Source organism: Pseudothioclava alba (assembly GCF_033100795.1).
In the GTDB taxonomy this organism is placed as follows: Bacteria; Pseudomonadota; Alphaproteobacteria; order Rhodobacterales; family Rhodobacteraceae; genus Pseudothioclava.
Genome location: NZ_JAWLVI010000001.1, coordinates 819,162 through 932,207, shown reverse-complemented (window position 1 = coordinate 932,207; position 113,046 = coordinate 819,162). Strand labels below are relative to the sequence as shown.

Below are 113,046 nucleotides of genomic sequence, written 5' to 3'. Positions count from 1 at the left end.
CGATCGAGAGGCGCACGACGTTCGGCGCGGCCCCTGCGGCGACCTGCTGCGCCTCGGTCAGCTGGCGGTGCGTGGTCGAGGCCGAATGGATAATCAGCGAGCGTGCGTCGCCAAGGTTCGCGACATGGCTAAAGAGCTTGAGGTTGTTCACCAGCTTGACGCAAGCGTCATAGCCGCCCTTCACCGCAACGGTGAAGAGCGCACCCGCGCCTTTCGGGCAAACACTTGCCACGCGCCCGTTCCACGGCGAGCTTTCAAGGCCGGCGTAGGTCACAAAATCAATCCGCGGGTCGTTTTCCAGCCACTCGGCCACGGCTTTCGCATTGGCGATGTGCTTGTCCATCCGCAGGCTGAGCGTCTCGATCCCCATCAGCGAGTAATGCGCGCCTTGCGGGTTCATCGTCATGCCAAGATCGCGCAGGCCAATGGCGATCGAGTGGAAGGTGAATGCCATCGGCCCAAGCGCCTCATGGAATTTCAGGCCGTGATAGGCCGGCTCGGGTGCGGAGAGCGAGGGGAACTTGTCCGAGGCCGACCAGTCGAACTTGCCGCTGTCGACCACAACGCCGCCCGTCACCGTGCCGTTGCCGGTCAGGTATTTGGTAACCGAATGCACGACCAGCGTTGCGCCAAGGGCAATCGGCTGGCACAGATAGGGGGTGGCGAGCGTGTTATCCACGATCAGCGGTATGCCCGCCGCATCGGCGATTTTCGCAATCGCGGGAATGTCGGTGATATAGCCGCCGGGGTTCGAGATCGACTCGCAGAAGACCGCGCGCGTGTCGTCGTTGATCGCGGCGCGCACGGCGTCGGTGTCGTCGAAATCGACGAAGGTCGCGGACCAGCCGAAGCGTTTGATCGTCTGGCTGAACTGGGTGATCGTGCCGCCATAGAGGCGCGTAGACGCAACGATATTCTTGCCCGGTCCCATCAGCGGGAACAGCGCCATGATCTGCGCTGCGTGACCCGACGAGCAGCACACAGCCCCCGCGCCACCCTCAAGCGCTGCGATCCGGTTGGCGAGCGCGGCCACCGTAGGGTTGGTCAGGCGCGAATAGATGTAGCCGACCTCTTCGAGGTTGAACAGACGCGCGGCGTGGTCCGCGTCTTTGAACACATAGGCCGTGGTCTGGTAGATCGGCACCTGACGCGCGCCGGTTGCCGGATCAGGCTCGGCGCCCGCGTGGATTTGCAGAGTGTCAAACGAATAGTCGGCCATAATGCCCTCCCGTAAGGTCAATTCGGGCAGAGGTTAGCCGTGGCCCCAAGGGGCTTCAATCACATTCGTCTCGCTGCATGGATGGCTTAGCGCAGCCACAGCCCTTCGCGCTTGATCGTGTTGCGGATCACCTTTTCGCGGCGGGGCAGGTCATTGCGGTCGAACATGCCGCGCACCTTGCGACCCTTGCCCTGATAAACCAGCTTTTTGACCGGCTCGTAGAGCTTCATCACCTTCTTGATGGGATTGGGCGCAAGCACACGCTCGACCGTGTCGATCACCGCATCGCTTTCGCGCGCATACATCAGGGGCAAGGTGCGATAGTGGCAGGTTACAGAGCCATCCAGCCCTGCAAGCTCCGGCCCCGGACGGCCGCCGCCGAAGGAATGGATCACCAAAGGCAGCGCGATCTGGTCAAGCCACGGGTCAAGCGACTGGCACGCCAACTCGTCCGGCGTGTCGTTCCTGATCGAGGTGGCGTAGTCCAGAAACCGCTTGCCGAACGCGCGCGGGCTTTCGCCAAAGAACCAGCCCGCGTTGAAATAGAGATACCGCTCCCAGTATTCATCGGGCTGCGTCAGGTCGAGCGAGCTGTCGAAATCCAGCCCGAACCGGTCATAGAGGCATTTCCAGATGCCCGCATAGCCGGGGCCGTAAAGCGGCGGCTCGGGCCAGCTACCCTCGCGGCGCATCGAGGCTGCGGGGCGCGCAAAATCGAACCCCACCGAGGCCAGCGCGCCGGTGAACACCGTATCCGTGTCGAAAAACACGAACGGCGCGTCATCGGGCAGGGCCGCCAGCGCCTCGATCTTGTTGCCATAGGGGTAGGACTGGCCGAAGACCTTGTTCTCGAAGGGGATGATCTCGGCTCCGGCGCCCTCCAGAAGCGCACGCACGGGGGCAGAGATCGACGGGTCGTTCCGCCACCGTGGCCCTTGCGGCTCTGCGATAATCAGGCGACCCGCGAAATCGGGATTTGCCTCGCGGAAGCTTAGTGCGAACAGGATCGCCTCGTATTCGAGGCGCCCGTGCTGCGCGATGCAAAAGACGTTATAATTCTGTGCGCGTGTTTGTTTTTGCGCCATGCTCCACTGCCCCCGGATCATGTCGTTATCATCGGGGCGCAGTATAGCGACAAAACTCTGAGACAAAAGTGAAGAACCTGGGCCTTCGGGTCAAAAGAAAAGCCGCCCTGAAAGGCGGCTTTCTTTGCGTTCACCGTTCCCCGAGGGGGAGATGGTGGGTGACCCTGGAATCGAACCAGGCGTGGGTCGCCCCGGCGGAGTTACAGTCCGCTGCCGCACCTTGCAGCACGTCACCCGACGCTGGCGGGGGAATACCCAAGCGGGTGGGGGGCGTCAAGGGGCCGAAATGCGGTTGGGGCGAAAAATTCCGGCGCGGGCCGATTTTGCGCTTTGGCTTCGGGCTTGCCATTTCGCGCGCGCCAGCGCAGGAAGGGGTGATTTTGCAGGAGATAACTATGAAAAAGCCGACCTGGGTCATCGAGAAAGAGCGCCAGAAACGCGCTGCCGCCGCCGAGACGGTCTGGCTTTTCGGCTTGCACGCAGTGCGCGACGCATTGATGAACCCCGCGCGCGAGCGCCTGCGGCTGGTTCTGACGCAAAACGCGGCGAATAAACTGGCCGAAGGGATTGCGGCTGGCGGGCTGGAGCCCGAGATCGTCGACCCGCGCAAGTTCGACAAACATGTGCCGTTGGCGCCCGATTCTGTGCACCAGGGCGCGGCGCTTGAGGTGAAGCCGCTTAACTGGGGCTCGCTCGAAGAGGTCTGTGTGCAAGGCGCGGGCGCGCCCTTGGTTGTGCTTCTGGACCGCGTGACTGATCCCCATAACGTGGGGGCGATTCTGCGCTCGGCCGAGGTGTTCGGCGCGCGTGCCGTGATCGCGCCGCATCGCCACTCGGCCCCCGAGACCGGCGCTTTGGCGAAAACCGCATCCGGCGCGCTTGAGCGTCAGCCCTATCTGCGTGTGCGTAACCTCTCCGAAGCGATGGAAGAGCTGAAATCCCTTGGCTATGAACTTATCGGGCTGGCGGGCGAGGCGAAACTGACGCTGCGCGATGGTCTGTCGGCGTCCGGCATGGCGCCGATCGCGCTGGTGCTTGGCGCCGAAGGGCCGGGCCTGCGCGAGAAAACCCGCGAGCTGTGCGACCATCTGGTGAAAATCCCGTTTGCGGGCGAATTTGGCTCGCTTAACGTGTCAAATGCGGCGGCCGTGGCGCTTTATGCTGCCAGTTCACGCTGACGCGCGCAGTTTTCACGAACGCGCGACTTTACGGGGGCAGGGGTTTAACTGCGGTTTTACATTCCTATGTCTGAATGGTGAGGCGCGGTTGAGGAACCCCCGCGCCGATGTTCACTGTCCCTCGTTCCACGACTTAAACGCCCGGCCTCTTGGCTCGGGCGTTTTTTTTCGCAACTCTGCGCGAAAACGGAGGATACCCATGACCGATCAGGACTTGCGCGAGATATTCGAGACGACCAGAACGATTGCCGTTGTGGGCTTTTCAAACAACCCCGAGCGGGCCTCGAATAAGGTGGCCAGGTTTTTGAATACCAAGGGCTATCGGGTCATTCCGGTTAATCCGGGGCTGGCGGGGCAAGAGTTTCTGGGCGAAGCGGTTTACGCCGATCTAGCCTCCATCCCCGCCGGGATCGAGGTTGATATGGTCGATATTTTCCGCCGTTCGGAAATGGTCCCCGAGGTCGTGACCGAGGCTCTGGCGTCGCTGCCACATCTGCGCACGATCTGGATGCAGCTTGGCGTTATTAACGACGCTGCCGCAGCAGGGGCTCGGGGCGCGGGAAAACGCGTGGTGATGGATCGCTGCCCGAAAATCGACTACCCGCGCATTATGGGCTGAGGGGCGCGCAGCGACCCGACGAAGCAAGGGGGGTCGATGCCCCCGCGCTTCGTGGTTTGGTTAAAGAATATCCAGAACGGTCTCTGGCGGGCGGCCAAGGCGTGCGGCGGTTTCCGTTATCACAAGGGGCCGCTCGATCAGGCGCGGGTTAGCGGTGAGCGCGTCGAGAATTTCCTCCTCGTCCGCCTCTTTTGTCAGCGCCTCGGGGCGGTCTTTCTCGCCCCAGCGAACCAGCGTTGCGGCTGGCGCGCCAAGCTTTGCCAAAGCTGCCCGCAACTCTGCGCGGCTGGGGGCTGCATCCAGATAAAACCGCACCTGCGGATCAAACCCGCGTTCGTGCAAAAGCGCCAGCGTTGCGCGCGATTTCGAACAGCGCGGGTTATGCCAGATCGTCAAAGCCATTTGTCACGCCCCGTGCCGACGGCATCGTGCACCGAGGCGAACCCGTCGCGCTCCAGCAGCCGGTCAAGCCCGCGTGCGATCTCGGCGCCCAGAGACAGGCCTTGATAGACCATCGCGGTATAAAACTGCACGGCGGTCGCACCTGCGCGGATTTTCTCGTAGGCGTCGGCGGCGCAGGAAATCCCGCCCACGCCGATCAGCGGCAGCTTGCCCTCGGTCAGGTGCGACAGTTGCGCCAGAACGCGGGTCGATTTTTCGAACAGGGGCGCGCCCGATAGCCCGCCTTTTTCCTCGCGATGCGCCGATCCCAGCCCTTCGCGCGAAAGCGTGGTGTTGGTCGCAATCACCCCGTCGATGCCCGAGCTCAGCGCGACCTCGGCGATCTCGGCTAGCTCTTCAGCGGTCAGATCGGGGGCGATTTTCAGGAATACGGGGATCGGGCGGGCCAGCCCCGCGCGGGTCTCGATCACGCCCGCCAAGAGCGCTTCAAGCGCCGCGCGGCCTTGCAGGTCACGCAGCTTTTCGGTGTTGGGCGAGGACACGTTGACGGTCGCGAAATCGACATGCGGGCCAGCGTGGGCCAGCACACGGGCGAAATCGGCGGCGCGGTCATCGCTGTCCTTGTTGGCGCCAAGGTTCAGGCCGACCGGAATCCCCGAAGGTCGCGCTGCCAGACGCTCGGTGATCGGCTCCATCCCTTGATTGTTAAAGCCAAAGCGGTTGATCGCGGCGCGGTCCTCGGGCAGGCGGAACAGGCGCGGCTTGGGGTTGCCGGGCTGCGGGCGCGGCGTTGCGGCACCCACCTCGATAAAGCCAAAGCCCGCGCGCATAAGCTGCGGCACCACTTCGGCGTTCTTGTCGAACCCAGCCGCCAATCCGACCGGATTGGGCAACTCCAGTCCCGCCAGCCGCGTGCGCAGGCGGTCCGAATAAATCGGACCGGGGGCAGGCAGAAGACCGGTCTTCAGCGCCTTGATCGCCAGCGTATGCGCGGCTTCCGCGTCGATGCGATGGGTGACGGCAAGGCCCGCGCGTTCAAGCAGGTTCACGACAAATCCTCCGGGAAAATGTGGCCATTCGGGCCAAGGGGCAGGGGGCGATCCCACAGCACATCGGCCAGATCGAGGGGGCGGTAAAGATGCGGGAAAAGCGCACCGCCGCGCGACACCTCCCATTTGAGATCGGGGCCAAGCGCCTCGGCGTCCAGAGCCAGAAGGACCAGCCCCTCTTCGCCTGCGAAATGTTTGGCGGCGGTCTCCGTGGCCTGTGTCGCGGTCGAGAAATGGACGAACCCGTCGGCCAGATCGACCGGCGCGCCAGCGGTCTGGCCCGCTTGGCGGAATGCATCCCATTCGGGGCGGCGGAATATCTTGTAAATCAGCATGGCCGAGAAATGGCGCAAGCCCGCGAAATGGTCAATCCCGCGCGAAGATTACGCGGTTCCGTCGCGTCATCTGCCTGTCATGCGCATTTGCTAGCTGATCGCGCAATTCTGTTTTTGACAGAATGGTCAAATTCGCCCCAGAGTGGTGCGATAAAAACCTAAGGGGGTTCCTATGACTGCTCGTTTTCTTGCCTCGGCTGCCGTGCTGGCATTGAGCGCTGGCGTCGCTCAGGCCGACTATACGCTGCACATCCTGCACACCAACGATCTGCACAGCCGGATCGAGCCGATCAACAAATACGATTCCACCTGCTCGGCCGAAGACGATGCCGAGGGGAAGTGCTTTGGGGGTATCGCGCGGGTTGCAACCAAAGTGACCGAGCTGCGCGACCAGATCCGCGCCGAGGGTGGCAATGTGATCGTGCTGGATGCGGGCGACCAGTTTCAGGGCTCGCTGTTTTATACCACCTATAAAGGCGCTGACACGGCAGAGTTCATGACCGCGATCGGCTATGACGCGATGGCGGTCGGCAACCATGAATTCGACGATGGCCCCGAGGGGCTGGCCGCGTTTCTGGACAAGATCAGCTTTCCGATGGTGTCGGGCAACCTTGATCTGTCGCAGTCGAACCTGCTGAACGGGAAGGTCTCGAACACGGTGGTTCTGGAGGTCGGCGGCGAGAAGGTCGGCATCGTTTCGGCGCTGGCGACCGATACGGTCGAAACCTCGTCGCCCGGACCGGCGGTTCTGTTCCAGGATGAGGCCGATGCGCTGGCCGCCGATGTGGCGGACCTAGAGGCCGCTGGCGTGACCAAGATCGTCGCGCTGACCCATGTGGGCGTGGTGAAAGACCTTGATCTGGCGGCCTCGGTCAAGGGGATTGATGCGGTCGTCGGTGGGCACTCGCATACGAAATTCTCGAACACCGAAGAGGGCGCGATGGCCTATCCGACGCTGTCTGGCGGTGTGCCGGTGGTCTCGGCCTATGCCTATTCGAAATATCTGGGCCATCTGGTTCTGACCTTTGATGACGCGGGCGCTTTGAAAGAGGCATCGGGCGATACGATTTTGCTGGATGCGTCGGTTGCACCCGATGCGGCGATGGCTGCGCGGATCAAGGAACTGGCAGGCCCGCTTGATGAAATCCGCGCCAAGGTGGTGGCGGAAACCTCTGCCGAGATCGACGGCACTCGCGACAATTGTCGCGCGCGCGAATGTGCGATGGGCAACCTGGTGGCCGAGGCGATGCTGGATCGCGCCAAAGGGCAGGGTGTGACGATCGCCATCCAGAACGGCGGCGGGCTGCGGGCCTCGATCGGGGCGGGCAAGGTGACGATGGGCGATGTGCTGACGGTGCTGCCGTTCCAGAACACGCTTTCCACCTTTGAGGCCAAAGGCGCGACCATCGTTGCGGCGCTCGAGAACGGGGCCAGCCAGCTTGAGGAAGGCGCAGGTCGCTTTACGCAAGTTGCAGGGCTGAAATACACGCTTGATAGCGCCGCCCCCGCGGGCAGCCGGATTTCCGACGTTCTGGTGAAAACCGGCGATGGCTGGGGCGCGATTGATCCCGAAGCCGTCTATGGCGTGGTGACGAACAACTATGTGCGTCAAGGCGGCGACGGCTATAAGATGTTCGATGCCGAGGGCATGAACGCCTATGACTACGGCCCCGATCTGGCCGATGTCACGGCCGAGTATCTGGCCAAAGTCGGCCCTTACACGCCCGCGCTGGATGGTCGCATTACGGTGAAATAATCACCGACGGTTGCGTGCCGAGTAAATTGTTGGGGTAGGGAAGAGGGGGCTTTGGCCCCCTCTTTTCATAGGGTTAGCGCAGGAAATTCTCGAAAGCCGCCAGCGAGCGGTCCGAGACATGATGTTCGATCCCCTCGGCGTCTTGCTCTGCCACCTCTTCGGGCACACCCACCGCCATCAACAGCGCTACAACCGTGCGGTGACGCGCGCGCACCTTATCGGCCAGCGCAGCCCCCGCATCGGTCAGGAACACCCCACGATAGGGGCGCGATGTCGCCAGCCCTTCGCGCTTGAGCCGCGAGATCGCCTTGGTCGCGGTCGGCTGCGCAACCCCCATCCGTGCCGCGATGTCCGCGACCCGCGCTTCGCCCAGTTCCGCGATCAGGTCGCCGATCATCTCGACGTAATCCTCCAGCAAAGCCTTGGATTGCACCTCGCGCGCATGGGTAAAACGGTCGGCCATTTCGGCCAGAGAGGGGCTGTCCTGCGTCATGTGCGGGCCTTTATTGTTGTCATTGGAAGGTTTTATAGCCTTGGCTCAATTTCATTTCTACCCCGCCGATTGTTATGAAGCCTTATCGTTTTATATTTTCCTGTTGCAAGAAATATAGCACAGGCTATATAGCTGAGCGCAGGGAAACAAAGGGGAATATTATGAGCTACCTGACAGAGCAAACGCGAAGCGGAATGAGCGCGGTTCTGGCGGGCGAACGGGGTGGGTGGCGCAGTCGGTTGTTGTTTGCAGGCCCTGCGATTATTGCCTCTGTCGCCTATATGGACCCGGGCAACTATGCCACGAACATTCAGGCGGGCGCGGGCTATGGCTATACATTGCTGTGGGTTGTCCTGCTGGCCAACCTGATTGCGATGCTGTTTCAGGCGCTGTCCGCGCGGCTTGGGATTGTGACTGGCAAGAACCTGGCCGAGCTGTCGCGCGACAATTTTCCCAAGCCCGTCGTCTGGATCATGTGGGGCGTGAGCGAAATCGCCGCGATGGCCACCGATCTGGCCGAGTTTCTGGGCGGCGCCATCGGCCTTGCGCTTTTGTTCGACCTGCCCTTGATCGTGGGGATGGGCATCACTGCGATCGTCACCTATGCGATCTTGCTGTTCGAGCGGCGGGGCTTTCGCCCGATGGAGCTGGTGATCGGGGCGCTCGTCGCGATTATCGGGCTGTGCTATCTGGCCGAGATCCTGATTGCGCCGGTGGATTGGACTGCCGCCGGTCTGGGCATGGTCAGCCCCGCGCTGCCCGATAGTGCCGCGCTGACGATTGCGGTGGGGATCATTGGCGCGACCGTCATGCCGCACGCGATCTATCTGCATTCGGGGCTGACGCAGGGCCGCGCGGTGGTGCGCGACAATGCCGAACGGCGCAGACTGTTGCGGTTTTCGAATACCGAGGTCGTGCTGGCACTCGCCGTCGCGGGGATGGTCAATATGGCGATGGTGATGATGGCGGCGAGCGCCTTCCATCAGGGCTATTCCGAGGTGGCCGAGATCGAGACCGCCTATCACACCTTGACCCCTTTGCTGGGGGCAGCGGCGGCGGCGATCTTCCTGACCTCGCTGATTGCGTCCGGGGTCTCCAGCTCGGTTGTCGGCACGATGGCGGGGCAGATGATCATGCAAGGCTTCTTGCATATCCGCGTGCCGATCTGGCTGCGGCGTCTGGTGACGATGGTGCCGGCCTTTGTTGTCGTCGGCATGGGGGTGAATGCGACGCAGGCGCTGGTCGTGTCGCAGGTGATCTTGTCGATCGCGCTGCCGGTGCCGATGATCGCGCTGATTATCTTTGTGACGCGGCGCGACATCATGGGCGAGTTCACCGTAAACCCGCTGGTGCGCATTCTGGCAGCGATTGGTGCAATTGCCGTGCTGAGCCTGAACTTCGTGCTGCTGGCCGATGCTTTCGGCGTGCCGATCCCGTTCCTGGCGGGCTGATCGGCAACAAAAAAAACGGCGCAGAAACCTGCGCCGTTTTCGTTTGGTCTAAGCGGCCTCAGACGCCGCGAGCCAGCGCCGCAACGCCCGTGCGCGCAACATCGGCCAGACCAAGCGGGCGCATCAGCTCGGCAAATGCGTCGATCTTTTCCGAGGTTCCGGTCATCTCGAAGACAAAGCTTTCGAGCGTCGAATCCACCACATTGGCGCGGAAAATCTCGGCCAGACGCAGGGCTTCGATGCGTTTTTCGCCGGTGCCGACAACCTTGAACAGTGCCAGTTCGCGTTCGACCGGAGTGCTTTCGATGGTCAGGTCGATGACCTCATGCACGGGCACGATGCGGCCAAGCTGTGCCTTGATCTGGTCAATCACCGCCATCGTGCCGCGCGTTACGATGGTGATGCGCGAGCGGTGGCCCTTGTGGTCGATCTCGGCCACGGTCAGGCTGTCGATGTTATAGCCGCGGCCCGAGAAAAGGCCGATCACACGGGCCAGAACGCCCGCCTCGTTATCGACGACCACGGCCAGCGTGTGCGAGCTTTCGACCTCGGAATGGGAATCGCGCAGGTCGTAGGCCGAGTGGCTCGTCGAGCCTTGTTTGATGTTCAGAGCGGCCATTGCCTCTCTCCTTTTATGCTTATGTCATCTTAGTCAAAGAGGGGGTTCCCAACTTCACTGAAGAACCATTTTCTAAGCCAAAAATTTGAACCCTCTTGGCATTCGAACGATGTTAAGTCTGGTTGAAGCCGACCCAGATGCGCCTGGAACTGAGAGAAGCTTGGAGCGATCCCACCCGTCGTGGGGTTCTCTTCCAACCATCTCCGTGCATGGAATCTAACTTGGGTTTCAGCGTCTCTTTTGTTCATTTTACACCAGCGTCGCACCTTCCTTGAAGGCTTCGGCGTCAGCAGCGAGCAGCATCTCGTTATGCGGTTTGCCCGACGGGATCATCGGGAAGCAGTTCTCGTGCTTCTCGACAAGGCAATCGAAGAGCACCGGGCCGTCATGGGCCAGCATCTCGCGGATCGCGTCGTCCAGATCGGCGGGGTCTTCGCAGCGGATACCCTTCCAGCCAAACGCCTCGGCCAGCTTGACGAAATCGGGCAGGCTTTCGGACCACGAATGCGAATAGCGCTCGCCGTGCAGAAGCTCCTGCCACTGGCGCACCATGCCAAGGCGTTCGTTGTTCAGGATGAACTGTTTGACCGGCACCCCGAACTGCGTGCAGGTGCCCAATTCTTGCATGTTCATCAGCCACGAGGCCTCGCCCGCGACGTTGATCACAAGGCTCTCGGGGTGGGCCATCTGCACGCCGATCGAGGCGGGGAAGCCATAGCCCATCGTGCCCAAACCACCCGATGTCATCCAGCGGTTCGGCGCCTCGAACCCAAGGAACTGCGCCGCCCACATCTGGTGCTGGCCGACCTCGGTCGTGATATAGCGATCCATGCCCTTGGTCAGCGCTTCAAGGCGCTGCATCGCATATTGCGGCTTGATGGTTTTCTGAGACGGGGTGAAATCAAGGCAATTGACCTTTTTCCACTCGCCGATCTGGCCCCACCATTTCTTGACCGCGCCCGCGTTGGTCTTGCGCCCGCGCGATTTCCAGACCTTCAGCACGTCTTCCAGAACATGGGCGATGTCGCCCACGACCGGCAGGTCGACGGTGATGATCTTGTTGATCGAGGAGGCGTCGATGTCGACGTGGATCTTGGTCGAGTTCGGCGAGAAATCGGGGATACGACCGGTGATCCGGTCATCGAAACGCGCGCCGAGGTTGATCATCAGGTCGCAGCCGTGCATCGCGAGGTTGGCCTCGTAAAGCCCGTGCATCCCCAGCATCCCCAGCCAGCCCTTGCCCGAGGCCGGATAGGCGCCCAGACCCATCAGCGTCGAGGTGATCGGGAAGCCGGTGCCATCCACCAGCTCGCGCAGCAATTGCGAAGCGGCAGGGCCGGAGTTGATCACGCCGCCGCCGGTGTAGAACACGGGGCGCTCGGCTTTTTCGATCAGGTCCACGATGGCGTTGATCTGTGCGATCGGCGCCTTGAGTTGCGGCTGGTAGTGGTCAACGCGGGCGGTCTTTGGCTCGGTATAGGTGCCGGTCGCGAATTGCACATCCTTCGGCAGGTCGATCAGCACAGGGCCGGGGCGGCCCGAGGTCGCCACATGGAACGCCTGATGCACGGTCTCGGCCAGCTTCTCGGTGTCTTTCACCAGCCAGTTATGCTTGGTGCAGGGGCGGGTGATGCCGATCGTGTCGGCCTCCTGAAAGCCGTCGGTGCCGATCATGAAGGTCGGAACCTGACCCGAGAACACAACCAGCGGGATCGAGTCGAGCAGCGCATCCGTGAGGCCCGTCACCGCGTTCGTCGCGCCCGGACCCGAGGTCACCAGCGCCACCCCCGGCTTGCCGGTCGAACGGGCATAACCTTCGGCCATGTGAATGGCGGCCTGTTCGTGGCGGACAAGGACGTGCTTGATGTCGTTTTGCTGGAAAATCTCGTCATAAATGGGAAGGACGGCCCCACCCGGATAACCGAAGATCGTATCGACCCCGTGGTCCTTGAGCGCCTGAATTACCATTTTTGCGCCGGTCATCTGCCGTGACATCTTTCTCTCCATCCGATCGGCCATTCCGGCCGCTTTGCCTTTCGCAACAAAAAGCCCCCGTCGATCTGGCGGGGGCGCATGGGAACCATCATGGTCAACCGTTATCGGCCCATGCGCTTGGTTCCTACTACTACAAGAATCGCATCCATTCCGGCTGCCCCTTTGCTGCGTTCGCTGGACATTATGGGCCTGCGCCCGAGGCGTCAACGTCTAATCGGTGCATTTTATGTCGCAGGTGGGATAAAAATCTTGCCGAAAGTTGCGCAAGGCATGGGTGGCGGTGAAATTTTGTGAAGCGGGCTTTGGCGGGGGCTGCACGCCTTGCAAAAACTGCGGGATTCCTTCGGGGAAACGTTCGGTTTTGCTTCCTTTCCAATGGGTTTGACCCTAGCCTCTGTGCACGCCATGTCGCGGTTGGTTAATCGAAGTTTGTCGATGAATTCGGCTCTTTGGTAAGAAATGTGAACCAAATTTTCCATTTTGCTTGACCTGAAAGCCCGCATTGGCCAAGGACATAAAGAATGCCCCGTTTCACGCGGGGTCAGGGATACATGGGGATGGGAGGAGAGTGATGGGTGGTTTGATAGCCCTGTCGCGCCTGATCGACCGCATTAACGAAACCATCGGGAAGAGCGTTTCTTGGCTCATTCTTGTCTCGGTTCTGGTTTCGGCTGCAAATGCGACGATCCGCAAGATTTTCAATACGTCGTCGAATGCGTGGCTGGAATTGCAGTGGTATCTGTTTGGTGCCGCTTTCCTGCTGGCCGCGGCTTATACGCTCAAGCAGAACGAACATATCCGTATCGACATCGTTTACGGAGCCTTCTCGCGCAGGGTGCAGCACTGGATCGACCTGATCGGTCACATCCTGTTCCTGATGCCTTTCGTCGTGCTGATGCTGTGGTTGCTCGGGCCTTATGCCTATAAAGCGATCCTTTCGGGCGAGGTGTCCACGAACGCGGGCGGGTTGATTATCTGGCCGGCGAAGACGTTGTTGCTGGCGGGGTTTGTTCTGCTGTTCGCGCAAGGGGTCTCCGAGATCATCAAGAAAATCGCCGTTATGCGCGGCCTGATGGAAGACCCGCATCCCGCGACCGGACATCACGGCCATGACATGATTGCCGACGAGGAGGCGCTCTGATGATCGAATTTATCGCTCAGAACATGGCGCCGATCATGTTCATGTCGCTGATCTTCTTCTTGCTGATCGGCTATCCGGTGGCCTTTGCGCTGGCGGCGAACGGGCTTTTGTTCTTCGTCATCGGCGTCGAGCTGGCGCCGCTGTCAGGCGGCGAGATTTTCCTCGACTGGCCCTTGCTGGGGTCTTTGCCCGAGCGCTTCTGGGGCGTCTTGTCGAACGACACGCTGCTGGCTATCCCATTCTTTACCTTCATGGGGATCGTGCTTGAGAAATCGGGCATGGCCGAAGACCTGCTCGACACGATCGGCCAGTTGTTCGGCCCCGTGCGCGGTGGTCTGGCCTATGCGGTGATTATCGTGGGCGCGCTTCTGGCGGCAACCACGGGTGTTGTTGCGGCTTCGGTGATCGCGATGGGGCTGATCTCGCTGCCGATCATGCTGCGCTATGGCTATGACCGGAGGATCGCCTCGGGTGTGATCGCGGCGTCGGGCACGCTCGCGCAGATCATCCCGCCGTCGCTGGTGCTGATCGTTCTGGCGGACCAGTTGGGTCGCTCGGTCGGTGACATGTATAAAGGCGCGCTGATCCCCGGCCTTGTGCTGACCGGTATCTACCTTGGCTATGTCATGCTGATGTCGATCATCAGCCCCAAGTCGATGCCCGCACTGCCGAAAGAGGCGCGCACGCTTGGCTCTGGTGTGACCTCGCTGTTCGTGGCGGTCGCAATCACGATCGGCATCTTCTATGGCGCGGAAAAATGGCTCGCAGCCAACCATAACCCGAAAGACGCCGGCATTCTGGCGGCGGCTCTGGCGGTGATGGTGGTCTATGCGGCCGCCGTTATGGACAAGTCGTTCAAGATCAACCTGATGAGCCGTCTGGCGCAGCAGGTGGTGATCGTGCTGATCCCGCCGCTGGCGCTGATCTTCCTTGTGCTCGGCACGATCTTCCTTGGCGTTGCCACGCCGACCGAAGGCGGTGCGATGGGTGCCGTGGGCGCGCTGTTCCTGTCCGGCGTGAAGGGACGTCTGAACTTTGGCGTGGTGCGTGATGCGCTGGCCGCGACGACGCGCCTGTCGGCTTTCGTGCTGTTCATCCTGATCGGTGCGCGGGTCTTCTCGCTGACCTTCTACGGCGTGAACGGGCACCTTTGGGTCGAGCATCTGCTGACCTCGTTGCCGGGTGGCGAAATGGGCTTCCTGCTGGTTGTTTCGGTGCTGGTGTTCTTCCTGGCCTTCTTCCTCGACTTCTTCGAGCTGGCCTTCATCATCGTGCCTCTGCTGGCGCCCGCAGCCGAAAAGCTGGGCATCGACCTGATCTGGTTCGGTGTCATTCTGGGTGTGAACATGCAGACCTCGTTCATGCACCCGCCGTTTGGCTTTGCGCTGTTCTTCCTGCGCTCGGTTGCACCGAAGGTGCCGTATCTCGACAAGGTCACTGGCAAGCTGACCGATCCGGTGAAGACCTCGCAGATCTATTGGGGCGCTGTGCCGTTCGTGTTCATCCAGATCATCATGATCGGTATCGTGATCGCGTTCCCCGGCATGGTGATGCACTACAAGGGTAAGGTTGTGGACCCGTCCACGGTCGAGCTGAAGCTGCCGGCGATGCCGGGGCTTGGCGGGCCGGGCGGTCTGGCGCTGCCGAACTTTGGGGGCGGAGCTGCCCCTGGCGGCGCGGCGCCTGCGCCAGGTGGGCTGCCCTTGCCGAACTTCGGCGCGGGCAACTAAGCCAGCCCGAACAGATAAAACCGGCGGCTCTCGGGTCGCCGGTTTTTTTATGCGCTTAGAAATATTTCGTGGAGTCGGGGATATTTGATGTATGGTATTCTTCTGTATGCATTATTTTAAACATAATAAAAACAAATAGATAAAGGTATTTGTTTGAAAAATGGCTTATTAGAACTAAGCCATAATTGAATTTTATTGCAATTGCCGAAGGCGCGCGATGCGGCGATTTCAGGGGTGTGACCTAACCCGAAAAGGATTGCCTCTATGGCCCAGCCGGATACCGCCCTGCTTGACGACGCCCTGTGCGCCGAGCGTGTCTCGTTTGACCGAATTCCCGTTGTCGATCTTGCTCCGCTTCTGGATGGCAGCGACCCGATGAAGGTCGCTAAAGAAATCCGTTGGGCCTTTACCAACGCCGGTTTCATGTATGTGAAAAACCACGGTGTCGCGCAGGATCTGGTCGACCGGACCTTCGCGCAATCGCGGGCATTTTTCGATCTGCCGCTTGAAGAAAAGATGAAGCTGCATGTCGGCAATTCTGGCACGACGCTGCGCGGTTATATCGAGGTGTTTGGCGAGAACACCGATCCGGGCAAGACCAAAGACCTGAAGGAATGCTTTGACCTTGGTCCCGAGGGGCCGGTCTCGGAGGTGCCGTTCTTCGGCCCGAACCAGTGGCCCGCCGATATGCCCGAGTTCCGCGAGGCGGTTTACGGCTACCACGAGGCGATGAAGGGGCTGTCGCTGAAACTCTTGCGCGCGGTGGCGCTGTCGCTTGATCTGGCGCCCGATTTCTTCGAGGCGAAGATGCGCAACCCGATCAGCATCCAGCGCCTGCTGCACTATCCGTCGCAAACTGGAAAGATCGACGAGGGCACCATCGGCATCGGTGCGCATACCGATTACGGTAACCTCACGATCCTTGCGCAAGACGATGTGGGTGGTCTGCAGGTGATGAACCGCGACGGCAAATGGATCGAAGGCACGCCGATCCCGGGCACGTTCGTCATCAACATCGGAGACCTGATCCAGAAGCTGACGAATGGCGTCTATCTGGCGAACCTGCACCGCGTGGTGAACAATTCGGGGCGCGAGCGGTATTCGATCCCGTTCTTCATTGATGCGGATTATGACGCGGTTTTCGCGCCTCTGGAAAGCTGTGTGACCGAGGCAAATCCGGCCCGCTACGAGCCTGTCACCTGCGGCGCGCACAAGTTCGGACGCTTTCAGGCCAGCTATCCGCATCTGCGTAAGACCGTCGCCTGACGGGCGTAAAAAAACCTGCCGACCATCGGGTCGGCAGGTTCATTATTAGGGCAATGCCCGATCCGGTTGGGATCAGAGCTTGCCGGTCGCCTGCTGGCTCATCATGAAGTAGTCGAAGTTGAACTCCGAGAGCTGCCACCAGCCGTAAGCGTCTTTGCGGAACGCCATCTGGCTGTCGTAGATCTTCTTGAAGGCCGGGTTCGAGGCGTTGATTTCGGCGTAAACTTCGTTCGCCGCGTTGAAGCAGCCCTGAAGCACTTCGGGCGTGAACGGACGCAGTTGCGCGCCATTGGCCAGAAGCGACTTGAGCGCCTGCGGGTTCTTGTAGTCATACGACGCCATCATGTCCGCGTTGGCTGCCTGACAGGCGGTTTCCAGAACCTGCTGGTAGGCTGCCGGAAGCTCCGAGTAGGCTTTCTTGTTGAACATGGCGTGGAGGCAAGCGCCGCCTTCCCACCAGCCCGGATAGTAATAGTAGGGCGCCACTTTGTAGAAGCCGAGCTTCTCGTCATCGTAGGGGCCAACCCACTCGGTCGCGTCGATGGTGCCTTTTTCCAGCGACGGGTAGATGTCGCCGCCAGCGATCTGCTGCGGAACACCGCCGACTTTCGACAGAACAGCGCCGCCGAAGCCACCGATACGCATTTTCAGGCCGTTGAGGTCGTCGAGCGTGTTGATTTCCTTGCGGAACCAGCCGCCCATCTGGGCGCCCGTGTTGCCGCACGGATAGGCGGTGATGCCGTAGCCGTCATAGAACTCGTTCATCAGGTCGTTGCCGCCGCCATAGTAGAACCATGCGTTTTGCATACGCATGTTCAGGCCGAAGGGCACTGCGGTCGCGAAAGCGAAGGTCGGATCTTTACCCCAGTAGTAGTAGGAAGCGGTGTGGCAGGCCTCGACGGTGCCGTTCGACACGGCGTCCATGGCTTGCAGGCCGGGGACAATCTCGCCGCCGGCAAACACCTGAATGTTGAACTTGCCATCGGTCATTTCGCGGACATAGTTGGCCATGGTTTCGGCCGCCCCGTAAATCGTATCGAGCGATTTCGGGAAGGACGAGGTCATGCGCCACGAGATGGACGGGGCATCTTGCGCAATAGCCGGGGCAGCAAGGCTGGCAGCGGCCGCAGCGGTGCCCCCGAGTGCACCCTTGCGGATAAACGTACGACGATCCATGAATTTCCTCCCAGTGGATATCATTGGGGCCCAAAGGGGCGGATGTCTCCGCTTTTTGAAAATGGGCCATGTGGTCACTTTAACTGTCCAGTTTCGCGAGTAAAGCATTTCTTTGTGTCATGCGGAGCGAAATATTCTGAATGGTTCAGTGACTTTGCGTGGCCTGTCGCTGTGTGCACAATTTCTGCGCAAGTGGCGCCAGGCTGCTCAGGGGCGCGTCACCGGAAGCTGGATACGCGCGACCTGTTCGGCGATCGGAGCGACCGACAGGGGGTGCGTCTCGGCGGTGTGCTCCTCCGGGTCGCCCATCGGCACCCATTGACCGCCCTTGAAAATCTCGAGCGCCGAGAAATTCGCTTTATACCCCATCTTCCGCGAACCGGGTACCCAATAGCCCAGATAGACATAAGGCAGCCCCGCACGACGTGCGATTTCGATGTGGTCCAGAATAAGATAGGTGCCGACCGAGGATTTCACGCGGTCGGGTTCGTAGAACGAGTAGACCATTGACAGCCCGTCATCGAGCACATCGGTCAGACAGACCGCGACCAAAGCGCGCACCGACCCAGGAGTCGCCTCGGTTTCGCGATATTCGACGACGCGGGTGCGGATCGGGGTTTCTTCGATCATCGCGGCGAATTCGAAGACATCCATATCGGCCATGCCGCCATCGGCGTGGCGGGTGTCCAGATAGCGGCGGAACAGCGCGAACTGTTCCTCGGTGGCCCAGGGGCTGGTCGCGGTGCGCTTGAGATCCTCGTTGCGCTTGGCGACGCGCTTTTGGTTGCGCGAGGGCACGAAATCGGCGACCCGAATGCGCGCGGACAGGCAAGCTGTGCAATCAGCGCAGGCGGGGCGATACAGCACATTCTGCGAGCGGCGAAAGCCCTGACGCGACAGCGTGTTGTTCAGCTTTTCGGCATCCTCGCCTTGCAGCGCGGTAAACAGTTTCCGCTCGGCTCTGCCATCCAGATAGGGGCAGGGCTGGGGCGCGGTCACATAGAACTGCGGAGCAAGCGGAAGAGAATGGCGCATTTACGGGTCTGGAATGTCTTTTGCTGTTTCCAAGGCAGAGGCTAGCAACTTCGCCCAGTGCCGCCAAGCCCTTCCTTCGCATAACAGCACCTCCCCGCCGGTTTGGCAGGGAGGGCAGGGAGAGGCCGCAGGGAAGGGACGGCCTTGGGGATCAGTAGGCGCCGGGTTTGGGGTCTTGCGCGGGTTCGTCGGGCGTTTCGCTTGCGGCTTTGGCGCGGTCATCCATGTATTGATCGAACTCGGCCTTGTCGCGGGCGTGGCGCAGGCGGGCAAGGAAGGCTTCGAAATCGGCCTGCTCGCGCTCAAGGCGGGCCAGCGTATCGGCTTTGTAGCTGTCGAACGCAGAGTTGCCAGTGCCGCGCATAACATGGGTGCGTAGACCGTAAGTGTCGTCAACGCGGGCAATATAGTTGCGCCGCTTGAAGCGACCGGTCATCAGGATGAAGGCCAGAATGACCAGCCCCAGCGGGCCGCCAAAGATAAAGCCTGCAACCATCAGCACGATCCACGACATCGGGCCGCGCTCGTCCATCCAGGAGAGGGCGCGTTTCACCGGCGCGGGTTTGCAGCAGGGGGTATTTTCGACATAGACAGACATTGGAACCTCCGAAAAACTGATGTGAACATCCTTCACATAACGAGAGATGGGGGCTGTTCCGTCGCGTTCAAGAGGTTATGTGAATGTTTTTTACATTTTTCAGCAGGGCGCCGCGATGAACCTATTCGACAAAGGCCGAAAGGGCGGCGCCGGTGATCCGATGCAGGTCTTTCGGGTTGATCGCGAAAATATGGCGCGGGGTTCCGGCGGCGGCCCAGACTGTGTCGAATTCCAGCAGGCGCGGGTCCAGATAGCTGCGTATTTCGCTCAGGTGGCCAATGGGGGCAACGCCACCGATAGCAAAGCCGGTCTCGGTGCGGATCAAGGCCGCGTCCGCCTTGCCCAGGGGTTGCCCCGCGACTGCGCTGGCCTTGTCGGCGCAAACGCGGTTTCCGCCTGCGGTGATGAACAAGACGATATGGCCGCTGTCCTCGCCGCGAAAGATGATCGACTTGGCGATCTGGTCGACATGACACCCAGCCGACTGGGCCGCCTCTTCGGCGGTGCGTGCCTGTCCGACCTCACGGATATCGGCCTCGACACCGGCGGCTTCAAGCGCGGCCTGCACGCGTTTCAGGGATTTGCTCATCTTCGCCTCGTCGTTTCTGGTGCGGCTATTTAGAATGGGGCGGGCGGCAAGTGCAAATCCCATTGACCCCCGCTTTGCCAAGGATAGTCTGCGGCCATGACATTCGCTTCGCGCCTCACCCGTTGTCCCCTTCCGTTTGACCCTGAACGCGGTTCTGATGCCGTTTCGGCCTTTGCCGACCAGCCGCCCGAAATACGCGCGCTGATCAAGGGGACAGGCGGGTGCAGCCCCTATCTGTCAGAGCTGTTGCGCAAAGAGGCGGACTGGGTGCGTATCCCCCTTGCTGGCAGCCCCGAAGAGGCGCTGGAGGCCGAACTGGCCCGCCTTCAGACCTTGTCGCTGGACGAATTACCTGCCGAGCTGCGCCGCGCCAAGCGTCGGATCGCGCTTTTGGCGGGGCTGGCCGATCTGGGCGGCGTCTGGCCGCTGGAACAGGTGACGCGCGCGCTGACGCTTTTGGGCGATACGGCGGTTGATCTGGCGCTCAAGCGCCTTGTTGCGGACGAGATTCGGCGCGGCAAGCTGCCCGGCGCAACGCCAGAAGATGCCGAGGTCGCGGGCGGTATGGTGGCGCTGGCGATGGGTAAGATGGGCGCGTTCGAGCTGAATTACTCCTCTGACATCGACCTGATTTGCCTGTTCGACGAGACCCGCTTTGACCCCGATGACCGGATGGAGGCGCGCATGGCCTTCGTGCGCGCGACCCGCAAGATGTCGTCGATGCTGTCCGATCTGACGGGCGAGGGCTATGTGTTCCGCACCGATCTGCGGCTGCGCCCCGATGCGCAGGTAACGCCGGTGTGCATGTCGATGGCCTCGGCCGAACTGTATTACGAGGCCGAGGGACGCACATGGGAACGCGCCGCCTATATCAAGGCGCGCCCCTGCGCGGGCGATATTCAGGCGGGCGAGCGGTTCTTGCAGACGCTTCATCCGTTTGTCTGGCGCAAACACCTTGATTTCGCGGCGATTCAGGACGCGCACGACATGCGCCTGAGGATCCGCGAGCATAAGGGTCTGCATGGCGAGATCACCTTGCCCGGCCACAATATGAAGCTGGGGCAGGGAGGCATCCGCGAGATCGAGTTCTTCACCCAGACACGTCAGTTGATCGCGGGCGGGCGCGACCCCGATCTGCGCGACCGGACCACCGTGGGCGGTCTGGCGAAGCTGGCGGTCAAGGGCTGGGTCGAGAAAGATGTCGCGCGCGAATTGACCGACCATTACCGCGAGCACCGCGACATCGAACACCGCATCCAGATGGTGAACGACGGGCAGACGCACGACCTGCCGAACTCCCCCGAAGGCATCGCGCGCATCGCGGCCATGATGGGCGAGGGTGACGCGGATAAATGGTGCGCGCGGCTGAAAGAGCGGCTCTTGCGCGTCGAAGACCTGACGGGCGCCTTTTTCGCGCCGGGCAAGCGCGAGGATCGCCCCGAGCTGTCCCCCACCGCCGAGACCATCGTTTCGGCGTGGTCGGGCTATCCGGCGATGCGGTCCGAGCGCGCGCGGACGATCTTTCACCGGCTTGAGCCCGAGATCCTGTCGCGGATGCAGCGGGCCTCGAATTTCGACGAGGCTTTGGGGCAGTTCGACGGATTCCTTAAGGGGCTGCCTGCGGGGGTGCAGCTGTTCTCGCTGTTCGAGGCGAACCCGCAACTGATTGATCTGATTGTCGATATTTGCGCGACCGCGCCTGCGCTGGCGGGGCACCTGTCGCGCAATGCCTCCGTGCTGGATGCGGTTTTGGGTGGCTCGTTCTTTGAGCCGTGGCCGGATCGTCCGACCCTGAACGACAACCTGCGCAGCGCGCTGGACGCCGCTGAAGATTACGAGAAGAAGCTCGCGACCGCGCGCAATTGGGCGAAGGAATGGAAGTTCCGCGTGGGCGTGCATCACCTGCGCGGCCTCGTTGATGCGATGGAGGCGGCGCAGCATTACGCCGATATTGCTGGCGCGGTTCTGGCGGGGCTATGGCCTGCTGTCGTGGCCGAATTTGCACGCAAGCATGGGCCTCAGCCGGGGCGCGGCGCGGTGGTTCTGGGCATGGGGAGCCTTGGCGCCGAGCGCCTGAATGCTTCGTCCGACCTGGACCTGATCGTGATCTACGATCCGCAAGGCGCCGAAAGCTCGGACGGCAAGCGCCCGCTGGCGACGCGGGCCTATTATGCGCGGCTGACCCAAGCGCTGATTACCGCGCTGACCGCGCAGATGCCCGAAGGGCGGCTCTACGAGGTGGACATGCGGCTTCGTCCCTCGGGGCGGCAAGGGCCGGTGGCGACCTCGCTCGAAAGCTTCCGCAGCTACCAGATGGACGAGGCCTGGACATGGGAGCATCTGGCCCTGACGCGGGCGCGCCCCGTCGCGGGCAATCCAGACCTTGCCGCCGATATCGAGGCCGTGCGCCTTGAGGTGCTGGCGGCCAAGGGGCAGGGCGCGAGCGTGCTGCCCGATCTGGCCGAGATGCGTGAGCGGATTTTCGCGGCCAAGGCGCCCGATGGCGCGTGGGAGGCGAAAATCGGGCCGGGGCGCTTGCAGGACATCGAGTTGCTGGCGCAAAGCTTTGCCCTTCGCGCCGCCGAGCCTGCGCGCCGCGTCGAGGCCCAGCTTCGCGTCGGGCCGCGTGCGGGATTGGTCGCAAAAAGTGATGCAGAGACGTTGGCTTCGGCTTATCGTTTCCTCTGGCGGTTACAGGCCGGAGGGAGGCTTTTGACCGACAAACCGTTGGATATGGATGCGATAGGCGAAGGCGGGAGGGTCTTCCTGATGCGCGAAGTGGACGCGGAAACACTCGATGCGCTGGCGGCACGTCTGGAACAAGTGACCTTGCAAGTCACCGCCATCGTGAATACGGCGCTGGAGGGCTTACATGGGACGTAAGATCATGGAACTGCGCGATGCCGATCCGAAGTGGCTCATCAGGGAGAGCTACCGGATCGAAGGGATTACCGAGGGCGAATGCCGCTCGATTTTTACCGATTGGGCGCTAAGCCTTCCGGTGGGGCTGGACCCGCTGGAGGCGATGCGTGTGGTGCTGGCCACCTATGAGGGACCGGCCGATCACCCGATGACCAGAATTCTGACCGAGGGGCTGACGCAGGTTCCCCAAGCGCCGCGCCGCCGTGGTGGACGCGCCGCGAAATTCGCGCCTTAAAGGAAAGCTGCGAGATCCGGCCTGTTGCCGTTTCTCGCGCGCGTGCAAAAAAAACGCCGCCCCCGAAGGTGCGGCGTTTGAGACCGTTGTGCGACTGTTAGCGCGGCAGGGCGGCGGCTTCGCGGGCAAGCGCCTCGATCCCTACCCAATCGCCAGCCTGAACCAGTTGATCGGGTGCAACCCAACTGCCGCCCGCGCAGGCGACGTTTTTCAGGCTCAGGTAGTCGTTGGCGTTCGACAGGCTGATGCCGCCGGTCGGGCAGAAGGTCACTTGCGGCAGCGGGCCACCAATCGCCTTGATTGCCGCAGCACCGCCCGAGGTCGCGGCGGGAAAGAACTTGAGCATGTCATAGCCCTTTTCCAGCAGAGCCATCACCTCTGAGGCGGTGACGGCACCGGGCAGCAGCGGCAGACCTTCGTCCTCGCAGGCCTTCACAAGCGTATCGGTCGCACCGGGCGACACACCGAATTTCGCGCCCGCGGCCTTGGCGGCCTTTACATCGGCAGGCGTAATCAGCGTGCCCGCGCCAACCACGCCGCCTTCGACATCGGCCATCGCGCGGATCGCATCCAGCGCGCAGGGCGTGCGCAGCGTCACTTCCAGCGCGGGCAGGCCACCTTTGACCAGCGCCTGCGCCAGCGGCACGGCATGGGCCAGATCTTTCACCACGATCACCGGAACGATGGGGGCGAGCGCGCAGATCTTGCGGGCGGCGGCGGATTGTTCGGCAGGTTTCATCGCATCTATCCTTGGTCTCGGGCGGCGTCAGACGACGACCGCGCCTCCGGTGGTAGCAGGGCCGACATTGCGGCGGAAGGCTTCGAACAGCTCGCGTCCGATGCCGTGGGCATTGCCCGACAGATCGGCGGTCACAGGCTGGCGGCTGGCAAAATCTGCCTCAAGGCATTCGATCGCACCGCTGACGGCATCAAGGCGCACAAGGTCGCCGTCTTTCAGCCGCGCAATCGGGCCAGCATCGGCAGCCTCGGGGCTGACGTGGATCGCGGCCGGCACCTTGCCCGACGCGCCCGACATCCGCCCATCCGTCACCAGCGCCATCTTCAGCCCGCGATCTTGCAGCACCGACAGGATCGGTGTGAGCGAGTGCAGCTCGGGCATACCGTTGGCTTTCGGGCCTTGGAAGCGCACAACGACGACGGTATCTTCGGTGAACTCGCCGCGCTGGAAGGCGGCTTTGACATCGACCTGATCGTGGAAGATGCGGGCTTTGGCCTCGATCACATGGCGCTCGGGCGCCACGGCGGAAACCTTGATAACCCCGCGCCCGAGATTGCCGTTAAGCTGCTTCAGCCCGCCGGTCAGGGCAAACGCCTCGCCGCAGGGGCGCAGGATCTTGTCGTTCTCGGTGGTCTCGGGGCCGTCGCGCCAGTCGAGCTTGCCGTCTTTCAGCATCGGCTCGCGGGTGTAATCGGCCAGACCGTTGCCCGAAACCGTGCGCGCCTCGGGGTTCAGAAGGCCCGCGCCCAGAAGCTCGCGGATCATGAATTGCAGCCCCCCTGCCGCGTGGAAGTGGTTCACATCGGCCAGACCGTTCGGATAGACCTTGGCCATCAGTGGCACGACCGAGGAAATATCGTCGAAATCCTCAAGGTCCAGCTGGACACCGGCGGCGCGCGCCATCGCGGGCAGGTGGAGAACAAGGTTGGTCGAGCCACCCGTCGCCATCAGCCCGACAAGCCCGTTCACAAAGGCGCGCTCGTCCAGCACCTCGCCCACGGGGCGGAAATCATTGCCAAGCGCGGTGATCGCGGCAGCGCGTTTGGCGCCCGCAACCGTCAGCGCCTCGCGCAGTGGCGTGTTCGGGTTCACAAAGCTCGCGCCCGGCAGGTGCAGCCCCATGAATTCCATCAACATCTGGTTGGTGTTGGCGGTGCCATAAAAGGTGCAGGTGCCCGGCCCGTGATAGGAGGCCATCTCGGCCTGCATCAGTTCCGAGCGGTCGGCCTCACCAATGGCAAAGCGTTGGCGCACCTTGGCTTTCTCGTCATTCGGCAGCCCCGAGGTCATCGGCCCCGCGGGCAGGAAGACCGCCGGAATATGGCCGAAACTCGCCGCCGCCATCACCAGACCGGGGACGATTTTGTCGCAAACCCCAAGGTAGATCGCCGCGTCAAAGGTGTTGTGGCTGAGCGCGACACCCGCCGCCATCGCGATCACATCGCGCGAAAACAGCGACAGCTCCATCCCGGCCTGACCCTGCGTGACCCCGTCGCACATCGCCGGAACGCCGCCCGCGACCTGTGCCGTCGCGCCAATCTCGCGCAGCGCATCCTTGATCTTTTGCGGATAGGTTTCATAAGGCTGATGCGCTGACAGCATGTCGTTATAGGCCGTTACGATCCCGATATTCGGGGCGCGCCCGCCGACCAGAGCCTCTTTGTCGCCGCCCATCGCGGCATAGGCATGGGCCTGATTGCCGCAGGTCAGATGCGCGCGCGCCGGACCCGCCGCCGCCGCCGCGTGAACGCGCGCCAGATAGTCCGAGCGGGTGCTCTCCGAGCGGGAGCGGATGCGCTCGGTGACACGGGCGATCGTGGCGTTCAGGGCGGGTTTGGGCATCGGGTGGCCTCGTCTTTAGAGCATCTTTGGCGCTCATATAAACTGTTAGCGCTAACGGATCAACTATACAAATTGCAGCCCGAAATATGACTGCTGACGCGAGGGAAGGCCAGATACCACCGGATTTCCCCTGAATTGCTTGGGTGTTAACCATTTTTCGCCACATTTTCGGGGCAGAATTTAACCGTTCGGAAAGACGTTCCTGAAGATTGGAGGCAGCCATGCCCGCCCTGAAACTAACGGTTTTGTCCCTTGTTGCGCTGACACTGGCAGCCTGTGTCGGCTCCGAGACCGCCTCGCGCGGGGAGATGGCGCCGACGCCGCGCCCTGCTGCGCATTCGACCAAAACGGCGACGATGCAGGTGGTGCCTTCGTGGTCGGTCGAGGGGGTTTCGGTATCGGTTCCGCAGACGCTCAAGGTGTCGGAGGCGAATCTCTTCAAACCGATGGCCGATATTGTCTGGCGTGGCGATCCGCGTGGCGACCGTTACCAGCAGGTCGGTGCAATCATGGAGGCTGCCACCCGCGCGGCCACCGCACCGATGAAGGACGGGCGCTCGGTCATCGTCGCGGTCGAATTGCACCGCTTCCACGCCCTGACCGAGAAAGCGCGCTACTCGGCCCCCTTTGGCGGGCAATATGAATTCGAGGCTGTGGTAACGCTGCGCGATCCGGCGACGGGTGATCTGATCGGTGAGCCGCGGATGGTTGCGCGCGATTTTCCGGCGGCGACGGGGGCGAAAGCCATCGAGGAAGAGGCCGCAGGTTACACCCAAAAGCAGGCCGTGACCGAGGTGTTCGCGCAGATGATCCGCGATGAGCTGACCCGCCCCATCGGACTCCCGGTTCTGGCCGAGGCTCTGCCGTCGGTTGGTGCGCTCTGAGGCTTTCGCAACCGCGCCAATCAGGATAGAGGGGGGCGAAAGCCCCCTTTTTCCGATGTGAGCGCCATGACCGATCCTTCCCTGACCCGCCCCGTTGTCCGTCTGCGCCCCAAGGCCGAGGCGCGCGCAATCCGCCACGGCTTCCCGTGGGTCTTTGCCGATGAACTGGTGGTGGACCGGCGCACCAAGGGGATGGAGCCGGGCACTATCGCCACGCTTGAGGATGCCGAGCGCCGCCCTCTGGCAACCGTGACGGTGAACCCGAACTCCAAGATTATCGCGCGGGTGATGGACCGCGACGCAGAGGCCGAGATTGACCGCGCGTGGCTGGTCGCGCGGCTGACCCATGCGCTGGCGTTGCGCGAGCGGCTTTTCGATCAGCCCTTCTATCGCCTGGTCCACGCCGAATCCGACGGGCTTCCGGGGGTGATTATCGACCGCTTCGGCGATGCGGCGGTGGTGCAGCCGAACGCGGCCTGGTCCGAGGCGATGATTGATGATCTGGCGGCGGCTCTGATCGCAGTGACGGGGGTGACGACTATCGTCAAGAACGGCTCGGGTCGCGCGCGTAGCCTTGAGGGGCTGACCGAAGAGACCGCGCTGATGCAAGGCGAACTGGACGCGCCGATCCCGGTTTCGATGAATGGCGCGACCTATATGGCCGATATTCTGGGCGGGCAGAAAACCGGTCTGTTCTATGACCAGCGCCCGAACCACGCCTTTGCGGCGCGTCTGGCCAAGGGCGCGCGGGTGCTGGATGTATTCAGCCATGTCGGCGGCTTTGCGCTGGCCTGTCTGGCGGGGGGCGCGCAAAGCGCGCTTGCGGTCGATGCCTCTGCGCCTGCCCTTGGTCTGGCCACCAAAGGCGCCGGGGCGATGGGCGCGGCGGACCGCTTTGCCACCCGTCAGGGTGACGCCTTCGCCACGCTTGAGGCCTTGGCTGCCGAGGGCGCGCAATTTGACGTGGTGATCTGCGATCCGCCCGCATTCGCGCCCGCCAAGCCCGCGCTTCAGGCGGGGCTGCGCGCCTATGAACGCGTTGCGCGTCTGGCGGCGCCGCTGGTGGCGCCGGGCGGGTTTCTGGGGCTGTGCTCGTGCTCGCACGCGGCGGATCTGACGCAGTTCCGCGCGGCCTCGTCACGCGGTATCGGCAAGGGTGGGCGGCGCGCGCAGCTCTTGCACACGGGCTATGCCGGCCCCGACCATCCGACGCTGCCGCAGCTTGCCGAGACCGGCTATCTGAAATCGCTGTTCTTCCGGCTGGACTGATGCGTCTGCTGCTGGATGCCTGCGTTCTTTACCCCACGGTGCTGCGCGAGATCCTGATCGGCGTGGCGCGCGAGGGGTTTTATACGCCCCTTTGGTCCGAGCGCATTTTGGAAGAATGGGCGCGCGCAGCCGCGCGGCTGTCGCCCGTGGATGAGGTCTATGCGCGCGGTGAAATCGCCGCGCTGAACGCCGAATTCCCGCAGGCTATGGTCGCGCGCCGCGAGGGGCTGGAGGCGCGCCTGCATCTGCCTGATGAGAACGACATCCATGTTCTGGCGGCCGCGATCACGGGCAATGCCGATGCGATTGTCACGATGAACGCGGTCGATTTTCCGCGCGGCGTTCTGGCCTCCGAGGGGCTGGAGAGGCGCGACCCGGACGGGCTTTTGTGGCAGTTCTGGTCGGAAAACCCTGCACCGATTGCCGCCGTGGTTGAACGTGTGCGAGCGCGCGCCGAAGAGCTGTCTGGCCAGCCGCAACCTCTGCGCCCGCTTCTGAAACGCGCGCGCTTGCCGCGGCTTGGCAAGGCGCTGGCCGGTTGACCGGCGCGTTCGCGCCCGCCATAGCTGGTGCCGGAGGCTCCCATGATCGGTTTTATCACCTGCACTGAACCCAAGCGCGCGGATCGCCTGTTGGCGGATCTGGCCGATATGCTTCTGGTCGAGGGGCTGCCGGTGGTCGGCATGGTTCTGGCCGACATCGAAGGGGTGTCGCCCTGTGACATGCATCTGCGGTTGTTGCCCGACGGCCCGGTCGTCGGCATCTCGCAAGATCTGGGCGCGGGCGCAGATGCCTGCACGCTGGATGCGGGCGCGCTGGAACAGGCTGTGGCGATGGTCGGCGCGCATCTGGCACAGGTGCCCGAAGGGGCGATCTTGATCCTGAATAAGTTCGGCAAGCAGGAAGCCGACGGGCGGGGGTGCCGCCAGCTTATCGCGCAGGGACTGGAGGCGGGGCTGCGTGTGATCCTGTCCGCGCCGCCCGAAACCCGCGCCATGTTCGATGTCTTTGCCGCCGATTTCGCGACCGAAATCCCCCCCGATCTGTCCGCGCTGGCGGCATTCGCGCGCGCAAAGGCTTGATCGCGCGCTTTCTTTTCGCTGACGCAAACCAATGCTAGACTTCTGTGAAAGTCGCGGCTAGTTATGGCGCCGAAAGCCAACGTTAGCGCTAACAGTGGAGAAAACCATGGTCTCGCGTGTCATTCCTGTCGATCCTTTCGATCTGGTGGTCTTCGGCGCAACCGGCGATCTTGCCAACCGCAAAATCCTGCCGGGCCTCTATCGCCGCTTCTTCGCAGGGCAAATCCCCGAAGGCTCGCAGATCATCGGGGCGGCACGCACGGAAATGGACGCCGAGGCGTTCCGCGCGCAAACCCGCGCCGCGATTACCGAACACGTTGGCAAGGCCAAGCAGGACAAAGCGCAGATCGAGGCGTTCCTGAATATCCTCGATTACGTCGCGATTGACGCCAAGGGCGAGGCCGGTTGGGCCGAGCTGGCCGCCAAGGTGCAGCCGGGCAAGGTCCATGCGTTCTATTTCTCGGTCGCGCCCGCGCTGTTCGGCGATCTGGCCGAGCGCCTGCACCGCAACAAAATGGCCGGCCCCGAGGCGCGGATTGTGGTCGAAAAACCCTTCGGTCGCGACTTGGAAACGGCCCGCGCGCTGAACGCGACGCTGGCCGCGCATTTCGACGAACATCAGATCTACCGCATCGACCATTATCTGGGCAAAGAAACCGTGCAAAACCTGATGGCGGTGCGCTTTGCCAATATCCTGTTCGAACCCTTGTGGAACAGCCAGTATATCGACCATGTGCAGATCACCGTGGCCGAGACCGTGGGTATTGGCGGGCGTGGCAGCTATTACGACAAGTCGGGCGCGATGCGCGATATGGTGCAAAACCACCTGATGCAGCTTTTGTGCCTGATCGCGATGGAGCCGCCCTATCACTTTGACCCCGACGCGGTGCGCGACGAGAAGCTCAAGGTGATCCGCGCGCTGCAACCGGTGCAGTCGTCCGACATCGTGCGCGGCCAGTATCTGGGCCTCAAGCGCAAGGGCGAAGAGGGGCTGGCGGGCTATCTTGAGGATGTCGAGGACCGCAATTCGAAGACCGAATCCTATATCGCGCTGAAAACCCATGTGGCGAACTGGCGCTGGCAGGGCACGCCCTTCTATCTGCGCACCGGCAAACGCCTGCGCGCGCGGACTTCGGAAATCGCGATCACCTTCAAACAGCCGCCGCACTCGATCTTTGACGAGGATGATGCGGATTGGCGCGAGAACGTGCTGGTGATCCGGCTGCAACCGAATGAGGGGATGAACCTCAAGGTGATGATCAAGGAGCCGGGGCCGGGGGGGATGCGCCTTGTGCAGGTGCCACTTGATATGTCCTTTGCCGAGGCCTTGGGCGAGGATGGCGCCGATATTCCCGACGCGTATGAGCGCCTGATCATGGATGTGATCCGCGGCAACCAGACGCTGTTCATGCGCGGCGACGAGGTCGAGGCCGCCTGGGCTTGGACCGACCCGATCCTGAACGGCTGGGTCGAGCGTGGCGACAAGCCGCAGCCCTATGATTCCGGCTCGTCCGGCCCCGAGGATGCGCTGATGCTGATGCACCGCGACGGGCGCCGCTGGCGGGAGATCCGCGAATGAATTTCGCGACTTACCCCGACCGCGAGATGATGATGCTTGATCTCGCCGACCAGATCGCCTCGGAACTGCGCGCGGCGATCGAGGCGAAGGGCCGCGCGACGCTTTCGGTTCCGGGCGGGACCACGCCGGGGCCGATTTTCGACACGCTCTCGGGCGTCGATCTGGACTGGTCGAAGGTCGCGGTGATGCTTAATGACGAACGCTGGGTCGATGAAACCAGCCCGCGCTCGAACACGCGCCTCTTGCGCGAACGCCTGCAGAAAGACCGCGCGGCAAAGGCGGTTCTGGTGCCGCTTTACGCCGATGCGCCGCGTCCCGAGGACAAGATGGAGGTGCTGGCCGAAGGCATCGCCGCGCATCTGCCGATTGATGTTCTGCTTTTGGGGATGGGGGCGGATATGCACACCGCCAGCCTGTTCCCCGGTGCCGACCGTCTGGCCGAGGCGCTGTCCGATGACGCGCCGATCCTTCTGCCGATGCGCGCCGAGGCCGCGGGCGAGCCGCGCATCACGCTCTCCGCTCCGGTTTTGCGCGACGCGATGCACATTCATATCCTGATTACAGGGGCCGAAAAGCGTGCCGCTATTGAGCGCGCCGAGACCCTTCCCGTCGAGGAGGCGCCCGTCGGTGCCGTCCTCGCCAATGCAACTGTTCACTGGGCCGAGTAACATGACGATCTGGAAATCCCTTGCCGCACGCTATCAGGCCGTCGCGGAGCGCCCGCTGCTGGAATTGTTCGAAAATGAAAAGCGTGCCGCCGATTTTTCGGTCGCTCAGGGCGAGTTTCTGTTTGATTATTCCAAGACCAACATCGACGCGGAAACGCGCGATCTGCTGCTGGACCTTGCGCGCGGCGCGGGGGTCGAGGCCAAGCGCGACGCGATGTTCCAGGGCGCCAGGATCAACGAGACCGAGGGGCGCGCGGTCCTGCATACCGCGCTTCGCAACCTCGAGACGCCGGTTACGGTGGATGGCGCTGACGTCATGCCCGAGGTGCGCGAAACCCACGCCCGCATGGCGGCCTTTGCCGAGGACGTCCGCGCGGGCCGCTACACGGGGCAGGGTGGCAGGATTACGGATGTGGTAAATATCGGCATTGGTGGCTCTGACCTTGGGCCTGCGATGGCGGTTCTGGCGCTGGCATCCTATCACGACGGGCCGCGGTGCCATTTCGTCTCGAACGTGGATGGGGCGCATATCCACGACACGTTGCGCGGGCTGAACCCCGAGACAACGCTGGTGATTGTCGCCTCCAAGACCTTCACCACCATCGAGACGATGACCAACGCCGAAACCGCCCGCAAGTGGATGGCCGAAAAGGTCGCCTCTCCGGCGGCGCAATTCGCGGCCCTTTCGACTGCGGCTGACAAGACTGCGGCCTTCGGTATTGATGGCGCGCGCGTCTTTGGCTTCGCTGATTGGGTCGGTGGGCGCTATTCGATGTGGGGACCGATCGGGCTGTCGCTGATGATCGCGGTCGGACTGCAGGATTTCGACGCGATGCTGGCAGGTGCAGCCGCGATGGACACGCATTTCCGCGAGGCTCCACTGGCCGAGAACCTGCCGGTTCTGCTGGCGCTTGTCGGCATCTGGCATAACCAGTTTTGCGGCTATGCGACCCGCGCGGTGCTGCCCTATGACCAGCGGCTGTCGCGCCTTCCGGCCTATCTGCAACAGCTTGAAATGGAATCGAACGGCAAGCGCGTCTCGATGGATGGGGCCGATCTGCCCTATCATTCCGGCCCCGTGGTCTGGGGGGAACCCGGCACCAACGGCCAGCACGCGTTCTATCAGTTGATCCATCAAGGCACGCGGGTGATCCCATGTGAATTCATGGTTGCGGCCGAGGGGCACGAGCCTGATCTCGCGCATCACCACCTGCTGCTGGTTTCGAATTGTCTGGCGCAGTCCGAGGCATTGATGCGGGGCCGCTCGCTGGCCGAAGCGACCGAGATCATGCGCAAAAAAGGGCTGACGGGGGCCGAGCTGGAGCGTCAGGCGCGCCACCGCGTGTTCCCTGGCTCGCGGCCTTCGACGACGCTCTTGTATCCCAAGCTTACGCCCGCGACCTTTGGGGCGATTGTCGCGCTTTATGAGCACCGCGTCTTTGTCGAAGGGGTGATCCTTGGGATCAACAGCTTTGACCAATGGGGGGTGGAACTGGGCAAAGAACTGGCCCTGGCGCTGGCTCCGGTGCTGGCGGGCAGCGACGATGGCGCGGGCAAGGATGGCTCGACGCTGGGGCTTGTGGCTCGCGTGCGCGCGCTGCGCGGCTAAACCGTTATCTACAAACGCAAACGGGAGGCGTTTGGTCCCCCGTTAGCATTTCTGAGTGTCGCAATTACAGCGCGCGCCAGCCGATGTCCGAGCGGCAGAAACCCTCTGCCCAGTCGATCTGATCGACCATCGCATAGGCCCGCTCGCGCGCCTCTTGCAGCGTCGCGCCGCGCGCGGTGACGTTCAGCACCCGCCCGCCGGTTGCCACAATCTGCCCGTCCTTCAGTGCGGTGCCCGCATGGAACACCATCTGCGAGGATGTCTCGGGCAGCGCGTCCAACCCGTTGATTGCGGTGCCTTTTTCGTAAGATCCCGGATAGCCCTTGGCGGCCATCACCACTGTCAGCGCATGATCGTCGGCCCAGTTGACCTTGACCTGATCGAGCCGCCCTTCGGCACAGGCCAGCAGCAGGTCCAGCGCCTGCGCACCCATCCGCAGCATCAGCACCTGACACTCGGGGTCGCCAAAGCGCACGTTATACTCGACCAGCCGCGCGCGCCCGTCCTTGATCATCAGGCCGGCATAGAGCACGCCCTGGAACGGGGTGCCGCGCCGCGCCATCTCGTCGATGGTGGGCTGCACGATTTCGCGCAGCGCCTGCTCTTCGATAGCGGCGCTCAGCACGGGGGCGGGGGAATAGGCACCCATTCCGCCGGTGTTCGGCCCCGTATCGCCATCACCCACGCGCTTGTGGTCTTGCGCGCCACCCACCGCGAGGATCGAGGCGCCATCCGACAGCACGAAGAGCGAGGCTTCCTCGCCCTCCATGAATTCCTCGATCACGACCTCGGCGCCAGCCGCGCCAAAGGCGCCGCCGAAAATCTCTTCCAGCCCCGACAGCGCCTCTTCCAGCGTCATCGCGACGATCACGCCTTTGCCGGCCGCAAGCCCGTCGGCCTTGACCACGATCGGCGCGCCCTGTTCCAGAACGTAGGATTTCGCCTCGTCCAGATCGGTGAATCGCGCATAGCCTGCGGTGGGGGCATTGCAGGCGTCGCAAATTTCTTTGGTAAAGGCTTTAGAGGCCTCAAGCTTGGCCGCCTCTGCCGAGGGACCAAAGCACAGGATACCCGCCGCGCGCAGCGCATCGGCCACACCAGCGGCCAAGGGCGCCTCGGGGCCGATCACCACGAAATCAATCGCGTTTTCCTCGACACAGGCCAGAACCGCGCCCGCATCGCACGGATCAATTGCCACACATTCGGCAACTGCCGCCATACCAGCATTGCCCGGAGCGGCCAAAAGCCGGTCGCATTTCGGGTTTTGTTTGATCGCCCAAGCCAGCGCATGTTCGCGCCCGCCGCTGCCCAGAACCAAAATGTTCATAGCTTTCCCCTTGGCCTATTGTCCCGAGCCTTCTAAGGTCTGCACGCGCGACAGGCAAGGCGGCCAGATGGACCTGATTGAAGACACCCCCGGCACTGCGGGAAATGCCCATGAATACACCGTTTCCGAAATCTCGGGGGCGGTCAAACGCTCGCTTGAGGACCAGTTCGGGCGTGTGCGCGTGCGTGGCGAGGTTGGGCGTGTCTCGATGCCGCGCTCGGGGCATATGTATTTCGACCTGAAAGACGAGAATGCGGTGATCGCGGCGGTGTCCTGGAAGGGGCAGGTCGCGCGGATGCAGGTCCGCCCCGAAGAGGGGATGGAGGTCATCGCGACGGGCCGGATGACGACCTTTCCGGGCCAGTCGAAATACCAGCTGATCGTCGATACGGTCGAACCTGCGGGCGCAGGTGCGCTGATGGCGATGCTTGAGGCGCGCAAGAAACAGCTTGCCGCCGAAGGGCTTTTTGATCCTGCGCGCAAGCAGCAAATCCCGTGGTTGCCGCGCACAATCGGGGTGGTGACATCGCCCTCGGGGGCGGTGATCCGCGATATTCTGCACCGGCTGCGCGACCGCTTTCCACGCCATGTGCTGATCTGGCCGGTGGCGGTGCAGGGCCAGTCCTGCGCGCCAGAGGTCACGCGCGCCATTAACGGCTTCAACGCGCTGCCCGAAGGCGGGCCGATCCCGCGCCCCGATCTGATTATCGTGGCGCGCGGGGGGGGCTCGCTTGAGGATTTATGGGGGTTCAACGAGGAAAGCGTCGTGCGTGCTGCGGCCGCATCCCGCATTCCGCTGATTTCCGCCGTCGGGCATGAAACCGATACCACGCTGATCGACTTTGCCTCGGATCGTCGCGCGCCGACGCCGACCGCCGCCGCCGAGATGGCGGTGCCGGTGCGCGCCGATCTGCTGGACTGGCTGGGGGAGGCGGAGCTGCGCATCATGCGGGCCACCCGCGCGCGCCTGAACCAAAGCCGCCAGCGCCACGCTGACCTCTCGCGCGCCCTCGGCCGCCCCGAGACGCTGGTGCAGCCCGCGCGGCAACGCTTTGACATGTGGGCCGACCGGGTTGGCCCTGCGCTGCGTGCTGTCATCAGCCGCAAGCGCGAGGCCTTTGCGCCCCTGGCCGCGCTGATCGCGCCGCGTCTGCTGCAAAACGTCCTGCGCAACGAACGCGAGCGGCTGGCGTCGCTCTCGGACCGGCTGGAGCGGGCGCCCGTTGCGCGGCTGGAGGCATTGACCGAGCGGCTGGACCGTCTTGAGCGTCTGCGCCAGACGCTTGGCTACACCGAAACCCTCAAGCGCGGTTACGCCGTGGTGTGGGGCGAGCGGGGGCTTGTGACCTCGCAGGCGCAGGCCGCGCGCGAGGGGAGGCTTGAGATCGAGTTCCACGATGGCCGCTTGCCAGTGGGAACGGGGGGCGCGCCCGAGCCGTCCGCGCCGCGCACGCCCGCCAAGCCCAAGAAACCGCCGCCGCCCGAGCAAGGCAACCTGTTCTAAACGCCGACCTCCGGCCCCAGACATTCCAAAGCGGCGGGGGATTCGTTCAGGCTGATAAGGGGCGGCTTGTCCGGGTCGTTTTCGAACCGCGCGACCAGCCCTTCGGGCGCGTCAAAGAACGTCCAGCATTGCAAATCGACGGCCGCTTCGTGGTAGTCGAAGCAGATAAACTCGCCCGACTGGAACCAGTCGCCCTCTTTGCATTCGCCTGCGGCAAAGGCCCAAAGAACCTTCTGGCCGGGCAGATATTGCTCGACGCCGTAAGGCTCGCCCAGAACCGAATAGGTGATCGTGCGGCCAAGAGTGCGCGCCTCGAATGCTGCCGCATCAAGCGGTGGACCAAGGGGCGCTTCCTGCGCAAGGGCAGGGACGGCGAGAAACAAAGAGACAAAAGCAAATTGGTTCATGGGCGTCACATTGACAGAGAGGTTTCCCGGTGCAAACGCACCTTATCGTGAGGCTTTCGCCAGCGCGCGCACGCGGTGGTCCATGACGCGGCGCCACAGCGGCGGGACCAGCGCAAGGGCGGCCATCGCGGGCAGGGAGCGCGGCAGGATCGGGCGGCCCGGTGCGCCCGTATCGCCCAAGCGCAGCGCCGGATAAACGCGCGAGGGGTGGGCGTGGTGGTCCGAGTGGCGCGGCGCGTTCAGCATCCACAGCGACGAAACCGGATGCGGCGCGTCCCAGCTATGGGCCTCGTTCACCGGCTCGTATTGGCCATTACCAAGCGGCTTGCGGCTAAGCCCGTAGTGCTGGACGTAATCGGACAGCAAAAGCTGGATCTGCGCGTAAAGGCAAAGCAGCAGGTAGGCCAGCAACCCGCCCGCGCCGAACAGCACCGCCACCACCAGCGCAAACCCCGCGCCGCCCAGAACATAATCGGCATAGGGGCGCAGGCCCGACACTGCGCCGCCTTGCGCGCGCTGGCGCAGGTTGCGCTCCATCTCCCAGCCGGTGCTGAACGAGCCGACCCACGCGCGGGGTGCAAAGCTCCAGAACCCTTCGCCAAGCTCGGCGGAATTCGGGTCGTTCGGGGTGGCGGCAAACCGGTGGTGCACATGGCGGTGCGCCGAGGTGTGATGCCCGAACAGAAGCGAGGTGTAGATCCATTTTCCAAGCAGGAACAGTCGCTTGTCCGAGCGGTGGATCAGCTCATGCGCGTTCGAGTTCGAAACCTGTCCAAAGAACAGCCCGAAGCTGAGAAACACCAGAACCTTCGATCCAAAGCCCAGATAGGTGCCGCCCGAAAGCGCCCATACCGCCAGAAACAAAAGCGCGAAATGCACGCCCGCGAGCACCTTTGACAGCGTATCGGCGGCGGGAAACTCGGGCGCATCGGGCGCGGGGCGCGCAAGCAGTTCATCCAGCAGGAAGATGAACACGGCAATCCAAAGGAAGGCGATCCACGCCGCCAGCCCGCCGAACAGCGCCGCCAGCACCATGAAGGGCACGGGCGACAGAACCACGATGGCGAATGTATCGGCCTCGGGAAGCTCGCGCGGCAACGCCAGCAGCGTGCGCAAGGGCTGCGGCAGCGCCTCCATCCACGAGGGGGGCTGCTGCGGGTCCGGGCTTGCACCCAGAGGGGTCTGATCTGGCATCAAGGGGTCTCCTGCCTGCCTTCAAGAGAGATGGTCGGATCATAGCGAGGCGCGTGGGCATGTCATCTTCGGGCTTGCGGGCGCGACGATTTTTCGCTGATCTGTGGTAATGGCGTTAACCTTTTTCCTTGTCGCCGGTGTATTCGCGCTGGCCTATCTGCTCCGCTTTGCCGCGGCCGCGCCGGGCTGGCCGAAATCGGTGGTGAAAACCCTGTCTGTCTTGGCACTGGCCGTTGCGGCATTTGGTGCGGGCGCGCCTGCGCTGATCTGGAGCGGGCTGGCGCTTGGCGCCTTGGGCGATTTCTGTCTCTCGCGCCCGTCGCAGCAGGCGTTTCTGGCCGGAATGGCGGCTTTTGCGGGCGGGCATCTGGCCTATGTCGGTGCGATTGTGGGTTTTGGCGGGGGCTGGCCCGGCTGGGCTTTGGCGCTGCCGTTGGGGCTGTTGCTGGTCTCGGCCGAGGTTTGGCTCGCGCCCTACACCCACGACCTTCGCTGGCCGGTGCGGGGCTATGTGCTGGTGATCGGCGCGATGGGGCTGGTGGCGATGGGGCTGCCCGCGCCCTTCGCGCAGGTGCAGATTGGCGCGCTGGCCTTCATCCTGTCGGATCTGCTTTTGGCGATTGAAACCTTCCGTTTGCCGGACGGGCATCCGATGGCGCGGCGTCTCAAACACCTGCTTTGGGTGTTTTACTGGGGCGGGCAGGCCATGATTGCGGCGGGCACGATGGGCTGACCCCTTCCATCGCCTGCCTGCATGGATTAGGTGGGGAGGGAAGCCAACGGGAGGGCGCGGATGTCCTTTTTCAAGAAACTCAAGGATCGCCTGACGCGGTCGTCGTCAAAGCTCGAAGAGGGGCTGGATGCGATTGTGGCCGAAGGTGCGGTCGAAGACGCCGTTGCCGAGGTCGCGCCCGAAGCGCCTGAGGTGAGTGTAGAGCCGTCTCCGGCGCCCGCGCCCGCGCCCGAGCCTGCGCAAAAGCCGGGGCTGATCGGGCGTATCTTTGGCAAGCCCGCCGCGCGCGATGCGCCGCGCCGCGTGCTTGACGACGAGATGCTGGAAAGCCTTGAGGAATTGCTGATCGCCTCGGATATGGGCGTGGATACGGCGCTGCGGGTCTCGGCCAATCTGGCCGAAGGGCGGATGGGCAAGAAGCTGTCGGTCCCCGAACTCAAGGGGCTGCTGGCCGCCGAGGTCGCGCGCATCATGGAACCCGTCGCGCGCCCGCTTCCGATCTATCCGAAAAAGCCGCAAGTGGTGCTTGTGGTGGGGGTGAACGGCTCGGGCAAGACGACGACCATCGGCAAGCTGGCCTCGCAGTTCAAGGCGGCAGGCAAGTCGGTGGTGATTGCCGCGGGCGATACCTTTCGCGCGGCTGCGGTCGAGCAGCTTCAGGTCTGGGGCCAGCGCGCGGGCGTGCCGGTGCTGACCGCGCCCGAAGGCGCTGACCCTGCCGCCCTGGCCTTTGACGCGATGGCCAAGGCCGAGGCCGAGGGCGCCGATCTGCTGATGATCGACACTGCCGGACGGCTGCAAAACCGCGCCGACCTGATGGAAGAGCTGGCGAAAATCGTCCGTGTCATCCGCAAAAAGGACGAGAGCGCGCCGCATAACACGCTTTTGGTGCTGGATGCGACGACAGGTCAGAACGCGCTGAGTCAGGTCGAGATTTTCACCAAGATCGCCTCGGTCTCGGGGCTGGTGATGACGAAACTCGACGGCACGGCCAAGGGCGGTGTTCTGGTCGCGCTCGCGGACAAGTTCGGCCTGCCGATCCATGCCATCGGCGTGGGCGAGCAGATTGACGATCTGGCGCCCTTCGACCCCGAGGAATTTGCCCGCGCGCTTGTGGGCGCGGATGCGTGACGCCTCGGGCGGGATGAAACATGAGTGACTTTATCGCCTCTTTGGAAGGCACGCCGGACGGGCATCAGGCAGCTCTGGCGCTGGCGCTTCTGGCGGCCTTTCTGCACGCGCTGTTCGGGGCGCTGCAAAAGGGGCGGCATGATCCATGGCTCTCGCGCGCAGCCATCGACGCAAGCTACGGTGTGATCGCGGCGCCTTTCGCGCTGTTCGTGTTCCCTTGGCCCGAGCCGCATATGTGGCCGATCTTCGCGGGCGCCTTTGTGATCCACGCAGGCTACAAGCTGGCGCAGGCGATGACCTACCAGCGCGGCGCCTATACGGTCGTCTATCCGGTGGTGCGTGGCACGGGGCCGTTTTTTGCCGTGATCGGCGCAGGGTTTGTGTTCAACGAGCATTTCACCTTAGGCCAATGGGGCGGTGTGGCGCTGTTGCTGGCGGGGATCTACGGGTTGGCGATCTACAACCTGCGCACCATCACGGTGGGGCGCGAAACGATGCTGCCTGCGCTTGGCTTTGCGGTGCTGACCGGCGGGTTTGTTGCGCTTTACACGACCTATGACGCCTATGGCATCCGCGCCACGGCCGACCCGTTCACCTTTCTGGCGTGGTTCTTTTTTCTCGACGGTTTTTTTATGCCCGCGATCACCTTCCGGCGGTGGCGCCGTCTGCCCGCCTCCGAGTTTGCCCCGCTTCTGAAGCGCGGTGTGACCGGGGCGTTTGTGGCCTATTTCTCGTTCGGGGCAATCATGCTGGCGACGCGGCTGGATAATGTGGGCGAGGCGGCGGTTCTGCGCGAGACCTCGACCGTGTTTGCAGCCTTGATCGGCTGGCTGGTTCTGGGCGAAAAGGTCGGGCCAAGGCGCACCGCGCTGATGGCGCTGATTGCGGCTGGTGCCGTGGTCGTGGAAATGGCAGGGTAGGGATATGGCAGAGAAAACACTCAAACCGGGCCTGAAAGTGCTTTTGGAATACGGGCCGCTTCTGGTCTTTTTCGTGGCCTTCTACCTGTTCAAGGATCGCCCGGTTCTGGTGGCCGGAACCGAGTATAAGGGCTTCATCGTCGCAACCGCGATTTTTGTGCCGGTTCTGGCCCTGGCGACGCTGGTGCAATGGCGCCTCAGCGGGCATCTGTCGGTGATGCAGATCGCGACGCTGGTGCTGGTGGTGGCCTTTGGCGGGCTGACCGTCTGGCTGAATGATCCGACCTTCTTCAAAATGAAGCCAACGCTGATTTATCTTTTGTTTGCAGGTGCTTTGGGGGTCGGGCTGATGCGCGGCAAACCGTGGCTGAAATCGGTTCTGGGCGATGCCTTGCCGATGTCCGAGCAAGGCTGGATGATCCTGACGCGCCGCTTTGTCGGGCTGTTTTTGGGGCTTGCGGTGGCGAATGAAATCGTCTGGCGCACCATGTCCGATACCGCCTGGGTCAATTTCAAGACCTTCGGCCTGACCGCGATCATGTTTGCCTTTGTGCTTGCGCAAAGCGGGGTGATCTCGCGCCACGGGATCAGCAAGGACGACGACGACGCGCCGCGCGCCTGAAACACATTCCTGCCCTTGAATTAAAGGTGCTTGCCACTGGGGCAGGTTGACGCAGGGGCCCCTTGGGGGTAGGTGCGAAACCTCATTCAGTTACAAGGTCATCTCCCATGTCGCAGGATTGGAATACCCGCACCAAGCTCGTCCACGAAGGCACCCGCCGGTCGCAGTATGGCGAGATGGCCGAGGCGATGTTCCTGACGCAGGGTTTTGTCTACCCGTCCGCCGAGGCCGCCGAGGCGCGCTTTGATGCCTTGGGCGAGGACGAGTTTATCTATGCCCGCTATGGCAACCCGACGACGCGCATGTTCGAAGACCGGATGGCGTCGATCGAGGGCACCGAGGATGCCTTTGCTTGTGCCTCGGGGATGGCTGCGATCAACGGCGCGCTTTGTGCGCTGGTCAAGGCGGGCGATCATGTGGTTGCCGCGCGCCAGATGTTCGGATCGTGCCTCAAGGTGCTGGAGTTCCTGCAAGGCTTTGGCGTCGAGGTGACGCTGGTTGACGGCGTCGATCTGGCCCAGTGGCAGGCGGCGATGCGCCCCAATACCAAGGTGTGCTTCTTCGAGAGCGTCTCGAACCCCGGCCTTGAGGTGATCGACATTGCGGGTGTGGCCAAGATCGCCCACGCGGGCGGTGCGATGGTTCTGGTCGATAACGCTTTTGCCTCGCCGATCTTCTCGCGCGCGGCAGAGCTTGGCGCGGATATTATCGTCTATTCTTCGACCAAACATATCGACGGCGGTGGTCGCGTTCTGGGCGGTGTGGTTTGTGCCTCGCGCGATTTTATCCGTGGCCCGCTGGAGACTTACGTCAAACACACCGGCGGCGCGATGAGCCCGTTCCATGCGTGGGTGATGCTTTCGGGGCTGCAGACGCTGGACCTGCGGGTGCGCGCGCAGGCGTCGAACGCGGCCGGTGTGGCCTCGGCGATTGCGGGGCATGACAACCTCGTGCGCACGATCTATCCGGGGCTGGTGACGCATCCGCAACACGCGCTCGCGATCGAGCAGATGGGCGCGGGCGGCACGATGGTGGCTCTGGAGTTCCGCGGCGGCAAAGAGGCGGCGTTCCGGTTCCTTAATGCGCTGAAAATCATCCTGATTTCGAACAACCTTGGCGATGCGCGCTCTATCGCGACGCACCCGGCAACGACGACGCACTCCTCGATGAGCGCGGAAAAACGTGCCGAAGTGGGCGTGACCGACGGGCTGGTGCGGATTTCGATGGGGATCGAGGACGGCGCGGATCTGGTGGCCGATATTCGTCAGGCGCTTGACGCGGCCTGATCCGTCGCTCTCGGGAAAATATGTGCCGCTTTCCCTTGGACTTTGGGGAAGCGCACGCCATATGTTGCCCCATATCCGCGGCTTCGCCGGAGGGAGAGCATGAACCGTATCGACAAAATCGCCCATCCCGACAGGGAAACGGCTGAAAGCGCGCTGGAAACGCTGCGCGCTTGGGCCAGCACGGCAACGCCCGAAGAGGTGGCCGCGCTTGACCCTGCGATTGCGCGCCTGCTGCCCGAGCGCGCCGTGTCGAACTATCCCGACCTCAAGCGCCGCTATGACGCCGATTTCAAGGTGGACGCCGCCTATAAGGCGACGCTGCCCGACCTGCAAAACGGCCCCGCCTCGCTGATCGTGGGCGCAAAAACCCGCATCGAGCATGTGGGGATTTCGAACTTCCGCCTGCCGATCCGCTATCGCCGCCGCGACGGGGGCGACATCGTGCTTGAAACCTCGGTCACCGGCACCGTCAGCCTTGAGGCCGAGAAGAAGGGCATCAACATGAGCCGCATCATGCGCAGCTTCTATGCCCATGCAGAGCGCGATTTCTCGGCCGAGGTGATGGCCCACGCGGTCGATGATTACAAAGACCACCTCGAAAGTTTCGATGCGCGCCTCCAGATGCGGTTTTCCTTCCCCGTGCGGATCGAGAGCCTGCGCTCGGGGCTGTCGGGCTGGCAATATTACGACATCGCGCTGGAGCAGGTTGATCTGGGCGGCCAGCGCAAAGAGATCATCCATCTCGATTACGTCTATTCCTCGACCTGCCCGTGCTCGCTGGAACTGTCCGAGCACGCCCGCCAGTCGCGCGGGCAACTGGCGACGCCGCATTCGCAACGCTCGGTCGCGCGGATTTCGGTTGTGGCCGAAGAGGGCGCGTGCCTCTGGTTCGAAGACCTGATCGAGATCGCGCGACAGGCGGTGCCGACCGAAACGCAGGTGATGGTCAAGCGCGAGGATGAACAGGCCTTCGCGGAACTCAACGCCGCCAACCCGATTTTCGTTGAAGACGCGGTGCGCGCCTTCGCGGGCGGGCTGTTGGCCGATCCGCGCGTGGGTGATTTCCGCGTGGCCGCCAGCCATCAGGAAAGCCTGCACAGCCACGATGCGGTCGCGCTTTTGACCGAGGGCGAGACCTTCCGCTCGGAAAGCCTTGATCCGCGCCTCTTTGCCTCGCTTCTGCATCAGGGGTGAGCCCGAAAAAGGGGCGAACAATTGTGGAACATGTCTTGGCCTCGCGCGCATGAGCCGCTAGATTGGCGGTTATGAACGGATTTGACGACGATCCCTATGAAGGGGCGATGAGCCTGTCCGCGCGTGCGATGATGGCCGCGCGCGGGGCGCCCGAGTATCTGGACGGGCTGAACCCCGCGCAGCGCGAGGCGGTCGAGGCGCTGAATGGCCCGGTGCTGATGCTTGCGGGCGCAGGCACCGGCAAGACCAAGGCGCTGACCACGCGCATCGCGCATCTGATCCACACAGGCGCCGCGCGCCCCCATGAAATTCTGGCTGTGACCTTCACCAACAAGGCCGCGCGCGAGATGAAAGAGCGGGTCGGCGTGCTTCTGGGTGGCGCGATCGAGGGGATGCCGTGGATGGGCACCTTCCACTCGGTCTGCGTGAAACTGTTGCGCCGCCACGCCGAGCTGGTGGGTCTCAAGTCGAACTTCACCATTCTGGATACGGACGATCAGGTGCGGCTGCTCAAGCAGTTGGTCATTGCCGCCAATATGGACGAAAAGCGCTGGCCCGCGCGGCAGTTGGCGGGGCTGATCGACGGCTGGAAGAACCGCGCGCTGACGCCCGAGCGCGTGACGGGCGGCGAAACGGCGGCCTTCAACAACAAGGGTTCGGAGCTTTACGCAGCCTATCAGGAACGCCTGCGCACGCTCAATGCTGTCGATTTCGGTGACCTGCTGCTGCATATGGTCACGATCTTCCAGAAGCACCCCGATGTGCTGGAGAATTACCAGCGCCTCTTCCGCTATATTCTGGTGGACGAGTATCAAGATACCAACGTCGCCCAATACCTCTGGCTGCGGCTTCTGGCGCAGGCGCATAAGAACGTGTGCTGCGTCGGCGATGACGATCAGTCGATCTATGGCTGGCGCGGCGCCGAAGTGGGGAACATCCTGCGGTTCGAGCGCGATTTTCCGGGCGCGGTCGTGGTGCGGCTTGAACAGAATTACCGCTCGACCGAGCATATTCTGGCGGCGGCCTCGCGGCTGATTTCCGGCAACTCTGATCGTCTGGGCAAGACGCTTTGGACTGAGGCCTCGGGCGGCGAGAAGGTCCGCCTGATCGGTCACTGGGACGGCGAGGAGGAGGCGCGATGGATCGGCGAAGAGATCGAGGCGATGAACCGTGGCACGCGGGGGCTTGATCCCTACCGGCTGAACGATGTGGCAATCCTCGTGCGCGCCTCGCACCAGATGCGCGCCTTTGAGGACCGCTTTCTGTCGATCGGGCTGCCCTATCGCGTGATCGGCGGGCCGCGCTTCTATGAACGCCTAGAGATTCGCGACGCGATGGCCTATTTCCGCCTCGCGGTCTCGCCCGATGATGATCTGGCGTTCGAACGGATCATCAACACGCCGCGCCGCGGTCTGGGCGACAAGGCCTTGCAAACCGTGCAGCGCCGCGCGCGCGAGGGCGATATGCCGCTTCTGATGGGCGCGCAGGCGGCGGTGGCCGAGGGGCTTTTGTCGGGCAAGGGGCTGGGTCAGTTGCGCCTTCTGGTCGAGATGATCGGGCGCTGGCACGGCGATGTGCTGGCGGGCGCGGACCATATCCGGCTGGCCGAAACAATCCTTGAGGAATCGGGCTACACAACGATGTGGCTGAACGACAAGACGCCCGAGGCGCCGGGGCGGCTTGAGAACCTGAAGGAACTGGTCAAGGCGCTGGAGCAGTTCGAGAACCTGCAAGGGTTCCTCGAACACGTCGCGCTGATCATGGATAACGACTCGCAAGAAGGCGACGACAAGGTCTCGATCATGACGCTTCACGGCGCGAAGGGGCTGGAGTTTCCGGTCGTCTTTTTGCCCGGCTGGGAGGATGGGCTGTTCCCCAGCCAGCGCTCGATGGACGAAACCGGCCTGAAGGGGCTCGAGGAAGAGCGCCGCCTTGGCTACGTCGGCATTACGCGGGCCGAAGAGATCTGCACGATTTCCTTTGCCGGAAACCGCCGCGTTTACGGCCAGTGGCAGTCGCAGCTTCCCTCGCGGTTCATTGATGAACTGCCCGCAAATCATGTTGAGGTGCTGACGCCGCCGGGCCTTTATGGCGGCGGTGGGGGCGGTGGCTATAGCGCCAGCGTGGAAACCCGCGCGACCAAGGCCGATGTCTACAACTCGCCCGGATGGAAGCGGCTACAGTCGCAAGGCACGCGTGCGGGCGCGCGTCCGCGCGGCGCGGTCACGCTTGAGGCCGAGGTGAATTTCTCTATTGGCGAGCGGGTGTTCCACCAGAAATTCGGCTATGGCGAAGTGATGGGGGTCGAGGCCGATACGCTGGTGGTCGAGTTCGACAAGGCAGGCACGAAACACGTCAAGGCGGGGTTTGTGACGACTGATAGCGTTCCGTTTTAACGCAGGGTTCTGAACAGCCTGTCCAGCCGCACGGCCTCGTCTTCGGTGCCCCAGGGCGCGTTGATGACAAACATGCCTGACCCGATCATGCCGTGGCCTTCGCGTGCGGGCGGAAAGCGCACCTCGGACAACAGCGCGTCTGGGTTGTTGGCCATCAGCGTGCGCACCATCGCGCGCTGCGCGGTCGAGGCTGGAACCGTCGGCGCAAGGATCGGATACCAAAGCGCGATGATCCCCACATTCCACTTCCGCGCGACCTTGGCGATCAGCGAGGGCAGGGTCTCGTAGTCTTTCTTCACCTCGAAGGATGGGTCGATCAGCATGATCCCGCGCCGTGGCGTGGGCGGGGTCAGCGCCAGCGCCATCTCCAGCCCGTCTTTCTGGTGGAAGATGCCGCCGTGGGGCGACATGGTTTCTTTCAGGGCGGTGAACTCTTGCGGGTGCAGGTCACACAGCTGAATCGCGTCGATCGGGCGCAACAGATGCGCGGCCAGCAGCGGCGATCCGGGATAGGCGTGGCCCCCATGTTCGGCACGAACCGCCGCCAAAGCCTGCGCATAGGGGTGTGCGGGCGGGAACCACTTTGCGGCTTCGACCCGCTCGATCCCTTGCTCGGCCTCGCCGGTTTTCAGCGCCTCGGGGGCATCAAGCGCATAAAGCCCGCGCCCCGCATGGGTCTCGATATAGGTCAGCGGCTTATCCTTGCGCGTCAGATAATCCAGCATCACCGCCATCAGCGCGTGCTTGTGCACATCGGCCAGATTTCCTGCGTGGTAGATGTGCTGATAGGAAAGCATGTTTCGCGCCTTGCTGCTGGTGTCCGCCCCGTGATGCCCCGCCGCGCCCCGCCTTGCAAGGGGCGCCAAAGAAAAACGGCGGCGCCCGGGAGGAGGTGGGCACCGCCGCTTTCGCGACCGTCGGCTCCAGGGAGGAGGAGGGAGCCTCGGGTATATCAGGCACCGCCAGGGAGGAGGAGAGGCGGCGCCTTGGGCGGCAGGTCCAGGGAGGAGGAGAGGACCGGCCGTCATTCTTGCCCTTGGTTGAAATGCGGCGATCCCAGGGAGGAGGAGAGGGATCGCCGCTTTCACAACGTCGGCCTCAGGGAGGAGGAGGAGGCCGTCCGTATCGGGCGTCCGGCAGGGGATCATCGCGATCCGTGGGGCCGGTATCTGGTGGGTGGCACCCTCAGGGAGGAGGAGGAGGGCGCCACCGATCTTCGAGGTCCAGGGAGGAGGAGAGGACCTCTAAGAAACTTATTTGCCGTAGGCCGCTTCTTGCGCCACGCGGGTGATCATCGAGCGGTGCAGGCCCAGATCGTCCAGTTCGCGGCTCGACAGCGATTGCAGCTCGCGGATGGTTTCACGGTAGACCTTGCGGCGTGCGATCGCATCAACGATGCCAGCGAAGAACGACGCGATGCCGAATTCGGTGGTGCGGATGTCTTGAACGAGTGCCATATTCGTATCTCTTAGCCTTGAGTGCCGCGTTCCGGTTCTCCGGTCGGTTGGCATGATTTCGTGTTACGCTCTGTCGCGTTGTTGAGGCTAAGATGGCGCTAATGCTGCGGATGCACAATTGCCGAAAGCGTCAATGCCGCCATGCAGAAAGTGCATAACATATACTGACCTATTTACGGGGCGTAAACTTTACAAATGTTGCGCGGGGAAAATTGGTAGAATTTCAAGGCGCTGAAAAATAATGAATAATTTTCGAGGACGCGATTTGTTGCCGCGCCCCCTTGCCCTTGCCTCAGAATGCGTCAAGTTCCGTCAGTGACAGGAAATGCAAGCGGAGGCAGTCACATGGCTGTTACAAAGGATGGGGTCCTCGCAGCGCTGAAGGGAGTCGCGCTGGCCGGAGGGGATGTGGTTTCGCGCGATCTGGTGCGCGCGTTGGTGGCCGAAGGTGGCGTTGTGCGCTTTGTTCTTGAGGGCGCGCCCGAGGCCGAGTTGGCCGCGATGCGCCCCGCGTTGGAGGCGGCGGTGCAGGCGCTGCCCGGTGTGACCTCGGTGACGATTGTTGTGCCGCAAGGGGCGCCCAAGGGCATGGGGGCCGCGCCGAAGGTTGGCGGCCATCCGCAGCCGCAATCCGGCCCGCTGCCCGTCGCGGGGGTGAAAAAGATTATCGCGGTTGGCTCGGGCAAGGGCGGCGTTGGCAAATCGACCGTGTCGTCGAACCTTGCTGTCGCTCTCGCGCGCGAGGGGAAACGTGTGGGCCTGCTGGACGCCGATATTTATGGCCCCTCGCAGCCGCGCATGATGGGGGTGAACCGCCGTCCGGCCTCGCCCGACGGGAAAACGATCCTGCCGCTTCAGGCACACGGGGTCACGCTGATGTCGATCGGTTTCATGCTGAAAGAGGACGAGGCGGTGATCTGGCGCGGGCCGATGCTGATGGGCGCGCTGCAACAGATGCTCGGTCAGGTGAAGTGGGATGAATACGGCGAGCTGGATGTTCTGATTATCGACCTGCCGCCGGGCACCGGGGACATCCAGCTTTCGCTGTGCCAGAAAACCCGACTGGATGGCGCGATCATCGTCTCGACGCCGCAGGATGTGGCGCTTCTGGATGCGCGCAAGGCTCTGGATATGTTCCGCCGGTTGGGGACGCCTGTTGTCGGGCTGATCGAGAATATGTCGACCTATGTCTGCCCGAATTGCGGCCACGAGGCGCATCTCTTCGGGCATGGCGGGGTAGGGACCGAGGCCGAAGCCCTTGGGCTGCCCTATCTGGGCGAGTTACCGCTTGAGCTTGAGGTGCGGATTGCGGGTGACGGTGGGGCGCCGGTGGCCTCGACCGATGGGCCGTCGGCGGCGCCTTATCGCGCGCTGGCGCAAAAGCTGGTGTCGGTCGGCGTGGTCTGATCCTGTCCCGAATTAACGATGCAGGGCGCCCTACGGGGCGCCTTTTGCGTTTTGGATGGGAAAACGCGGGAACGCCTCATGGGAAATCATGGAATCCGCGGGGGTGTTCTGTGCAATCACGCCGAATCACTCTGAGGTGATTGGCCGTGATGTGGCGGATTTTTCTTTGAAATTGCGAATTCTGGAAAAAATCTGGGAATTTATTGCACTGGACTGGGTCAGGGGTGCTGATACTAGATATTGTATGGTTAATTTTTCATTGCACAGTTTAGGGTGCTCATGCCACCTCTCATCGAGTGAATGGGCGAGTTTTCCCAAGCCCTTATCGGTGTTTCTGGCCTTTGGTGGTGAAATTTCCTATTGCTTCCCATGAAATCCCGTGGCATCCCTTTCTTATCGGAAGCGAGGTTCAAAGAGGCATCAAGACCTCACGGCGAAAAGACCAGGTTTCATACAGGCACCCGCTTTACGACAAGAGATCCGGCGCGCGAGCGAGCAGACATCCCCCCAGGTGGCGCGCGCAGCTGGACAACCCCAGAGATGGGACGAGGGCGGCGGATCGGGCATGTGGCAGCAGCCCGATCCGCCGTTTCCCATTTGGGCCACCGGCAGGGGGATGACAGGGACAGGAGCACGCGCCTTTGGCACGTCGGTTCAGAGGGTCGGAAACGTTTAAGGTGGACGCGAAGGGTCGCGTTTCCATCCCGGCCTCGTTTCGCCGCGTGATCGAGGCAGGTGACCCCGATTGGAACCCAGGTGAACGCCCCCAGATCGTGATTGTCTACGGCGGCCCCGAGCGGAATTTCCTGCAAGTTTACACGATGGAAGCGATCTACGAGATCGACGAGCGCATCGACATGATGCAGCACGGCTCTCCTGAACGCGCCGAGATTGAAGAGCTGATGTATGGTCAGTCGCACCAGACCGATATTGATGGCGATGGCCGTCTGGTTCTGCCGCAAAAGCTGCGTGAGAAGATCGGCCTGAAAACGGAGGCGTTTTTCGTCTCGGCAGGCACCAGCTTTAAAATCTGGACGCCCGAGAATTACGCAGCCGAGCAGGACGAGATTTTTGCCGAGCGCGCGCAGACACGGCCAAAGAATTACGACCCGCTGGTCAACCTTCCAAACCCGAGGGGGGTCTGATGAGCGACGCGGAACGCCCCCATATTCCGGTATTGCTGCGGCCGCTCCTCGGGGCGGTCGCGCCTGTCTCTGGGCTGTGGCTTGATGGCACCTTCGGGGCGGGCGGCTATACGCGCGGTCTGCTGGAGGCGGGCGCTGACAAGGTAATCGGCGTGGACCGCGATCCGATGGTTTTCGAGATGGCCGAGGGCTGGCGCGGGCAGTATGGCGACCGGCTTGAACTGGTCGAGGGCACCTTCTCCGAGATGGACAGCTACAGCGATGTGCTGCTGGACGGGGTGGTGCTGGATCTGGGCGTCTCTTCGATGCAGCTTGATCAGGCCGATCGCGGGTTTTCCTTTCTGCGCGACGGGCCGCTGGATATGCGCATGTCGCAATCCGGCCCGACCGCCGCCGACATCGTGAACGAGGCGGGCGAAGAAGAGCTGGCCGACATCCTGTATCACTATGGTGAAGAACGCGCCTCGCGCCGGATCGCGCGCGCGATTGTCGAGGCGCGCAAGGTGCAACCCTTCGAGACCACAAAGCAGCTTGTCACGGTGGTCGAGCGTTGCCTGCCGCGCCCGAAGCCCGGCCAGTCGCACCCCGCCACGCGGTCGTTCCAGGCGCTGCGCATCGCGGTGAACGATGAATTCGGCCAGTTGATCGAGGGGCTTGAGGCCGCAGAGCGCGCGCTCAAACCCGGTGGCCTCTTGGCGGTTGTGACCTTCCATTCGCTCGAAGACCGTGTGGTCAAACGCTTCTTTCAGGCGCGCTCGGGGCGCACGGGTGGCGGCAACCGTTATGCGCCGGTCGAGGCGAGCGAAAAGCCCGCCTTCGATCTGGTGACGCGCAAGGCCATTGGTCCCGATGACGAGGAGCTTGCGGATAACCCGCGTGCGCGCTCGGCCAAGCTGCGGGTGGCGCGCCGCACCGATGCGCCGGCAGGGCAGGCCGACCGCACGAGCCTTGGACTTCCTGCGCCGGTTCTTGGCGCAAACGACAGGAAACGGAGACGCAAATGAGAAGCCTGGCCTATCTTGTGACCGGTCTTTTTGTGATGGGGCTTATCTTCTGGGCCTATCGCGTCAACTACGAGACGCAGGACCGCCAGAGCGAGCTGCGCGCGATTCAGCAAGAAATCGCCAGCCTGCGCGAGGGGCTTGGCGTTCTGAACGCGGAATGGGCCTATCTGAACCGTCCCGACCGTCTGTCAGAGCTGGTGAATATGAACTTCGGCGTGCTGCAACTTTTGCCGCTGGCGCCCGAGCAATTCGGCTCGGCGGCGCAGATCGCCTATCCTGACCCCGATCTTCCGGTCACGACCCCGATTGATGTCATCGCCACCGGCACCGATGAGGAGGGCGCAGAATGATCCGCACGCCGCTTCGCCCGCTGGCCCGCATCCTTCATGCCCGCACCACGGGGCAAAACCCAGACGAGATCGAGCGCGAGAACATCCGCCTGCGCGGCGAGGCGACGCGCGACAAAGAGCGCGCCCGTGCCGAAACCCGCCTGCTGGTGGTGGCTGTGTTCTTTCTGGCGGCGTTCTCGACCGTCGGTTTGCGCATGGGCGGGCTTGCGGCCTCTGAACCGCAAGAGCCGCAACTAACCAATTCCGATGCACCGATCCTTGCACAGCGCGCCGATATTCTGGACCGCAAGGGCCGCGTGCTGGCCACGAACCTTGTGACGCATGCGCTTTATGCGCAGCCGCCGATGATGGTGGACCCGGTCGGCACCGCCGAAAAACTGGTGGGTATCTTCCCCGATCTGGAGCGTGATCGTCTGGTCAAGGATTTCTCGGGTGGTCGCAAGTTCTTGTGGATCAAAAAGAAAATCAGCCCCGAGCAATTGCAGGCCGTCCATGACATCGGTGATCCGGGGCTGCTGTTCGGCCCGCGCGAGATGCGGCTTTATCCCAACGGCGCGCTGGCAGCGCATATCCTTGGCGGCTCGCGCTTTGGGGCCGAAGGGGTAAGCTCGGCTGAAATTCTGGGTGTCGCGGGCGTCGAAAAGGCGCGCGATGCCTGGCTGCGCGATCCGGCCAATCAGGGGGCGCCGCTGGAGTTGTCGCTCGATCTTACGCTGCAATCGGTCGTCGAAGAGGTGCTTGACGGCGGGATGAAGCTGATGAACTCGAAAGGGGCGGCGGCGATCCTGATGGAGGTCAAGACCGGCGAAGTGCTGGCGATGGCGAGCCTGCCCGATTTCGACCCGAATGACCGTCCGGCCCCGCTGACCAAGGGTGATGCGTCCGACAGCCCGCTCTTTAACCGCGCGGTGCAGGGCGTTTACGAGCTTGGCTCGACCTTCAAGATTTTCGCGACCTCGCAGGCGCTTGAACTGGGGCTGGTCTCGCCCGAGACGATGATCAACACCAAGTCGCCGATGACCTATGGCCGTCACAAGATCCGCGATTTCCATAACTATGGCCCTGAATTGTCCGTCACCGATGTGATCGTCGAATCCTCGAACGTGGGGACGGCGCGGATCGCCCAGATGATCGGCCCCGAGCGGCAAAAGGCGTTCCTTGAAACGATGGGGTTCACCCAGCCCACGCCGGTCGAGCTGATCGAGGCGCCCACGGGCCGCCCGCTGCTGCCGCAAAAGTGGAGCGAGATTTCCTCGATGACGATCGGCTACGGGCATGGTCTGTCGGCCTCGCCGCTGCATCTGGCCTCGGCCTATGCGACGATTGCGAATGGCGGGATCAAGGTCGAACCGACGATCTTGCATAATGGCGCGCCCAAGATCGGTGCGCGCGTGATGAGCGAGGCGACGGCGCAAAAATCGCTGGCGATGATGCGCGCGGTTGTGACGCGCGGCACGGCGTCTTTTGGCGACGTGAAGGGCTATCAGGTCGCGGGCAAAACCGGCACGGCCGATAAGGCCAAGCCGACGGGCGGCTATTACAAGGACAAGGTGATCGCGACGTTTGCCTCGGTCTTTCCGGTGACGGACCCGAAATATGTGCTGGTGCTGACGCTGGATGAACCGGTCGAGACCTCGGGGTCCATGCCGCGCCGCACGGCGGGCTGGACGGCTGTTCCCGTTGCCGCCGAGGTGATCCGCCGCGTCGCGCCCCTTCTGGGTCTGCGCCCCGAAGAGGGGCCGGAGACGCTCCACGGGATCACGCTTGTAAAAGACTGAAGCGGGCGGGCCGGGTGGCCCGTTTCGCCGCTGCCCTGCCATCATTCGCGCGTTGACGGGGGGCGGCGCTCCACGATAAACGGGGCGTAATGGCGTTGAGGGCACAATATATGGGTTCGGCAGAGAAAAACTTGGTGGAATTGGGCCTGACGGCACTGCACGGCGCGGATGCGCGGATCACCGGGCTTTCGGTCGATAGCCGGCTGACGAAACCGGGGCATCTGTTTGCGGCCATGCCCGGAACCAAGGTCCACGGCGCCGAGTTTATCCCCTTCGCGTTGCGCATGGGCGCGGTGGCGGTTCTGACCGACCGCGAGGGGGCCGAGATCGCGCGCGAGGCGCTGACCGGATCTAAGGCCGCGCTGGTTGTTGTTGAAGATCCGCGGCAGGCACTGGCCTATGCATCCGCGCTGTGGTTCGGGCGGCAGCCTGAAACGATGGTCGCGGTGACCGGCACGAACGGCAAGACCTCGGTCGCAAGCTTTACCCGCCAGATTTGGCAGCTGCTGGACATCGAGGCCGCGAATATCGGCACGACGGGTGTCGAGGGCGCCTATGCCGCGCCTTCCGCCCATACCACGCCCGAGCCGATCACCCTGCATCGGTTGCTCTCGGATATGGCGGGGGCGGGCGTGACCCATGCGGCGATGGAGGCGTCCTCCCACGGGCTGGCGCAGCGCCGCCTTGACGGGGTGCGCCTTGCTGCGGCGGCATTCACGAATTTCACCCAAGACCACCTCGATTATCACCGCACGTTTGATGAATATTTCGACGCGAAGGCGCTGTTGTTCACCCGTGTTCTGCCCGAGGACGGGATTGCGGTTATCAACCTTGATGACCCCCGCGGGGCCGAGCTTTCGCGCCTTGCGCTGGCGCGTGGGCAAAAGCTGATCGGGATCGGTCACGGCGCTGAGTGCGACCTGCGCCTGCGCAACCAGCGATTTGACGCGACGGGGCAGGATCTGCGGTTCGACTGGGAGGGCGAAACCCATATGGTGCGCCTGCCGCTGATCGGTGGTTTTCAGGCGATGAACGTGATGACGGCGGCGGCGCTGGTCATTGCCTGCGGTGCCCACGCGGAAGAGGTCTTCCGCGTCCTGCCGCGTCTGGAAACCGTGCGCGGGCGGATGCAACTGGCGGCGACGCGCGACAATGGTGCGGCGGTGTTTGTCGATTACGCCCATACGCCCGACGCGGTGGAAACCGCGCTGAAAGCGCTGCGCCCGCATGTGATGGGGCGGATCGTGGCCATCGTGGGGGCAGGCGGCGACCGCGATGCGACCAAGCGCCCGCTGATGGGGCGCGCGGCGGCGGAATTTGCCGATGTGGTCTTTGTGACCGATGACAACCCGCGCACCGAAGACCCCGCAACGATCCGTGCCGCCGTGATGGAGGGCACCCGCGCGGTCGATGGCACCAAGGCTATCGAGGTGGGTGACCGCGCCGAGGCGATCTTGCGCGGCGTCGATGCGCTCCAGCCCGGTGACGCGCTGCTGATCGCGGGCAAGGGCCACGAGACCGGCCAGATCGTCGGCACCGATGTCTACCCCTTTGACGATGCCGAGCAAGCCTCGGTTGCTGTGGCTGCTTTGGATGGGAAAATCTGATGCCGGTATTGTGGGCCTCTGACGATGCTGTGGCGGCCACTGGCGGGCGGGCAACGCGCCCGTTCGGTGTGACCGGCATTTCGATCGACACGCGCTCGATCCGGCCCGGAGAGTTGTTTGTGGCCCTTCAGGCCGCGCGCGACGGGCATGATTTCGTGAAAGATGCGCTGGCCAAGGGTGCTGGCGCGGCGCTTGTCTCGCGCATCCCCGAGGGCTGCTCCGAGGCCGATCCCCTGCTGCTGGTCGATGATGTGCTGGCGGGGCTTGAGGCGCTTGGGGTTGCGGGGCGTGCGCGCACGCGGGCGCGGGTGATCGCGGTCACGGGGTCTGTCGGCAAGACCTCGACTAAAGAGATGCTGCGCGCCGTGCTGGCCCCGCAAGGCCGCGTTCACGCCGCCGAGGCGAGCTTCAACAACCATTGGGGGGTGCCGATCACGCTGGCGCGGATGCCGGCGGATTGCGATTTCGCGATCATCGAGATCGGCATGAACCATCCGGGCGAGATTGCGCCGCTTGCCCGCCTTGCGCGCCCGCACGCCGCGATGATTACCACCGTTGCCGCCGCGCATCTGGAGGCTTTCGAGAGCGTCGAGGGGATCGCCCGCGAGAAGGGCACGATCTTCGAGGGGCTGGAGCCGGACGGCACGGCGGTTGTGCCGACCGGACTTGATGTCACGCCGGTGCTGGTGGATTTCGCGCAGATGGCGGGGCGGATCATCACATTCGGGCCGGTCGAAGGCTCGGACTACCGGCTGGACGACGCAAAGGTCGTGGGCGACGCAACGGTCGTCAAAGCCTCGCATGGCGATCAGCGGCTGCTGTTCAAGGTGATGACGCCCGGCGCCCATTTCGCGCAAAACGCGCTTGGTGTGCTGGCGCTGGCCGAGGCCGTGGGCTGTGACCCGGCGGTGGCCGCCTGCGATATGGGGCTGTGGCAGCCGCCTGCGGGGCGCGGCGCGCGCGAGCGGGTCTATATGGATATGGTGGACGAACGCCAAAGCTTTGACCTGTTCGACGATGCGTTCAACGCGAACCCGTCCTCGATGAAGGCCGCGCTGGATGTGCTGGCGGCGTCTGAACCCCGCGACGGGGTGGGGCGCGTCAAGCGCGGGCGCCGGATCGCCATTCTGGGCGATATGCTGGAACTTGGCCCCGAAGAGGCGGCGCTCCACGCAGGTATTGCCGCGCTTGAGGCGATGAAATCCGTTGATCTGGTGCATCTGGCCGGACCGCGGATGCGCGCGCTTTTCGAGGCGCTGCCGCGTCACAAGCGCGGGGAATGGTATGAAACGGCTGCCGAACTGGTGGCGCGGGCCTCGCATCTGGTCGATGCGGGGGATGTTGTGTTGGTGAAAGGCTCGAAAGGGTCGAAGGTTAGCCTTGTCGTCGAGGCGCTGAGGAAACTCGGTCAAGCGGGCGCGTCTGACGTCCATAAGGGAGAATGACGGATGCTCTATTGGCTCGCTGGATTGTCGGACGGGGGCGACCTGTTCAACCTGTTTCGCTATATCACCTTCCGCGCGGGGGCGGCCTTCTTTACCGCGCTGATCTTCGGGTTCCTCTTCGGGCGCCCGCTGATTAACGTCTTGCGGCGCAAGCAGGGAAAGGGGCAGCCGATCCGCACTGACGGCCCCGAGGGGCATTTCGCCAAGGCGGGCACGCCGACGATGGGGGGGCTTCTGATCCTGTCCTCGCTGCTGGTCTCGACGCTTCTCTGGGCGCGGCTGGATAACCCATATGTCTGGATTGTTCTTTTTGTAACATATGGTTACGGTCTGATCGGGTTCTGGGACGATTACGCGAAAGTGTCCAAGCAGAACACCGAGGGTGTCAGCGGGCGCATCCGCATGGGGCTGGGGCTGGCGCTGGCGGCGATTGCCGCGATTGCGGCCTCGCTGGCGCATCCCGAGGCGCTCTCGAACCAGCTTGCGCTGCCGGTGTTCAAAGACACGCTGATCAACCTGTCGTGGTTCTTCGTTCCCTTCGCGATGATCGTGATCGTGGGTTCGGCCAATGCGGTCAACCTGACCGATGGTCTGGACGGGCTGGCGATTATGCCGGTGATGATTGCGGCGGGCACCTTGGGGGCGATTGCCTATGTCGTGGGGCGCGTCGACTTTACCGACTATCTGGGCGTGCATTTCGTGCCCGGCACCGGCGAGATTTTCATCTTTACCGCCGCGCTGATCGGCGGCGGGCTTGGCTTCTTGTGGTATAACGCGCCGCCCGCGGCTGTGTTCATGGGCGATACCGGTTCGCTTGCGCTTGGCGGCGCCTTGGGGGCGATTGCGGTTTGCACCAAGCACGAGATCGTGCTGGCCATCGTCGGCGGCCTGTTCGTGGTCGAGGCGCTTTCGGTCATCATTCAGGTGCTTTATTTCAAACGCACCGGCAAGCGCGTCTTCCTGATGGCACCGATTCACCACCATTTCGAAAAGAAAGGCTGGGCCGAGCCGCAAATCGTGATCCGCTTCTGGATTATCTCGCTTATTCTTGCTTTGATCGGGCTGGCGACGCTGAAGCTTCGTTAATGTGTTCTGTGTAGTGATTTCCCGATGGTTTCGGGTCTGGTAGATAAATCGGATGCTTTTGGCGTTTGTTCCCTTTGTATTGATCTTGATGATCGGTGTCGCGATCTCGCGCTCGCGCAGGGCAGCGCGGGCGGCTGGCTTGCGCAATGCAGGGCAGGCGGGGTTCGTCGAGGCGATGGAAGAGGGCGCACGCCTGACCTCGCTTGCCGAAAAGCAGCGCGCCTATGACAAGGCCGCCGATCTGGCGCTGCGCCATTTCGGACGTTTCTCGCATGAGCGGCATCAGGCGATGATGCTGGCGGCCGAGGCCTATGCCGAGGCGGACGAGGCGCAACCTGCGACTGCCCGGCTTGAAGCGGCCATCGCGATCGACCGCAGGCTCGGGGCCGATCCTTTGGTGCTGGCCGATGCTCTGTGCTGGCTTTCGTTGCTCCATCCGAATAACGACGCGGCCTATCGTGCGGCCAGCGAGGCGCTGGCGCTGTCGCGGCGCGCGCTTGGCAAGGCTGACCCCCTGCATCTGAACCTTGGGCTGACGGTCGCGCCCGCGCTGCTCCGCTCGGGGCACGGGGTCGAGGCAGAGGCGCTTTTCCGTGCGGCGCTTGAGGTGGACCCGCAGGCCGATCCATCGCTTGCACGCCGCGCGCGACTGGATTTCATCACCTTTCTCGAAACGGGGGACCGCGCGGACGAGGCAGAACGCCTGCGCGACGAGGTAAAAGCGCTCGGCTGACCCCTTTTCCTTTCGCTGCACTTCACCTATCCCAATAGGGCGCGAAAGGCGCGCAGGCGATGGGGATGGCGATGATACCGGTTCAGGGATTTGACGGACAGAAGGTTGCGGTTCTGGGGCTGGGGCGCTCGGGGTTGGCGACGGCTGCGGCGCTGCGCGCTGGCGGGGCCACGCCCCTGTGCTGGGACGACAGCCCCGAGGGCCGTGCGCGCGCCGAAGAGGCGGGGTTTGCCTGCCACGACCTGACCCGTCAGGGCGCGTTTGAGGGGGTTTCCGCGCTGATCGTCTCGCCCGGCATCCCGCATCTTTACCCCGCGCCGAACCGCATCATCGCGCAGGCAATGGCCGAGGGCGTGCCGGTCGACAATGACATCGGCCTGTTCTTTGCGTCCTTTGCCACGGGCGACTGGGACGATTTCGACGTGTCGCCGCGGGTGATCTGTGTCACCGGATCGAACGGCAAATCGACGACGACGGCGCTGATCCATCACATCCTGCACCACGCGGGGCGACCCACGCAGATGGCAGGTAATATCGGGCGCGGCGTGCTGGATATAGACCCGCCCGAGGATGGCGAGGTCGTGGTGCTTGAACTCTCCAGCTATCAGACCGATCTGGCCCGCGCGCTGACCCCCGACATCGCGGTGTTCACCAATCTCTCGCCCGATCATCTGGACCGTCACGCAGGCATGGGCGGCTATTTCGCGGCCAAGCGACGGCTGTTTGCCGAAGGCGGGCCGGACCGTGCCGTGATCGGCGTGGACGAGCCAGAGGGCGTTTACCTTGCCAACCAGATCGCCACCTCGCGCGAGGATGACCGGCTGATCCGTGTCTCGGCGGCGCGCAAACTGGGCGACTACGGCTGGTCTGTCTTTGCCCGCAAGGGGTTCCTCAGCGAGTGGCGCAAGGGGCGCCAGGTGGCCTCGATCGACCTGCGTTCGGTGCAGGGCTTGCCGGGCGCGCATAACCACCAGAACGCCTGCGCGGCCTATGCGGCGGTGCGAGCTCTTGGGATTGCGCCCCGCGAGATCGAAGCGGCCTTCCACAGCTTTGGCGGGCTGCCGCACCGCTCGCAGACCATCGCGGAAAAGCGCGGCGTGCGTTATGTGAACGATTCAAAAGCGACAAATGTCGATAGCGCCGCCAAGGCGCTCCAGGCGTTCCAGAACATCCGCTGGATCGCAGGCGGGCTGGGTAAAGAGGGCGGCGTGGCCGCGCTGGCGGCCCATCTGGGATCGGTGCGCAAAGCCTATTTCATCGGCCATTCGGCACGCGATTTCGCGCTGGATCTGGCGGGGGTCGACCACGAGATTTGCGAAACCATGGCCCGCGCGGTCGAGGCGGCTGCGCGCGATGCCGAAGCGGGTGACACTGTGCTTTTGGCCCCGGCTGCGGCGTCCTTTGACCAATATCCGAATTTCGAAATGCGCGGCGAGGATTTCACCGCGCTGGTTCAGGGCTTGCCGGACTAATTCGCAGCCAGCTGCGCCCCGCCCGTTGCCGCGCGATACCAGCGCACGATGGCGGCGCGTTCTTCGGGCTCCATATAGGACACATTCGCGGGCGGCATCGCATTGGTGACGCCCGCCTGAATATAGATCTGGCGCGCGGCATTGGCGATTTCGGGTGTGGTCTCCAAAAGCACATTGCGCGGCGCGTGGGTAATGCCCTCATAGCCCGGCTCGCGCGTGTGGCACATTGAACAGCGGCCCAGAACGATGTCCTGCACCTCGTCAAAGCCCTCGGCCTCGGCAAAGACACGCTCGGTTTCGGTCAGCGGGCGGGCTTCGGCCTCGTCATAGCTGGACTGGCGCAGGGGCGCGGTTGACAGCCACATCACCGCCAGAAACAGAACCACCGTCGCGGGGATCGTCCAATAGGGCTTGGCCGCGCGGGCGTGGCCCGCGTTGAACCAGTGCCGGATCGTCACCCCCATCAGGAACACAAGCCCCGCGATCAGCCAGTTATACTCGCTTGCGAAGGCCAGCGGGTAGTGGTTCGACAGCATCAGAAACACGACCGGCAGCGTCAGATAGTTGTTATGCGTCGAGCGCAGCTTGGCGATTTTGCCATATTTCGGGTCAGGCGTGCGGCCCGCCTTGAGGTCGGCGACCACGATCTTCTGGTTCGGAATGATGATCTGGAACACATTGGCCGACATGATCGTCGCGGTGAAGGCACCCAGATGCAAAAGCGAGGCGCGGCCCGTGAAAATCTGCGTATAGCCCCAGGCCATCGCGACCAGAAGGATGAACAAAAGCACCATCAGGACGGTCGGTTTCTCGCCCAGTGGCGATTTGCACAGCCGGTCATAGACCAACCAGCCGATGGTCAGGGAGGCGGCAGAAATCGCGATCGCCTGCCATTGCGTCAGCTCGACCTTGGCGGTGTCGATCAGGAACAGATCGGCCCCCACCCAATAGACGACCATCAAAAGCGCCGCGCCCGAGAGCCATGTCGCATAGCTCTCCCATTTGAACCATGTCAGGTGCTCGGGCATCGCCTCGGGGGCGACCAGAAACTTGCGGATGTGGTAAAACCCGCCGCCGTGGACCTGCCATTCCTCGCCATGCGCGCCTTTGGGCAGGTTCGGCGCCTTGCGCAGCCCAAGGTCAAGCGCGACGAAATAAAACGACGACCCGATCCACGCAATCGCGGTGATCACATGTAGCCAGCGAACGGCGAATCCGAGCCATTCCCAGAAAAATGCCAAGTCGAGCATGATGGGTCTCCCTGTCTTCAAGGTCGATGCTAGCGAAACAGACCTTCTGGGTGTATGAGGGAAATCATCGGAGCTCTTTCAAAAAAGATCAAACAATAACGCCATGGCCTATCTCGATAACCTGCGCACCTTCGTTCGTGTCTATGAATTGGGCAATATGTCGGCGGCGGCCCGAGACCAGCGGATTTCTGCGGCGGTGGCGTCCGCGCGTATCCAGCAGCTTGAGGAACATCTGAACGTGCGTCTGTTCCAGCGCACCACGCGGACGCTGAACGCGACCGAGCAAGGCGTGCTGTTCTACGCAGGCGCGCGCAAGGTTCTGGATGCGGTGGACGAGGCCGAGGCCGAGGTTTCAAGTGTCACGCAAACGCCGCGCGGCACGCTGTATGTGGCGGCGCCTCTGGGTGTCGGGCGGCGGCTGATTGCGCCGATGGTGCCGAAGTTCCGCGAGAGTTATCCGATGATCTCGGTCCGGTTGCGGCTGTCGGATCGTAAGCTGGACCTGACGGCGGAAGGGCTGGACGCGGCGTTCTTTCTGGGCATCCCCGAGGATTCGACGCTGCGTATCCGCAAGATCACCGATTGCGAGAGGGTGCTTTGTGCCGCCCCCACCTATATCGCGGCGCGCGGCCAGCCCAAGGACAGCACCGATCTGCGCCAGAACCACGATTGCCTGAACCTGCGCTATCCCGGCGTGGCCGAGTTCCAGTGGCCCTTGCAATCGCCCGATGGCGTGCGCCGTGTGGCGGTGTCGGGGCCGATGGAGACGGACGACGGCGATGTGCTGACCAACTGGGCGCTGGACGGGCAGGGCGTGATCCTGAAGCCCGTCTTTGAGGTGTCAGAGCATCTGGCCGCAGGTCGGCTTGTGCCGGTGCTGCCCGACGAGCCGCCCGTTCCGATCCAGATGGCGTGCCTTTATACCCACCGCAAACGGCAAGACCCGAAAACGCGGCTGTTTCTGGATTTCATGGTCGAGCATATCCGCCGCGCGGTTGCCTAGCTTCCGCGATAGGTCGAATAGCCGAACGGCGACAGCAAAAGCGGCACATGATAATGCGCGGCAGGGTCGCTGATGCCAAAGCGGATCGGCACGATGTCGATAAAGCGCGGCGCCTCGGGCGGGGTGCCCGTCGCATCCAGATAGGCGCCCGCGTGGAACACCAATTCATAAGTGCCGGTTGCGAACTCGGGCGCGGGCAGGATCTGGCTGTCGGTGCGCCCGTCCGCATTGGTGGCAAGGCTGCGCAGATGCGTGCGCGTTTCGCCCTCGATCCGGTAGAGGTCGATCTTCAGCCCTTCGGCGGGGCAGCCGCGGGCGGTATCAAGGACGTGCGTTGTCAGATAGCCGGACATGGTTTCTCCCCTCGGTCGTTTCGCCTATCATCGAAGCAACGCCCGCAATGCGCCAGACGGTTTGACTAAAAACTTCTTCTGGAAAATCCAGATAATGCTTTCCGGCCTTCTTGCGATAGAACGGCGGAAACGAACGGAGGACAGTATGCTTCGCTATGACCGTGATATGCGTGGATACGGAAGCGCGCAGCCCGATGCCCGCTGGCCCAATGGCGCGAAACTCGCCATCTCGCTGGTGCTGAATTACGAAGAGGGCGGCGAGAATTGCGTGCTGCATGGCGATGCGGCCTCGGAGGCGTTTCTGTCCGATATTGCGGGGGCTGCGCAATGGCAGGGCCAGCGCCACTGGAACATGGAATCCATCTATGAATACGGCGCGCGGGCGGGGTTCTGGCGCTTGCACCGGCTGTTCACGGCGATGGATGTTCCGGTCACGATCTACGGGGTTGCGACGGCCCTTGCGCGCTCGCCCGAGCAGGTGGCGGCGATGAAAGCGGCGGGGTGGGAGATCGCCTCGCATGGCCTGAAATGGGTCGAACACAAGGATATGCCCGAAGAGCAGGAGCGCGCCCAGATCGCCGAAGCCATCCGCCTTCATACCGAGGTCGTGGGCGAGCGTCCGCGCGGCTGGTATACGGGCCGGTGCTCGGCCAATACTGTGCGGCTTGTGGCCGAAGAGGGCGGCTTCGACTGGGTGTCGGACACCTATGACGACGATCTGCCCTATTGGCGCGAATATGGGCTACGGGACCAGCTGGTGATTCCCTACACGCTGGAAGCCAACGACATGCGCTTTGCCACTGCGCCCGGCTATATCGAGGGCGAGCAGTTCTTCACCTACCTCAAGGACAGCTTCGACACGCTTTATGCCGAAGGGCAGGCGGGGGCGGCCAAGATGTTCTCGATCGGTCTGCATTGCCGCCTGATCGGGCGTCCGGGCAAGATCGCGGGGCTGAAGCGCTTTCTGGAGTATGCACAAGGCTTCGAGGACGTCTGGTTCGCGCGCCGCACCGAGATCGCGCAGCATTGGGCCAGCGCGCATCCGCATCAGCGGCGCGAGCGCCCCTCGCAAATGGCCAAACCCAGCTTTGTCGAGGCGTTTGGCGGCATTTACGAGCATTCCGCCTGGATTGCCGAACGCGCCTTTGATCTGGAGCTTGGCCCCGCGCATGATTGCCACGAAGGGGTTGCCTCGGTCTTGGCGCGGGTGTTCCGCTCCGCGTCCGAGGCTGAACGGCTGGGCGTTCTGACCGCACACCCCGATCTGGCGGGCAAGCTGGCGCAGGCCAAACGCCTGACCGCCGAGAGCACCTCCGAGCAGGCCAGCGCGGGGCTTGATGCGCTGACCGATGCCGAACGCGCGACCTTTGAAGACCTGAACGCGCGCTATGTTGACCGCTTCGGCTTCCCTTTCATCATCGCGGTGAAGGACAACACCAAAGCCACGATTTTGGCGGCTTTCCACGCGCGGATCGCAAACACCCGCGAGGCCGAATTCGCGGAAGCCTGCGCTCAGGTCGAACGTATCGCATGGCACCGGCTCAAGGACATTCTGGCATGAGCGTTCGGATCGAACCGCTGACGCCCGAGGCCTTTGCGCCCTTCGGTGACATCATCTCACTGCGCGACGCCCCCGATATGGTGATCAATCAGGGCATGTGCGGGCGGCACCACGACCTCGGGCGGGTCGATTTTGGCACTGGGCGCGCAGGGATCAGCCTGTTTGACGCCAAGCCCCGCAGCCTGCCTTGCAAGGTCGATCTGGTCGAACGTCACCCGCTTGGCTCGCAGGCGTTTTTGCCTCTGAACGGGGTGCCGTTTCTGGTGGTTGTCGCCCCCGATGCGGGCGGAAAACCCGGCCCGCTGCGCGCCTTTCTGACCGAGGGGACGCAGGGCATCAATCTGCTGCGCGGCACATGGCACGGGGTTCTGGCTCCAATCGGCGGGCAGGGGCTTTATGCCGTGATCGACCGCATCGGAGAAGGGAACAATCTGCACGAACACTGGTTCGAGGTGCCGGTTCTGGTCTGCGCCTGAACTTTCAACCATTTCCTGATAGTCCATCAGATTTATCCGAAGACGACGATAATAGACACCGGGACAGCGAGGGCGTAGGGTCTTCGCATCCAATAGAATACAGAGAGCCAGAACATGCCTGATCGGATCGAGCGTAACGGTCTTCGCGTCGCAGCGGAGCTTGTGGAATTCATCGAAACCCGTGCGTTGCCCGATAGCGGCGTCTCGGCGGATGCCTTCTGGGCGGGCCTGTCGGAACTGGTGCATGACTTCGGTCCGCGCAACCGTGCCTATCTGGACACCCGCGAGGCGATGCAGGCCCGTCTGGACGACTGGCACGCGCATCATCGCGGGCAGGCGCATGATCCGGTGGCCTATCGCGCCTTCCTTGAAGAGATCGGCTATCTGGTGCCCGAAGGCCCGGATTTCACCATCGAGACCGGCGCGACCGATCCCGAATTCGCCGAAGTTTGCGGCCCGCAATTGGTGGTGCCGATCACCAACGCGCGCTATGCCCTGAACGCCGCCAATGCGCGGTGGGGCAGCCTTTATGACGCGCTTTACGGCACCGATGCTTTGGGCGATCTGCCCTCGGGCAAGGGCTATGATGCGGCGCGTGGCGCGCGGGTGATTGCCCGCGCCAAGGCGTTTCTGGACGAGGCCGCACCGCTGGTTGCAGGCTCGTGGGCCGATGTCACCGCGATGCGTGTGCACAATGGCGGGCTGTTCGTGACGGGGGCCGAGGAAACCGGCCTGAGCAACCCCGCGCAGTTCGTGGGCTTTGCAGGGGATGCAGCGGCGCCCTCGTCTGTTGTTTTGAAAAACAACGGCTTACATGTCGTTGTTGATGTCGATGCTTCGACGCCGGTGGGCCGTGACGATCCGGCTGGGATCAGCGATATGCGCCTTGAGGCGGCGCTTTCGTCGATCATGGATTGCGAAGACTCGGTCGCTTGTGTCGATGCCGAGGACAAGGTGCAGGCCTATTCGAACTGGCTCGGGCTGATGCAAGGCACGCTGGTCGAGGAAGTCACCAAGGGCGCAAGCACCTTCACGCGCGCGCTGTCGCCCGATCTGAGCTTTACCGCGGCCGATGGTGGCGAACTGGTGCTGAAGGGCCGCGCGCTGATGCTGGTGCGCAATGTGGGCCACCTGATGACGACGCCCGCCGTTCTGGACCGCGATGGCAACGAGGCGTTCGAGGGGCTGCTGGACGCGATGGTGACGACGCTTTGCGCCACGCATGATCTGCGCAAGACGGACGGTATCCGCAACTCGGTCACTGGCTCGGTCTATGTGGTGAAGCCGAAAATGCACGGCCCCGAAGAGGTGAGCTTTGCCTCGGAAATCTCTGATCATGTTGAGAAAGTCCTGGGCCTGCCGCGCTATACCGTCAAGCTGGGCATCATGGACGAAGAGCGCCGCACCAGCACCAACCTGAAAGAGTGCATCCGCGCCGCCAAGAACCGCGTGGCCTTTATCAACACCGGCTTCCTTGATCGCACCGGCGACGAGATCCACACCTCGATGCAGGCGGGTCCGATGGTCGCCAAGGGCGAGATGAAAACCCAGCCGTGGATTTCGGCCTATGAGGATCGCAACGTCGATATTGGCCTGAAATGCGGGCTTTCGGGAAAGGCGCAGATCGGCAAGGGGATGTGGGCAATGCCCGACCGGATGGCCGATATGCTGGTGCAGAAGGTGGGGCACCCGATGGCGGGCGCGAATTGCGCGTGGGTGCCTTCGCCCACGGCGGCGGTGCTGCACGCGACGCATTACCATCAGGTCAATGTCCATGCCCGCCAGCGCGAGATTGCGGCGATGAACCGCCCCGCGCGGCTGGAGGATCTGCTGACGATCCCGCTGGCCAGCGGGCGCAACTATTCCGACGCCGAAATCACCGCAGAGATCGAGAATAACGCCCAAGGTATCCTTGGCTATGTGGTGCGGTGGGTCGATCAGGGGGTCGGTTGCTCGAAAGTGCCCGATATTCACGATGTCGGCCTGATGGAAGACCGCGCGACCTGCCGGATCAGCTCGCAAGCGCTGGCGAACTGGCTGCATCACGGCGTGGTCAGCGAAGGGCAGGTGATGGACGCAATGCGCAAGATGGCCGCTGTGGTGGACCGTCAGAACGCAGGCGATCCGGCCTATGTGCCGATGGCGCCGGGTTTTGACGGTGTTGCTTTCCAGGCGGCTTGTGATCTGGTGTTTCAGGGTGCTATCCAGCCCTCGGGCTATACCGAGCCGGTTCTCCATTACCGCAGACAGCACGCAAAGGCGCAATAAGCATGTCGATTACCCTCGCTAAGGCATTCACCATAATTGAGGTCGCGCAGGCACATGGGCTTGCTGCGGGCATGAAGCCGCTTACGGTGGTGGTGCTGGATGCGGGCGGGCACCCGATTGCCTTCGCGCGTCCCGATGGTGCAAGCCCGGGGCGGTTTGAAATCGCGCGGGCCAAGGCATACGGCGCGGTGATGCTGGGCATGGGCGGGCGGGCGCAGATGGCGCGTGCCGAGGCGCAGCCCTATTTCGTCAACGCGCTGAACGGGGCATTTGGCGGGCAGTTCATGCCGGTGCCGGGGGGCGTGTTGGTGCGTGATGCCAGCGGCGTGGTGATCGGCGCGGTCGGCGTGACGGGGGATACCTCGGACAATGACGCGGCGGCGGCGCTCGCGGGGATTGCCGAGGCGGGCTTTGCCGGCGAGGCGTGATCCAGTCTGTAGAGCAGTAACCAGAGGGCGGCTTTAGGGTCGCCCTTTTCGGTTTTACGCACAGCCGGTTGCGCATTTCTGGGGCTTTCACAACGGTTTGCCATATCTTAACCTGCGCGTAAAAAGGGAGTTCGCAATGGCAAGACCAATCGTCGGGATCATCGGAAATCGCGGTCTTGTGGGGGATCGTTACCCTGTCCACGAGGGCGGGCAGATGAACTCCGAGGCGATCTCGAAGGTCTCGGGTTGTCTGCCGCTGCTGATCCCTGCCGATCCGGAATTTGTCTCGGTCGAGGAACTCTGCGAGGTCTGCGACGGCTTTTTGCTGACCGGCGGGCGGCCCAATGTCCACCCGTCCGAATATGGCGAGGAAGAAACCGACAAGCACGGCGATTTCGACCGCGCGCGCGATGCGATCACCCTGCCGCTGGTGCGTCGCTGCGTCGAGACGGGGCAGCCGTTTCTGGGGATTTGCCGTGGCTTTCAGGAGGTCAATGTCGCGATGGGGGGCACGCTGCATCCCGAAATCCGCGAGTTACCGGGCCGGATGAACCACCGGATGCCGCCCGAGGGCACTCTGGCCGAGGCGTTCTCGCGCACCCATCATGTGCATCTGGACCCTCGGGGGCGGTTCGCGGCGCTGCTTGGCTCTGATGACATTGTCACCAACACGCTGCACGGGCAGGGCGTCTGCCAGCCGGGGCCGCGCATCGTGATCGAGGGCCGCGCCGAGGATGGCACGCCCGAGGCGATCTATGTGAAGGATGCGCCGGGCTTCACCTATTCGGTGCAGTGGCACCCCGAATGGCAGGCCGAGCATGACCCCGTATCGCGCCCGCTGTTTCAGGCGTTTGGCGACGCGGTTCGGGCATGGGCGGCGCGCAAATGAAGCGCTCGCGTGTCAATCAGATCATGGCCGAGGCGGAAGAGTTCATCGCGCGCTTCGGCTTTCAGCTGCCGCCCTTCGCGTGGTGGGGGCTTGACGAGTTCCGCGCCAACCTGCCTGCGGCCGAACGGTTGATCCGCGCGCGGATGGGCTGGGACATCACCGATTACGGGCAGGGCGATTTCGACCGTCTGGGGCTGTTTCTGTTCACGCTGCGCAATGGCGAGCTGTCGGACCTGCAAGCGGGCGGGGGCATGGCCTATGCCGAGAAGCTGCTGATCTCGCGTCAGGATCAAATCAGCCCGACGCACACCCATGTCCTCAAGGCCGAGGACATCATCAACCGCGGCGGTGCGACGATGGCGATCCAGCTTTATGGCTCGGACGCGGAGGGGAATTTCTGCGAAACGGCGGGCGGGACGGTCTATTGCGATGGTCTGCCGCGCGCCTTTGCGGCGGGCGAGGTGCTGCGCTTCGCGCCCGGCCAAAGCGTGACGCTGTGCCCCGGTGACTGGCACGCGTTCTGGGGTGAGGGCGGCGATGTGCTGATCGGTGAGGTCTCGACCGTGAACGACGACTATACCGACAACATCTTCCGCGACCCGATCGGGCGGTTTTCCGAGATCGAGGAAGACGAGGCGCCGCGTCACTTGCTTGTCAGTGATTACGAGAAGTTTCTCTCGTAATGCGCTGATCTTAAAGGTATTTCGCAGCTTCTTTGCGGGCAGATGGTTTCAACGCCGCGCCGTGCTCGTCAAGCCATGCGCGCACGCGGGGCGCATCGTGTTTCGACAGCTCGCGCAGCCACCACGCAATCGCCTTTTGGATAAACCAGTCGGGGTCTTGCGACAGATCATCCGCCCAGCCAAGAACCCGCTCGCGGATCGCCAGATCCTCGGGCTTGGGGTGGTTCTGCTTGGTCCAGGGAAGCGTCATCACAAAGGCCGCGCGGCGGCTCCACATATGGTCCGAGTGCACCCATCCGGCGATGGTTTCGATCCGCGCGGGATCGGCCTGTAGACGCTTTGATCCGGCCTTGGCGGCATGATCCGCCACAGCCCAAGCGTCGAACTGCGGCACCCATCCGGCAATCAGATCCCAAGCGTCCGCATCGGGGCGCAGACGCGCCTGTGTCAGCAGTTTGGCCGCCGCCACGCGCGCCTCGTGGATGTCGCTGTCCCACAGCCCGCGCGCAAGGGCCACGCGGCCCGCCACATCCAGCCGCTCGCGCCACATGCCGACCATGTCGTCAATCGCGGGCACGGCGATGCCAAGGTAACGCCGCGGTGCTTTATGATAGGCGGCCATCTCGGCGGCTTTGTCTGCGTCGGCCCAAGCCTCCAGCGCATAGAGCGCATCTTCCAGCGAGGGCGGGGGGCCAAGGTCTTCGGCGACCTCCTCGAACTCGTGATACGCCTCGTAATCCGCGTCCGAATTGGCATAGGCCACAGCCTCGGCGCGAAGGCGTGCCTCTTCTTCCGAGGGGATCGGCGCGTAATCGGCGGCCGAAGGGCGCGCGGGGCCGCGTTTGCCACGTTTGCGTGCCATCACTCCACCGTCACGGATTTCGCAAGGTTGCGCGGTTGGTCCACATCCGTCCCCTTGGCGCAGGCCGTGTGATAGGCGATAAGCTGCGCGGGCAGGGCGTAAAGGATCGGCGCGAAAGGCTCGGCCACCTCGGGCATTTTCAGCGTGGCCCAGGTGCCCTCCGAGGCCGTCGCCAGCCCCTTGCTATCCGACACCAGCAGCACCTGACCGTGGCGTGCCATCACCTCTTGCATGTTTGAGACGGTCTTGTCGAAAAGCCGGTCATGGGGGGCAAAAACAATCACCGGAACCGTGCGTTCAATCAGCGCGATCGGCCCGTGTTTCAACTCGCCCGATGCATAGCCTTCGGCGTGTATGTAGCTGATTTCCTTAAGCTTCAGCGCGCCCTCCATCGCCAGGGGTGACAAAGGCCCACGCCCGAGGAACAGAATGTCCTGCGCCTCGGCCAGACGCTCGGCAAGGCGCGCGATGTCGTCCGAGGTGCCAAGCGCGGTGTTCATCAGCCCGGGCAGGGCGCGGAGCGTTTCAAGGTGCGCGGCCAGTTGTTCAGGCGACAGATGCCCGCGATCAATACCCGCTTTCAGCGCCAGCACGGCAAGCGTCAGCAATTGGCAGGTAAAGGCCTTGGTCGAGGCGACCCCCACCTCGATCCCCGCATGGATCGGCAGCGCGACATCGGCCTCGCGCGCCATCGTCGAGGTCGGCACGTTGACCACGGCGATGGTCTTGGCCACATGCTCGGCCGAGTAGCGCAGCGCGGCCAGCGTATCGGCGGTCTCGCCCGACTGGCTGACGAACAGCGCCCACGAGTTCTTCGGCATCGGCGGCTCGCGGTAGCGGAACTCGGAGGCCACGTCGATCTCGCAGGGCAGACCGGCGAGCGATTCAAACCAGTATTTCGCGACCGAACAGGCGTAGAAGGCGGTGCCGCAGGCGACCAGCGTCAGCCGGTCCAGCCCCGAGAAATCAAGCCCGTCGGGCAGGTTCAGCCCGTCTTTGCGCACATAATTGCGCAGCGCATCGCCCAGAACGGCGGGCTGCTCGGCGATTTCCTTGGCCATGAAATGCTTGTAGCCGGCCTTTTCAACCTGCACGCTGCCCGCATCGATCACCTGCTTGTCGCGGTTCGCGCGCCGCCCGCTTTCGTCGAAAATCTCGGCGCCCACACGGGTCACAAAGGCATAGTCGCCCTCTTCGAGATAGGTGATCTCGTTGGTCATCGGCGCCAGCGCAATCGCGTCTGATCCGACAAACATCTCACCCGTGCCGTAGCCGATGCATAAGGGGCTGCCCTTGCGCGCGGCGATCATCAGGTCGTCCTCGCCATCAAAGAGCCACAGAAGGGCGAAGGCGCCGTCGAGTTTGCGCAGCGTGGTCAGCGCGGCCTCGCGCGGGGCCATCCCGCGATCCATATGCAGACGCGTCAGAAGCGCGACGGTTTCGGTGTCGGTCTCGGTTTCGGGGTGGATGCCCGCCGCGGCCAGCTCCTCGCGCAGTTCGCGGAAGTTCTCGATGATGCCGTTGTGGACTACCGCAACCGGCCCCGAGAGATGGGGGTGCGCGTTCTCGGTGGTGGCCGCGCCATGCGTCGCCCAACGGGTGTGGCCGATGCCGGATTTGCCCGCGAGGGGCTGATGCACCAATAGGTCCGAGAGGTTCACCAGCTTGCCAACCGCGCGGCGCCGGTCAAGATGACCGTCGCGAACGGTCGCAATCCCCGCGCTGTCATAGCCGCGATATTCCAGCCGTTTGAGGCTTTCCACCAGCAGGGGTGCGACCTCGTGTTTACCAAGAACCCCAATAATTCCGCACATTTATTGATCTTTCTTCATGCGGCGCGCTTTTTCGGCCCGCAGTTTATCAAATAGTTTTTTGGCCAGTCCGGGCTTGTTTACCTGCTTGGCGCGGCCCAAAGCGACAGCCTCGGGCGGAACATCCTCGGTGATGACCGAGCCGGACGCCGTCAGCGCGCCCGCGCCAACCGTCACAGGCGCCACCAGCATCGTATCCGAGCCGATAAACGCATTCGCGCCGATGGTCGTGCGGTGCTTGAAAACGCCGTCATAATTGCACGTCACCGTGCCCGCGCCGATGTTCGTATGCTCGCCGATGTCCGCATCGCCCAGATAGGTCAGGTGGCCGACCTTGACGCCTTCGCCAAGGATCGCGTTCTTCACCTCGACGAAATTGCCGATATGCACGTCTTCGGACAGTTCCGCACCGGGGCGGAGGCGGGCAAACGGGCCGATGGTGGCGCCGCGCGAGATATGGCAGCCCTCAAGGTGGCAGAACGCCTCGATCCGCGCGCTGCTTTCGATGGTGACGGCGGGGCCGAAGACCACGTTCGGCCCGATCACCACATCGCGCCCGATATAGGTGTCGAGCGCGAAATAGACGGTCGAGGGGTCGATCATCGTGACGCCGTTCTCCATGGCTTCCGCGCGCATCCGCGACTGGAACAATGCCTCGGCCTGTGCCAGCTCGGCGCGAGTGTTGATGCCAAGCGTTTCAGCCTCATCGCAGGTGACAACCTCGGCGCTTTTGCCGATGGCGCGGGCGGCCTCGATAATATCGGTCAGATAGTATTCGCCGGATGCATTTTCGTTGCGAAGCCCGTTGACCAGATCGGCCAGCAGCGCTGCATCACAGGCAATAACCCCCGAGTTGCACAGCGTGATTTTGCGTTCGTCCTCGGTCGCGTCCTTGAATTCGACGATCCGCTCAAGCGCGGCGCCCTTCGCAACCAGCCGCCCATAACGGCCCGGATCGGCGGCCTCGAACCCCAGAACGGTGACATCCGCGGTGCTTTCGGCCAGCCCCTCCAGCGTTTCGGGGCGAATGAAGGGCGTGTCGCCGTAAAGCACCAGAACGCGGCCTGCGAAGCCCTCAAGCGCGGGCAGCGCCTGTTGCACGGCGTGACCGGTGCCAAGCTGTTCTTCTTGCAGCACGATTTGCGCCTCGGGGTCGATCTTGGCGACGGCCTTGCCTACCTGTTCGGCACCGTGACCCGTCACCACAACAACGCGCTCTGGTTCAAGCGAGCGGCCCGCTGCCAGCGCATGTGCGACCAAGGGGGCCGCGCCGATCTGGTGCAGCACTTTGGGAAGGTCCGAATTCATCCGCGTGCCTTGCCCTGCGGCCAACACGATAAGCGCAATCGTCATAGGGGTGCCTTTTCTTCTGCTCGCTCCCGTTTTACCCATACGGCATCTGTCCGCAAGCCTGCGCTGTTCACGCATTCTTTCGGGGCGGAAACAGTTTGGCGGAAGGAGAGGCCGATGCGAACGGTGGTTTTCGATCTGGACGGGACGTTGGCCGATACGTCGGGCGATCTGATCGCGGCGGCAAATGCCTGTTTTGTGGCGCGCGGGTTTGGCGCCATTCTGGACCCCGTGGCGGATGCGCTGATCGCGTTTCACGGCGGTCGCGCGATGCTGAAGGCGGGCTATCAGAGGATCGCGCGCCCTGATGCCGCCAATCTGATCGAGGCCGATTATCCCGTTCTGCTGGACTATTACGGCGAGAATATCGACCGTCACACGGTTCTTTATCCCGGTGCCGTGGCGGCGGTCGAGGCGTTGCGCGGTGCGGGGTTCGCGACCGCCATTTGCACGAACAAGCCCGAGGGGCTGGCGCGCGACCTGGTTGCGCGGCTTGGCATTGCCGATCTGTTCGGCGCGCTGATCGGGGCGGACACCTTGCCGGTGCGCAAGCCCGACCCGACCCCTTATATCGCGGCTGTGCAGGCGGTGGGCGGCACGGTCCCTCGCTCGGTTCTGATTGGCGATACCGAGACCGACCGGAAAACCGCCGCGGCTGCGGGGGTGCCTTCGGTTCTGGTGACCTTTGGCCCCGAAGGGCGCGGAATCGAGCGGTTGGCCCCCGAGGCCTTGCTCGATCACTACGACGATCTGCCCGCGCTTATTCATGGCCTTCTGACGGCCTGATCCGCTTAATTGAACGCTACGTCAATTCGGCCCGTCCCCCGCTTGCGGGGCTTGACGCGACTCGGTTGGTGCGTCACTAAATGAACAAGCGTTCAATAATCCCGCATGGAGGCGGGCAGGGGAGGATAACCGCATGTTCACCGGTTCCATGAACTTCGATCTTGGCGAAGACGTGAATGCACTGCGCGATATGGTGCACGCCTGGGCGCAAGAGCGCGTCAAGCCGCTCGCCGCGAAAACCGATCTCGACAATAGCTTTCCGAACGAGCTTTGGGCCGAGATGGGCGAGTTGGGCCTGCTTGGCGTGACCGTGGCCGAAGAATATGGCGGCTCCGGCATGGGCTATCTGGCGCATGTGATCGTCACCGAAGAGATCGCCCGCGCCTCGGCCTCGATCGCGCTGAGCTATGGCGCGCATTCCAACCTGTGCGTGAACCAGCTCAAGATCAACGGCACCGAGGAGCAAAAGCGCAAATACCTGCCCGATCTGGTGTCGGGCGCCAAGGTCGGCGCGCTGGCAATGTCGGAATCCGGCGCTGGCTCGGATGTGGTGGGCATGAAGCTGCGCGCTGAAAAGCGCAACGGCTACTATGTGCTCAACGGCCACAAATACTGGATCACCAACGGCCCCGATGCCGATACGCTCGTGGTTTACGCCAAGACCGACCCCGAGGCGGGTTCCAAGGGTATCACCGCCTTTATCGTGGAAAAGTCGCTTGCGGGGTTCTCGACCAGCCAGCACTTCGACAAGCTCGGGATGCGCGGCTCGAACACGGCGCAGCTTTTCTTCGACAATTGCGAAGTGCCCTTCGAGAATGTGCTCGGGGTTGAGGGCAAGGGCGTGCGCGTCCTGATGTCGGGGCTCGATTACGAGCGTGTGGTGCTTTCGGGCATTGGCACCGGCATCATGGCGGCCTGTCTGGATGAGGTGGTTCCCTACTCGAAAGAGCGCCAGCAGTTCGGCCAGCCGATCGGGAACTTCCAGCTGATGCAGGCGAAAATCGCCGATATGTATGTCGCGATGAACACCGCGCGCGCCTACACCTACGAGGTCGCCAAGGCGTGCGACCGCGGGCAGGTGACGCGTCAGGATGCGGCGGCAACGGTGCTGTATGCGTCCGAGCAGGCGATGGTGCAGGCGCATCAGGCGGTGCAGGCTTTGGGCGGCGCGGGCTTCCTGAACGACAGCACGGTCTCGCGCCTTTTCCGCGACGCCAAGCTGATGGAGATCGGCGCGGGCACAAGCGAAATCCGCCGGATGCTGATCGGCCGCGAAATCATGGACAAAGCATGATGCGCAGCGTTTTTCTTGCCCTGATCGTTCTGCCCTCGCTGGCACTGGCTGTTCAGGCGCAGGACGGTCCGGTCGATGACGTGACCTATGACGATGCCCTGCTGATGAGCTGTCTGACCAGCAATCAGGGGAGTGACCTGTCCGTCTGTATCGGGGCGGCCTCGGGCGCCTGTATGGAGGCTTCGGAGGTTGGCGGCACAACGATGGGCATGTCCCTGTGCCTCGCCAATGAGGTCGATCAGTGGGACGGCTTGCTGAATGCCGTCTATCAAAAGCTGATGGCCACAGAACAGGCTGCCGATGCCGAGATGGCTGAAATCGGTGTGGATGGTCCGAAGATGGCCGAGGCGCTGAAAGCCATGCAGCGCGCCTGGATCGCCTATCGCGATGCAAGTTGCGACTATGAGGTCAGCCAGTGGGGCAATGGCACCGGCGCCGGCCCTGCCTATCAATCCTGTATGATGGATATGACGGCGCGGCAGGCGCTGGATCTCATCTCCAGACTGGAAAGCAAGGACATCTGACGTCCGCTTGTGAGGGTTCAATGAAACTGAATTCGTCTTTCATCTCCGGCTCGGAAACGGCGCAGCGCAACCGCGCGGCACATCTTGAGGCTTTGGGGATTGTCCGTTCGGCTGCCGAGGCGGCGGTTGCGGGGGGTGGTGCGGCCTCGCTTGAGCGCCACCTGTCGCGCGGCAAGATGGCCCCGCGTGAGCGCGTCGCGGGGTTGCTCGATCCCGGCTCGCCTTTCCTTGAGGTCGGCGCGACGGCGGCGCATGATATGTATGGCAATGCCGCCCCCGCGGCGGGTGTGATCGCGGGCATCGGTCGCGTGATGGGGCAAGAGGTGATGGTCGTCGCCAATGATGCCACCGTAAAGGGCGGCACCTATTACCCGATGACCGTCAAAAAGCACCTGCGCGCGCAAGAGATCGCCGAGGAATGCAACCTGCCTTGCGTCTATCTGGTTGATAGCGGCGGCGCGAACCTGCCCAATCAGGACGAGGTCTTCCCCGACCGCGACCACTTTGGCCGCATCTTCTATAATCAGGCGCGCATGTCCGCCAAGGGCATTCCGCAGATCGCTGTTGTGATGGGGTCCTGCACGGCGGGCGGCGCCTATGTGCCTGCGATGTCGGATGTGACGATCATCGTGAAAGAGCAAGGCACGATTTTCCTGGCCGGTCCGCCCTTGGTGAAGGCCGCGACGGGCGAGGTCGTGACCGCCGAAGATCTGGGCGGCGGCGACGTGCATACGCGCCTCTCGGGTGTGGCCGACTATCTGGCCGAGGATGACGCCCACGCGCTTGCCCTTGCACGCCGCGCGGTCTCGCATCTGAACCGCGCGAAACCCGGCACGGTGCAGTGGCAGGCTTCGGAAGAGCCCGCCTATGACCCCGAGGAAATTCTGGGCGTCGTGCCCGCCGATCTGCGCACGCCTTACGACATCCGCGAAGTGATCGCCCGCGTCGTCGATGGCTCGCGCTTTGACGAATTCAAGCCCCGCTTCGGCGAGACCATCGTCACCGGCTTTGCCCATGTGAAGGGCTGCCCCGTGGGGATCGTCGCGAATAATGGCGTGCTGTTCTCGGAGGCCGCGCAAAAGGCCGCGCATTTCATTGAACTCTGTTCGCAGCGCAATGTGCCCTTGGTCTTCTTGCAAAACATCACCGGCTTCATGGTGGGCCGCAAATATGAAAACGAGGGGATCGCGCGCCACGGTGCCAAGATGGTGACGGCTGTTGCCACGACCAATGTGCCGAAAATCACCATGCTGGTGGGTGGCTCCTTCGGGGCGGGCAACTACGGTATGGCCGGGCGCGCCTATAGCCCCCGGTTCCTGTGGACATGGCCCAACTCGCGCATCTCGGTGATGGGCGGCGAGCAGGCGGCGGGCGTTCTGGCCACCGTCAAGCGCGACGCGATTGAACGCAAGGGCGGGTCGTGGTCGGCCGAGGAAGAGGCCGAATTCAAGCGCCCCACGATCGAGATGTTCGAGCACCAGTCGCACCCGCTTTATGCCTCCGCGCGGCTGTGGGACGACGGCATCGTCGATCCGCGCAAGACCCGTGACGTGCTCGCGCTGTCCCTTTCGGCAAGCCTGTGCGCGCCGATTGAGCCCACGCGCTTTGGCGTCTTCCGTATGTAATCCCGCGCCCCCCGCGCGACGCATTCCCCGTCGGGGCAGGGCAGCCGCCCACCGGCGCTTCAAGAGGGAGGAACCCCAATGTTCCGCAAGATCCTGATTGCCAACCGCGGCGAGATTGCCTGCCGTGTGATTGATACCGCCCGCCGTCTGGGCGTGGCGACCGTGGCCGTTTATTCCGAGGCCGACGAACAATCGCGCCATGTCGCAATGGCTGACGAGGCGGTGCTTCTGGGTGGCCCCGCGCCGAAAGACAGCTATCTGCGCGGCGATGCGATCATTCAGGCCGCCCTTGCCACGGGCGCGCAGGCGATCCATCCGGGTTATGGCTTCCTGTCCGAGAATCCCGATTTCGTCGATGCGGTCGAGGCGGCGGGGCTGGTGTTTATCGGGCCGTCTGCCCGCGCGATCCGCGCGATGGGGCTGAAGGACGCGGCCAAGGCGCTGATGTCAGAGGCCGGTGTGCCGGTCGTGCCGGGCTATCACGGCGCCAATCAGGACCCCGAGCATCTGGCCGGCGCGGCCGAGCAGATCGGCTATCCGGTGCTGATCAAGGCGGTCGCGGGCGGCGGCGGCAAGGGGATGCGACTTGTCGAGCGCGCGGGCGATTTCGCGGCTGCACTGGCCAGCGCTCAGGGCGAGGCGCAAACCGCCTTTGGCAACCCCGCCGTGCTGATCGAGAAATTCGTCGACAAGCCGCGCCATATCGAGGTGCAGGTTTTTGGTGATGGCGCGGAGGCCGTTCACCTGTTCGAACGCGACTGTTCCTTGCAGCGCCGCCACCAGAAGGTCATCGAAGAGGCGCCCGCACCCGGTATGACGCCCGAGATGCGCGAAGCAATGGGGCTGGCCGCCGTGCGCGCGGCGCAGGCGATTGGCTATTCTGGCGCCGGCACGGTCGAATTTATCGTTGATGGCTCGGACGGGCTGCGCCCTGACCGCTTCTGGTTCATGGAGATGAACACCCGCCTTCAGGTCGAGCATCCCGTGACCGAGGCGATCACTGGCGTCGATCTGGTCGAATGGCAATTGCGCGTCGCCAGCGGCGAGGCTTTGCCTGCGCGGCAAGACGAGCTCTCGATCAAGGGCCACGCGTTCGAGGCGCGCCTCTACGCCGAAGACGTGCCTGCAGGATTCTTGCCCGCGACGGGGACGCTGTCGCATCTGCGCTTTGCCGATGGTTGCCGCGCCGATACCGGCGTGCGTCAGGGCGATGCGATCAGCCCGTGGTATGACCCGATGATCGCCAAGGTGATCGTGCACGGGCCGACGCGGGCGGCGGCGCTAAACGCGCTGGCGCGTGCGCTGGACGAAACCGAAGTGGCGGGCACGGTGACGAACCTTGCCTTCCTTAGCCGCCTTGCGCGCCACAAGGGCTTTGCGGCGGGGGATGTGGACACTGGCCTCATTGGCCGCGACATCGACGCGCTGACAGCGGAAACCGGCGTGTTGCTGGCTGCGCGTGCACTGGGCGTGATTGCCTCCGCCGGGCTTGAGGGCGGGCAGGGCAGCGGGTTCTCGCTTTGGGGCGCGCCGCGCCGCGCGGTCCCCTTCGAGACCGAGGCCCATATCCGCGCCCATAGCGCCACCCATATCACCGTCGAACTTGAAGGGGTCGCGCATGAGTGCCTGCTCAAGCCCGATGGCTGGTGGGTCGATGGCGTGAAGACCGGCGCGCGCTTCTATCATGCGGGGCCGGAGGTCACGGTCTTCATGCGCGGCGCCCATCGCTTTGCGGTGCCAGACGCGCTGGACCGTGCGGGCGACGAGGCGGGGTCGGACCTGACGCTTGCGCCGATGCCGGGTCTGGTGAAAGCTGTCTTTGTCGCGGCAGGTCAGGCGGTTCAGGCGGGCGAACGTCTGGCCATCATGGAAGCGATGAAGATGGAGCATACGATGCTGGCCGCGCGCGATGGCATTGTGGCCGAAGTTCTGGTCGCCGAGGGTGCGCAGGTCGAGGCCGGTGACGCGCTGATCCGGCTGCAAGAGGAGGAAGACGCATGATCCGACTGCACCACGTTCCTGGCTCGCGCTCGTTCCGGGTGCTCTGGCTGATGGAGGAGCTGGGGCTTGAGGCCGAGCTGCAAAACTGGTCGCTGACCGATGGCAGCCTGCGCAGCCCCGAGTTTCGCGCGCTCTCGCCTGCGGGCCGCATTCCGGCGCTGGAATACGAAGATATGGTTGTCTTCGAATCCGGCGCCATCGTCGAATATCTGACCGAGCAGACAGGTCGCCTTGCGCCCAAGCCCGGCACGCCCGAGCGTGCGGCCTTTCTGGGCTGGGTGCATTTTGCGGAAACGCAGGCCAATCTGGTGCAGAACCTCAACATCCATCATATCTTCCTGCGCCCGGAGAGCGCGCGCTCGGTTGCGATGATGAAGCTCGATACCCGTCGCCTTGAGGTGACGATGCGGGCGCTTGAAGACCACCTGATCGCGCATGAGTGGCTGCTGAGCGAGTTCTCTGCCGCCGACTGTATGCTGGGGTTCAATATCGACGCGATGTTCCGCTTCGTGCGCGGCGACGCCTATCCGGCGCTAACCGCCTATCGCGACCGTGTTCAGGCGCGTCCGGCCTATAAGGCTGCGCTGGAAAAGGCGGGCGGGGATGACATCTACGAGTTTGATTTCTACGAGATCCCCGATGCCTGAGACCGTTGAAATCTTCGAGATGGGTCCGCGCGACGGGCTGCAAAACGAAAAGCGCCAGATCCCGACGCCCGAGAAGATCGCCTTTGTCGATTGCCTGTCACGCGCGGGGTTCCGCCGGATTGAGGTGGGGTCCTTCGTCAGCCCGAAATGGGTGCCGCAAATGGCCGATTCCGCCGAGGTTTTCGCAGGCATCACCCGCGCGACGGGGGTGTCCTATGCCGCGCTGACCCCGAACCTCAAGGGGTTCGAGGGGGCGCTGGCTGCGCGCGCCGACGAGGTGGCGATTTTCGCTTCGGCCTCGGAAGGATTTTCCAAGGCTAATCTGAACTGCACGATTGACGAAAGCATCGAGCGCTTTGTGCCACTCGTGGCCGCCGCGAAAGAGGCAGGGGTGCCGGTGCGGGGCTATGTGTCGGTGGTGACGGATTGCCCCTATGACGGCAAGACCCAGCCAAATGCGGTGGCCCGTGTTGCGGCACGCCTGCGCGCGCTTGGCTGCTATGAGGTCAGTCTGGGCGACACGATCGGGCAGGGCACGCCCGAGGCGGTCGAGGCGATGCTGGCAATCGTGACCCAAGAGGTTCCGGCGGCCGAACTGGCCGGGCATTTCCACGACACGGCGGGCAGGGCGCTGTTGAACATCGAAGCCTCGCTCGCGCGCGGACTGCGCGTGTTCGACGCGGCTGTCGGGGGCTTGGGCGGTTGCCCTTATGCACCCGGTGCCGCAGGGAATGTCGCGACCGAGAAGGTCCGCGCCTTCCTTGAGGCGAAGGGTTATGCCACGGGCATCGACCCGCTGGTTCTGGAAGAAGCGGCCGCGATGGCGCTTGCGATGAAAGGGGCTGCCAATGGCTGAACTGATCCGGGTTTCCACTGACGCGCGCGGGGTGGCCAGCCTCGTTCTGGCGCGCGCCGAGAAACACAACGCGCTTTCCGAGCAGATGATGCTGGAGCTGACCGAGGCAATCCTTGATCTGGGGCGTGATCCTGCGGTTCGGGTGGTCGTGCTGATGGCCGACGGCAAGAGCTTTTGCGCGGGGGGCGATCTGAAATGGATGCAGGCGCAGATGGGCGCAACACCTGCCGAGCGCGCCGCCGGAGCGCGGGTGCTGGCGACGATGCTGCAAGCGCTCAATACCTGCCCCAAGCCCGTGATTGGTCGGGTGCAGGGGAACGCGTTTGGCGGCGGCATCGGCATGATGTCGGTCTGCGATGTGGCGGTTGGGGTCGAGGGCGCTTTGTTCGGACTGACCGAGACGAAGCTTGGCCTGACGCCCGCGACGATCTCGCCCTATGTGGTGGCGCGGATGGGCGAGGCGAATGCGCGGCGCGTGTTCATGTCCTCGCGCCTGTTTGGCGCAGACGAGGCGCAGGGGCTTGGCCTTCTGGCGAAGGTTGTCTCGCCTGAGGATCTGGACACCGCCATCGAGGCCGAGGTCGCGCCCTACCTCAAATGCGCGCCGGGCGCGGTGGGCGAGGCCAAGGCGCTGGTGCGGATGCTTGGCCCGCGCATCGACGAGGCCACGATCGATGCCACCATCGCGGCTTTGGTGCAGCGGTGGGAGAGCGATGAGTCGGCAGAAGGAATCAGTGCCTTCTTCGAGAAAAGATCGCCAAATTGGAATATGTAACCCTTCGCCGCTAAAGGTGAAAATCAGACGTATGTTTTAATCTACCCGCCCGCGTCAGGCGACTCGCGCCCAAAGGCCCGAGTCTCTTGGCGCGGGCAGTCTTTTCAGGGAAATGCGGGCTGCGACAGTTCGCCCCGCTTGAGTATGCATTTGTATACAAAAACCGAGATTTCCCGCCAAAACCCCGATAATTCGCACCACGTTCGGTTGACGCTTGAAAGGCACAGGGCTAAAGACCCTGTTAGCCGAAACTGCGTGACCTGTCGTTACGTTATGGAGGAGCCAAGCCTTGCACGATCTGCTTCGTGAATATCTCCCGATCCTCATCTTTCTTGGTATGGCGACCGCATTGGGCCTTGTCCTGATCCTCGCCGCCGTTGTCCTTGCCGTTCGCAACCCGGACCCCGAAAAGCTTTCCGCCTACGAATGCGGCTTTAACGCCTTCGATGATGCGCGGATGAAATTTGATGTCCGCTTCTACCTTGTGTCGATCCTGTTCATCATTTTCGACCTCGAGGTGGCCTTCCTGTTCCCCTGGGCCGTTGCCTTCGGTTCGATGAGCATGGTCGGGTTCTGGTCGATGATGGTGTTCCTGGCCGTGCTGACGGTCGGTTTTGCCTATGAATGGAAGAAGGGGGCGCTGGAATGGGCGTGATGACCGGATCGAACACCGCCGCGGCCGATATGGACGTGGCGACGCAGGCGCTCAACCGCGACCTGCAAGACAAGGGTTTCATCCTCACCACCACCGAGGATCTGATCAACTGGGCCCGTATCGGCTCGTTGCACTGGATGACCTTCGGTCTGGCCTGCTGCGCGGTCGAGATGATGCACACCGCAATGCCGCGCTACGACGTGGAGCGTTACGGGTTTGCGCCGCGCGCAAGCCCGCGTCAGTCGGACGTGATGATCGTTGCCGGCACGCTGACCAACAAGATGGCGCCCGCGCTGCGCAAGGTCTATGACCAGATGCCCGAGCCGCGGTATGTGATCTCGATGGGGTCGTGCGCGAATGGCGGTGGCTATTATCACTATTCCTATTCGGTGGTGCGTGGCTGTGACCGGATCGTTCCGGTTGACATCTATGTGCCCGGCTGCCCGCCCTCGGCGGAAGCCCTGATGTATGGCATCCTGCAACTGCAGCGGAAGATCCGCCGCACCGGCACGCTGGTGCGCTGAGGAGAGACAGATGAGCGAAGCACTTCAAGAACTGGCCACACACATCGAACTCAAGCGCGGCGAAGACGTGGTCTCGACCGAGATCGCCTTTGGCGAGCTGACCGTCACGGTCGCTGCCTCGCGGCTGGTCGATTTCGTGACCTTCCTGCGCGACGACGCGAACTGCATGTTCTCGACGCTGGTCGATGGCACGGGCGTCGACCATCCCGAGCGTCCGGTGCGCTTTGACGTGGTCTGGCACTTCCTCTCGATGTATCGCAACCAGCGTATCCGCGTGAAAGCGGCTGTGCGCGAGGATGAGATGTGCCCTTCGATCGTTTCGGTCTATCCGGCGGCAAACTGGTTCGAGCGCGAGACCTTCGACATGTTCGGCATCGTGTTCTCGGGTCACCCCGACCTGCGCCGCCTGCTGACGGATTACGGTTTCCGCGGCCACCCGCTGCGCAAGGACTTCCCGACCACGGGCTATGTCGAGCTGCGCTATGACGAGGCCGAGAAGCGCGTCGTCTATGAGCCGGTGAAGCTTACGCAGGAATACCGGCAATTCGATTTCCTCTCCCCGTGGGAGGGCGCGCAATACATTCTTCCCGGCGACGAGAAACAGAGCTGAGCCACAGCTGGGACGCGCCAGCGTTCCGGCATCATCGGCAAGACAGAGGTAAGACCCATGGACGGCGATATCCGGCAAAACACCTACGATGACGGCTCGAAGGATGTGCTGACCGACGAGCAGCGGATCCGTAACTTCAACATCAACTTCGGTCCGCAGCACCCGGCAGCGCACGGCGTGCTGCGTATGGTGCTGGAACTTGACGGCGAGATCGTCGAGCGTGCTGACCCGCATATCGGCCTGCTGCACCGCGGCACCGAGAAGCTGATGGAAAGCCGCACCTATCTGCAAAACACGCCCTATTTCGACCGCCTCGACTATGTGGCGCCGATGAACCAGGAACACGCCTGGTGTCTGGCCATCGAAAAGCTGATGGGGATCGAGGTTCCGCGCCGTGGCTCGCTGATCCGCGTTCTGTATTCGGAAATTGGCCGTATCCTGAACCACCTTCTGAACGTCACCACGCAGGCTATGGACGTGGGCGCGCTCACGCCGCCCTTGTGGGGCTTTGAAGAGCGCGAAAAGCTGATGGTGTTCTACGAGCGTGCCTGCGGCGCGCGTCTGCACGCCAACTATTTCCGTCCGGGCGGCGTTCATCAGGACCTTCCCGAGGCGCTGATCGACGACATCGAGACCTGGGCGAATGAGTTCCCGAAGGTTCTGGACGACATCGAGGGGCTTCTGACCGAAAACCGTATCTTCAAGATGCGTAACGCCGAAATCGGTATCATCTCCGAGCAGGACATTCTGGACTGGGGCTATTCGGGCGTGATGGTCCGTGGCTCGGGCCTTGCATGGGACTTGCGCCGCGCGCAGCCCTATGAGTGCTACGACGAGTTCGATTTCCAGATCCCGATCGGCAAGAACGGCGACTGCTATGACCGCTACCTCTGCCGCATGGCCGAGATGCGCGAGAGCGTGAAGATCATCCATCAGGCCATTGCCAAGCTGCGCGCTCCCGAAGGGAAGGGCGACGTTCTGGCCCGTGGCAAGTTCACGCCGCCCAAGCGGGGCGATATGAAAACCTCGATGGAAGCACTGATCCACCACTTCAAGCTTTACACCGAAGGCTTCAAGGTTCCGGCAGGCGAGGTTTACGCCGCTGTCGAGGCGCCCAAAGGCGAATTCGGCGTTTATCTGGTGTCGGATGGCACCAACAAACCCTACCGCGCGAAAATCCGCGCTCCGGGGTATCTGCACCTTCAATCAATGGATTACGTCGCCAAGGGCCACCAGCTCGCTGACGTTTCGGCCATCATCGGCACCATGGATGTCGTTTTCGGGGAGATTGACCGCTAATGCTTCGCCGTCTGCATAACGAACAGCCCGAGAGCTTTGCCTTCACGCCTGCGAACCTCGCATGGGCCGAAGCGCAGATCACCAAATATCCGGTGGGGCGTCAGGCTTCGGCGGTGATTCCGCTGCTGTTCCGCGCACAAGAGCAGGAAGGCTGGCTTTCGAAGCCCGCAATCGAATATGTCGCGGACATGCTGGGTATGCCCTACATGCGCGTGCTCGAGGTTGCGACCTTCTACTTCATGTTCCAGCTCGCGCCCGTCGGCTCGGTTGCGCATATCCAGATCTGCGGCACGACCTCGTGCATGATCTGCGGCTCGGAAGACCTGATCAAGGTCTGTAAAGAGAAAATCGCCGCGCATCCCTTTGAAATCTCTGCCGATGGCAAGTTCTCGTGGGAAGAGGTCGAGTGCCTTGGCGCCTGCGCGAACGCACCGATGGCGCAGATCGGCAAAGACTATTACGAGGATCTCACCGAAGAGAGCCTTGCCCGCCTGATCGACGAAATGGCCGCTGGTAAGGCGCCGCGTCCGGGCTCGCAGGTTGGCCGCTTCTCGTCGGAGCCTTCGTCGGGCCTGACCTCGTGCATCGAGGTTGCGGGCGACAAGGAAGCGCATAACGGCTCGGTCGGGATTGCGGTTTCGGTTGGCGATGTGGTCAAGAAAATCGACGGCACCGAGGTTCCGCTGAAGGCTCCGTGGCAGATGGGCGGCCAGTGGGGCGCGATCGGCATCATGGGTGCGGATCGTCCGAAATCGGCCGTGCAACAGGCAGCCGCAGCGAAGCCCGCAGCCCCGAAGGCTGAGAAAGCCGCTGCGCCTAAGGCCGAAAAGCCCGCCGCTCCGAAGGCTGAGAAGGCTGCGGCTCCGAAGGCCAAAGCCGAAGCTGTGGCCGAGGCCGAAGGCGCAAAGCCGAAGGGGCTGAAAGCGCCGCGCAAGGCTGGTGCCGACGATCTTAAGGTGATCGAAGGGGTTGGCCCGAAGCTTGAGGAAGTGCTCAATAGCTGGGGCGTCTACCACTACGACCAGATCGCCGCATGGGGCGCGGACGAAGTGGCCTATGCCGATGCGAATGTGCCGCGCTTCAAGGGCCGCTGCACCCGCGACAAATGGGTCGCGCAGGCAAAGATTATCGTCGAAGAGGGCATGGACGCCTTCCTCGAACGGGCAAAAACGAACGATTACTGAGGGGTGAATGGAGACCGCTGAACAGAACCGACGCGACGGCAAACTCGCCGCTATCGTCATGGCTGTGACAACGGTGCTCTGGCTCGCTTTTCAGGAGATCGGCAAGCAAACAGGCCTCGATCCGCGCTATGCGGTTCTGGGCGATCTGGTGGCTCTGGCCGCCTATGTATTCGCGCTGGCTCAGGTCTGGCGCATCTGGCGCCGGAGCTCCGGCAGATGAGGGAAACGACATGCTGAAAGATCAGGACCGGATCTTTACCAACCTTTACGGGATGTATGACCGTTCGCTGGCCGGTGCGAAGAAGCGCGGTCACTGGGACGGCACGGCTGGCATCCTCGGCAACGGACGCGACTGGATCATCGACCAGATCAAGGCCTCGGGTCTGCGTGGCCGTGGCGGCGCGGGCTTCCCGACCGGTCTGAAATGGTCCTTCATGCCGAAGCAATCGGATGGCCGTCCGCATTACCTTGTCATCAACGCCGACGAATCCGAGCCCGCGACCTGTAAAGACCGCGAGATCATGCGTCACGATCCGCACACGCTGATCGAAGGCGCGCTGATTGCCGGTTTCGCGATGGGCGCGAATGCTGCCTATATCTACATGCGCGGCGAATATGTGCGCGAGAAAGAGGCGCTGCAGGCCGCGATCGACGAATGCTACGAAGCTGGCCTGATCGGCAAGAATGCCTGCAAGTCGGGCGTCGATTTCAACGTCTATCTGGCGCATGGCGCCGGCGCCTATATCTGTGGCGAAGAAACCGCGCTGATCGAAAGCCTTGAGGGCAAGAAGGGGATGCCGCGGATGAAGCCGCCGTTCCCGGCGGGTGCTGGCCTTTACGGCTGCCCGACCACGGTGAACAACGTCGAATCCATTGCCGTGGTGCCGACCATCCTGCGCCGTGGCGCGGAGTGGTATGCCTCCTTCGGGCGCCCGAACAACACCGGCGTCAAGCTGTTCGCGATGTCGGGCCACATCAACACGCCCTGCGTTATCGAAGAGTCGATGTCGATCTCGATGAAGGAACTCATCGAAAAGCACGGTGGCGGTGTTCGCGGTGGCTGGAAAAACCTCAAGGCCGTGATCCCGGGCGGCGCATCGTGCCCCGTCCTGCCCGCGCATCTGTGCGAAGAAGCGATCATGGACTATGACGGCATGCGCGAGCTGAAGTCCTCGTTCGGCACCGCCTGCATGATCGTGATGGATCAGCAGACCGACATCATCAAGGCGATCTGGCGTCTGTCCAAGTTCTTCAAACACGAAAGCTGCGGCCAGTGCACGCCGTGCCGCGAAGGCACCGGCTGGATGATGCGTGTGATGGAGCGTCTGGTTACCGGCGAGGCCGAGGTCGAAGAGATCGACATGCTGTTCGACGTGACCAAGCAGGTCGAAGGTCACACGATCTGTGCTCTGGGTGACGCGGCAGCCTGGCCGATCCAGGGTCTGATCCGCCACTACCGCGAAGAGATCGAAGACCGCATCAAGGCCAAAAAGACAGGCCGTATGGGCGCGATGGCGGCGGAGTGAAACGGATGCAGGCAGCCCTTCCCATGACGCTTGGCACGCTGGCGCTCGCCGCCTGTGCGATGCCGGGCGACACCACGGCCTCGATCGGCCCCCGGCATGCGCCGGAGGGTTACGGGGTTGTGGCCGGGCAGGGTGGTCTGGTTGTGACGCGACTGGCAACGCCGTTTGGCTATGCCGATGGCGCCGAGGCCAAGCGCGCAGCGAACGCCTATTGTCGCGGGGCCGGTGTGGCCTCCGGCCCCGAAGACAACTTTCAGGCAGCCGCCTGGATTTTCACGGGGGGCTGCGCATGAGCCTCTCGACCCAAATGACCGACTGCGCTTTGCGCGGAAACGCTAACTGACGGATTGTGACATGGCAGACCTCAGAAAACTGATTATCGACGGGCACGAAGTGGAGGTTGATCCCAACCTCACGCTGATCCAGGCCTGTGAGCAGGCAGGCATCGAGGTGCCGCGCTTCTGCTATCACGAGCGCCTGTCGATTGCGGGCAACTGCCGGATGTGTCTGGTCGAGGTCGTCGGTGGCCCGCCCAAGCCCGCCGCCTCTTGCGCGATGCAGGTCAAAGACCTCCGTCCGGGGCCGGAAGGCCAGCCGCCGGTGGTGAAAACCAACTCGCCGATGGTCAAGAAGGCCCGCGAAGGCGTGATGGAATTCATGCTGATCAACCACCCGCTTGATTGCCCGATCTGCGATCAGGGCGGCGAGTGCGACCTGCAAGACCAGGCGATGGCGTATGGCGTCGATTTCTCGCGCTACCGCGAGCCGAAGCGCGCCTCGACCGACCTGAACCTCGGGCCGCTGGTCGCAACCACGATGACGCGCTGCATTTCGTGCACCCGTTGCGTGCGCTTCACCTCGGAGGTTGCGGGCATCACCCAGATGGGTCAGACGGGCCGCGGCGAGGATAGCGAGATCGCGAGCTATCTGAACCTCACACTCGACAGCAACATGCAGGGCAATATCATTGATCTGTGCCCGGTTGGCGCGCTGACCTCGAAGCCCTACGCCTTTACCGCCCGTCCGTGGGAACTGACCAAGACCGAAACCATCGACGTGATGGACGCGCTTGGCTCGAACATCCGCGTCGACACCAAGGGCCGCGAAGTCAAACGCATCGTTCCGCGCAACCATGACGGCGTGAACGAAGAGTGGATTTCCGATAAGTCGCGCTTTGTGTGGGATGGCCTGCGTCGTCAGCGCCTTGACCGCCCCTATGTGCGCGAAAACGGCAAGCTGCGTCCGGCAACTTGGGCCGAAGCCCTGACCAAAGCCGCCGAGGCGATGAAGGGCAAGAAGGTTCTGGGGCTGGTCGGCGATCTGGCCTCGACCGAAGCGGCCTTCTCGTTGAAGTTGCTGGTCGAAGGTCTGGGTGGCACGGTCGAATGTCGCACCGATGGCGCGCGTCTGCCGGTTGGCAACCGCTCGGCCTATGTCGGCAATGCCTCGATCGAAGACATTGAAACCGCTTCGGAAATTATCCTGATCGGCACCAACCCGCGCAACGAGGCGCCGGTGCTGAACGCGCGTATCCGCAAGGTCTGGAACCGTGGCACGCCGATCAAGCTGATCGGTGAGGCGGCTGATCTGACCTACGATTATGAACATCTGGGCACCGACCGTGCGGCGCTTTCGAAAGCCTCTGCCGCCGAGGGCGCGCTGGTGATCGTGGGGCAGGCGGCGATCTCCGAGGCCGATGGCGAGGCCGTTCTGGCCCACGCGATGGCGCTTTCGGGGCGTATGCTGGTGCTGCACACGGCTGCTGGCCGCGTTGGCGCAATGGATGTGGGCGCTGTCACCGAAGGCGGGCTGAATGCCGCCGTGAACGGTGTCGAAGTGATCTACAACCTTGGTGCGGACGAGGTGGAAATCGCGCCCGCCTCCGAGGGTGGCCCCTTCGTGATCTACCAAGGCTCGCATGGGGATCGTGGTGCAAACCGCGCTGACGTGATCCTTCCGGCGGCGGCCTACACCGAAGAGAACGGTCTGTTCGTCAACACCGAGGGCCGCCCGCAGCTGGCCTTCCGCGCGGCCTTTGCGCCGGGTGAGGCGAAAGAGAACTGGGCGATCTTGCGTGCGCTTTCGGCTGAACTGGGTGCGACGCAGGGCTGGAACTCGCTTGCCGGCCTGCGTCAGGCGATGGTCGAGGCGGTGCCGCATCTGGCCCGTGTGGACGAAGTTGTCGTCAACGAATGGACCCCGGTTGCCAAGCGCGACATGGGGGCTGCGACCTTCCGCTCGGCAGTCAAGGACTTCTATCTCACCAACCCGATTGCACGCGCATCCGTGCTGATGGCCGAGCTTTCGGCCGCAGCCAAGGCCCGCGCAACCGGCGCGATGGCAGCGGAGTAAGACAACCCGATGTTCGCCAAAGCCCATCATAACGCGCTTGCACTGGCCACCTTGGCCGGTCTCGCCCTTGCCGGTTCCGGCGAGGCGGCGGGGCGTGCATCCGCGAATGAGGCACTGGCGAAGCCCGTCTATCGCGGGGTGGAGACGCGTCTGATCGACCTCGATCTGGTCAATCTGCGTGTCACCCTTGAAGGCGCGGGCGAGAGGGAAGACGACGTGGCAGCCTATGCTGCCTGCGCGGCGGCGCAATATGCGCTGATCCGCGGCTACGGCTTCGCGCGGCATATCCGCACGAATGTCGATCATGACGGAGAAACCTGGCGGGCGGATGCGGTTTATACCGTCTCGCCCGCTTTGCCGCGCGGCCTGCGCACCATCGACGCCGAAGTGACCGTCGATGACTGCGCCGACCGTGGCATACCAACGATTTGAGACAAAGGCGGTCTGAGGGACAACATGGCTGAGTTTCTGGCAACACCACTGGGCACGGCGCTCCTGATCCTTGTGCAAGGTCTGGGGATCATCGCATTCGTGATGATTTCGCTGCTGTTCCTCGTTTATGGCGACCGTAAGATCTGGGCGGCTGTCCAGATGCGTAAAGGCCCCAACGTCGTGGGCGCGTTCGGTATTCTGCAATCGGTTGCGGATGCGCTGAAATACGTCCTCAAAGAGATCGTCGTTCCGGCGGGCGCGGATAAGTTCGTGTTCTTCCTGGCGCCGATGCTCTCGATGACGCTGGCTATCGTGGCTTGGGCGGTTGTGCCCTTCAACGACGGCTGGGTGCTCTCGGACATCAACGTGGCGATCCTGTTCGTCTTCGCGGTTTCCTCGCTCGAGGTTTACGGCGTGATCATGGGTGGCTGGGCGTCGAACTCGAAATACCCGTTCCTTGGCTCGCTGCGTTCGGCGGCACAAATGATCTCGTATGAGGTCTCGATCGGCCTGATCATCGTCGGTGTGATTATCTCCACCGGCTCGATGAACCTGACCGCGATTGTCGAGGCACAGCGCGGCAACGTCGGCCTGTTCAACTGGTACTGGCTGCCGCACCTGCCGATGGTGGCGCTGTTCTTCATCTCGGCCTTGGCCGAGACCAACCGCCCGCCCTTCGACCTTCCCGAAGCGGAATCCGAACTCGTTGCGGGCTTCATGGTTGAATATTCCTCGACCCCGTACCTGCTGTTCATGGCTGGCGAATACATCGCGATCTTCCTGATGTGCGCGCTGATGTCGGTGCTGTTCTTCGGCGGCTGGCTCTCGCCCATCCCCGGCATCCCCGATGGTGTGCTGTGGATGGTCGGCAAGATGTGGGTCATGTTCTTCATGTTCGCGATGGTGAAGGCGATTGTGCCGCGCTACCGCTATGACCAACTGATGCGTATCGGCTGGAAGGTCTTCCTGCCGCTGTCGCTGGCCTGGGTGGTCATCGTCTCGTTCCTCGCGAAATTCGAAATTCTCGGCGGCTTCTGGGCCCGCTGGATGATTGGAGGCTGATCCATGGCGTTCGATTACGCACGCGCAGCGAAATATTTCCTGCTGGTGGACTTCATCAAAGGCTTTGCGCTTGGCATGCGCTATTTCTTTGCGCCGAAGCCCACGCTGAACTATCCGCACGAAAAAGGCCCGCTGTCGCCCCGCTTCCGTGGCGAACATGCGCTGCGCCGCTATCCCAACGGGGAAGAGCGCTGCATCGCGTGTAAACTGTGCGAGGCAATCTGCCCCGCGCAGGCGATCACCATCGACGCGGAACCCCGCGCGGATGGGTCGCGCCGCACCACGCGCTATGACATCGACATGACGAAATGCATCTATTGCGGCTTCTGCCAAGAGGCGTGCCCGGTCGATGCGATCGTCGAAGGCCCGAATTTCGAATATGCCACCGAGACCCGCGAAGAGCTGTTCTACACGAAAGAAAAGCTGCTTGAGAACGGGGCCCGCTGGGAGGCCGAGATCGCCAAGAATATCGAACTGGACGCACCTTACCGGTAAACCATGACCCAGGATTTCACGAAACTCTTTCAAACGATGATCGCGCAGAGCCAGGAGATGGCCCGCGCGATCAACCCGGCTTTGGAAAGTTTCAACGCCGCCGCCCTGGAAAAGATGATCCCGATCATGCCGAAAGACATGCTCGAGATGTTCTTCGGGCGGACCTTCAACCGCGATGGGCTGGATGCGCGCACGCGCTTTCTGGTGTCGATCGCGGGGATGGTGGCTTCGGGCGTGCAGGGCGATCCGCAACTGCGGCTGGCCATTCGCAACGCGCTTGAGGCGGGCGCAACCAAGCGGGAGATCGCAGAAGCGATTTTCCAGATGAGCATGTTCGGCGGGGTTCCCGCCATGACGCGCGCGCTTGATATTGCGCAAGGCGTCTTTGACGAAACGCAAGATTCAGGGTCCGAGAACCCGGGAGATAACGCATGACGGTGTTTGCTTTTGCCTTCTACCTCTTTGCCACCCTTGCGGTGGTTGCCGGCTTGATGGTGGTCGTGTCGAAGAACCCGGTCCACTCGGTTCTGTGGCTGATCCTCGCCTTCCTGTCCTCTTCGGGGCTGTTTGTCCTTCTGGGGGCGGAATTCGTGGCGATGCTGTTGATCATCGTCTATGTGGGCGCGGTCGCGGTGCTTTTCCTTTTTGTGGTGATGATGCTCGACGTCGATTTCACCGAGCTGAAGGGCCAGTTGGCGCAATACGCGCCGCTTGGTCTGCTGATCGGCGTGGTGATGCTGCTGCAACTGGGCGCGGCCTTTGGTGACTGGCACTCGGCCGAAGGGGCGGGCGGTCTGCATCAGGCGCCCATCGTGGACGGGCTGGAGAACACCGCAGCGCTCGGCCTCATCATGTATGACAAATATCTCTATCTCTTCCAGACCGCCGGTCTGATCCTGCTGGTCGCGATGATCGGCGCGATCGTGCTGACGCTGCGCCACCGCAAGGATGTGAAGCGCCAGAACGTGATCGCCCAGATGCACCGTGATCCGGCCAAGGCCATGGAAATGGTCGATGTGAAACCGGGGCAGGGGCTGTGATGAACCGCAAGAACAGAACGACGCAAACGATACGGGATTGGAACCCGGAGGGACAACGATGATCGGACTTGAACATTACCTTGGGGTGGCGGCGGCCTTGTTCGTCACCGGCATTTTCGGGATCTTCGTGAACCGCAAGAACGTGATCGTCATCCTGATGTCGATCGAGCTTATCCTGCTGTCGGTCAACATCAACATGGTGGCCTTCTCGTCCTACATGGGCGACTTGGTGGGGCAGGTGTTTACCATGCTGATCCTCACAGTGGCGGCCGCCGAGGCGGCGATTGGCCTTGCGATCCTCGTGGTGTTCTTCCGCAACCGCGGCACCATCGACGTCGAAGACGTCAACGTGATGAAAGGTTAAGAGCCGATGGAAAAGATCATCCTCTTCGCGCCGCTTGTTGGCGCGCTGATCGCAGGCTTCGGCTGGCGCTTCATCACCGAGAAAGGCGCGCAGGTTCTGACCACCGCGCTTCTTTTCCTGTCTTGCGCGCTGTCGTGGATGGTGTTCCTGTCCTTTGACGGCGTGACGCAGCACATCCATATTCTTGACTGGGTGCAGTCGGGCTCGCTTGATACCTCGTGGTCGATCCGTCTGGACCGCCTGACCTCGATCATGCTGATCGTGGTGACGACGGTGTCGGCGCTCGTGCACCTCTATTCGATGGGCTACATGGCCCATGACGACAACTGGGGCCACCACGAGAACTACAAGGCGCGCTTCTTCGCCTATCTGTCGTTCTTTACCTTCGCCATGCTGATGCTGGTCACTGCCGATAACCTTGTGCAGATGTTCTTCGGCTGGGAAGGCGTGGGCGTCGCGTCCTACCTGCTGATCGGATTCTACTATAAGAAGCCCTCGGCAAACGCGGCCGCGATGAAAGCGTTCATCGTCAACCGTGTTGGCGACTTCGGCTTCGCACTTGGCATCTTCGCGCTGTTCCTGCTGACCGACTCGATCGACATGGACGCGGTCTTCGCGAACGTGCCGCATCTGGCCGAAACCAACCTGCATTTCCTGTGGCGCGACTGGAACGCGGCCAACCTGATCGGTGTGCTGCTGTTCATCGGCGCGATGGGTAAATCGGCGCAGCTGATCCTGCACACCTGGCTGCCGGACGCGATGGAAGGCCCGACGCCTGTGTCGGCGCTGATCCACGCGGCAACCATGGTGACCGCGGGTGTGTTCCTCGTTTGCCGCATGTCGCCGCTTTACGAATATGCGGGCGACGCCAAGATGTTCATCACCTTCCTTGGTGCCACCACCGCGTTCTTTGCCGCGACCGTGGGCCTTGTGCAGAACGACATCAAGCGCGTCATCGCCTATTCGACCTGTTCGCAGCTTGGCTACATGTTCGTGGCGGCGGGCGTTGGCGTCTACTCGGCGGCGATGTTCCACCTGCTGACGCACGCTTTCTTCAAGGCGATGCTGTTCCTTGGCGCTGGCTCGGTCATCCACGCGATGCACCACGAGCAGGACATGCGCAACTACGGCAACCTGCGTAAGAAGATCCCGCTGACCTTCTGGGCGATGATGATCGGCACCTTCGCGATTACCGGCGTTGGTATCCCGCTTACCTCGATCGGCTTTGCGGGCTTCCTGTCGAAAGACGCGATCATTGAAAGCGCCTATGCGGGCACCGCTGGCGGCTACGCCTTCTGGATGCTGGTCATCGCGGCGCTGTTCACCTCGTTCTACTCGTGGCGCCTGATTTTCATGACCTTCTACGGCAAAGAGCGTGGCGACCATCATGCGCATGAACATGCCCACGAAAGCCCGCTGGTCATGACGCTGCCGCTTGGCGTTCTGGCGCTTGGCGCGATCTTCTCGGGGATGCTGTGGTATGGCTCGTTCTTCGGCGACCACCACAAAGTGACCGAGTTCTTCCATATGCCCGCTCATGAGGCGCAGGCAGCGGAAGGCGAACACGCCGCTCCGGCAGAGGGCGAACACGCCGCCGCTGGCACCGAGATGTCCTCGGGCGCGATCTACATGGCCGCTTCGAACACCGTGATGGACGACGCGCACCATGCCCCCGCCTGGGTCAAGGTCTCGCCCTTCATCGCGATGATCATCGGTTTTGCGACCGCGTGGCTGTTCTACATCAAGAGCCCGTCGCTGCCCGGCCGTCTGGCCGCGGCCCAACCCGCGCTTTACCAGTTCCTGCTGAACAAATGGTATTTCGACGAGCTGTATGACGCGATCTTCGTCAAGCCCGCCAAGGCCATTGGCCGGTTCCTTTGGAAACGCGGCGACGAAGATACCATTGATGGCGCCATTAACGGGGTCGCGCTCGGGGTTATCCCGCGGCTGACCCGCTTCGCTGGCCGGATCCAGTCCGGTTATCTCTTCCACTACGCTTTCGCGATGGTCATCGGCATCGTTGCGCTCATGTTCTGGGTCGTCCTGACCGGGGGGTCGAACTAATGGAAAACAGTCTTCTTTCCATCATCACATTCCTTCCCCTGGTGGTGGCAGCGGTGCTGGCACTTCTCCAGCGCGGCAGCGGTGAGGCAGCGGATCGCAACGCGAAATGGCTTGCGCTGGTGACGACCGTCGTCACCTTCCTGATCTCGCTGATCGTTCTGGTGAACTTTGACGCCTCGAACACGGGCTTCCAGTTCGTCGAAGACCGCGCGTGGATCATGGGCCTGCACTATAAGATGGGTGTGGACGGGATTTCGGTTCTCTTCGTGATGCTGACCACGTTCCTGATGCCGCTGACGATCGCGGCGTGCTGGGGCGTGACCAAGCGCGTGAAGGAATACATGATCGCCTTCCTCGTGCTGGAAGGGCTGATGATCGGCGTGTTTACCGCGCTTGATCTGGTGCTGTTCTATATGTTCTTCGAAGCTGGCCTGATCCCGATGTTCCTGATCATCGGTATCTGGGGTGGTCAGAACCGCATCTACGCGGCCTTCAAGTTCTTCCTCTACACCTTCCTCGGCTCGGTGCTGATGCTGGTGGCGATGATCGCGATGTATATCGACGCGGGCACCACCGATATGGTGACGCTGCTCCAGCACGAGTTCGCGACCGACAGTTTCTCGATCCTCGGCATTCAGGTCGTGGGAGGGATGCAGACGCTGCTGTTCCTGGCCTTCTTTGCCTCTTTCGCGGTGAAGATGCCGATGTGGCCGGTCCACACCTGGCTGCCCGACGCACACGTTCAGGCGCCAACCGCCGGTTCGGTTGTTCTGGCGGCTGTGCTGCTCAAGATGGGTGGATACGGCTTCCTGCGCTTCTCGCTGCCGATGTTCCCGGTGGGCTCGGACGTGATGTCGAATTTCGTGCTGTGGATCTCGGCCATCGCGATTGTCTATACCTCGCTGGTCGCACTGGTGCAGGACGACATGAAAAAGCTGATCGCCTATTCGTCGGTTGCCCACATGGGCTATGTGACGATGGGGATTTTCGCGGTGAACCAGCAAGGCGTTGACGGAGCGATCTTCCAGATGCTGAGCCACGGCTTCATCTCGGGCGCGCTGTTCCTCTGCGTTGGCGTGATCTACGACCGGATGCACACCCGCGAGATCGACGCCTACGGCGGCCTTGTCGCCCGTATGCCGGCCTATGCGCTGATCTTCATGTTCTTCACGATGGCGAACGTGGGCCTTCCGGGCACCAGCGGGTTCATCGGTGAATTCCTGACGCTGATGGGTATTTTCCAGACGAATACCTGGGTGGCGGCTGTTGCGACCTCGGGCGTGATCTTCTCGGCGGCCTATGCGCTGTGGCTCTATCGCCGCGTGGTCTTTGGCGACCTGATCAAGGAAAGCCTGAAAACGATCACCGATATGTCGGGCCGCGAAAAGGCAATCTTTGCGCCGCTCGTCGTGATGACGCTGCTTCTGGGTATCTACCCGAGCCTCGTCACTGACATCATCGGGCCGTCGGTCACGGCACTTGTTGAAAACTATCATGCAAGCCTGCCGGTCACCGAACTGGCACAAGCTGCTCACTGAGGGAGAAACCTAAGATGACTTCCGCTGATTTCTCCACCGTTCTGCCCGAGTTCCTGCTGGCGATCTTCGCGATGGGCGCGCTTCTGGGCGCGGTCTACATGGGCAAGGACAAGGTCGCCGGTGCTGTGCTTTGGGCCACGGTTGCGGTGCTGGTGCTGTTTGGCGCATGGGTCGGGCTTGGCGCGGGCGGCGACGCCCAGGCCTTTGACGGCCTGTTCATCAGCGACGCGTTCTCGCGCTTTGCCAAGGTGACGGTGCTTCTGTCGGCAGCCGCTGTGCTTGCGATGAGCGCGGATTACCTGAACCGTCGCGACATGCTGCGCTTCGAATACCCGATCCTGATCACCCTGTCGGTCATCGGCATGATGATGATGGTCTCGGCGGGCGATCTGATGTCGCTTTACATGGGGCTGGAGCTGCAATCGCTTGCGCTTTATGTGGTTGCCGCAATGCGCCGCGACTCTGCGCGTTCGTCGGAAGCAGGCCTGAAGTATTTTGTGCTCGGCTCGCTGTCGTCGGGGATGCTGCTTTATGGCGCCTCGCTGGTCTACGGCTTTGCGGGCACCACGCGCTTTGCCGACATCATCACCGTTGTCGAAGGTGGGCACCTGCCGGTTGGCGTGCTCTTCGGTCTGGTGTTCATGCTGGTCGGTCTGGCGTTCAAGGTCTCGGCGGTTCCGTTCCACATGTGGACGCCCGACGTTTACGAAGGGTCTCCGACGCCCGTCACCGCCTTCTTCGCGACCGCGCCGAAAGCGGCTGCGATGGCTTTGATCGCGCGTCTTGCCTTTGATGCCTTCGGTCAGGTGCCGGGCGAATGGGGGCAGGTGATCGGTGCTCTGGCTCTGGCCTCGATGTTCGTCGGCGCGATTGCTGCAATCGGTCAGCGCAACATCAAGCGCCTGATGGCCTATTCCTCGATCGCGCATATGGGCTTTGCGCTGCTCGGCCTGACGGCTGGCACGGCGCAGGGTGTCGAAGCGACGCTTCTGTATATGGCGATCTATGTTGCGATGAATATCGGCGCCTTTGCCTTCATCCTCTCGATGGAGCGTGACGGCCAGCCGGTGACCGACATCTCGGCGCTGAACATGTATTCGAAAAAAGAGCCGCTCAAGGCGCTGGCGATGCTGGTGCTGATGTTCTCGCTCGCCGGTGTGCCGCCGATGCTGGGCTTCTTTGCCAAATTCGCTGTGCTGAATGCGGCGCTTTCGGCGGGCTACGTCTGGATCGTGGCGCTTGGCGTTGTGGCTTCGGTGATCGGTGCCTTCTACTACCTGCGCATCGTCTTTTTCATGTATTTCGGCGAAGAGGGCGCGGGCGTCGAAACCCGTATGCCGGCGGTTCAATGGGGGCTTCTGATCGCGTCTGCGTTCGTGATGGTCTTTGGCGCGCTCAACCTCTTCGGTCTTGAAGGGGCGGCTCAGGCGGCGGCAGCGGCGCTTGTCAACTAAGGCAAATGACTGGCCCGAGGGTGTGGCGCGCCACATCCTCGAGGTCACCGACTCCACCATGATGGAAGCGGCCAGACTGGCCCCGCAGCTTGCGGGGCCAGCATGGATTCTGGCGCTTGAGCAAACTGCGGCGCGTGGGCGGCGCGGGCGGGAATGGAAGAACCCCAAGGGGAATTTCTCGGCTACGCTGGTGCTGCATCCGGCACATGGGCCGGAACGCGCGGCGCTCTATTCCTTTGTCGCCGCGCTGGCGCTGGAAGAGGCGCTGGCTTCGGTCGCAGGTCCGCACGCGCGGCTGTCGATCAAGTGGCCCAATGACGTGCTTCTGAACGGCGGCAAGATCGCGGGGATTTTGCTCGAAAGCCTTGGGGTGAACGGCAAGATCGACCATCTGGCGATTGGCGTGGGCGTCAATCTGGCGGAAGCTCCGTCCTCGGCCGAGGTCGAGGCAGGCGCGATGGCCCCCGTTAGCCTGCGCGGCGAAACCGGCGTCGAGATTGCCGCAGCCGATTTCCTGCCCTATCTCGCGCGGGCGTTTGCGAAATATCAGGCGCAGTTCGAAACCTATGGCTTTGCGCCGATCCGCACCGCATGGCTTGCGCGCGCCGCGCGCTTGGGCGAAACCGTCACCGCAAGGATGACGCGCGAAACCGTCGAAGGCCGCTTCGAGACCATCGACGAGAGCGGCAATATGATCCTTGTCACACCCGCCGGCCCGCGCGCAATCGCGGCGGCTGACATCTTTTTCTAAGGGGAGGGGCGGATGCTTCTCTGCATCGACTGCGGCAACACGAATACGGTCTTTTCGATCTGGGACGGCAAGGAGTTCCTGTCGACCTGGCGGATCGAGACCAACCACAAGCGCACGGCGGACGAGTATTTCGTCTGGCTCTCGACGCTGATGACCCTGAAGGGCATCAAGGCGACGATCTCGGAGGTGATTATTTCCTCGACGGTGCCGCGCGTGGTGTTCAACCTGCGCGTCCTCTCGAACCGCTATTTCGATTGCCGCCCGCGCGTGGTGGGCAAGCCCGAGTGCAAGCTGCCCGTCTCCCCCCGTGTCGATTTTGGCACCACGGTCGGGCCGGACCGTCTGGTGAATACCGTTGCGGGGTTCGACCGTTACGGCGGCGATATTATCGTGGTCGATTTCGGAACGGCCACAACCTTTGACGTGGTCGATACGGACGGCGCCTATATCGGGGGCGTGATCGCGCCCGGTGTGAACCTTTCGCTTGAGGCGTTGCACGCCTCGGCGGCGGCGCTGCCTCATGTCGACGTGACCATGCCCGAAAAGGCCATCGGCACCAACACCGTCGCCTGTATCCAGTCGGGCGTCTTTTGGGGCTATATCGGCCTGGTCGAAGGCATCGTGCGCCAGATCCGCATGGAACGTGACCGCCCGATGAAGGTGATCGCGACCGGCGGGCTGGCCGAATTGTTCAGCCAGGGCTTCGATCTGTTTGACAGTGTCGACTACGATCTTACCATGCACGGGCTGAAATTGATCCATGATTACAATAAGGGGCTAGAGGCGTGAGCGACAGGCTGATCTATCTTCCGCTCGGCGGGGCCGGCGAAATCGGCATGAATACCTATGTTTACGGGTATGGCCCCGAAGGCAAAGAGCGGCTGATCGTGGTCGATCTGGGCGTGACTTTCCCGGATATGGACGGCTCTCCGGGGGTCGATCTGATCATGGCCGATCTGGCGTGGCTGGAACAAAACGCCGACCGGGTCGAGGCGATTTTCATCACCCACGCACACGAAGACCACATCGGCGCGCTGGCGCATTACTGGCCGAAGCTGCGCAAGCCGATCTATGCGCGCAAGTTCACGGGCCGGATCGGGCAGCTTAAGCTGGAAGAGGCGGGGATTTCGGGCGACGAGATCACCATCGTCGAGCCGCGCCCGCATACGATCGAGGTTGGTCCCTTCAAGGTGCAATTCGTGCCGGTGTCGCACTCGATCCCCGAAAGCTCGGGGCTGGTGATCGACACGCCCGCGGGCCGCGTTGTGCATACGGGCGACTTCAAACTCGACGGCAACCCCGTCGTGGGCGAGGCGTTCAACCCCGAGCTTTGGCACGAGATCGCGAACGAGGGGGAGGGGGTCAAGGTTCTGACCTGCGATTCCACCAACATCTTTTCGCCGCAGCCCGGCCGTTCCGAGGCGACGCTGGTCGGCCCGCTGACCGAACTGATCCGCCAGCAAGAGGGGATGATCGTCGCGACGACCTTTGCCTCGAACGTGGCGCGCCTGAAAACGCTGGCCGAGGCGGGCAAAGCGGCGGGGCGGCATATCTGCCTTCTGGGGCGCGCGATGCGCCGGATGGTCTCGGCGGCCGAGGAAACCGGCGTCCTGACCGGCTTTCCGGGCGTTGTCAGCCCCGAGGATGCGGTCGATCTGCCGCGCAACAAGATGATGCTGATCGTCACCGGCTCGCAGGGCGAGCGGCGGGCGGCCTCGGCGGCACTCAGCCGTGGCAAATATCTGGGCCTCCAGATGAAAGAGGGCGACAGCTTCCTGTTCTCGTCGAAAACCATCCCCGGTAACGAACGCGGCGTGATCCGCATCATGAACGCGTTCTCCGAGATGGGCGTCGAGGTGATCGACGACCACGGCGGGCTTTACCATGTGTCGGGCCACGCGAACCGCCCCGACATCGAGGCTGTGCATGACCTGTTGAAACCGCAGATCGTCATTCCGATGCATGGCGAGCACCGCCATCTGCGCGAGCATATGAAGCTGGCGCAATCGAAGGGGCTGGCCTCGGAAGTTGCGACCAATGGCACGATGCTGGACCTGTCGGGCGAATGGCCGAAGGTGGTCGAATATATCGAAACGGGGCGCACCTATCTGGATGGCTCGGTGCTTATCGGCTCGATGGACGGGGTTGTGCGCGACCGTATCCGTATGGCGCTGAACGGGCATGTGCTGATCACCGTGATCATCGACGAGGACGATCAGCCCCTGGGCGAGGCCTGGGTCGAGCTGATGGGCCTGCCCGAGGTTGGCAAGCGTGGCCTGCCGGTCGCGGATCAGATCGAGGACGAGCTGTCCGAGTTTCTGGAGCGCGCGCCCGACAAGATCCTGTCCAACGATGACAAGATGGACGACGCGATCCGCCGCATCGCCCGTCAGGTCACGATGGAAGAGGTTGGCAAGAAACCCGAGGTGACGGTCGTTGTCTCGCGGCTGATGCCAGCGTGATCTGATGCAAGGCCCGCCAGTGGCGGGCCTTTGCTTTAGCCTCGGGCCGGTCCGAGTTCAGACACCTCGCGCCAGAAACGCGGCGTGAACAGCACGAAGACAGTCAGCATTTCCAGCCGTCCAAGGAACATCCCCAAAATCAGCAAAAGTTTCGCCGGATCGCTGAGCGTCGCGAAATTACCCGCCGGTCCGATGATGTCACCAATGCCCGGGCCGACATTCGCCAGCGAGGTTAACGCCGCGCTGGTCGCAGTCGTCATATCCACCCCCATCAGCGTCAATGCGATCGAAAGGGCGGCAAACGTGGCGGCGTAGAAGATAAAGAACGAGACCACACCGCTGGCGACGTCTTCATCGACGCGACGCCCTTCGTATTTGACAGACACAACACGGTTGGGCGAATAGACGCGCGAGATTTGCGCCCGCGCGAGGCGAAAGAAGATCAGCCAGCGCATCGCCTTGGCTCCGCCTGCGGTGGACCCCGTGCAGCCCCCGACTGCCATCAGGAAGAAGAAGGCAACGACTGCCAAGGTGCCCCAAAGCGTGTAGTCCTCGGTTGCGTAACCTGTTGTGGTTACGACCGAAATCACGTTGAACGAAACCATGCGGAGCGCGTCGAACAGCCCGACGTCGCGCGTGAACACCATCCAGAGCGTAAGAACCGAAATCACCCCCGCAAGGCTCCAAAGCATCATGCGGACCTGTTCCGAGGCAAAAGAGCCACGATAAACCCCGCGGATATACCACGCAAACGGCAGCCCCCCGAGCAGCATGAACAGTGTTGCGGACCATTGCAGGAACGGGCTTTGGAAATGCCCGAACGAGGCGTCATAGCCCGAATAGCCGCCCGTCGAGAGCGTGGTCATCGCGTGCGTAATCGCGTCGAACAGGTTCATCCCGCCCGCCAGATAGACAATCGCGCAAAGCACGATCAGGCCCGCGTAGATTTGCAGTGTTGCCGTGGCGAAAAGGGCAGCCGAGCGCAGTTCCTTGTCGCCCTTGTCCGAGCTTTCGGTGCGAAAAAGCTGCATCCCCCCGACCTTGAGGATCGGCAAAAGCGCAATCGCGGTGACGATAAAGCCCACACCGCCGACCGCCTGCAACATCGCGCGCCACATGATGATCCCGCGCGGCGTCTGGTCGAGGCCGCTCATCACGGTGGAGCCGGTGGTGGTGATGCCAGACATCGCCTCGAAAAATGCGTCCGTTGGTGACAACTGCCATAGCGCCAGCGGCACCGCGCCCGCCAGCGCCGCCGACATCCAGACCGAGGAGGTCATCAGGAAGGTGTGGAGCCGCTGCATCCCCTTCAGATCAGCCGAGGAGACAAGGCAAAGCGCCGTTCCAGCCAGCCCGACCAGCATCGCCGCCAGCATAAATACGCCCGCCGTGGCATGGAAAAACGCTGCATCCACCACCATCAAAGCGGCAAAAAACAACAGCGTCAGTCCATTGACGAAGATGACAAAGCTCAAGTTCTACCTCATCCCAGATAGACGGTTCCCGCAGGGTAGGAAATCCGCCGTGGCGTTTTGGACGCCAACAGAAAGCCGATGGTCAGAGGGCCGACGCGCCCTGCAAACATAATCGCCATAATCAGGATACGGCCGCCCGTGTCAAAGTCCGATGTGATGCCGCGCGACAGGCCGACCGTGCCGAAAGCCGAGGCGGTTTCGAAGGCAAGGTCAAGGAATTCGCCCTCATGCAGCAACAGCATCCCGAAAAGCGCAATGAAAATCAGGAGTATAGAGATCATCGCCAGTGCCAGAACCTTAAGGATCTGCCCCGTGCCGATGCTGCGCCCGAAGATGTCGATTGTTTCGCGGCGGCGGAAAAATGCGACTGTCGCAAGGATCAGGATGATGAAGGTCGTGACTTTGATCCCGCCGCCGGTCGAGGTCGACCCCGCGCCGATCACCATCAGCGTGATGAACATCAACGACGTGCTGTCGCGCAACCCGCCAATGTCGACCGTGTTGAAGCCCGCCGTGCGTGTCGAGGCCGCCTGAAACCAGCTCGCCCACATCCGTGCGGGCCATTCAAGCGCGCCAAGCGTCGCGGGGTTCGTCCACTCCATCAGCGCAAACGCAAGCGTCGACCAGAGCAGCAAAGCGCCCGTGCCGACCAGCATCAGCTTGGTATGGAGCGAAAACCGCCGCCATTCGCGCTGCTGCCAGATGTCGGCGGCGACGGTAAACCCAAGCCCGCCGAAAATGAACAAAAGCGGCACGACGATGTTGATGACCGGATTGCCGACCCATCGGCTCAGGCTGTCGGGAAACAGCGCAAATCCCGCGTTGTTAAAGGCCGAAACCGCGTGAAAGAGTGCCTGCCACAGCCCCGCTTTCATCCCGAACTCGGGCACAAAGACGAAGGCCAGAAAGGCGGCGCCGACCAGTTCGCACAGCAGCACGACGCGCAAGATCATCTTGGTCAGGTAAAACAGATCGGTGGCCGAGGTCTGGTTCAGGTCTTCGCGCAGATATAGCCGGTGCGAAAATCCAAGCGGCACGCCAAGCATCGTCAGGATGAGCACCGCAAAGGTCATCAGCCCAAGCCCGCCAAGCTGGATGAGAACGGTGATAACCGCTTGCCCGAAAAGGGTAAAACCGCTGCCTGTGTCAACTACCGCCAGCCCCGTTACGGTGACGGCAGAGGTCGAAGTGAACAGCGCATCCGACCACGAAATCGGCCCTGTCGTCGCAGTCGGCAGCTTGAGCGCCATCGCGCCGAGCAGAATGAAACCCGCGTAAAGCAGGACCAGAATAAGGGGCGGGGGCAGGTGGGCTTTGCGCCGCTTGACCGCGTGGAAAGCCATCGCTCAGGCACCGGTCCGAAGCGAATCTCCGAACCGCCGCAGGTCGCCGCGCTTGCCAAGCAGCAAGAGCTTGTCGCCCTCTTGCATGGCGACGAAGCCCCGGAAATCGGTCCCGCGCATCACGCCAAGCGAGCGCAGATCATAGCGCGTCAGGATTGCGGGATCATTGGCCTGAATACCTGCAAGGCTTGCGGGCACGGTGAAATCGACGACGTGATAGCCGTTGCCAAGGCTGACGTAGTCGCGCACCAGCGGGTTGTGGAGCATCTGCGCGATATGCTGGCCGACCTCTTGCTCGGGCAGGATCACCCGGTCCGCGCCGAGTTTGCTCAGGATGCGGTGATGCGTGCGGGTCATCGCTTTCGCCCAGATCGTCTCGACGCCAAGCAGGCGGATATTCATCAGGCACAGGATGTTTGCCTCAATATCCTCGCCGATCGCAACCACCGCCACATCGTAATTGGCCACCCCCGCCTCGCGCAGCGCGGCCTCGTCCTTGCCGTCCGCGATGATCGCCTCGGTCAGCGTGTCCGCCAGACGGGTGACGTTCTTTTCATCGGTGTCGATGCCCAGAACGGGGTTTCCAAAGCGGGCCAGCTCGCCCGCGACCGTGCTGCCAAATGTCCCAAGACCGATGACAACGAAGGAACGGGGTTTCATGAGTTAACCTTTCAGCACAAAAACGCGCGCGCATCAGAACCCGAAACCGGAGAAAAATTCAAGCGCGGAGAATTGGACAGGCTAGCCTATGGGGGGCCGGCGTCTAACTCCGGTGGTGGGGAGGCTGCGTAAGAAAGGCGATCAGCGCCTTGATATCCAACGGCTTTGATAGAACCAGATCGGCGCCTGCGCGATGGAAGCGCTCCATGTCATCGCCCACGGTTGCCGCCGTCAGGCCGATCATCGGGAAATCGAAGCCGCGCTCTCGCAGCGTGCGCACCAGAAGGTCACCCTCCATCTCGGGCATGAACAGGTCTGTTATCAGTACATCGGGGGGCACATCAGCCACAATATCAAGCGCCTCGATCCCCGACCGCGCCAGCGAGACGGAGGCAAAACGCTTTCCCAGAAGCGATTTCATCACATCTGCGACCAGCGCGTTGTCCTCGACCAGGAGCACATCCAGATCGAGATGATCGGCGTTGATCTGTTCGGTCAGTTCAGGGGCTGCCAGAGCGGCGGTATGCTCTTCGGGAACCGCCAGCGTATAGCAGGCCCCGCGTCCGGTATCTATATATTCGATTGTCCCGCCCAGAAGCTCGACCGCGGTTTTCGCGATGTATAGCCCCAGCCCGCTGCCATCGGCCTGCGTGCGCGGGTCTTTGCTGCCGCGCTCGAAGGGTTGGAACAGGCGCTCGACCTGATCGGGTGGGATGCCCATGCCGTCATCGCGCACGCTCCAGTGGCTCCACATGCGCCCCTCGTCATCCAGCCGCTCTTCGAAGCCGATCTCGACAAAGCGTCCATGCGAATGGATCAGCGAGTTCCGCAGGAGGTTGCCCAGCAATTGCTTGAGCCGCGCCTGATCGCCCATCCGGTGCTGTGCCGCCCCCGCCCCAAGCGTCACGACGATCTGCATCCGGTGCCGCTCGGCCTGTGCCTGATAGGTGTTGCGCAGGGTTTCGGCCAGATCGGCGGGCGCATAGGGCACAAGGCGCACAGCAAGGTTCTGATCGGGGTTCACCGCCTGGCGCATGTCCGAGAGCACCTCGAGCAATTGCCCCGATGCCTCGCGCATCTTCGGCAGGATTTCCTGAACGGTCTCGGGCGACAGCTCGTCGATCAGCATTGCCATGACCGAGGCGGGCGTCCTGATTTCATGCGATACGATGGAGAACATGCGCCGCTGCTTCTCGTCCTTTTGTTCCAGATCCTCAAGCGCCTCGCGCAGCGCGGTCTGCTGGTTATGCTGGCGCGTTATATCAAGCAGCAGACCGTAGGCGAGCTTGGCCCCGCTTTCCGCCCGCTCGCCCCAGACAAACATACGCGCCATCCGCTCGTCTCCGGGACGGCGGATGATCCGCAGGACAAGGTTCTCGGATTGCCCCGGCTCGATCACACCAAGAGTTTTGAGCAGGGAATGCCCTTCGGGAGCGATTTTGTCGAATGCCTCGGGCACGGTGATAAAGCTCTCGCGCGTTCCCAGGACCCGCATCGCGGTGCGGTCCAGCTGGATGATCGCCTTGTTCTGGTTCACCACGAACAGGCCGACATCGGCGAAATCGCGGGCGGCATCAAGGCGCAGGATACTTAGCTGGCTGGTGCTTTCCCGATGTGCGACATATCCGCGATAGGCCAGCACCCCACCCAGAAACAGCAACAGCAAGATCGAGTAATATTCGAGATACCTGTCTTGCGGCGTTGCCGGCACAATGTCCTTCAGGAAATTCCCCGTTACGGCGGCATATGTGGCCACGCCCACGGTCAGCGCCAGCGGCGCGATCGGCCCGGGGATGATCAGGCTGAGGATCAGCGCGACAACTGCCGCATCGACACTGGCATAGCCGCCGAACCCGTTTGCATGAAGGATCGACACGATCAGGAATATCAGAACCACCGGCGCGATATAGGACAGATCCTTGCGCGCGGGCTGGTTCAGAAAGGCCAGAAGAAAGACCAGAATAACGGTGCACCCGCGCAGGATACGCTTGAGCGAGAGGTCGATGAAATTCGCGTCGAAACCAAGAAGTTTCTGGATGTCGGGAGACAGGGTGGCCATATAGCTTGCCAGCATCCCCAGCATCACAAGATTGAGGATCAGGAACGCGCCTTGCGCGGCAAAGGCCAAAAGCAGGTCGGCACGATAGGGCGTCATACGGAATCGGGCCTTCTTATAGGCGAAATCGGCCAGAAGCCCGTTCAGAACGCCCGCAACACCGTTCGCCAGAAAAAACACCGCCACAACCTGAGGTGCTTCTACGAGTAGGGTGAACCAGGCGTCGTTTTGCGCGAAGGGCAGGGCAATCGGCACAACGAGCATGGACAGGAACACCAGTGTCGGTATCCAGAACAGGCGTGTCGGGTAGATGATTATGCCGATGGTGATGGTGAAAAAGGCGATATGCGGCGTGTATTGCACCGCAAAATGGTTCGATCCGTTGAAGGCAGCGCCATAGGACATGGCAATCGTCCAGCCCAGAATGACCGGAAAGAAGAACAACAAGAACCGGAAAGGGTGCAGCCGCACGGTCCGGCGCAACCGGTAGAGGCGGGACACGGCAAAGCCGTCACGCAATGGCTCGGCCGGTGCGGTTTTGCGGTGCCTGAATATCGAAAGCAGCGCCTTCATATCTGTTTTTTCGCACCAATTCCGTTTGATAGTGGGGGCGAGCATATGGTGCATCACCTCGCCCTTGGTATGCAAGCTGGCTATTCAGATAACGCGAAATTTGTTGATCTTAGGTAAAAAAAGAGGGGCCGCAGCCCCTCTTTGGATGTCGATGATCTGGCAGATCAGTCGTCGTCATTGCCATCGTGGTCGTCGTTGCCGCCATCGTCATCTGAACCACCGTGATCGTCGTTGCCGCCATCGTTGTTGGAGCCACCGTGGTCGTCGTTGTTGCTGTCGTTATCGGAACTACCGTGATCGTCGTCGTTGTCAGAGCCGTTGTCGTCCCAACCGTAACCGTCGTCGGAGCCTGAAACCGAGGTCCCGGTCGTGCCGCGATTGTCGTCGTCATAGCCGTCATGGCCGTCGTCGTTCTCGTGATCGGAGTATGAACCTGCAGTTGCCGAAATCCGCGCAATATCGCCCGAGTGATCGGTGTCGTTGTCACGCTCGATCGACTGGCTCAGCACGGCACCCGACGAAGACGACAGGCGCATCTCGAGTTTGGGCTGCGTGGAGCTATAGGCTTCGATCTTGCTGGAGGTCGCGCCCCGCTTCACCTGGAAATGGGTGTAGCCCTGGCTGAACAGCTCCTGAATCTTGGCGTCAACCGCGTCGGCGGCCATTGCGCCCGACGAAAGGGCAAAGAAAGCGGCGGTTGTGAAAAGCTTGAGTTTCATGGGTTCATCCTCGTTATGTTACATGGTTTCGATGCCGTCCGGTTGCTGTCGGGAAGAGTTTTCGGACCGGCATTGACGAGAGGATGTGAAGAAAATGGGACGGAATAAATGTAACCTTGGTCATATGACCAGATGTGCGCTCCGTAATATGACCTGAGTCATATATATTTCTATTTGAATACGATGTATGACTTTGGTCATGAAAACAGTTCTCAAAAACCCCGCTTCGCGCATCGGCACTGCACTCATGATCGTGTGCGCCGCCTTTTTTGTCTGGGATGTCAGTGTCGACATCTATGAACATGCAACCACCGGGAAAACCTATACAAACTCGCAGCTTGTCCATGTGATTTTCGAGTTTGTCGTCGTGCTTGGCCTTGGCTATGGCATCTATTCGGTCTGGATGTTCCGGCAGTTGATGGCGGAGCGCGCGCAAAGTCAGGAGGACACGATCACCCTTTTGCGCGGCAGTTTCGACAAGGTGATCCACCAGCGTTTCGAGGATTGGGCGCTGACGGGCGCCGAGCGTGACATCACCATCTATATCCTCAAGGGCATGTCCACTGCCGATATTGCGATGGCGCGCGGGGTGTCGCTCGGGACGATCAAGAACCAGACGACAGCAGTGTTTCGCAAGATCGGGGTCTCTTCGCGTAACGAGTTGATGAGCGTGTTCATGGACGAGTTTCTGGACGGCGCGACCGACGAAAACGCGCTCGACGAGGCGTAGCTGGCGCGCCTTTGTGCGGCTACGACCTTAGTCCTGCGGCAAAATTCGCCTTTGCGAAGCATCTGAAAACGCGCAATCCTTGGGAAAAGAGGAGGCGCCACGATGAGTCTTGCGAAACGGCATTGGGTTCCAAACCAGTGCGAAACTCTGGTGCAGCGGATTGCAGCAAGGGTTTCGACGCAGCCGTCCGATGCAATTCTGGCCCAGATCGGCAATCTGGCGGCGCACAACCGCGAAATTCACGAAAAAGAGTGCTTTAACCTTAATCCCGCGACCAATGTGATGAACCCGCGCGCCGAGGCGCTGCTGGCCTCGGGGATCGGGTCGCGCCCCTCGCTTGGCTATCCGGGCGACAAATACGAAATGGGCCTTGAGGCGATCGAAGAGATCGAGGTGATCTGCGCAGAGCTGTGTGCCGAGGTGTTTGACGCCGATTACGCCGAGATCCGGGTGCCCTCGGGCGCGATTGCCAATCTTTACGGCTTTATGGCGACCTGCAAACCGGGCGATACGATCATAGCGCCGCCTGCGTCTGTCGGCGGGCATGTGACCCATCACGGGGCGGGCTGCGCGGGGCTTTACGGGCTGCGCACGGTGTCTGCGCCGATTTCGGCGGATGGCTATAGCGTTGATATTGACGGCTTGCGCGCTCTGGCGCATCGCGAGCGCCCCAGGCTGATCACCATCGGCGCGAGCCTGAACCTGTTCGAGCACCCCGTCGCCGAGGCGCGCGCGATTGCCGATGAGGTCGGGGCGAAGCTGATGTTCGACGCGGCCCACCAATGCGGCGTGATCGCGGGCAAGGCTTGGGGGAACCCGCTGAAGATGGGCGCGCATTTCATGACGATGAGCACCTACAAAAGCCTTGGCGGGCCAGCGGGCGGGCTGATCGTGACGAATGAGGCAGACATTGCCAAGGCGCTGGATGCGATTGCCTTTCCGGGCATGACTGCGAATTTCGATGCTGCGAAATCGGCGGCTCTGGCGGTGACGATGCTTGATTGGCGCGATCACGGTGAGGATTACGCGGCCGAAATGGTGGCGGTCTCGATGGCGCTGGCCGAGGCACTGGACGAGGTCGGGATGCCGGTCTTCAAAGGGCAGGGCGGAGAGGCCACGCGCTCGCACCAGTTCGCGCTGGAGGCCGCGCGGTTTGGCGGCGGGCAGGCGGCGTCGAAAACGCTGCGCAAGGCCGGGTTTCTGGCCTGCGGTATCGGTTTGCCGCTGGCAGAGGTCGCGGGCGATATGAACGGGTTGCGCATCGGCACGCCCGAGCTGGTCCGCTGGGGCATGACGGCGGCGGATGCGCCGCGCATGGCCGGTCTGATCGCCGAGGCGCTGACGTGGCCCGATCCTGAGACCCTTGCCCCCGAGGTCGCCGAATGGCGTCGCCATTTCGGGCGGCTGCATTTCATCAATTGCGCATAGGCTCTGGAACCTTTGGGGCATCGGGGCTATGCCAAGGGCCACTCCCGCGCCCCAAGGAAGCCCTATGCCCTTTGCCCTGACCGATCTGCGCGCTTTGGCCGATCTGCCTTTCGACGAGATTATCGACGCGCGCTCGCCCTCGGAATTCGCCGAGGACCATATCCCCGGTGCGATCAACCTGCCGTCCCTGTCGGATGCCGAGCGCGCCGAGGTCGGCACGATCTATGTGCAAGAAGACCCGTTTCTGGCGCGCAAACTGGGCGCGGCCTATGTGGCGCGCAATGTGGCCGACCACCTGCAAGGGCCGCTCGCGGATCGCACGGGCGGGTGGAAACCTTTGGTCTATTGCTGGCGGGGCGGGCAGAGGTCTGGCGCGTTCACTGTGATCCTGAAACAGATCGGTTGGCGCGCGGATCTGGTCGATGGCGGCTATCGCGCCTATCGCCGCCTGGTCAGTGAGGCTTTGTATGAAACCCCGTGGCCTGTTCCCGTCATCCTGATCGACGGCAACACGGGCACCGCCAAGACGCGGCTTTTGCACCAGATTGCCAAGGCGGGCGGGCAGATCCTTGACCTTGAGGCGATGGCCGAGCATCGCGGCTCGCTGTTCGGGCCGATGAGCGAACACCAGCCTTCGCAAAAGATGTTCGAAAGCCGTCTGGCGCAGGCGCTGGTCGGGCTTGATCCCGCGCGGCCCGTGTTTGTCGAGGCGGAAAGCTCGAAGATCGGCAATCTGATGGTGCCGCCCTCGCTGTGGAAGGTGATGATCGACGCGCCGCGCTATTTCATCACCGCGCCGATAGAGGCCCGCGTCGGGCATCTGCTAGAGGAATACCGCGATGTGATCGGGGCACCTGCGACGCTGGATGCGATTCTGGCCAAGCTGATCCGTTATCACGGGCACGAACAGATCGCTGCATGGCGTGCGCTGGCCGGGGCGGGCGATCATGCCGCTCTGGCGGCAGAGCTTGTCGCGCTCCATTACGACCCGCGCTATGCCCGCATCACCCGCCATGACGCGCATGTGCCGCTTGATTTGCCCGATCTGTCCGAGGCGACGCTGGCGCGCGTGGCGGAGCGTCTGCTTAGCGACAGCTAATCGCAGGCGCGCCCGCAGTCAGTTTCCCGATCCGCGCGGCGTTAAACCCCATCGCGCGAAGCTGATCCACAATCGCATCGGCGTGACCCGCAGGCAGCGCGGCCAGAAGGCCACCTGCCGTTTGCGGATCATGCAGCAAAACACCGCGCGGGCCGGCCGCCCCCTCGACGGGCGCGGCGGCAAGGTTGGCGGGATAGATGGTCGAGCGATGCCCCGCCGCGGCCAGATCAAGCGCGCCCGCGTAGGTGGGAATTGCCTCCAGATCGAGGGTCGCCGCCAGCCTCGAGGCGTTGCAAATCGCCATCAGATGCCCCGCAAGGCCAAAGCCTGTCACATCGGTCATCGCATGGGCGAGCGGAGCCAAAAGGGTCGCCGCGTCACCCTGCGCGCGCGTCATGCTTTGGAACAGCCGCGCCACATCGCGCCCGTCGGCGGCGCCTTGCATCTCGGCGGCCAGAATGGTGCCCGAGCCGATGGGTTTCGTCAGCACCAGCGCGTCGCCTGCCTCAGCGCCCGCGATTGTAATGGGGGCATCGGGCGCAAGGCCCGTCAGCGTCAGGCCTATCGTCATCTCGGCCCCCATGGTTGAATGCCCGCCGACGATCTCGGCCCCGGTGGCGCGAAGAACGGTGTCGGTTTCGCGCAAAATCTCGGCCATGGTGCGGGCTTGCAGCGCTTGTGACATGCGCGGCAGGGTGACCGATAGCAGCGCGGCTTGTGGCGCGGCCCCCATCGCCCAGATGTCGCCAAGCGCGTGGATGGCGGTGATGCGCGCCAGAAGCGCCGGATCATTGGTGAAGGCGCGCAGATGGTCGGTCGTCAGAACCTGCTGCTGCCCGCCAATCGACAGGATCGCCGCATCGTCACCCGGGCCAGAGAGCACATCGGCGCGCGTGCCTTGGGGCAGGGCGGCAAGCGCGCTGGTCAATGTGCCGGGGCCGACCTTCGATCCGCAGCCGCCGCACAGGGGCTTGAAGGGGCTGGTCTCTTCGGGGGCATAGGCGACGGGGCCTTTGGGGGCGGGGGGCTCCATCGCGGGCAGGGTGCGGAACATTTCCATGAAACGCTGGTCGATGCGGTTTTTCCATCGCCAGAGGCGCGGGCCCGAAAAGGTCATGCCCCATTTCTCGGCCAGGGCGGATTTGCGCCCAAGCGAGACGAGTTTCAGATAGTCCTTTTGCGGATGGAAGGCGCGCGTTTTGCCCCCCGTCAAAAGCGCGATCAGGTTGTCCGACAGAATCGGGGCTGCGCGCACGGCGTAAACGCCCGCCTTCGGGCGCGGCGCGTGGGTCAGATGCGCGCAATCCCCCACCGCGAACAGCGTATCAAACCCCTCGACCCGCAGATCGGGGCGGACGCGAATAAACCCGTCATCGGTCAGCGGCAGCCCGCAGCCCGCCAGCCAGCCATGCGCAAAGCTGCCCGCCGCGCCAAGTGTGAAGCGGCTGGGGATGGTGCGCCCGTCGGTCAGGAGAACGCGGGTCGCGGTAATTTCGGCAACGCGCGCCGCAGTGATGACCTCAACCCCCGCCGCGTGCAGCGCGGCCAGCACCCGCGCGGTGGTCTGGCGGTTGTTGGCGGTGATCTCGGGGGCGGCCTCCAGCAGCGCTACGCGCGGAACATGTCCTTGCGCGTGCAGCGCATGTGCGCTGGCCAGTGCCAGTTCAACACCCGCGATGCCCGCGCCGATGACCGCAACCTCGGGTGGGGCAGCGCCTTGCGCGGTCTGATCCAGAAACCCGCGCCAGCGCGCGGCATAAGTATCAAGCGGCTTGACCGGAATCCCGTGTTCGGGAAAGCCCTTAAGTGCGGGCATCTGCGCGTGAATACCCACATCAATCGAGGCGATGTCATACTCGACCGCGCCATGCCCTGCGACGGTGACGGTTTTCGCAATCGGGTCAATCGCGGTTGCCGCGCCAAGGATCAGTCGCGCGCCTGCAAACCGCGCGAGTTTTACCAGATCAATATCCAGTTCCTCGCGTGTGTAATGCCCCGCGATATGGCCGGGCAGCATCCCCGAATAGGGCGCCGTCGGACCGGGGTTGATGATCGTCACACGCACACCCTGAACCGGCGCCATCCCCCACATGCGGGCGACCAGCGCGTGGGTATGGCCGCCTCCGATCAGAACAAGATCACGGGTCAGGGGGAGGGGTGCTAACATCTGGATCGGCCTTTTCACGCTATGCCAAAGCCATACGCCATTTGCGCGCCCCAATCCAAGGGGGCGCGCTGATTAGTCCAGCGTCCGGCGGAAGCGCAAAAGGGCCGCGCCCGACAAAAGCAGCACGAAAATCACCAGCGCCGACATCGGTCCGAAGACCGCGCCAAGATCCGCGCCCTTCAGCATCACGCCCCGGATCAGGCGCAGGAAATGCGTGAGCGGAAAGATCTCGCCCAGGGTTTGCGCCCAGGCGGGCATCCCGCGAAACGGGAACATGAAGCCCGACAGCATCAGCGATGGAAGGAAGAAAAAGAACGCCATCTGCATCGCCTGCATCTGCGTGCGCGCGACGGTGGAAATCAGGTAGCCAAGGATCACCAGCGCGAGGACGAAGATCAGCACTCCCGACAGGATCAGCGGCAAGGAGCCGACAAAGGGCACATGGAAAATCGCCCGCGCCGCACCGAGGATCACCACCAACTGCACCGCGCCGACCGCCAGATAGGGCAGGATTTTCCCCAGCATGATCTCGAAGGGCGTGGCGGGCATCGACAAGAGGTTCTCCATCGTGCCGCGCTCGCTTTCGCGGGTGAGCGCCATCGCCGTCATCATCACCAGCGTGAGCTGCAAGATCACCCCCAACAGCCCCGGCACGATATTATATTGCGTGATGCCTTCGGGGTTATAGCGCTTGTGCACCGTGATTTGCAGCTTTTTCGCCTGTTCTTCCTCACTTGGCCGCGTGCCGGTCTCGCGGGCCAGCGCATCGGCCGCAACTG

106 protein-coding genes and 1 tRNA gene (2 of these 107 running past the window's edge) are annotated in these 113,046 nt (G+C 62.8%); 75 read left to right on the top strand and 32 right to left on the bottom strand.

What is annotated here, in order from left to right:
- The 3 genes from RYZ20_RS04505 to RYZ20_RS04495 form a co-directional block, all read right to left on the bottom strand.
- A protein-coding gene (locus RYZ20_RS04505; protein ID WP_317670765.1) for an O-acetylhomoserine aminocarboxypropyltransferase/cysteine synthase family protein crosses the window boundary here: on the bottom strand, positions 1-1,219 show its 5' portion. 65 nt of this gene lie to the left of the window's left edge; the window shows 1,219 of its 1,284 coding nt (coding positions 1-1,219); its start codon is at positions 1,217-1,219; its stop codon lies beyond the left edge, outside the window.
- 86 nt (positions 1,220-1,305) lie between these two features.
- Complete coding sequence (locus RYZ20_RS04500) at positions 1,306-2,304, bottom strand: hypothetical protein (protein ID WP_317670763.1); 999 nt, start codon at positions 2,302-2,304, stop codon at positions 1,306-1,308.
- Between the two features lie 152 nt (positions 2,305-2,456).
- Positions 2,457-2,540, bottom strand: a tRNA-Tyr gene (locus RYZ20_RS04495).
- A 159-nt stretch (positions 2,541-2,699) separates the two neighbouring features.
- Between RYZ20_RS04495 and rlmB the strand changes: the two genes are divergently transcribed.
- Positions 2,700-3,482, top strand: a complete 783-nt coding sequence (gene rlmB / locus RYZ20_RS04490; RefSeq protein WP_317670761.1) for a 23S rRNA (guanosine(2251)-2'-O)-methyltransferase RlmB — start codon at positions 2,700-2,702, stop codon at positions 3,480-3,482.
- 199 nt (positions 3,483-3,681) lie between these two features.
- Complete coding sequence (locus tag RYZ20_RS04485; protein WP_317670760.1) at positions 3,682-4,101, top strand: CoA-binding protein; 420 nt, start codon at positions 3,682-3,684, stop codon at positions 4,099-4,101.
- A 60-nt stretch (positions 4,102-4,161) separates the two neighbouring features.
- On the opposite strand, the gene arsC is transcribed toward RYZ20_RS04485, so the two are convergent.
- Genes arsC through RYZ20_RS04470 form a run of 3 tightly spaced genes read right to left on the bottom strand, consistent with a single transcriptional unit; the run spans position 4,162 to position 5,887 of the window.
- Positions 4,162-4,503, bottom strand: a complete 342-nt coding sequence (gene arsC / locus RYZ20_RS04480; protein ID WP_317670758.1) for an arsenate reductase (glutaredoxin) — start codon at positions 4,501-4,503, stop codon at positions 4,162-4,164.
- On the bottom strand, positions 4,494-5,552 hold the full coding sequence (locus tag RYZ20_RS04475; protein WP_317670756.1) for a quinone-dependent dihydroorotate dehydrogenase: 1,059 nt from the start codon (positions 5,550-5,552) through the stop codon (positions 4,494-4,496). Before RYZ20_RS04475 ends, arsC begins: the two co-directional genes overlap by 10 nt.
- Positions 5,549-5,887, bottom strand: coding sequence for a DUF952 domain-containing protein (locus tag RYZ20_RS04470; protein ID WP_317670754.1), 339 nt, complete (start codon positions 5,885-5,887; stop codon positions 5,549-5,551). The genes RYZ20_RS04475 and RYZ20_RS04470 overlap by 4 nt, the downstream gene beginning before the upstream one ends.
- A gap of 172 nt (positions 5,888-6,059) precedes the next feature.
- On the opposite strand from RYZ20_RS04470, the gene RYZ20_RS04465 reads away from it, so the two are divergent.
- Entirely contained in the window at positions 6,060-7,643 is a 1,584-nt protein-coding gene (locus RYZ20_RS04465) for a bifunctional metallophosphatase/5'-nucleotidase (RefSeq protein WP_317670752.1), read from the top strand.
- 73 nt (positions 7,644-7,716) lie between these two features.
- Here the strand turns inward: RYZ20_RS04465 and mntR are convergent, their stop codons facing one another.
- On the bottom strand, positions 7,717-8,136 hold the full coding sequence (gene mntR, locus RYZ20_RS04460; RefSeq protein ID WP_317670751.1) for a manganese-binding transcriptional regulator MntR: 420 nt from the start codon (positions 8,134-8,136) through the stop codon (positions 7,717-7,719).
- A gap of 161 nt (positions 8,137-8,297) precedes the next feature.
- Between mntR and RYZ20_RS04455 the strand changes: the two genes are divergently transcribed.
- Positions 8,298-9,587, top strand: a complete 1,290-nt coding sequence (locus RYZ20_RS04455) for an Nramp family divalent metal transporter (RefSeq protein ID WP_317670750.1) — start codon at positions 8,298-8,300, stop codon at positions 9,585-9,587.
- Positions 9,588-9,645: 58 nt separating this feature from the next.
- On the opposite strand, the gene ilvN is transcribed toward RYZ20_RS04455, so the two are convergent.
- Together ilvN and RYZ20_RS04445 are read right to left on the bottom strand one after the other, a co-directional pair.
- Complete coding sequence (gene ilvN, locus RYZ20_RS04450) at positions 9,646-10,206, bottom strand: acetolactate synthase small subunit (protein ID WP_317670749.1); 561 nt, start codon at positions 10,204-10,206, stop codon at positions 9,646-9,648.
- Between the two features lie 249 nt (positions 10,207-10,455).
- Positions 10,456-12,201 (bottom strand): acetolactate synthase 3 large subunit, encoded by a 1,746-nt coding sequence (locus RYZ20_RS04445; protein ID WP_317670748.1) that lies wholly within the window; start codon positions 12,199-12,201, stop codon positions 10,456-10,458.
- 78 nt (positions 12,202-12,279) lie between these two features.
- Here RYZ20_RS04445 and RYZ20_RS04440 point away from each other — a divergent pair, with 78 nt between their 5' ends.
- From RYZ20_RS04440 to RYZ20_RS04425, 4 genes are all read left to right on the top strand, one after another.
- Complete coding sequence (locus RYZ20_RS04440; RefSeq protein WP_317670747.1) at positions 12,280-12,495, top strand: hypothetical protein; 216 nt, start codon at positions 12,280-12,282, stop codon at positions 12,493-12,495.
- Positions 12,496-12,772: 277 nt separating this feature from the next.
- The gene (locus tag RYZ20_RS04435; RefSeq protein ID WP_317670746.1) at positions 12,773-13,342 is read left to right on the top strand and encodes a TRAP transporter small permease subunit; all 570 of its coding nucleotides are present in this window, start codon (positions 12,773-12,775) and stop codon (positions 13,340-13,342) included.
- Positions 13,342-15,072 carry a TRAP transporter large permease gene (locus tag RYZ20_RS04430; RefSeq protein ID WP_317670745.1) on the top strand — a complete coding sequence of 577 codons (1,731 nt, stop codon included), beginning with the start codon at positions 13,342-13,344 and terminating at the stop codon, positions 15,070-15,072. The genes RYZ20_RS04435 and RYZ20_RS04430 overlap by 1 nt, the downstream gene beginning before the upstream one ends.
- A gap of 264 nt (positions 15,073-15,336) precedes the next feature.
- Positions 15,337-16,338 (top strand): isopenicillin N synthase family dioxygenase, encoded by a 1,002-nt coding sequence (locus RYZ20_RS04425; protein ID WP_317670744.1) that lies wholly within the window; start codon positions 15,337-15,339, stop codon positions 16,336-16,338.
- A gap of 72 nt (positions 16,339-16,410) precedes the next feature.
- Here the strand turns inward: RYZ20_RS04425 and RYZ20_RS04420 are convergent, their stop codons facing one another.
- From RYZ20_RS04420 to RYZ20_RS04405, 4 genes are all read right to left on the bottom strand, one after another.
- Positions 16,411-17,514: a TRAP transporter substrate-binding protein gene (locus tag RYZ20_RS04420; RefSeq protein ID WP_317670743.1), complete on the bottom strand. Its 1,104-nt coding sequence runs from the start codon at positions 17,512-17,514 to the stop codon at positions 16,411-16,413.
- 207 nt (positions 17,515-17,721) lie between these two features.
- The gene (locus RYZ20_RS04415; protein ID WP_317670742.1) at positions 17,722-18,549 is read right to left on the bottom strand and encodes an arginyltransferase; all 828 of its coding nucleotides are present in this window, start codon (positions 18,547-18,549) and stop codon (positions 17,722-17,724) included.
- A gap of 151 nt (positions 18,550-18,700) precedes the next feature.
- Positions 18,701-19,147 carry a DUF2852 domain-containing protein gene (locus tag RYZ20_RS04410; RefSeq protein ID WP_317670740.1) on the bottom strand — a complete coding sequence of 149 codons (447 nt, stop codon included), beginning with the start codon at positions 19,145-19,147 and terminating at the stop codon, positions 18,701-18,703.
- 121 nt (positions 19,148-19,268) lie between these two features.
- A complete protein-coding gene (locus tag RYZ20_RS04405) occupies positions 19,269-19,736 on the bottom strand; it encodes a YbaK/EbsC family protein (protein ID WP_317670738.1) in 468 nt (155 codons plus the stop codon).
- 96 nt (positions 19,737-19,832) lie between these two features.
- Here RYZ20_RS04405 and RYZ20_RS04400 point away from each other — a divergent pair, with 96 nt between their 5' ends.
- Both RYZ20_RS04400 and RYZ20_RS04395 read left to right on the top strand, forming a co-directional pair.
- Positions 19,833-22,619, top strand: coding sequence for a [protein-PII] uridylyltransferase family protein (locus RYZ20_RS04400; protein ID WP_317670736.1), 2,787 nt, complete (start codon positions 19,833-19,835; stop codon positions 22,617-22,619).
- Between the two features lie 4 nt (positions 22,620-22,623).
- On the top strand, positions 22,624-22,893 hold the full coding sequence (locus RYZ20_RS04395; RefSeq protein ID WP_317671342.1) for a hypothetical protein: 270 nt from the start codon (positions 22,624-22,626) through the stop codon (positions 22,891-22,893).
- 97 nt (positions 22,894-22,990) lie between these two features.
- Here the strand turns inward: RYZ20_RS04395 and eda are convergent, their stop codons facing one another.
- Positions 22,991-23,632, bottom strand: a complete 642-nt coding sequence (gene eda / locus RYZ20_RS04390) for a bifunctional 4-hydroxy-2-oxoglutarate aldolase/2-dehydro-3-deoxy-phosphogluconate aldolase (RefSeq protein WP_317670734.1) — start codon at positions 23,630-23,632, stop codon at positions 22,991-22,993.
- A 27-nt stretch (positions 23,633-23,659) separates the two neighbouring features.
- Entirely contained in the window at positions 23,660-25,474 is a 1,815-nt protein-coding gene (gene edd / locus RYZ20_RS04385; RefSeq protein WP_317670731.1) for a phosphogluconate dehydratase, read from the bottom strand.
- Between the two features lie 221 nt (positions 25,475-25,695).
- Between edd and RYZ20_RS04380 the strand changes: the two genes are divergently transcribed.
- From RYZ20_RS04380 to pgi, 7 genes are all read left to right on the top strand, one after another.
- Positions 25,696-26,358, top strand: coding sequence for a DUF6778 family protein (locus RYZ20_RS04380; protein WP_317670729.1), 663 nt, complete (start codon positions 25,696-25,698; stop codon positions 26,356-26,358).
- An 81-nt stretch (positions 26,359-26,439) separates the two neighbouring features.
- Positions 26,440-27,627: an RSP_2647 family RNA methyltransferase gene (locus RYZ20_RS04375; RefSeq protein WP_411572324.1), complete on the top strand. Its 1,188-nt coding sequence runs from the start codon at positions 26,440-26,442 to the stop codon at positions 27,625-27,627.
- The gene (locus RYZ20_RS04370; RefSeq protein ID WP_317670725.1) at positions 27,627-28,169 is read left to right on the top strand and encodes an RSP_2648 family PIN domain-containing protein; all 543 of its coding nucleotides are present in this window, start codon (positions 27,627-27,629) and stop codon (positions 28,167-28,169) included. Before RYZ20_RS04375 ends, RYZ20_RS04370 begins: the two co-directional genes overlap by 1 nt.
- A gap of 42 nt (positions 28,170-28,211) precedes the next feature.
- Complete coding sequence (locus tag RYZ20_RS04365) at positions 28,212-28,709, top strand: DUF2478 domain-containing protein (protein ID WP_317670723.1); 498 nt, start codon at positions 28,212-28,214, stop codon at positions 28,707-28,709.
- 106 nt (positions 28,710-28,815) lie between these two features.
- Complete coding sequence (gene zwf, locus RYZ20_RS04360; RefSeq protein ID WP_317670721.1) at positions 28,816-30,288, top strand: glucose-6-phosphate dehydrogenase; 1,473 nt, start codon at positions 28,816-28,818, stop codon at positions 30,286-30,288.
- Complete coding sequence (gene pgl / locus RYZ20_RS04355) at positions 30,285-30,956, top strand: 6-phosphogluconolactonase (RefSeq protein ID WP_317670719.1); 672 nt, start codon at positions 30,285-30,287, stop codon at positions 30,954-30,956. The genes zwf and pgl overlap by 4 nt, the downstream gene beginning before the upstream one ends.
- A 1-nt stretch (position 30,957) precedes the next feature.
- Positions 30,958-32,565, top strand: coding sequence for a glucose-6-phosphate isomerase (gene pgi / locus RYZ20_RS04350; RefSeq protein WP_317670717.1), 1,608 nt, complete (start codon positions 30,958-30,960; stop codon positions 32,563-32,565).
- A gap of 64 nt (positions 32,566-32,629) precedes the next feature.
- Here pgi and purD read toward each other — a convergent pair whose 3' ends face one another.
- Entirely contained in the window at positions 32,630-33,892 is a 1,263-nt protein-coding gene (purD, locus tag RYZ20_RS04345; protein WP_317670715.1) for a phosphoribosylamine--glycine ligase, read from the bottom strand.
- A 67-nt stretch (positions 33,893-33,959) separates the two neighbouring features.
- On the opposite strand from purD, the gene xseA reads away from it, so the two are divergent.
- Positions 33,960-35,396, top strand: a complete 1,437-nt coding sequence (gene xseA / locus RYZ20_RS04340) for an exodeoxyribonuclease VII large subunit (protein ID WP_317670713.1) — start codon at positions 33,960-33,962, stop codon at positions 35,394-35,396.
- Here the strand turns inward: xseA and RYZ20_RS04335 are convergent.
- Together RYZ20_RS04335 and RYZ20_RS04330 are read right to left on the bottom strand one after the other, a co-directional pair.
- Entirely contained in the window at positions 35,393-35,803 is a 411-nt protein-coding gene (locus RYZ20_RS04335; RefSeq protein ID WP_317670711.1) for a hypothetical protein, read from the bottom strand. The two genes, xseA and RYZ20_RS04335, sit on opposite strands and share 4 nt — an antisense overlap.
- A 42-nt stretch (positions 35,804-35,845) precedes the next feature.
- Positions 35,846-36,997, bottom strand: coding sequence for an alkane 1-monooxygenase (locus tag RYZ20_RS04330; RefSeq protein WP_317670709.1), 1,152 nt, complete (start codon positions 36,995-36,997; stop codon positions 35,846-35,848).
- Positions 36,998-37,106: 109 nt separating this feature from the next.
- Here RYZ20_RS04330 and RYZ20_RS04325 point away from each other — a divergent pair, with 109 nt between their 5' ends.
- The 7 genes from RYZ20_RS04325 (at position 37,107) to RYZ20_RS04295 (ending at position 45,279) form a co-directional block, all read left to right on the top strand.
- Positions 37,107-37,730, top strand: a complete 624-nt coding sequence (locus RYZ20_RS04325; RefSeq protein WP_317670707.1) for a lysoplasmalogenase — start codon at positions 37,107-37,109, stop codon at positions 37,728-37,730.
- 60 nt (positions 37,731-37,790) lie between these two features.
- A complete protein-coding gene (gene ftsY / locus RYZ20_RS04320) occupies positions 37,791-38,861 on the top strand; it encodes a signal recognition particle-docking protein FtsY (RefSeq protein ID WP_317670706.1) in 1,071 nt (356 codons plus the stop codon).
- A gap of 20 nt (positions 38,862-38,881) precedes the next feature.
- On the top strand, positions 38,882-39,781 hold the full coding sequence (locus RYZ20_RS04315) for an EamA family transporter (RefSeq protein ID WP_317670705.1): 900 nt from the start codon (positions 38,882-38,884) through the stop codon (positions 39,779-39,781).
- 4 nt (positions 39,782-39,785) lie between these two features.
- The gene (locus tag RYZ20_RS04310) at positions 39,786-40,403 is read left to right on the top strand and encodes an inner membrane-spanning protein YciB (protein WP_317670704.1); all 618 of its coding nucleotides are present in this window, start codon (positions 39,786-39,788) and stop codon (positions 40,401-40,403) included.
- 107 nt (positions 40,404-40,510) lie between these two features.
- On the top strand, positions 40,511-41,689 hold the full coding sequence (locus RYZ20_RS04305) for an aminotransferase class V-fold PLP-dependent enzyme (RefSeq protein WP_317670703.1): 1,179 nt from the start codon (positions 40,511-40,513) through the stop codon (positions 41,687-41,689).
- Between the two features lie 99 nt (positions 41,690-41,788).
- A complete protein-coding gene (gene folE2, locus RYZ20_RS04300; protein ID WP_317670702.1) occupies positions 41,789-42,883 on the top strand; it encodes a GTP cyclohydrolase FolE2 in 1,095 nt (364 codons plus the stop codon).
- A 71-nt stretch (positions 42,884-42,954) separates the two neighbouring features.
- The gene (locus tag RYZ20_RS04295) at positions 42,955-45,279 is read left to right on the top strand and encodes an ATP-dependent helicase (protein WP_317670701.1); all 2,325 of its coding nucleotides are present in this window, start codon (positions 42,955-42,957) and stop codon (positions 45,277-45,279) included.
- On the opposite strand, the gene RYZ20_RS04290 is transcribed toward RYZ20_RS04295, so the two are convergent.
- Complete coding sequence (locus tag RYZ20_RS04290) at positions 45,276-46,076, bottom strand: 23S rRNA (adenine(2030)-N(6))-methyltransferase RlmJ (RefSeq protein WP_317670700.1); 801 nt, start codon at positions 46,074-46,076, stop codon at positions 45,276-45,278. The genes RYZ20_RS04295 and RYZ20_RS04290 overlap by 4 nt on opposite strands.
- A gap of 456 nt (positions 46,077-46,532) precedes the next feature.
- Positions 46,533-46,736: a DUF1127 domain-containing protein gene (locus tag RYZ20_RS04285; RefSeq protein WP_317670699.1), complete on the bottom strand. Its 204-nt coding sequence runs from the start codon at positions 46,734-46,736 to the stop codon at positions 46,533-46,535.
- A gap of 345 nt (positions 46,737-47,081) precedes the next feature.
- On the opposite strand from RYZ20_RS04285, the gene RYZ20_RS04280 reads away from it, so the two are divergent.
- The 11 genes from RYZ20_RS04280 to murD all read left to right on the top strand — a co-directional run bounded on the left by RYZ20_RS04280 (position 47,082) and on the right by murD (position 58,763).
- A complete protein-coding gene (locus RYZ20_RS04280) occupies positions 47,082-48,143 on the top strand; it encodes an Mrp/NBP35 family ATP-binding protein (RefSeq protein ID WP_317670697.1) in 1,062 nt (353 codons plus the stop codon).
- Between the two features lie 55 nt (positions 48,144-48,198).
- Positions 48,199-48,516 (top strand): hypothetical protein, encoded by a 318-nt coding sequence (locus RYZ20_RS04275; protein ID WP_317670695.1) that lies wholly within the window; start codon positions 48,199-48,201, stop codon positions 48,514-48,516.
- Positions 48,517-48,784: 268 nt separating this feature from the next.
- Positions 48,785-49,288 carry a division/cell wall cluster transcriptional repressor MraZ gene (gene mraZ / locus RYZ20_RS04270; protein WP_411572311.1) on the top strand — a complete coding sequence of 168 codons (504 nt, stop codon included), beginning with the start codon at positions 48,785-48,787 and terminating at the stop codon, positions 49,286-49,288.
- The gene (gene rsmH, locus RYZ20_RS04265) at positions 49,288-50,292 is read left to right on the top strand and encodes a 16S rRNA (cytosine(1402)-N(4))-methyltransferase RsmH (protein ID WP_317670691.1); all 1,005 of its coding nucleotides are present in this window, start codon (positions 49,288-49,290) and stop codon (positions 50,290-50,292) included. Before mraZ ends, rsmH begins: the two co-directional genes overlap by 1 nt.
- Complete coding sequence (gene ftsL / locus RYZ20_RS04260; protein ID WP_317670689.1) at positions 50,289-50,642, top strand: cell division protein FtsL; 354 nt, start codon at positions 50,289-50,291, stop codon at positions 50,640-50,642. The genes rsmH and ftsL overlap by 4 nt, the downstream gene beginning before the upstream one ends.
- Positions 50,639-52,420, top strand: a complete 1,782-nt coding sequence (locus RYZ20_RS04255; protein ID WP_317670687.1) for a peptidoglycan D,D-transpeptidase FtsI family protein — start codon at positions 50,639-50,641, stop codon at positions 52,418-52,420. The genes ftsL and RYZ20_RS04255 overlap by 4 nt, the downstream gene beginning before the upstream one ends.
- A gap of 110 nt (positions 52,421-52,530) precedes the next feature.
- The gene (locus RYZ20_RS04250; protein WP_317670685.1) at positions 52,531-54,027 is read left to right on the top strand and encodes a UDP-N-acetylmuramoyl-L-alanyl-D-glutamate--2,6-diaminopimelate ligase; all 1,497 of its coding nucleotides are present in this window, start codon (positions 52,531-52,533) and stop codon (positions 54,025-54,027) included.
- Positions 54,027-55,472, top strand: a complete 1,446-nt coding sequence (locus tag RYZ20_RS04245; RefSeq protein WP_317670683.1) for a UDP-N-acetylmuramoyl-tripeptide--D-alanyl-D-alanine ligase — start codon at positions 54,027-54,029, stop codon at positions 55,470-55,472. The genes RYZ20_RS04250 and RYZ20_RS04245 overlap by 1 nt, the downstream gene beginning before the upstream one ends.
- A gap of 3 nt (positions 55,473-55,475) precedes the next feature.
- Entirely contained in the window at positions 55,476-56,558 is a 1,083-nt protein-coding gene (gene mraY, locus RYZ20_RS04240; RefSeq protein WP_317670681.1) for a phospho-N-acetylmuramoyl-pentapeptide-transferase, read from the top strand.
- A 79-nt stretch (positions 56,559-56,637) separates the two neighbouring features.
- Complete coding sequence (locus RYZ20_RS04235) at positions 56,638-57,291, top strand: tetratricopeptide repeat protein (RefSeq protein ID WP_317670679.1); 654 nt, start codon at positions 56,638-56,640, stop codon at positions 57,289-57,291.
- A 71-nt stretch (positions 57,292-57,362) separates the two neighbouring features.
- Positions 57,363-58,763, top strand: a complete 1,401-nt coding sequence (murD, locus tag RYZ20_RS04230; RefSeq protein WP_317671340.1) for a UDP-N-acetylmuramoyl-L-alanine--D-glutamate ligase — start codon at positions 57,363-57,365, stop codon at positions 58,761-58,763.
- Here the strand turns inward: murD and RYZ20_RS04225 are convergent.
- A complete protein-coding gene (locus RYZ20_RS04225) occupies positions 58,760-60,013 on the bottom strand; it encodes a urate hydroxylase PuuD (protein WP_317670677.1) in 1,254 nt (417 codons plus the stop codon). The two genes, murD and RYZ20_RS04225, sit on opposite strands and share 4 nt — an antisense overlap.
- A gap of 103 nt (positions 60,014-60,116) precedes the next feature.
- Here RYZ20_RS04225 and RYZ20_RS04220 point away from each other — a divergent pair, with 103 nt between their 5' ends.
- The gene (locus RYZ20_RS04220; RefSeq protein WP_317670675.1) at positions 60,117-61,016 is read left to right on the top strand and encodes a LysR family transcriptional regulator; all 900 of its coding nucleotides are present in this window, start codon (positions 60,117-60,119) and stop codon (positions 61,014-61,016) included.
- On the opposite strand, the gene uraH is transcribed toward RYZ20_RS04220, so the two are convergent.
- Complete coding sequence (gene uraH / locus RYZ20_RS04215) at positions 61,013-61,369, bottom strand: hydroxyisourate hydrolase (RefSeq protein WP_317670673.1); 357 nt, start codon at positions 61,367-61,369, stop codon at positions 61,013-61,015. The genes RYZ20_RS04220 and uraH overlap by 4 nt on opposite strands.
- Positions 61,370-61,514: 145 nt before the next feature.
- Here uraH and puuE point away from each other — a divergent pair, with 145 nt between their 5' ends.
- From puuE to RYZ20_RS04185, 6 genes are all read left to right on the top strand, one after another.
- Positions 61,515-62,930, top strand: a complete 1,416-nt coding sequence (puuE, locus tag RYZ20_RS04210) for an allantoinase PuuE (protein WP_317670671.1) — start codon at positions 61,515-61,517, stop codon at positions 62,928-62,930.
- Positions 62,927-63,406 carry an ureidoglycolate lyase gene (locus RYZ20_RS04205; protein ID WP_317670669.1) on the top strand — a complete coding sequence of 160 codons (480 nt, stop codon included), beginning with the start codon at positions 62,927-62,929 and terminating at the stop codon, positions 63,404-63,406. Before puuE ends, RYZ20_RS04205 begins: the two co-directional genes overlap by 4 nt.
- Before the next feature lie 114 nt (positions 63,407-63,520).
- Positions 63,521-65,674: a malate synthase G gene (locus tag RYZ20_RS04200; protein WP_317670667.1), complete on the top strand. Its 2,154-nt coding sequence runs from the start codon at positions 63,521-63,523 to the stop codon at positions 65,672-65,674.
- Between the two features lie 2 nt (positions 65,675-65,676).
- Entirely contained in the window at positions 65,677-66,102 is a 426-nt protein-coding gene (locus RYZ20_RS04195) for a GlcG/HbpS family heme-binding protein (protein ID WP_317670665.1), read from the top strand.
- Positions 66,103-66,238: 136 nt separating this feature from the next.
- The gene (locus tag RYZ20_RS04190; protein ID WP_317670663.1) at positions 66,239-66,991 is read left to right on the top strand and encodes a gamma-glutamyl-gamma-aminobutyrate hydrolase family protein; all 753 of its coding nucleotides are present in this window, start codon (positions 66,239-66,241) and stop codon (positions 66,989-66,991) included.
- The gene (locus RYZ20_RS04185; RefSeq protein ID WP_317670661.1) at positions 66,988-67,674 is read left to right on the top strand and encodes a D-lyxose/D-mannose family sugar isomerase; all 687 of its coding nucleotides are present in this window, start codon (positions 66,988-66,990) and stop codon (positions 67,672-67,674) included. Before RYZ20_RS04190 ends, RYZ20_RS04185 begins: the two co-directional genes overlap by 4 nt.
- Before the next feature lie 10 nt (positions 67,675-67,684).
- On the opposite strand, the gene RYZ20_RS04180 is transcribed toward RYZ20_RS04185, so the two are convergent.
- The 3 genes from RYZ20_RS04180 to glmU are packed head-to-tail and all read right to left on the bottom strand — an operon-like array spanning position 67,685 to position 71,700.
- Positions 67,685-68,536, bottom strand: coding sequence for a DNA alkylation repair protein (locus RYZ20_RS04180; RefSeq protein ID WP_317670659.1), 852 nt, complete (start codon positions 68,534-68,536; stop codon positions 67,685-67,687).
- The gene (gene glmS / locus RYZ20_RS04175; RefSeq protein ID WP_317670657.1) at positions 68,536-70,350 is read right to left on the bottom strand and encodes a glutamine--fructose-6-phosphate transaminase (isomerizing); all 1,815 of its coding nucleotides are present in this window, start codon (positions 70,348-70,350) and stop codon (positions 68,536-68,538) included. Before glmS ends, RYZ20_RS04180 begins: the two co-directional genes overlap by 1 nt.
- Entirely contained in the window at positions 70,351-71,700 is a 1,350-nt protein-coding gene (gene glmU, locus RYZ20_RS04170) for a bifunctional UDP-N-acetylglucosamine diphosphorylase/glucosamine-1-phosphate N-acetyltransferase GlmU (protein WP_317670655.1), read from the bottom strand.
- 114 nt (positions 71,701-71,814) lie between these two features.
- Between glmU and RYZ20_RS04165 the strand changes: the two genes are divergently transcribed.
- The 29 genes from RYZ20_RS04165 to RYZ20_RS04025 all read left to right on the top strand — a co-directional run bounded on the left by RYZ20_RS04165 (position 71,815) and on the right by RYZ20_RS04025 (position 100,017).
- Positions 71,815-72,483, top strand: coding sequence for an HAD family hydrolase (locus RYZ20_RS04165; RefSeq protein WP_317670653.1), 669 nt, complete (start codon positions 71,815-71,817; stop codon positions 72,481-72,483).
- A 133-nt stretch (positions 72,484-72,616) separates the two neighbouring features.
- Positions 72,617-73,777, top strand: coding sequence for an acyl-CoA dehydrogenase family protein (locus tag RYZ20_RS04160; RefSeq protein WP_317670651.1), 1,161 nt, complete (start codon positions 72,617-72,619; stop codon positions 73,775-73,777).
- Entirely contained in the window at positions 73,777-74,301 is a 525-nt protein-coding gene (locus RYZ20_RS04155) for a lysozyme inhibitor LprI family protein (RefSeq protein ID WP_317670649.1), read from the top strand. The genes RYZ20_RS04160 and RYZ20_RS04155 overlap by 1 nt, the downstream gene beginning before the upstream one ends.
- A 20-nt stretch (positions 74,302-74,321) precedes the next feature.
- Positions 74,322-75,926, top strand: a complete 1,605-nt coding sequence (locus tag RYZ20_RS04150) for a carboxyl transferase domain-containing protein (RefSeq protein WP_317670647.1) — start codon at positions 74,322-74,324, stop codon at positions 75,924-75,926.
- Between the two features lie 78 nt (positions 75,927-76,004).
- On the top strand, positions 76,005-77,927 hold the full coding sequence (locus RYZ20_RS04145; RefSeq protein WP_317670645.1) for an acetyl/propionyl/methylcrotonyl-CoA carboxylase subunit alpha: 1,923 nt from the start codon (positions 76,005-76,007) through the stop codon (positions 77,925-77,927).
- Positions 77,924-78,574 carry a glutathione S-transferase family protein gene (locus RYZ20_RS04140; protein ID WP_317670643.1) on the top strand — a complete coding sequence of 217 codons (651 nt, stop codon included), beginning with the start codon at positions 77,924-77,926 and terminating at the stop codon, positions 78,572-78,574. Before RYZ20_RS04145 ends, RYZ20_RS04140 begins: the two co-directional genes overlap by 4 nt.
- A complete protein-coding gene (locus tag RYZ20_RS04135; RefSeq protein ID WP_317670641.1) occupies positions 78,567-79,430 on the top strand; it encodes a hydroxymethylglutaryl-CoA lyase in 864 nt (287 codons plus the stop codon). The genes RYZ20_RS04140 and RYZ20_RS04135 overlap by 8 nt, the downstream gene beginning before the upstream one ends.
- The gene (locus RYZ20_RS04130) at positions 79,423-80,205 is read left to right on the top strand and encodes a crotonase/enoyl-CoA hydratase family protein (protein WP_317670639.1); all 783 of its coding nucleotides are present in this window, start codon (positions 79,423-79,425) and stop codon (positions 80,203-80,205) included. The genes RYZ20_RS04135 and RYZ20_RS04130 overlap by 8 nt, the downstream gene beginning before the upstream one ends.
- A gap of 289 nt (positions 80,206-80,494) precedes the next feature.
- Positions 80,495-80,860: an NADH-quinone oxidoreductase subunit A gene (locus RYZ20_RS04125; RefSeq protein ID WP_317670637.1), complete on the top strand. Its 366-nt coding sequence runs from the start codon at positions 80,495-80,497 to the stop codon at positions 80,858-80,860.
- Positions 80,851-81,384 carry a NuoB/complex I 20 kDa subunit family protein gene (locus RYZ20_RS04120; RefSeq protein WP_317670635.1) on the top strand — a complete coding sequence of 178 codons (534 nt, stop codon included), beginning with the start codon at positions 80,851-80,853 and terminating at the stop codon, positions 81,382-81,384. The genes RYZ20_RS04125 and RYZ20_RS04120 overlap by 10 nt, the downstream gene beginning before the upstream one ends.
- A gap of 10 nt (positions 81,385-81,394) precedes the next feature.
- Positions 81,395-81,994 (top strand): NADH-quinone oxidoreductase subunit C, encoded by a 600-nt coding sequence (locus RYZ20_RS04115; RefSeq protein WP_317670633.1) that lies wholly within the window; start codon positions 81,395-81,397, stop codon positions 81,992-81,994.
- A gap of 57 nt (positions 81,995-82,051) precedes the next feature.
- Entirely contained in the window at positions 82,052-83,293 is a 1,242-nt protein-coding gene (locus RYZ20_RS04110) for an NADH-quinone oxidoreductase subunit D (RefSeq protein ID WP_317670631.1), read from the top strand.
- A complete protein-coding gene (locus RYZ20_RS04105; RefSeq protein ID WP_317670629.1) occupies positions 83,293-84,477 on the top strand; it encodes an NADH-quinone oxidoreductase subunit E in 1,185 nt (394 codons plus the stop codon). Before RYZ20_RS04110 ends, RYZ20_RS04105 begins: the two co-directional genes overlap by 1 nt.
- Before the next feature lie 7 nt (positions 84,478-84,484).
- Positions 84,485-84,697: a DUF5337 family protein gene (locus tag RYZ20_RS04100; protein WP_317670627.1), complete on the top strand. Its 213-nt coding sequence runs from the start codon at positions 84,485-84,487 to the stop codon at positions 84,695-84,697.
- 10 nt (positions 84,698-84,707) lie between these two features.
- A complete protein-coding gene (nuoF, locus tag RYZ20_RS04095) occupies positions 84,708-86,003 on the top strand; it encodes an NADH-quinone oxidoreductase subunit NuoF (RefSeq protein WP_317670625.1) in 1,296 nt (431 codons plus the stop codon).
- Between the two features lie 5 nt (positions 86,004-86,008).
- Positions 86,009-86,296: a hypothetical protein gene (locus tag RYZ20_RS04090; protein ID WP_317670623.1), complete on the top strand. Its 288-nt coding sequence runs from the start codon at positions 86,009-86,011 to the stop codon at positions 86,294-86,296.
- Between the two features lie 61 nt (positions 86,297-86,357).
- A complete protein-coding gene (gene nuoG / locus RYZ20_RS04085) occupies positions 86,358-88,355 on the top strand; it encodes an NADH-quinone oxidoreductase subunit NuoG (RefSeq protein ID WP_317670621.1) in 1,998 nt (665 codons plus the stop codon).
- Between the two features lie 9 nt (positions 88,356-88,364).
- The gene (locus tag RYZ20_RS04080) at positions 88,365-88,787 is read left to right on the top strand and encodes a hypothetical protein (RefSeq protein ID WP_317670619.1); all 423 of its coding nucleotides are present in this window, start codon (positions 88,365-88,367) and stop codon (positions 88,785-88,787) included.
- A gap of 24 nt (positions 88,788-88,811) precedes the next feature.
- Positions 88,812-89,849 carry an NADH-quinone oxidoreductase subunit NuoH gene (gene nuoH / locus RYZ20_RS04075; protein ID WP_317670617.1) on the top strand — a complete coding sequence of 346 codons (1,038 nt, stop codon included), beginning with the start codon at positions 88,812-88,814 and terminating at the stop codon, positions 89,847-89,849.
- 3 nt (positions 89,850-89,852) lie between these two features.
- Positions 89,853-90,344 carry an NADH-quinone oxidoreductase subunit NuoI gene (gene nuoI / locus RYZ20_RS04070; RefSeq protein ID WP_317670615.1) on the top strand — a complete coding sequence of 164 codons (492 nt, stop codon included), beginning with the start codon at positions 89,853-89,855 and terminating at the stop codon, positions 90,342-90,344.
- Positions 90,345-90,347: 3 nt separating this feature from the next.
- Positions 90,348-90,779 carry a carboxymuconolactone decarboxylase family protein gene (locus tag RYZ20_RS04065; RefSeq protein WP_317670613.1) on the top strand — a complete coding sequence of 144 codons (432 nt, stop codon included), beginning with the start codon at positions 90,348-90,350 and terminating at the stop codon, positions 90,777-90,779.
- A complete protein-coding gene (locus RYZ20_RS04060; protein WP_317670611.1) occupies positions 90,776-91,384 on the top strand; it encodes an NADH-quinone oxidoreductase subunit J in 609 nt (202 codons plus the stop codon). Before RYZ20_RS04065 ends, RYZ20_RS04060 begins: the two co-directional genes overlap by 4 nt.
- 58 nt (positions 91,385-91,442) lie before the next feature.
- On the top strand, positions 91,443-91,748 hold the full coding sequence (gene nuoK, locus RYZ20_RS04055; RefSeq protein WP_317670609.1) for an NADH-quinone oxidoreductase subunit NuoK: 306 nt from the start codon (positions 91,443-91,445) through the stop codon (positions 91,746-91,748).
- 6 nt (positions 91,749-91,754) lie between these two features.
- Positions 91,755-93,812 (top strand): NADH-quinone oxidoreductase subunit L, encoded by a 2,058-nt coding sequence (nuoL, locus tag RYZ20_RS04050; protein WP_317670607.1) that lies wholly within the window; start codon positions 91,755-91,757, stop codon positions 93,810-93,812.
- Positions 93,812-95,350 carry an NADH-quinone oxidoreductase subunit M gene (locus RYZ20_RS04045; RefSeq protein WP_317670605.1) on the top strand — a complete coding sequence of 513 codons (1,539 nt, stop codon included), beginning with the start codon at positions 93,812-93,814 and terminating at the stop codon, positions 95,348-95,350. Before nuoL ends, RYZ20_RS04045 begins: the two co-directional genes overlap by 1 nt.
- A gap of 14 nt (positions 95,351-95,364) precedes the next feature.
- Positions 95,365-96,804 carry an NADH-quinone oxidoreductase subunit NuoN gene (gene nuoN / locus RYZ20_RS04040; protein WP_317670603.1) on the top strand — a complete coding sequence of 480 codons (1,440 nt, stop codon included), beginning with the start codon at positions 95,365-95,367 and terminating at the stop codon, positions 96,802-96,804.
- The gene (locus RYZ20_RS04035) at positions 96,794-97,555 is read left to right on the top strand and encodes a biotin--[acetyl-CoA-carboxylase] ligase (protein ID WP_317670602.1); all 762 of its coding nucleotides are present in this window, start codon (positions 96,794-96,796) and stop codon (positions 97,553-97,555) included. Before nuoN ends, RYZ20_RS04035 begins: the two co-directional genes overlap by 11 nt.
- Positions 97,556-97,567: 12 nt before the next feature.
- Entirely contained in the window at positions 97,568-98,344 is a 777-nt protein-coding gene (locus RYZ20_RS04030) for a type III pantothenate kinase (RefSeq protein ID WP_317670600.1), read from the top strand.
- Between the two features lie 47 nt (positions 98,345-98,391).
- Positions 98,392-100,017: a ribonuclease J gene (locus RYZ20_RS04025; RefSeq protein WP_317671338.1), complete on the top strand. Its 1,626-nt coding sequence runs from the start codon at positions 98,392-98,394 to the stop codon at positions 100,015-100,017.
- A gap of 35 nt (positions 100,018-100,052) precedes the next feature.
- On the opposite strand, the gene RYZ20_RS04020 is transcribed toward RYZ20_RS04025, so the two are convergent.
- From RYZ20_RS04020 to RYZ20_RS04000, 5 genes are all read right to left on the bottom strand, one after another.
- Complete coding sequence (locus RYZ20_RS04020; protein ID WP_317670598.1) at positions 100,053-101,492, bottom strand: TrkH family potassium uptake protein; 1,440 nt, start codon at positions 101,490-101,492, stop codon at positions 100,053-100,055.
- A gap of 8 nt (positions 101,493-101,500) precedes the next feature.
- Complete coding sequence (locus RYZ20_RS04015; protein ID WP_317670595.1) at positions 101,501-102,835, bottom strand: TrkH family potassium uptake protein; 1,335 nt, start codon at positions 102,833-102,835, stop codon at positions 101,501-101,503.
- A 3-nt stretch (positions 102,836-102,838) separates the two neighbouring features.
- Positions 102,839-103,495, bottom strand: coding sequence for a potassium channel family protein (locus RYZ20_RS04010; RefSeq protein ID WP_317670593.1), 657 nt, complete (start codon positions 103,493-103,495; stop codon positions 102,839-102,841).
- Between the two features lie 103 nt (positions 103,496-103,598).
- Positions 103,599-106,124 (bottom strand): ATP-binding response regulator, encoded by a 2,526-nt coding sequence (locus RYZ20_RS04005; protein WP_317670591.1) that lies wholly within the window; start codon positions 106,122-106,124, stop codon positions 103,599-103,601.
- A gap of 164 nt (positions 106,125-106,288) precedes the next feature.
- Entirely contained in the window at positions 106,289-106,843 is a 555-nt protein-coding gene (locus tag RYZ20_RS04000) for a hypothetical protein (protein ID WP_317670589.1), read from the bottom strand.
- A gap of 199 nt (positions 106,844-107,042) precedes the next feature.
- Here RYZ20_RS04000 and RYZ20_RS03995 point away from each other — a divergent pair, with 199 nt between their 5' ends.
- The 3 genes from RYZ20_RS03995 (at position 107,043) to mnmH (ending at position 110,100) form a co-directional block, all read left to right on the top strand.
- Positions 107,043-107,573 (top strand): helix-turn-helix transcriptional regulator, encoded by a 531-nt coding sequence (locus RYZ20_RS03995; protein WP_317670587.1) that lies wholly within the window; start codon positions 107,043-107,045, stop codon positions 107,571-107,573.
- A 102-nt stretch (positions 107,574-107,675) separates the two neighbouring features.
- Complete coding sequence (locus RYZ20_RS03990) at positions 107,676-109,001, top strand: serine hydroxymethyltransferase (protein WP_317670585.1); 1,326 nt, start codon at positions 107,676-107,678, stop codon at positions 108,999-109,001.
- 64 nt (positions 109,002-109,065) lie between these two features.
- The gene (gene mnmH / locus RYZ20_RS03985) at positions 109,066-110,100 is read left to right on the top strand and encodes a tRNA 2-selenouridine(34) synthase MnmH (protein WP_317670583.1); all 1,035 of its coding nucleotides are present in this window, start codon (positions 109,066-109,068) and stop codon (positions 110,098-110,100) included.
- Here mnmH and selD read toward each other — a convergent pair.
- Both selD and RYZ20_RS03975 read right to left on the bottom strand, forming a co-directional pair.
- On the bottom strand, positions 110,087-112,267 hold the full coding sequence (gene selD, locus RYZ20_RS03980; RefSeq protein ID WP_317670581.1) for a selenide, water dikinase SelD: 2,181 nt from the start codon (positions 112,265-112,267) through the stop codon (positions 110,087-110,089). The genes mnmH and selD overlap by 14 nt on opposite strands.
- Positions 112,268-112,339: 72 nt before the next feature.
- A protein-coding gene (locus RYZ20_RS03975; protein WP_317670579.1) for an ABC transporter permease crosses the window boundary here: on the bottom strand, positions 112,340-113,046 show its 3' portion. Its footprint extends 427 nt past the window's final position; 707 of the gene's 1,134 nt are visible here — the last part of the coding sequence; the start codon falls outside the window, past its right edge; the stop codon is at positions 112,340-112,342.

Excerpts from the sequence above, each read along its gene's own strand:
- RYZ20_RS04500 (WP_317670763.1), bottom strand. The coding sequence starts at position 2,304 with ATGGCGCAAAAACAAACACGCGCACAGAATTATAACGTCTTTTGCATC.
- rlmB (WP_317670761.1), top strand. The coding sequence starts at position 2,700 with ATGAAAAAGCCGACCTGGGTCATCGAGAAAGAGCGCCAGAAACGCGCT.
- RYZ20_RS04485 (WP_317670760.1), top strand. The coding sequence starts at position 3,682 with ATGACCGATCAGGACTTGCGCGAGATATTCGAGACGACCAGAACGATT.
- arsC (WP_317670758.1), bottom strand. The coding sequence starts at position 4,503 with ATGGCTTTGACGATCTGGCATAACCCGCGCTGTTCGAAATCGCGCGCA.
- RYZ20_RS04470 (WP_317670754.1), bottom strand. The coding sequence starts at position 5,887 with ATGCTGATTTACAAGATATTCCGCCGCCCCGAATGGGATGCATTCCGC.
- RYZ20_RS04465 (WP_317670752.1), top strand. The coding sequence starts at position 6,060 with ATGACTGCTCGTTTTCTTGCCTCGGCTGCCGTGCTGGCATTGAGCGCT.
- mntR (WP_317670751.1), bottom strand. The coding sequence starts at position 8,136 with ATGACGCAGGACAGCCCCTCTCTGGCCGAAATGGCCGACCGTTTTACC.
- RYZ20_RS04455 (WP_317670750.1), top strand. The coding sequence starts at position 8,298 with ATGAGCTACCTGACAGAGCAAACGCGAAGCGGAATGAGCGCGGTTCTG.
- ilvN (WP_317670749.1), bottom strand. The coding sequence starts at position 10,206 with ATGGCCGCTCTGAACATCAAACAAGGCTCGACGAGCCACTCGGCCTAC.
- RYZ20_RS04445 (WP_317670748.1), bottom strand. The coding sequence starts at position 12,201 with ATGTCACGGCAGATGACCGGCGCAAAAATGGTAATTCAGGCGCTCAAG.
- RYZ20_RS04440 (WP_317670747.1), top strand. The coding sequence starts at position 12,280 with ATGGGAACCATCATGGTCAACCGTTATCGGCCCATGCGCTTGGTTCCT.
- RYZ20_RS04435 (WP_317670746.1), top strand. The coding sequence starts at position 12,773 with ATGGGTGGTTTGATAGCCCTGTCGCGCCTGATCGACCGCATTAACGAA.
- RYZ20_RS04430 (WP_317670745.1), top strand. The coding sequence starts at position 13,342 with ATGATCGAATTTATCGCTCAGAACATGGCGCCGATCATGTTCATGTCG.
- RYZ20_RS04425 (WP_317670744.1), top strand. The coding sequence starts at position 15,337 with ATGGCCCAGCCGGATACCGCCCTGCTTGACGACGCCCTGTGCGCCGAG.
- RYZ20_RS04420 (WP_317670743.1), bottom strand. The coding sequence starts at position 17,514 with ATGGATCGTCGTACGTTTATCCGCAAGGGTGCACTCGGGGGCACCGCT.
- RYZ20_RS04415 (WP_317670742.1), bottom strand. The coding sequence starts at position 18,549 with ATGCGCCATTCTCTTCCGCTTGCTCCGCAGTTCTATGTGACCGCGCCC.
- RYZ20_RS04410 (WP_317670740.1), bottom strand. The coding sequence starts at position 19,147 with ATGTCTGTCTATGTCGAAAATACCCCCTGCTGCAAACCCGCGCCGGTG.
- RYZ20_RS04405 (WP_317670738.1), bottom strand. The coding sequence starts at position 19,736 with ATGAGCAAATCCCTGAAACGCGTGCAGGCCGCGCTTGAAGCCGCCGGT.
- RYZ20_RS04400 (WP_317670736.1), top strand. The coding sequence starts at position 19,833 with ATGACATTCGCTTCGCGCCTCACCCGTTGTCCCCTTCCGTTTGACCCT.
- RYZ20_RS04395 (WP_317671342.1), top strand. The coding sequence starts at position 22,624 with ATGGAACTGCGCGATGCCGATCCGAAGTGGCTCATCAGGGAGAGCTAC.
- eda (WP_317670734.1), bottom strand. The coding sequence starts at position 23,632 with ATGAAACCTGCCGAACAATCCGCCGCCGCCCGCAAGATCTGCGCGCTC.
- edd (WP_317670731.1), bottom strand. The coding sequence starts at position 25,474 with ATGCCCAAACCCGCCCTGAACGCCACGATCGCCCGTGTCACCGAGCGC.
- RYZ20_RS04380 (WP_317670729.1), top strand. The coding sequence starts at position 25,696 with ATGCCCGCCCTGAAACTAACGGTTTTGTCCCTTGTTGCGCTGACACTG.
- RYZ20_RS04370 (WP_317670725.1), top strand. The coding sequence starts at position 27,627 with ATGCGTCTGCTGCTGGATGCCTGCGTTCTTTACCCCACGGTGCTGCGC.
- RYZ20_RS04365 (WP_317670723.1), top strand. The coding sequence starts at position 28,212 with ATGATCGGTTTTATCACCTGCACTGAACCCAAGCGCGCGGATCGCCTG.
- zwf (WP_317670721.1), top strand. The coding sequence starts at position 28,816 with ATGGTCTCGCGTGTCATTCCTGTCGATCCTTTCGATCTGGTGGTCTTC.
- pgl (WP_317670719.1), top strand. The coding sequence starts at position 30,285 with ATGAATTTCGCGACTTACCCCGACCGCGAGATGATGATGCTTGATCTC.
- pgi (WP_317670717.1), top strand. The coding sequence starts at position 30,958 with ATGACGATCTGGAAATCCCTTGCCGCACGCTATCAGGCCGTCGCGGAG.
- purD (WP_317670715.1), bottom strand. The coding sequence starts at position 33,892 with ATGAACATTTTGGTTCTGGGCAGCGGCGGGCGCGAACATGCGCTGGCT.
- xseA (WP_317670713.1), top strand. The coding sequence starts at position 33,960 with ATGGACCTGATTGAAGACACCCCCGGCACTGCGGGAAATGCCCATGAA.
- RYZ20_RS04335 (WP_317670711.1), bottom strand. The coding sequence starts at position 35,803 with ATGAACCAATTTGCTTTTGTCTCTTTGTTTCTCGCCGTCCCTGCCCTT.
- RYZ20_RS04330 (WP_317670709.1), bottom strand. The coding sequence starts at position 36,997 with ATGCCAGATCAGACCCCTCTGGGTGCAAGCCCGGACCCGCAGCAGCCC.
- RYZ20_RS04325 (WP_317670707.1), top strand. The coding sequence starts at position 37,107 with ATGGCGTTAACCTTTTTCCTTGTCGCCGGTGTATTCGCGCTGGCCTAT.
- ftsY (WP_317670706.1), top strand. The coding sequence starts at position 37,791 with ATGTCCTTTTTCAAGAAACTCAAGGATCGCCTGACGCGGTCGTCGTCA.
- RYZ20_RS04315 (WP_317670705.1), top strand. The coding sequence starts at position 38,882 with ATGAGTGACTTTATCGCCTCTTTGGAAGGCACGCCGGACGGGCATCAG.
- RYZ20_RS04310 (WP_317670704.1), top strand. The coding sequence starts at position 39,786 with ATGGCAGAGAAAACACTCAAACCGGGCCTGAAAGTGCTTTTGGAATAC.
- RYZ20_RS04305 (WP_317670703.1), top strand. The coding sequence starts at position 40,511 with ATGTCGCAGGATTGGAATACCCGCACCAAGCTCGTCCACGAAGGCACC.
- folE2 (WP_317670702.1), top strand. The coding sequence starts at position 41,789 with ATGAACCGTATCGACAAAATCGCCCATCCCGACAGGGAAACGGCTGAA.
- RYZ20_RS04295 (WP_317670701.1), top strand. The coding sequence starts at position 42,955 with ATGAACGGATTTGACGACGATCCCTATGAAGGGGCGATGAGCCTGTCC.
- RYZ20_RS04290 (WP_317670700.1), bottom strand. The coding sequence starts at position 46,076 with ATGCTTTCCTATCAGCACATCTACCACGCAGGAAATCTGGCCGATGTG.
- RYZ20_RS04285 (WP_317670699.1), bottom strand. The coding sequence starts at position 46,736 with ATGGCACTCGTTCAAGACATCCGCACCACCGAATTCGGCATCGCGTCG.
- RYZ20_RS04280 (WP_317670697.1), top strand. The coding sequence starts at position 47,082 with ATGGCTGTTACAAAGGATGGGGTCCTCGCAGCGCTGAAGGGAGTCGCG.
- RYZ20_RS04275 (WP_317670695.1), top strand. The coding sequence starts at position 48,199 with ATGGGAAAACGCGGGAACGCCTCATGGGAAATCATGGAATCCGCGGGG.
- rsmH (WP_317670691.1), top strand. The coding sequence starts at position 49,288 with ATGAGCGACGCGGAACGCCCCCATATTCCGGTATTGCTGCGGCCGCTC.
- ftsL (WP_317670689.1), top strand. The coding sequence starts at position 50,289 with ATGAGAAGCCTGGCCTATCTTGTGACCGGTCTTTTTGTGATGGGGCTT.
- RYZ20_RS04255 (WP_317670687.1), top strand. The coding sequence starts at position 50,639 with ATGATCCGCACGCCGCTTCGCCCGCTGGCCCGCATCCTTCATGCCCGC.
- RYZ20_RS04250 (WP_317670685.1), top strand. The coding sequence starts at position 52,531 with ATGGGTTCGGCAGAGAAAAACTTGGTGGAATTGGGCCTGACGGCACTG.
- RYZ20_RS04245 (WP_317670683.1), top strand. The coding sequence starts at position 54,027 with ATGCCGGTATTGTGGGCCTCTGACGATGCTGTGGCGGCCACTGGCGGG.
- mraY (WP_317670681.1), top strand. The coding sequence starts at position 55,476 with ATGCTCTATTGGCTCGCTGGATTGTCGGACGGGGGCGACCTGTTCAAC.
- murD (WP_317671340.1), top strand. The coding sequence starts at position 57,363 with ATGATACCGGTTCAGGGATTTGACGGACAGAAGGTTGCGGTTCTGGGG.
- RYZ20_RS04225 (WP_317670677.1), bottom strand. The coding sequence starts at position 60,013 with ATGCTCGACTTGGCATTTTTCTGGGAATGGCTCGGATTCGCCGTTCGC.
- RYZ20_RS04220 (WP_317670675.1), top strand. The coding sequence starts at position 60,117 with ATGGCCTATCTCGATAACCTGCGCACCTTCGTTCGTGTCTATGAATTG.
- uraH (WP_317670673.1), bottom strand. The coding sequence starts at position 61,369 with ATGTCCGGCTATCTGACAACGCACGTCCTTGATACCGCCCGCGGCTGC.
- puuE (WP_317670671.1), top strand. The coding sequence starts at position 61,515 with ATGCTTCGCTATGACCGTGATATGCGTGGATACGGAAGCGCGCAGCCC.
- RYZ20_RS04205 (WP_317670669.1), top strand. The coding sequence starts at position 62,927 with ATGAGCGTTCGGATCGAACCGCTGACGCCCGAGGCCTTTGCGCCCTTC.
- RYZ20_RS04200 (WP_317670667.1), top strand. The coding sequence starts at position 63,521 with ATGCCTGATCGGATCGAGCGTAACGGTCTTCGCGTCGCAGCGGAGCTT.
- RYZ20_RS04195 (WP_317670665.1), top strand. The coding sequence starts at position 65,677 with ATGTCGATTACCCTCGCTAAGGCATTCACCATAATTGAGGTCGCGCAG.
- RYZ20_RS04190 (WP_317670663.1), top strand. The coding sequence starts at position 66,239 with ATGGCAAGACCAATCGTCGGGATCATCGGAAATCGCGGTCTTGTGGGG.
- RYZ20_RS04185 (WP_317670661.1), top strand. The coding sequence starts at position 66,988 with ATGAAGCGCTCGCGTGTCAATCAGATCATGGCCGAGGCGGAAGAGTTC.
- RYZ20_RS04180 (WP_317670659.1), bottom strand. The coding sequence starts at position 68,536 with ATGGCACGCAAACGTGGCAAACGCGGCCCCGCGCGCCCTTCGGCCGCC.
- glmS (WP_317670657.1), bottom strand. The coding sequence starts at position 70,350 with ATGTGCGGAATTATTGGGGTTCTTGGTAAACACGAGGTCGCACCCCTG.
- glmU (WP_317670655.1), bottom strand. The coding sequence starts at position 71,700 with ATGACGATTGCGCTTATCGTGTTGGCCGCAGGGCAAGGCACGCGGATG.
- RYZ20_RS04165 (WP_317670653.1), top strand. The coding sequence starts at position 71,815 with ATGCGAACGGTGGTTTTCGATCTGGACGGGACGTTGGCCGATACGTCG.
- RYZ20_RS04160 (WP_317670651.1), top strand. The coding sequence starts at position 72,617 with ATGTTCACCGGTTCCATGAACTTCGATCTTGGCGAAGACGTGAATGCA.
- RYZ20_RS04155 (WP_317670649.1), top strand. The coding sequence starts at position 73,777 with ATGCGCAGCGTTTTTCTTGCCCTGATCGTTCTGCCCTCGCTGGCACTG.
- RYZ20_RS04150 (WP_317670647.1), top strand. The coding sequence starts at position 74,322 with ATGAAACTGAATTCGTCTTTCATCTCCGGCTCGGAAACGGCGCAGCGC.
- RYZ20_RS04145 (WP_317670645.1), top strand. The coding sequence starts at position 76,005 with ATGTTCCGCAAGATCCTGATTGCCAACCGCGGCGAGATTGCCTGCCGT.
- RYZ20_RS04140 (WP_317670643.1), top strand. The coding sequence starts at position 77,924 with ATGATCCGACTGCACCACGTTCCTGGCTCGCGCTCGTTCCGGGTGCTC.
- RYZ20_RS04135 (WP_317670641.1), top strand. The coding sequence starts at position 78,567 with ATGCCTGAGACCGTTGAAATCTTCGAGATGGGTCCGCGCGACGGGCTG.
- RYZ20_RS04130 (WP_317670639.1), top strand. The coding sequence starts at position 79,423 with ATGGCTGAACTGATCCGGGTTTCCACTGACGCGCGCGGGGTGGCCAGC.
- RYZ20_RS04120 (WP_317670635.1), top strand. The coding sequence starts at position 80,851 with ATGGGCGTGATGACCGGATCGAACACCGCCGCGGCCGATATGGACGTG.
- RYZ20_RS04115 (WP_317670633.1), top strand. The coding sequence starts at position 81,395 with ATGAGCGAAGCACTTCAAGAACTGGCCACACACATCGAACTCAAGCGC.
- RYZ20_RS04110 (WP_317670631.1), top strand. The coding sequence starts at position 82,052 with ATGGACGGCGATATCCGGCAAAACACCTACGATGACGGCTCGAAGGAT.
- RYZ20_RS04105 (WP_317670629.1), top strand. The coding sequence starts at position 83,293 with ATGCTTCGCCGTCTGCATAACGAACAGCCCGAGAGCTTTGCCTTCACG.
- RYZ20_RS04100 (WP_317670627.1), top strand. The coding sequence starts at position 84,485 with ATGGAGACCGCTGAACAGAACCGACGCGACGGCAAACTCGCCGCTATC.
- nuoF (WP_317670625.1), top strand. The coding sequence starts at position 84,708 with ATGCTGAAAGATCAGGACCGGATCTTTACCAACCTTTACGGGATGTAT.
- RYZ20_RS04090 (WP_317670623.1), top strand. The coding sequence starts at position 86,009 with ATGCAGGCAGCCCTTCCCATGACGCTTGGCACGCTGGCGCTCGCCGCC.
- nuoG (WP_317670621.1), top strand. The coding sequence starts at position 86,358 with ATGGCAGACCTCAGAAAACTGATTATCGACGGGCACGAAGTGGAGGTT.
- RYZ20_RS04080 (WP_317670619.1), top strand. The coding sequence starts at position 88,365 with ATGTTCGCCAAAGCCCATCATAACGCGCTTGCACTGGCCACCTTGGCC.
- nuoH (WP_317670617.1), top strand. The coding sequence starts at position 88,812 with ATGGCTGAGTTTCTGGCAACACCACTGGGCACGGCGCTCCTGATCCTT.
- nuoI (WP_317670615.1), top strand. The coding sequence starts at position 89,853 with ATGGCGTTCGATTACGCACGCGCAGCGAAATATTTCCTGCTGGTGGAC.
- RYZ20_RS04065 (WP_317670613.1), top strand. The coding sequence starts at position 90,348 with ATGACCCAGGATTTCACGAAACTCTTTCAAACGATGATCGCGCAGAGC.
- RYZ20_RS04060 (WP_317670611.1), top strand. The coding sequence starts at position 90,776 with ATGACGGTGTTTGCTTTTGCCTTCTACCTCTTTGCCACCCTTGCGGTG.
- nuoK (WP_317670609.1), top strand. The coding sequence starts at position 91,443 with ATGATCGGACTTGAACATTACCTTGGGGTGGCGGCGGCCTTGTTCGTC.
- nuoL (WP_317670607.1), top strand. The coding sequence starts at position 91,755 with ATGGAAAAGATCATCCTCTTCGCGCCGCTTGTTGGCGCGCTGATCGCA.
- RYZ20_RS04045 (WP_317670605.1), top strand. The coding sequence starts at position 93,812 with ATGGAAAACAGTCTTCTTTCCATCATCACATTCCTTCCCCTGGTGGTG.
- nuoN (WP_317670603.1), top strand. The coding sequence starts at position 95,365 with ATGACTTCCGCTGATTTCTCCACCGTTCTGCCCGAGTTCCTGCTGGCG.
- RYZ20_RS04030 (WP_317670600.1), top strand. The coding sequence starts at position 97,568 with ATGCTTCTCTGCATCGACTGCGGCAACACGAATACGGTCTTTTCGATC.
- RYZ20_RS04025 (WP_317671338.1), top strand. The coding sequence starts at position 98,392 with ATGAATACCTATGTTTACGGGTATGGCCCCGAAGGCAAAGAGCGGCTG.
- RYZ20_RS04015 (WP_317670595.1), bottom strand. The coding sequence starts at position 102,835 with ATGGCTTTCCACGCGGTCAAGCGGCGCAAAGCCCACCTGCCCCCGCCC.
- RYZ20_RS04010 (WP_317670593.1), bottom strand. The coding sequence starts at position 103,495 with ATGAAACCCCGTTCCTTCGTTGTCATCGGTCTTGGGACATTTGGCAGC.
- RYZ20_RS04005 (WP_317670591.1), bottom strand. The coding sequence starts at position 106,124 with ATGAAGGCGCTGCTTTCGATATTCAGGCACCGCAAAACCGCACCGGCC.
- RYZ20_RS04000 (WP_317670589.1), bottom strand. The coding sequence starts at position 106,843 with ATGAAACTCAAGCTTTTCACAACCGCCGCTTTCTTTGCCCTTTCGTCG.
- RYZ20_RS03995 (WP_317670587.1), top strand. The coding sequence starts at position 107,043 with ATGAAAACAGTTCTCAAAAACCCCGCTTCGCGCATCGGCACTGCACTC.
- RYZ20_RS03990 (WP_317670585.1), top strand. The coding sequence starts at position 107,676 with ATGAGTCTTGCGAAACGGCATTGGGTTCCAAACCAGTGCGAAACTCTG.
- mnmH (WP_317670583.1), top strand. The coding sequence starts at position 109,066 with ATGCCCTTTGCCCTGACCGATCTGCGCGCTTTGGCCGATCTGCCTTTC.
- selD (WP_317670581.1), bottom strand. The coding sequence starts at position 112,267 with ATGTTAGCACCCCTCCCCCTGACCCGTGATCTTGTTCTGATCGGAGGC.